At 73.9% G+C, this 112,678-nt stretch carries 99 protein-coding genes and 1 pseudogene (1 of these 100 cut by a window edge); 46 read left to right on the top strand and 54 right to left on the bottom strand.

The window, feature by feature from the left end:
* From ACFVUY_RS26380 to ACFVUY_RS26365, 4 genes are all read right to left on the bottom strand, one after another.
* A protein-coding gene (locus ACFVUY_RS26380; protein WP_387733844.1) for a serine/threonine-protein kinase crosses the window boundary here: on the bottom strand, window positions 1–401 show its beginning. 754 nt of this gene lie to the left of the window's left edge; 401 of the gene's 1,155 nt are visible here — the first part of the coding sequence; it begins with the start codon at window positions 399–401; the stop codon falls past the left edge of the window.
* A gap of 16 nt (window positions 402–417) precedes the next feature.
* Window positions 418–1,359 (bottom strand): trypsin-like peptidase domain-containing protein, encoded by a 942-nt coding sequence (locus tag ACFVUY_RS26375; RefSeq protein WP_387733840.1) that lies wholly within the window; start codon window positions 1,357–1,359, stop codon window positions 418–420.
* Window positions 1,360–1,368: 9 nt separating this feature from the next.
* The gene (locus tag ACFVUY_RS26370; protein ID WP_387733837.1) at window positions 1,369–1,836 is read right to left on the bottom strand and encodes a hypothetical protein; all 468 of its coding nucleotides are present in this window, start codon (window positions 1,834–1,836) and stop codon (window positions 1,369–1,371) included.
* A gap of 384 nt (window positions 1,837–2,220) precedes the next feature.
* Entirely contained in the window at window positions 2,221–2,850 is a 630-nt protein-coding gene (locus ACFVUY_RS26365; RefSeq protein ID WP_387733835.1) for a hypothetical protein, read from the bottom strand.
* A 1,521-nt stretch (window positions 2,851–4,371) separates the two neighbouring features.
* On the opposite strand from ACFVUY_RS26365, the gene ACFVUY_RS26360 reads away from it, so the two are divergent.
* A complete protein-coding gene (locus ACFVUY_RS26360; RefSeq protein WP_387733832.1) occupies window positions 4,372–4,620 on the top strand; it encodes a hypothetical protein in 249 nt (82 codons plus the stop codon).
* Between the two features lie 146 nt (window positions 4,621–4,766).
* Entirely contained in the window at window positions 4,767–5,900 is a 1,134-nt protein-coding gene (locus ACFVUY_RS26355; RefSeq protein ID WP_387733829.1) for a hypothetical protein, read from the top strand.
* Here the strand turns inward: ACFVUY_RS26355 and ACFVUY_RS26350 are convergent.
* Entirely contained in the window at window positions 5,890–6,687 is a 798-nt protein-coding gene (locus ACFVUY_RS26350; RefSeq protein WP_387733826.1) for an N-acetyltransferase, read from the bottom strand. The genes ACFVUY_RS26355 and ACFVUY_RS26350 overlap by 11 nt on opposite strands.
* Window positions 6,688–6,784: 97 nt before the next feature.
* Window positions 6,785–7,630, bottom strand: coding sequence for a class I SAM-dependent methyltransferase (locus ACFVUY_RS26345; protein ID WP_387733823.1), 846 nt, complete (start codon window positions 7,628–7,630; stop codon window positions 6,785–6,787).
* A 241-nt stretch (window positions 7,631–7,871) separates the two neighbouring features.
* On the opposite strand from ACFVUY_RS26345, the gene ACFVUY_RS26340 reads away from it, so the two are divergent.
* Window positions 7,872–9,359 carry a N,N-dimethylformamidase beta subunit family domain-containing protein gene (locus ACFVUY_RS26340; protein ID WP_387733821.1) on the top strand — a complete coding sequence of 496 codons (1,488 nt, stop codon included), beginning with the start codon at window positions 7,872–7,874 and terminating at the stop codon, window positions 9,357–9,359.
* On the opposite strand, the gene ACFVUY_RS26335 is transcribed toward ACFVUY_RS26340, so the two are convergent.
* Both ACFVUY_RS26335 and ACFVUY_RS26330 read right to left on the bottom strand, forming a co-directional pair.
* Window positions 9,310–10,059: an HAD family hydrolase gene (locus ACFVUY_RS26335; RefSeq protein ID WP_387733819.1), complete on the bottom strand. Its 750-nt coding sequence runs from the start codon at window positions 10,057–10,059 to the stop codon at window positions 9,310–9,312. The two genes, ACFVUY_RS26340 and ACFVUY_RS26335, sit on opposite strands and share 50 nt — an antisense overlap.
* A gap of 19 nt (window positions 10,060–10,078) precedes the next feature.
* Complete coding sequence (locus tag ACFVUY_RS26330) at window positions 10,079–11,254, bottom strand: serine/threonine protein kinase (protein ID WP_387692147.1); 1,176 nt, start codon at window positions 11,252–11,254, stop codon at window positions 10,079–10,081.
* 222 nt (window positions 11,255–11,476) lie between these two features.
* Here ACFVUY_RS26330 and ACFVUY_RS26325 point away from each other — a divergent pair, with 222 nt between their 5' ends.
* The 4 genes from ACFVUY_RS26325 (at window position 11,477) to ACFVUY_RS26310 (ending at window position 15,621) form a co-directional block, all read left to right on the top strand.
* Entirely contained in the window at window positions 11,477–12,739 is a 1,263-nt protein-coding gene (locus ACFVUY_RS26325) for an extracellular solute-binding protein (protein ID WP_387733816.1), read from the top strand.
* A complete protein-coding gene (locus tag ACFVUY_RS26320; protein WP_387692151.1) occupies window positions 12,729–13,640 on the top strand; it encodes a carbohydrate ABC transporter permease in 912 nt (303 codons plus the stop codon). The genes ACFVUY_RS26325 and ACFVUY_RS26320 overlap by 11 nt, the downstream gene beginning before the upstream one ends.
* On the top strand, window positions 13,637–14,461 hold the full coding sequence (locus ACFVUY_RS26315) for a carbohydrate ABC transporter permease (protein WP_387692153.1): 825 nt from the start codon (window positions 13,637–13,639) through the stop codon (window positions 14,459–14,461). The genes ACFVUY_RS26320 and ACFVUY_RS26315 overlap by 4 nt, the downstream gene beginning before the upstream one ends.
* Before the next feature lie 62 nt (window positions 14,462–14,523).
* Window positions 14,524–15,621 carry a radical SAM protein gene (locus ACFVUY_RS26310; protein WP_359904638.1) on the top strand — a complete coding sequence of 366 codons (1,098 nt, stop codon included), beginning with the start codon at window positions 14,524–14,526 and terminating at the stop codon, window positions 15,619–15,621.
* Window positions 15,622–15,636: 15 nt separating this feature from the next.
* On the opposite strand, the gene ACFVUY_RS26305 is transcribed toward ACFVUY_RS26310, so the two are convergent.
* The 3 genes from ACFVUY_RS26305 to ACFVUY_RS26295 are packed head-to-tail and all read right to left on the bottom strand — an operon-like array spanning window position 15,637 to window position 18,292.
* A complete protein-coding gene (locus tag ACFVUY_RS26305) occupies window positions 15,637–16,641 on the bottom strand; it encodes a galactokinase (protein WP_387733814.1) in 1,005 nt (334 codons plus the stop codon).
* 14 nt (window positions 16,642–16,655) lie between these two features.
* Window positions 16,656–17,150, bottom strand: coding sequence for an NUDIX domain-containing protein (locus ACFVUY_RS26300; RefSeq protein WP_387733812.1), 495 nt, complete (start codon window positions 17,148–17,150; stop codon window positions 16,656–16,658).
* 59 nt (window positions 17,151–17,209) lie between these two features.
* Window positions 17,210–18,292, bottom strand: a complete 1,083-nt coding sequence (locus ACFVUY_RS26295) for an NAD-dependent epimerase/dehydratase family protein (protein WP_387733809.1) — start codon at window positions 18,290–18,292, stop codon at window positions 17,210–17,212.
* 246 nt (window positions 18,293–18,538) lie between these two features.
* Between ACFVUY_RS26295 and ACFVUY_RS26290 the strand changes: the two genes are divergently transcribed.
* Window positions 18,539–20,218 carry a hypothetical protein gene (locus tag ACFVUY_RS26290; RefSeq protein WP_387733807.1) on the top strand — a complete coding sequence of 560 codons (1,680 nt, stop codon included), beginning with the start codon at window positions 18,539–18,541 and terminating at the stop codon, window positions 20,216–20,218.
* A 38-nt stretch (window positions 20,219–20,256) separates the two neighbouring features.
* Here ACFVUY_RS26290 and ACFVUY_RS26285 read toward each other — a convergent pair whose 3' ends face one another.
* Window positions 20,257–22,305, bottom strand: coding sequence for a sensor histidine kinase (locus tag ACFVUY_RS26285; protein ID WP_387733805.1), 2,049 nt, complete (start codon window positions 22,303–22,305; stop codon window positions 20,257–20,259).
* A complete protein-coding gene (locus ACFVUY_RS26280; RefSeq protein WP_387692164.1) occupies window positions 22,295–23,038 on the bottom strand; it encodes a response regulator transcription factor in 744 nt (247 codons plus the stop codon). Before ACFVUY_RS26280 ends, ACFVUY_RS26285 begins: the two co-directional genes overlap by 11 nt.
* Window positions 23,039–23,200: 162 nt before the next feature.
* Between ACFVUY_RS26280 and ACFVUY_RS26275 the strand changes: the two genes are divergently transcribed.
* Together ACFVUY_RS26275 and ACFVUY_RS26270 are read left to right on the top strand one after the other, a co-directional pair.
* The gene (locus ACFVUY_RS26275) at window positions 23,201–24,175 is read left to right on the top strand and encodes a M28 family peptidase (protein ID WP_387733803.1); all 975 of its coding nucleotides are present in this window, start codon (window positions 23,201–23,203) and stop codon (window positions 24,173–24,175) included.
* Between the two features lie 27 nt (window positions 24,176–24,202).
* On the top strand, window positions 24,203–25,615 hold the full coding sequence (locus tag ACFVUY_RS26270) for a M1 family metallopeptidase (RefSeq protein ID WP_387733801.1): 1,413 nt from the start codon (window positions 24,203–24,205) through the stop codon (window positions 25,613–25,615).
* 57 nt (window positions 25,616–25,672) lie between these two features.
* Here the strand turns inward: ACFVUY_RS26270 and ACFVUY_RS26265 are convergent, their stop codons facing one another.
* Window positions 25,673–26,263 carry a hypothetical protein gene (locus ACFVUY_RS26265; protein ID WP_387733798.1) on the bottom strand — a complete coding sequence of 197 codons (591 nt, stop codon included), beginning with the start codon at window positions 26,261–26,263 and terminating at the stop codon, window positions 25,673–25,675.
* Between the two features lie 183 nt (window positions 26,264–26,446).
* Window positions 26,447–27,466 carry a LuxR C-terminal-related transcriptional regulator gene (locus tag ACFVUY_RS26260; RefSeq protein WP_387733795.1) on the bottom strand — a complete coding sequence of 340 codons (1,020 nt, stop codon included), beginning with the start codon at window positions 27,464–27,466 and terminating at the stop codon, window positions 26,447–26,449.
* 139 nt (window positions 27,467–27,605) lie between these two features.
* Between ACFVUY_RS26260 and ACFVUY_RS26255 the strand changes: the two genes are divergently transcribed.
* On the top strand, window positions 27,606–27,776 hold the full coding sequence (locus ACFVUY_RS26255; RefSeq protein ID WP_387733792.1) for a hypothetical protein: 171 nt from the start codon (window positions 27,606–27,608) through the stop codon (window positions 27,774–27,776).
* Between the two features lie 57 nt (window positions 27,777–27,833).
* Window positions 27,834–28,061 carry a response regulator transcription factor gene (locus tag ACFVUY_RS26250; RefSeq protein WP_387692175.1) on the top strand — a complete coding sequence of 76 codons (228 nt, stop codon included), beginning with the start codon at window positions 27,834–27,836 and terminating at the stop codon, window positions 28,059–28,061.
* A gap of 122 nt (window positions 28,062–28,183) precedes the next feature.
* On the opposite strand, the gene ACFVUY_RS26245 is transcribed toward ACFVUY_RS26250, so the two are convergent.
* Window positions 28,184–29,365, bottom strand: coding sequence for an RICIN domain-containing protein (locus tag ACFVUY_RS26245; RefSeq protein ID WP_387733789.1), 1,182 nt, complete (start codon window positions 29,363–29,365; stop codon window positions 28,184–28,186).
* 297 nt (window positions 29,366–29,662) lie between these two features.
* Between ACFVUY_RS26245 and ACFVUY_RS26240 the strand changes: the two genes are divergently transcribed.
* Entirely contained in the window at window positions 29,663–29,962 is a 300-nt protein-coding gene (locus ACFVUY_RS26240; protein ID WP_387733787.1) for a hypothetical protein, read from the top strand.
* A 40-nt stretch (window positions 29,963–30,002) separates the two neighbouring features.
* On the opposite strand, the gene ACFVUY_RS26235 is transcribed toward ACFVUY_RS26240, so the two are convergent.
* From ACFVUY_RS26235 to ACFVUY_RS26220, 4 genes are all read right to left on the bottom strand, one after another.
* The gene (locus ACFVUY_RS26235; RefSeq protein ID WP_387733785.1) at window positions 30,003–34,526 is read right to left on the bottom strand and encodes a trypsin-like peptidase domain-containing protein; all 4,524 of its coding nucleotides are present in this window, start codon (window positions 34,524–34,526) and stop codon (window positions 30,003–30,005) included.
* Entirely contained in the window at window positions 34,523–34,906 is a 384-nt protein-coding gene (locus tag ACFVUY_RS26230) for a CU044_2847 family protein (RefSeq protein WP_387692181.1), read from the bottom strand. The genes ACFVUY_RS26235 and ACFVUY_RS26230 overlap by 4 nt, the downstream gene beginning before the upstream one ends.
* Window positions 34,907–35,638: 732 nt before the next feature.
* A complete protein-coding gene (locus ACFVUY_RS26225) occupies window positions 35,639–36,199 on the bottom strand; it encodes a hypothetical protein (protein ID WP_387733782.1) in 561 nt (186 codons plus the stop codon).
* A gap of 389 nt (window positions 36,200–36,588) precedes the next feature.
* A complete protein-coding gene (locus ACFVUY_RS26220; RefSeq protein ID WP_387692185.1) occupies window positions 36,589–37,707 on the bottom strand; it encodes a hypothetical protein in 1,119 nt (372 codons plus the stop codon).
* Window positions 37,708–38,085: 378 nt separating this feature from the next.
* Here ACFVUY_RS26220 and ACFVUY_RS26215 point away from each other — a divergent pair, with 378 nt between their 5' ends.
* Window positions 38,086–39,546 (top strand): alpha/beta fold hydrolase, encoded by a 1,461-nt coding sequence (locus ACFVUY_RS26215; protein WP_387733779.1) that lies wholly within the window; start codon window positions 38,086–38,088, stop codon window positions 39,544–39,546.
* 31 nt (window positions 39,547–39,577) lie between these two features.
* Here the strand turns inward: ACFVUY_RS26215 and ACFVUY_RS26210 are convergent, their stop codons facing one another.
* The 3 genes from ACFVUY_RS26210 to ACFVUY_RS26200 all read right to left on the bottom strand — a co-directional run bounded on the left by ACFVUY_RS26210 (window position 39,578) and on the right by ACFVUY_RS26200 (window position 50,603).
* The gene (locus ACFVUY_RS26210; RefSeq protein ID WP_387733776.1) at window positions 39,578–40,936 is read right to left on the bottom strand and encodes a PP2C family protein-serine/threonine phosphatase; all 1,359 of its coding nucleotides are present in this window, start codon (window positions 40,934–40,936) and stop codon (window positions 39,578–39,580) included.
* Window positions 40,937–41,111: 175 nt separating this feature from the next.
* On the bottom strand, window positions 41,112–48,677 hold the full coding sequence (locus ACFVUY_RS26205; protein ID WP_387733774.1) for a LamG-like jellyroll fold domain-containing protein: 7,566 nt from the start codon (window positions 48,675–48,677) through the stop codon (window positions 41,112–41,114).
* Between the two features lie 273 nt (window positions 48,678–48,950).
* A complete protein-coding gene (locus tag ACFVUY_RS26200; RefSeq protein WP_387733771.1) occupies window positions 48,951–50,603 on the bottom strand; it encodes a phospholipase in 1,653 nt (550 codons plus the stop codon).
* A gap of 461 nt (window positions 50,604–51,064) precedes the next feature.
* On the opposite strand from ACFVUY_RS26200, the gene ACFVUY_RS26195 reads away from it, so the two are divergent.
* Entirely contained in the window at window positions 51,065–51,559 is a 495-nt protein-coding gene (locus ACFVUY_RS26195) for a universal stress protein (protein WP_387692194.1), read from the top strand.
* 274 nt (window positions 51,560–51,833) lie between these two features.
* Here the strand turns inward: ACFVUY_RS26195 and ACFVUY_RS26190 are convergent, their stop codons facing one another.
* From ACFVUY_RS26190 to ACFVUY_RS26180, 3 genes are all read right to left on the bottom strand, one after another.
* Window positions 51,834–53,171, bottom strand: a complete 1,338-nt coding sequence (locus tag ACFVUY_RS26190; protein WP_387733768.1) for an MFS transporter — start codon at window positions 53,169–53,171, stop codon at window positions 51,834–51,836.
* 135 nt (window positions 53,172–53,306) lie between these two features.
* On the bottom strand, window positions 53,307–53,663 hold the full coding sequence (locus ACFVUY_RS26185; protein ID WP_380540857.1) for an ArsR/SmtB family transcription factor: 357 nt from the start codon (window positions 53,661–53,663) through the stop codon (window positions 53,307–53,309).
* A gap of 155 nt (window positions 53,664–53,818) precedes the next feature.
* Entirely contained in the window at window positions 53,819–56,590 is a 2,772-nt protein-coding gene (locus tag ACFVUY_RS26180) for a SpaA isopeptide-forming pilin-related protein (protein ID WP_387734027.1), read from the bottom strand.
* A 350-nt stretch (window positions 56,591–56,940) separates the two neighbouring features.
* Between ACFVUY_RS26180 and hcp the strand changes: the two genes are divergently transcribed.
* Together hcp and ACFVUY_RS26170 are read left to right on the top strand one after the other, a co-directional pair.
* Window positions 56,941–58,611, top strand: coding sequence for a hydroxylamine reductase (gene hcp, locus ACFVUY_RS26175; protein WP_387733766.1), 1,671 nt, complete (start codon window positions 56,941–56,943; stop codon window positions 58,609–58,611).
* Window positions 58,608–59,657 (top strand): FAD-binding oxidoreductase, encoded by a 1,050-nt coding sequence (locus tag ACFVUY_RS26170; protein WP_387733764.1) that lies wholly within the window; start codon window positions 58,608–58,610, stop codon window positions 59,655–59,657. Before hcp ends, ACFVUY_RS26170 begins: the two co-directional genes overlap by 4 nt.
* 200 nt (window positions 59,658–59,857) lie before the next feature.
* On the opposite strand, the gene ACFVUY_RS26165 is transcribed toward ACFVUY_RS26170, so the two are convergent.
* The 3 genes from ACFVUY_RS26165 to ACFVUY_RS26155 form a co-directional block, all read right to left on the bottom strand.
* Window positions 59,858–60,175: a beta/gamma crystallin domain-containing protein gene (locus ACFVUY_RS26165; RefSeq protein WP_387692299.1), complete on the bottom strand. Its 318-nt coding sequence runs from the start codon at window positions 60,173–60,175 to the stop codon at window positions 59,858–59,860.
* A 292-nt stretch (window positions 60,176–60,467) separates the two neighbouring features.
* The gene (locus ACFVUY_RS26160) at window positions 60,468–62,003 is read right to left on the bottom strand and encodes a PTS transporter subunit EIIC (RefSeq protein WP_387733761.1); all 1,536 of its coding nucleotides are present in this window, start codon (window positions 62,001–62,003) and stop codon (window positions 60,468–60,470) included.
* Window positions 62,004–62,034: 31 nt separating this feature from the next.
* Window positions 62,035–62,676 carry a MarR family winged helix-turn-helix transcriptional regulator gene (locus ACFVUY_RS26155; protein WP_387733758.1) on the bottom strand — a complete coding sequence of 214 codons (642 nt, stop codon included), beginning with the start codon at window positions 62,674–62,676 and terminating at the stop codon, window positions 62,035–62,037.
* A gap of 187 nt (window positions 62,677–62,863) precedes the next feature.
* Here ACFVUY_RS26155 and ACFVUY_RS26150 point away from each other — a divergent pair, with 187 nt between their 5' ends.
* From ACFVUY_RS26150 to ACFVUY_RS26125, 6 genes are all read left to right on the top strand, one after another.
* Window positions 62,864–64,063: a cytochrome P450 gene (locus ACFVUY_RS26150; protein ID WP_387733755.1), complete on the top strand. Its 1,200-nt coding sequence runs from the start codon at window positions 62,864–62,866 to the stop codon at window positions 64,061–64,063.
* 93 nt (window positions 64,064–64,156) lie between these two features.
* On the top strand, window positions 64,157–64,354 hold the full coding sequence (locus ACFVUY_RS26145; RefSeq protein ID WP_359903142.1) for a ferredoxin: 198 nt from the start codon (window positions 64,157–64,159) through the stop codon (window positions 64,352–64,354).
* On the top strand, window positions 64,351–65,550 hold the full coding sequence (locus ACFVUY_RS26140; protein WP_387733752.1) for an NAD(P)/FAD-dependent oxidoreductase: 1,200 nt from the start codon (window positions 64,351–64,353) through the stop codon (window positions 65,548–65,550). Before ACFVUY_RS26145 ends, ACFVUY_RS26140 begins: the two co-directional genes overlap by 4 nt.
* Window positions 65,551–65,771: 221 nt before the next feature.
* Entirely contained in the window at window positions 65,772–66,362 is a 591-nt protein-coding gene (locus ACFVUY_RS26135) for a hypothetical protein (RefSeq protein ID WP_387733749.1), read from the top strand.
* 61 nt (window positions 66,363–66,423) lie between these two features.
* Window positions 66,424–66,729 carry a MarR family winged helix-turn-helix transcriptional regulator gene (locus ACFVUY_RS26130; RefSeq protein ID WP_387733747.1) on the top strand — a complete coding sequence of 102 codons (306 nt, stop codon included), beginning with the start codon at window positions 66,424–66,426 and terminating at the stop codon, window positions 66,727–66,729.
* Between the two features lie 67 nt (window positions 66,730–66,796).
* Window positions 66,797–67,444 carry a hypothetical protein gene (locus ACFVUY_RS26125; protein ID WP_387733744.1) on the top strand — a complete coding sequence of 216 codons (648 nt, stop codon included), beginning with the start codon at window positions 66,797–66,799 and terminating at the stop codon, window positions 67,442–67,444.
* On the opposite strand, the gene ACFVUY_RS26120 is transcribed toward ACFVUY_RS26125, so the two are convergent.
* Window positions 67,402–68,595: an enoyl-[acyl-carrier-protein] reductase FabV gene (locus tag ACFVUY_RS26120; protein WP_387733741.1), complete on the bottom strand. Its 1,194-nt coding sequence runs from the start codon at window positions 68,593–68,595 to the stop codon at window positions 67,402–67,404. The two genes, ACFVUY_RS26125 and ACFVUY_RS26120, sit on opposite strands and share 43 nt — an antisense overlap.
* 240 nt (window positions 68,596–68,835) lie before the next feature.
* Between ACFVUY_RS26120 and ACFVUY_RS26115 the strand changes: the two genes are divergently transcribed.
* Entirely contained in the window at window positions 68,836–69,855 is a 1,020-nt protein-coding gene (locus ACFVUY_RS26115; protein ID WP_387692221.1) for an LD-carboxypeptidase, read from the top strand.
* A gap of 50 nt (window positions 69,856–69,905) precedes the next feature.
* Here the strand turns inward: ACFVUY_RS26115 and ACFVUY_RS26110 are convergent, their stop codons facing one another.
* The gene (locus tag ACFVUY_RS26110; RefSeq protein WP_387733739.1) at window positions 69,906–70,463 is read right to left on the bottom strand and encodes a GNAT family N-acetyltransferase; all 558 of its coding nucleotides are present in this window, start codon (window positions 70,461–70,463) and stop codon (window positions 69,906–69,908) included.
* Between the two features lie 307 nt (window positions 70,464–70,770).
* On the opposite strand from ACFVUY_RS26110, the gene ACFVUY_RS26105 reads away from it, so the two are divergent.
* Window positions 70,771–72,480: a cytochrome bc complex cytochrome b subunit gene (locus ACFVUY_RS26105; protein ID WP_387733736.1), complete on the top strand. Its 1,710-nt coding sequence runs from the start codon at window positions 70,771–70,773 to the stop codon at window positions 72,478–72,480.
* On the opposite strand, the gene ACFVUY_RS26100 is transcribed toward ACFVUY_RS26105, so the two are convergent.
* From ACFVUY_RS26100 to ACFVUY_RS26090, 3 genes are all read right to left on the bottom strand, one after another.
* On the bottom strand, window positions 72,446–72,841 hold the full coding sequence (locus ACFVUY_RS26100; RefSeq protein WP_359903165.1) for a cytochrome c oxidase subunit 4: 396 nt from the start codon (window positions 72,839–72,841) through the stop codon (window positions 72,446–72,448). The two genes, ACFVUY_RS26105 and ACFVUY_RS26100, sit on opposite strands and share 35 nt — an antisense overlap.
* Window positions 72,838–74,553, bottom strand: coding sequence for a cytochrome c oxidase subunit I (ctaD, locus tag ACFVUY_RS26095; RefSeq protein ID WP_387733733.1), 1,716 nt, complete (start codon window positions 74,551–74,553; stop codon window positions 72,838–72,840). Before ctaD ends, ACFVUY_RS26100 begins: the two co-directional genes overlap by 4 nt.
* Window positions 74,554–74,755: 202 nt before the next feature.
* Window positions 74,756–75,397 (bottom strand): L-threonylcarbamoyladenylate synthase, encoded by a 642-nt coding sequence (locus ACFVUY_RS26090; protein ID WP_387733731.1) that lies wholly within the window; start codon window positions 75,395–75,397, stop codon window positions 74,756–74,758.
* Window positions 75,398–75,623: 226 nt separating this feature from the next.
* On the opposite strand from ACFVUY_RS26090, the gene ACFVUY_RS26085 reads away from it, so the two are divergent.
* Window positions 75,624–75,977, top strand: a complete 354-nt coding sequence (locus ACFVUY_RS26085; RefSeq protein ID WP_359903174.1) for a hypothetical protein — start codon at window positions 75,624–75,626, stop codon at window positions 75,975–75,977.
* Window positions 75,978–76,037: 60 nt separating this feature from the next.
* On the opposite strand, the gene ACFVUY_RS26080 is transcribed toward ACFVUY_RS26085, so the two are convergent.
* Both ACFVUY_RS26080 and ACFVUY_RS26075 read right to left on the bottom strand, forming a co-directional pair.
* Window positions 76,038–76,193 (bottom strand): DUF6131 family protein, encoded by a 156-nt coding sequence (locus tag ACFVUY_RS26080; protein ID WP_387692231.1) that lies wholly within the window; start codon window positions 76,191–76,193, stop codon window positions 76,038–76,040.
* Between the two features lie 164 nt (window positions 76,194–76,357).
* A complete protein-coding gene (locus ACFVUY_RS26075) occupies window positions 76,358–77,881 on the bottom strand; it encodes a threonine/serine exporter ThrE family protein (protein ID WP_387692233.1) in 1,524 nt (507 codons plus the stop codon).
* A gap of 285 nt (window positions 77,882–78,166) precedes the next feature.
* On the opposite strand from ACFVUY_RS26075, the gene ACFVUY_RS26070 reads away from it, so the two are divergent.
* A complete protein-coding gene (locus ACFVUY_RS26070; RefSeq protein WP_387733729.1) occupies window positions 78,167–78,490 on the top strand; it encodes a plasmid stabilization protein in 324 nt (107 codons plus the stop codon).
* A 309-nt stretch (window positions 78,491–78,799) separates the two neighbouring features.
* Here the strand turns inward: ACFVUY_RS26070 and ACFVUY_RS26065 are convergent, their stop codons facing one another.
* Entirely contained in the window at window positions 78,800–79,462 is a 663-nt protein-coding gene (locus ACFVUY_RS26065) for a TetR/AcrR family transcriptional regulator (RefSeq protein WP_387733726.1), read from the bottom strand.
* Window positions 79,463–79,637: 175 nt separating this feature from the next.
* Here ACFVUY_RS26065 and ACFVUY_RS26060 point away from each other — a divergent pair, with 175 nt between their 5' ends.
* The 3 genes from ACFVUY_RS26060 to ACFVUY_RS26050 all read left to right on the top strand — a co-directional run bounded on the left by ACFVUY_RS26060 (window position 79,638) and on the right by ACFVUY_RS26050 (window position 80,881).
* Entirely contained in the window at window positions 79,638–80,282 is a 645-nt protein-coding gene (locus ACFVUY_RS26060; protein ID WP_387733724.1) for an SRPBCC family protein, read from the top strand.
* Window positions 80,283–80,444: 162 nt separating this feature from the next.
* Window positions 80,445–80,618, top strand: coding sequence for a CsbD family protein (locus tag ACFVUY_RS26055; protein ID WP_359903189.1), 174 nt, complete (start codon window positions 80,445–80,447; stop codon window positions 80,616–80,618).
* A 77-nt stretch (window positions 80,619–80,695) separates the two neighbouring features.
* Window positions 80,696–80,881 carry a hypothetical protein gene (locus tag ACFVUY_RS26050; RefSeq protein ID WP_387733721.1) on the top strand — a complete coding sequence of 62 codons (186 nt, stop codon included), beginning with the start codon at window positions 80,696–80,698 and terminating at the stop codon, window positions 80,879–80,881.
* Between the two features lie 45 nt (window positions 80,882–80,926).
* Here the strand turns inward: ACFVUY_RS26050 and ACFVUY_RS26045 are convergent, their stop codons facing one another.
* A complete protein-coding gene (locus ACFVUY_RS26045) occupies window positions 80,927–82,330 on the bottom strand; it encodes an FAD-dependent monooxygenase (protein WP_387734024.1) in 1,404 nt (467 codons plus the stop codon).
* 85 nt (window positions 82,331–82,415) lie between these two features.
* Between ACFVUY_RS26045 and ACFVUY_RS26040 the strand changes: the two genes are divergently transcribed.
* Entirely contained in the window at window positions 82,416–83,066 is a 651-nt protein-coding gene (locus ACFVUY_RS26040) for a TetR/AcrR family transcriptional regulator C-terminal domain-containing protein (protein ID WP_387733719.1), read from the top strand.
* 155 nt (window positions 83,067–83,221) lie between these two features.
* Here the strand turns inward: ACFVUY_RS26040 and ACFVUY_RS26035 are convergent, their stop codons facing one another.
* Window positions 83,222–85,222 (bottom strand): LamG-like jellyroll fold domain-containing protein, encoded by a 2,001-nt coding sequence (locus tag ACFVUY_RS26035; RefSeq protein ID WP_387733716.1) that lies wholly within the window; start codon window positions 85,220–85,222, stop codon window positions 83,222–83,224.
* 244 nt (window positions 85,223–85,466) lie between these two features.
* Here ACFVUY_RS26035 and ACFVUY_RS26030 point away from each other — a divergent pair, with 244 nt between their 5' ends.
* The 3 genes from ACFVUY_RS26030 (at window position 85,467) to ACFVUY_RS26020 (ending at window position 87,194) form a co-directional block, all read left to right on the top strand.
* Window positions 85,467–86,231 (top strand): GNAT family N-acetyltransferase, encoded by a 765-nt coding sequence (locus ACFVUY_RS26030; protein WP_387692305.1) that lies wholly within the window; start codon window positions 85,467–85,469, stop codon window positions 86,229–86,231.
* A gap of 139 nt (window positions 86,232–86,370) precedes the next feature.
* A complete protein-coding gene (locus ACFVUY_RS26025; protein WP_387733714.1) occupies window positions 86,371–86,817 on the top strand; it encodes a DUF6343 family protein in 447 nt (148 codons plus the stop codon).
* 152 nt (window positions 86,818–86,969) lie between these two features.
* Window positions 86,970–87,194 (top strand): hypothetical protein, encoded by a 225-nt coding sequence (locus tag ACFVUY_RS26020; protein ID WP_359903204.1) that lies wholly within the window; start codon window positions 86,970–86,972, stop codon window positions 87,192–87,194.
* A 110-nt stretch (window positions 87,195–87,304) separates the two neighbouring features.
* Here the strand turns inward: ACFVUY_RS26020 and ACFVUY_RS26015 are convergent, their stop codons facing one another.
* Complete coding sequence (locus ACFVUY_RS26015; RefSeq protein ID WP_387692248.1) at window positions 87,305–87,541, bottom strand: DUF6296 family protein; 237 nt, start codon at window positions 87,539–87,541, stop codon at window positions 87,305–87,307.
* 146 nt (window positions 87,542–87,687) lie between these two features.
* Between ACFVUY_RS26015 and ACFVUY_RS26010 the strand changes: the two genes are divergently transcribed.
* Window positions 87,688–88,947 carry an AI-2E family transporter gene (locus ACFVUY_RS26010; protein ID WP_387733712.1) on the top strand — a complete coding sequence of 420 codons (1,260 nt, stop codon included), beginning with the start codon at window positions 87,688–87,690 and terminating at the stop codon, window positions 88,945–88,947.
* A gap of 232 nt (window positions 88,948–89,179) precedes the next feature.
* Window positions 89,180–89,914 (top strand): sigma 54 modulation/S30EA ribosomal C-terminal domain-containing protein, encoded by a 735-nt coding sequence (locus ACFVUY_RS26005; protein ID WP_387733708.1) that lies wholly within the window; start codon window positions 89,180–89,182, stop codon window positions 89,912–89,914.
* Window positions 89,915–90,027: 113 nt separating this feature from the next.
* Here ACFVUY_RS26005 and lpdA read toward each other — a convergent pair whose 3' ends face one another.
* Window positions 90,028–91,434 (bottom strand): dihydrolipoyl dehydrogenase, encoded by a 1,407-nt coding sequence (lpdA, locus tag ACFVUY_RS26000; RefSeq protein WP_387733705.1) that lies wholly within the window; start codon window positions 91,432–91,434, stop codon window positions 90,028–90,030.
* A 280-nt stretch (window positions 91,435–91,714) separates the two neighbouring features.
* Complete coding sequence (locus tag ACFVUY_RS25995) at window positions 91,715–93,346, bottom strand: M28 family peptidase (RefSeq protein WP_387733702.1); 1,632 nt, start codon at window positions 93,344–93,346, stop codon at window positions 91,715–91,717.
* Window positions 93,347–93,508: 162 nt separating this feature from the next.
* On the opposite strand from ACFVUY_RS25995, the gene ACFVUY_RS25990 reads away from it, so the two are divergent.
* Complete coding sequence (locus ACFVUY_RS25990; protein WP_387692258.1) at window positions 93,509–93,688, top strand: antitoxin; 180 nt, start codon at window positions 93,509–93,511, stop codon at window positions 93,686–93,688.
* A 52-nt stretch (window positions 93,689–93,740) separates the two neighbouring features.
* Here the strand turns inward: ACFVUY_RS25990 and ACFVUY_RS25985 are convergent, their stop codons facing one another.
* Window positions 93,741–93,911 carry a hypothetical protein gene (locus ACFVUY_RS25985; protein WP_387733699.1) on the bottom strand — a complete coding sequence of 57 codons (171 nt, stop codon included), beginning with the start codon at window positions 93,909–93,911 and terminating at the stop codon, window positions 93,741–93,743.
* 76 nt (window positions 93,912–93,987) lie between these two features.
* Here ACFVUY_RS25985 and ACFVUY_RS25980 point away from each other — a divergent pair, with 76 nt between their 5' ends.
* Both ACFVUY_RS25980 and ACFVUY_RS25975 read left to right on the top strand, forming a co-directional pair.
* A complete protein-coding gene (locus ACFVUY_RS25980) occupies window positions 93,988–94,578 on the top strand; it encodes a TetR/AcrR family transcriptional regulator (RefSeq protein WP_359903224.1) in 591 nt (196 codons plus the stop codon).
* Window positions 94,575–96,089: an MFS transporter gene (locus ACFVUY_RS25975; RefSeq protein ID WP_387733696.1), complete on the top strand. Its 1,515-nt coding sequence runs from the start codon at window positions 94,575–94,577 to the stop codon at window positions 96,087–96,089. Before ACFVUY_RS25980 ends, ACFVUY_RS25975 begins: the two co-directional genes overlap by 4 nt.
* On the opposite strand, the pseudogene ACFVUY_RS25970 reads toward ACFVUY_RS25975, so the two are convergent.
* Window positions 96,089–96,304 (bottom strand): annotated as a pseudogene (locus ACFVUY_RS25970) (DUF664 domain-containing protein); the annotation flags it as partial. The gene ACFVUY_RS25975 and the pseudogene ACFVUY_RS25970 overlap by 1 nt on opposite strands.
* A gap of 7 nt (window positions 96,305–96,311) precedes the next feature.
* Entirely contained in the window at window positions 96,312–97,757 is a 1,446-nt protein-coding gene (locus ACFVUY_RS25965; protein WP_387733693.1) for an MATE family efflux transporter, read from the bottom strand.
* 194 nt (window positions 97,758–97,951) lie between these two features.
* On the opposite strand from ACFVUY_RS25965, the gene ACFVUY_RS25960 reads away from it, so the two are divergent.
* The 5 genes from ACFVUY_RS25960 to ACFVUY_RS25940 all read left to right on the top strand — a co-directional run bounded on the left by ACFVUY_RS25960 (window position 97,952) and on the right by ACFVUY_RS25940 (window position 102,350).
* Window positions 97,952–98,542, top strand: a complete 591-nt coding sequence (locus ACFVUY_RS25960) for a PadR family transcriptional regulator (RefSeq protein WP_387733691.1) — start codon at window positions 97,952–97,954, stop codon at window positions 98,540–98,542.
* Between the two features lie 197 nt (window positions 98,543–98,739).
* Window positions 98,740–99,618, top strand: coding sequence for a class I SAM-dependent methyltransferase (locus ACFVUY_RS25955; protein WP_387733688.1), 879 nt, complete (start codon window positions 98,740–98,742; stop codon window positions 99,616–99,618).
* 334 nt (window positions 99,619–99,952) lie between these two features.
* Window positions 99,953–100,840 (top strand): oxaloacetate decarboxylase, encoded by an 888-nt coding sequence (locus tag ACFVUY_RS25950; RefSeq protein WP_387692268.1) that lies wholly within the window; start codon window positions 99,953–99,955, stop codon window positions 100,838–100,840.
* Window positions 100,837–101,169, top strand: coding sequence for a hypothetical protein (locus ACFVUY_RS25945; protein WP_387692270.1), 333 nt, complete (start codon window positions 100,837–100,839; stop codon window positions 101,167–101,169). The genes ACFVUY_RS25950 and ACFVUY_RS25945 overlap by 4 nt, the downstream gene beginning before the upstream one ends.
* Window positions 101,170–101,363: 194 nt before the next feature.
* Complete coding sequence (locus ACFVUY_RS25940) at window positions 101,364–102,350, top strand: bile acid:sodium symporter family protein (RefSeq protein ID WP_387733685.1); 987 nt, start codon at window positions 101,364–101,366, stop codon at window positions 102,348–102,350.
* On the opposite strand, the gene ACFVUY_RS25935 is transcribed toward ACFVUY_RS25940, so the two are convergent.
* The 7 genes from ACFVUY_RS25935 to ACFVUY_RS25905 form a co-directional block, all read right to left on the bottom strand.
* Complete coding sequence (locus tag ACFVUY_RS25935) at window positions 102,316–102,777, bottom strand: hypothetical protein (protein ID WP_387733683.1); 462 nt, start codon at window positions 102,775–102,777, stop codon at window positions 102,316–102,318. The genes ACFVUY_RS25940 and ACFVUY_RS25935 overlap by 35 nt on opposite strands.
* Window positions 102,778–102,850: 73 nt before the next feature.
* A complete protein-coding gene (locus tag ACFVUY_RS25930) occupies window positions 102,851–103,528 on the bottom strand; it encodes a DUF402 domain-containing protein (RefSeq protein WP_387733680.1) in 678 nt (225 codons plus the stop codon).
* On the bottom strand, window positions 103,525–104,367 hold the full coding sequence (locus ACFVUY_RS25925; RefSeq protein ID WP_387733677.1) for a hypothetical protein: 843 nt from the start codon (window positions 104,365–104,367) through the stop codon (window positions 103,525–103,527). The genes ACFVUY_RS25930 and ACFVUY_RS25925 overlap by 4 nt, the downstream gene beginning before the upstream one ends.
* A 61-nt stretch (window positions 104,368–104,428) precedes the next feature.
* Entirely contained in the window at window positions 104,429–106,192 is a 1,764-nt protein-coding gene (locus tag ACFVUY_RS25920) for a GMC family oxidoreductase (RefSeq protein ID WP_387733674.1), read from the bottom strand.
* Complete coding sequence (locus ACFVUY_RS25915) at window positions 106,189–106,593, bottom strand: hypothetical protein (RefSeq protein WP_387692282.1); 405 nt, start codon at window positions 106,591–106,593, stop codon at window positions 106,189–106,191. The genes ACFVUY_RS25920 and ACFVUY_RS25915 overlap by 4 nt, the downstream gene beginning before the upstream one ends.
* A 227-nt stretch (window positions 106,594–106,820) precedes the next feature.
* Window positions 106,821–107,918 carry a TIGR03617 family F420-dependent LLM class oxidoreductase gene (locus tag ACFVUY_RS25910; protein ID WP_387733671.1) on the bottom strand — a complete coding sequence of 366 codons (1,098 nt, stop codon included), beginning with the start codon at window positions 107,916–107,918 and terminating at the stop codon, window positions 106,821–106,823.
* A gap of 51 nt (window positions 107,919–107,969) precedes the next feature.
* On the bottom strand, window positions 107,970–108,599 hold the full coding sequence (locus tag ACFVUY_RS25905) for a TetR/AcrR family transcriptional regulator (protein WP_387733668.1): 630 nt from the start codon (window positions 108,597–108,599) through the stop codon (window positions 107,970–107,972).
* 110 nt (window positions 108,600–108,709) lie between these two features.
* Here ACFVUY_RS25905 and ACFVUY_RS25900 point away from each other — a divergent pair, with 110 nt between their 5' ends.
* Window positions 108,710–110,269, top strand: coding sequence for a carboxylesterase/lipase family protein (locus tag ACFVUY_RS25900; protein ID WP_387733665.1), 1,560 nt, complete (start codon window positions 108,710–108,712; stop codon window positions 110,267–110,269).
* Between the two features lie 83 nt (window positions 110,270–110,352).
* Here the strand turns inward: ACFVUY_RS25900 and ACFVUY_RS25895 are convergent, their stop codons facing one another.
* Window positions 110,353–111,033: a type 1 glutamine amidotransferase domain-containing protein gene (locus ACFVUY_RS25895; RefSeq protein WP_387733662.1), complete on the bottom strand. Its 681-nt coding sequence runs from the start codon at window positions 111,031–111,033 to the stop codon at window positions 110,353–110,355.
* Between the two features lie 189 nt (window positions 111,034–111,222).
* Between ACFVUY_RS25895 and ACFVUY_RS25890 the strand changes: the two genes are divergently transcribed.
* Window positions 111,223–112,134 (top strand): LysR family transcriptional regulator, encoded by a 912-nt coding sequence (locus ACFVUY_RS25890; protein WP_387733659.1) that lies wholly within the window; start codon window positions 111,223–111,225, stop codon window positions 112,132–112,134.
* Here ACFVUY_RS25890 and ACFVUY_RS25885 read toward each other — a convergent pair.
* Window positions 112,034–112,423, bottom strand: coding sequence for a helix-turn-helix transcriptional regulator (locus ACFVUY_RS25885; protein WP_387733656.1), 390 nt, complete (start codon window positions 112,421–112,423; stop codon window positions 112,034–112,036). The genes ACFVUY_RS25890 and ACFVUY_RS25885 overlap by 101 nt on opposite strands.
* Window positions 112,424–112,678: the final 255 nt, after the last annotated feature.

Here is a 112,678-nt window from a genome sequence, read left to right as displayed (position 1 = left end):
GCCATGCCGGCGCACACCTGCTGCAGGATTGCGGCGAGTCCGTTCCCGTGCCGCAGCCGGATCAGGTCGGTCAGGGTCGAGGGCGCGTAGTCGAGGAGGATGCCCGGCCGCCCGCGCACATCGATGACGTCGAGCATGGTGACGATGTGCGGGTGCGGTTCGAGTCCGAGCAGCATCGCGAGTTCGCCGTCGCCGACGAGTGTGCCGGACAGCGGGGTCTTGATCGCGCGGCGGCCTCCGAGTTCGAGGTCGTCGACGACGAGCACCCAGGCCTGTCCGCCGCGGCGGATCTCGGCCACCGACCAGCGGCCGGACAGCACCTCGCCGAGGGCGGCGGGCGCGCCCGCGGCCGGTGGTGGTTCGTGCGGTCCGTCGGCCGTCAGGTCGGTGCTGGTGTCCACCGTAGGGCTTTTCCTTTCACTCGGGTGTCTCCGGCGTCATGTCCGCGTTCGGGTCGAAGAGGTCGGGTACGGAGAACTCCACCAGCATCGTTCCGCTCGCGACGCTCAGCCGGTCCTTGTCCCCGACCGGGCAGGAGTCCCCCTTGGCGAGCCTCGTCCGGCGTGTGGCGCCGACCAGGAACGCGGGGTGCGAGCCCAGGTGGCGGTAGGTCAAGGTCGTGCCGATCAGGGCGAGATGGCCGTGGAAGCGGCTGTCGCGCCGGTCCGGCAGGTACACCCGGTTGTGGGCGTTGCGGCCGAGCGAGACGTTGAAGTCGTCGGTTGCCAGGATGAGTTCCTTCGTGCCGTCGCGCAGCCAGGACAACCGCAGGATGCCGCCGGTGAACCGATGGGCCGGCGCGGCGAGGCCCAGCCGCTCGGGGGCGAGCGCGACGAGCCGCTCGGCCGGGGCGAGCAGCACGGTGTCGCGGTTCCAGTTGCCCGCGTTGAGGCGCGCCGACACGATGCCGATGACGCTGCCCGTCCCGGTGAGCAGCACGGGTGCGCCGCTCATGCCCGGCTGGGCGTGTCGGCAGCTCACTTTCACCCATTCCCGGCCGTTCTGCGCCGTGGTGCCGACGTAGTGGCCGACGCCGGAGTCGTAGTCGCGGGACACGGTGAATCCGCGGAGGTGGACCGGGTCGCCGGGGGTGGCGCGCGTGTGCGAGGCGAGCGTCATCGGCTTCCAGTCGTCGGCTTCGCGTACCTGGATCAGTGCCACGTCGGTCGCGCTGTCCGAGGGCGGCGAGCAGTCGACGGGGAACGAGATTCCGGGCGCGGTGATCGGCTCGAAGGTCCATCGCGCGGTCGGGTGCGGCGCGAGGACATGCGCGGCGGTCGCGGCGAGCCCGTCGGCGGTGAGCACGAACGCGGTCCCGACGGGCTCGCCGTCGCGCACCAGCCTTCCGATGCTGTGCACGGCGACGCCTCAGTGCGGGAACAGCCGGTTGGCCAGTTCGAGCAGGGGATCCTTGCCGGACCGGCCTTCGGCCGACAGTTGTTCCGTGTCCGGCCCGCCGCCGGGGGTGCGGGTCGCCTGGACCGCCGCCGCCAGCCTGTGGCCGTTGAGGGCCGCTGTCGCGTTGGCGTCCGCGCGGGCCTCGGCCGCTTCGGAGCGGGCCGTCAGGTCCGCCACCCGCTGCCGCTGCATCGTCGTACCGAACAAGGCGCCGACGGCCGCGAACGCGACCGCCTCCACGGACCCGAGGACGACGAGCAGACGTGACCAGGTGACGTCGCTCGCTTCGGCGTTGAAGGCCAGCCAGGCGAGGAGCCCGAGCCACAGCGCGATGACGGTGACCGCGACGACGAGCGCGGTCCCGGCGAGCGACGCGCCCGCCGCCGCATCCCTCGCTCCCCCACCCGCCTCGTCACTCGTACTCCCGGTTCCAGGCACAAGCCCCTCCTCGCACGCCGCAGCAGCCGGACCCACCTCCGCACGAGGAAGTCGGCCGTACGACCCCTGGTCGCCCTGTTGTCCCCTGCGCCACCGGGCTCCGGACGCCCTGTTGCTGTCCGGTCGTCACCACGGTGTGCAAGTAGCCTGCCTTGCCCGAGCCCTTCGCGGAGCGGGAAGTCGGAAAGTCGGAAAGTCGGGCCATCCGGTTCGCGGGGACGGAGAAGCGGCCCCGAGCCACTTTCCATGTCCACCGCGGTCCGGACAGGGCCCATGCCCTGGCCTTCCGCCGGCGGGCTTCGGTCGAGGCCTCGTGAAGGTGTCCCCGCCCGCACAGCCGGCGCGAGCGGGTGCGGCGGCGGCGCTCCCGGGCGGGCGGTGCGGTCACCACTGGACGAGTACGGCCCCGGGTGAGCCGGCCGCGCCGTCCGTCCCGCTCATGCCGTTGGCGCCGGGGCCGCCGCCCTGCGGGCTGCCGCCGTTGACACCGGACGTACCGCCCTTGCCGCCGTCGCCGCCCGCTCCGCCGGTACCGCCCCTGCCGCCCGCACCGCCGGCACCGAACGCGTGGCCGCCGAAGGCGGTGGCCGCTCCGCCCTTGCCGCCCGCGCCGGGGAAGCCCCCTCGACTCCCCTTGCCGCCGGCCGTGCCGCCGGGGATGCCCTGAATGGGGCCCTGGCCGTTGTCGCCCGCCTGTCCGGTTTCAGCGGCGCCGCCATTGCCGCCGGCCGCCCCGAAGGTGGCCTGTGCCGCTTGCAGGAAGCAATAGGGCCCGTCGTCCGCGTCGGGAGGCGCCGGCCGCCCTGAGCCGCCCGCGCCTGCGCTGCCGCCGGGCCCGCCCGAGGCGAAGCCTTCGAGGAACCCTCCCGCTCCGTCACCGCCCGAGCCGCCCGAGCCTCGCCCGCCCGCGTGCGCACCGCTGCCGTCGGGCGCCCTCACGACCGGGGCGGTGAAGGAGGGGAACCTGGGAATGTCGATGTGCGCCAGGACGGTGGTCGCACTCAGGAACCCCACCCTGGGGAACTCCTCTCCGTTCGCACCACTGCCGCCGCTCGAGCCGTCGTCGTTGTTTCCGGGGCCGCCCGTGCCGCCCACCCCGCCCGCCCCACCGACGACAGAACTCTTGGACCTGATGCGGGATCGTCAGCTCCTTGGCGGTGGCGCCGCTCGTCGGGTTCGTCACCTGCAGCCGGCAGGTGACGAGGGAACCGGCCTGCCCGCCCTGGCCGCCTCCGCCACCTCCGCCGCCTCCGCCTCCCCCTCCACCGCCGCCGCCCGTTTCACTGCTACGGGCGTTCGCCCCTCCCCCGCCTCCACCACCGCCTCCGCCGCCACCGCCCGCCCCGCCGGATCCGCCCCCGCCCCAGGCCGTGATCGTCAGGGTCTCCACGCCGGCCGGGACGGTGAAGGACGAGTCACCCGGCGTGGTGAAGAGCTGGGATCCGCCCGCCGCCTCGGCCACGGGCCCGGGTGCGGCGAGTGCCCCGGGCGCTTGCGGTGCGGCCGATGCCGGCAGCAGGCCGCAGAGCGCGGTCCAGCCGACTGCCAGCACGCTCGCGACACCGATCGGATGCCGCCCCGCCCGACGGGGTGCTCCGGTCCCGGCCGCGGGAACGAGCTCATGGTTCCTCTCGCGCACTGTGCAGACCCTCTCTCGGGGAAGAGCTGTGAAGGAGTCGCGTGTGATGGTCCTCTTTCGGCGAGGCCGCTCGGGCCGTACGGCGAGAATTCCGCAGGCCTCCGACGCCGCGTCAGGCCGTAGCACCACCACCGCAGATCAAGCGTGCACAGAGCATTGCCCCGGAAGAAGTGGTGAACCGGGGGCCCCGCAGCACCGGGCGGCGTGAGCCGGGTCGGGCCGGCGCGAGCGACCCGGCGCACTCCGGCCACCGCGGCCCGGGTGAGCCGGCCGCGCCGGTGGCGCGGCCGGTCATCGAATCACCGAGAGCCGCGCCGAGCACTCCCGGCTGCCGTAGGAGACCGGCCGCAGCCGGCCGCCGGACCCTCGGAGGGTCCGACCCGCGCGGCGCCGGAGCCGTCCATGGTCGGGCGCCCGGGCCCTTCGCCCGGACCCGGACGCGCCGGTTCGGCTACCAGGGGCGGTTCGAGCACCGGGCAACAATGGGCACCCGATCGGACACGGGAGGTAAACATGCCCATGCTGCTCATCACCGGCTCGTACCCGATCCTCGGCGACCGGCCCGACGGCGACACGGTCCACAAGTGGACCGGAGGGCGAACCCACCGTGAGTGACACCGCCGACGAGCCCCCGGGCCGTCGGCGGCGCACCGTTGCCCCCGGACTCCGGAACGTCGCTCCCGCCAGGTTCACCGGTCTCGCGCGCGATGCGCCCGACATGGTTCGTGTGATCACTATTGGTCTACTCCAATCTGTCCTGAATACGTCGTCACAGCAGGCCCCGGGCTGCCGTTCACTGTTCCTCCCGAGCAGCCGGGTTCGCTGCCGCACGACCGGTCGACATGGGAGGCGGAATGCGAAGGGCCGTACGCTGTCTGACCGTTGGGGCTGCCGCCGTGATCGGAACCGGTGCGGTGGTGGCCGTGCACGTCGACGGGCGGACGCCGCTCGTGGCCGCCTTGTACCTGGACGGGCTCCTCGCGGTCGGCTGGCTGTCGCTCCTCGCCCTGGCCGTACCGCGGCGACGGCCCGCGGGCCCGTCGGTGGACGACGGCGACGGGCCGCCGCAGCAGGCCGACCTGCCCCACCGGACGGACGCCGAGCCTCGCGCGACCTCGCACTGGAGGGGTCGCCACGGGCCCTGACCCCGGCCCGGCACCGGCACCGCTCCCGGCCCCGACCCCGCGGAAACCGGCCGAGGTCGCGTCGCGGTCTTTCCGCCGTGGGCGGCTCCTGCCACCATGACGCGAGGACCCCGGAGCGAGGGAGAGCTGTGGTACCGACGGTGCGCGTGAGTTCGGCGGTCATGACCCACCCGGTACGCCTGGTTCAGGCCCGTGAGCTGGCCGAGCGGCTCGGGCTGGACGGCCTGGCGCTCGATCCGGAGCCGGACGGCCCGCCGTCGGCGCTCCGGACGGCCCTGGTCGCCTGGGCGGCGGCGGACTCCGGGGGGAGCCATCACCTCGTCGTCCAGGACGACGTCTCCGCCCCGGAGAACATGGTGGCGCTCGTCGGCCGCGCGGCCACCCGGTTCCCCGACGAGGCCCTGGTGTTCTACACCAACTGGCACGCGCGCAACGGCGGCGCCGCGCGGCTCGCCGCGCTCGCCGGCGCCTCCTGGGTGCGGGCGGTGCCGGACGAGTTCACGCCGTCCCTCGCCGTCTGTCTGCCGCTCGACACGGTGGAGGACTTCCGCCGGTTCGCCACTGGCAGCGCCGAGCGCCACGACGACGAGCTCTTCTCGGTCTTCTTCCGCGAGCGCGGCCGGATGAGTCTGATCGCCGTGCCCAACGTGGTGGAGCACATCGGCACCAGCAGCATCAACGGCCATGCCACCCAGGGGATCCGGCTCGCCGTCTGCCCCGTGGACGCCGCCGACGCCGCACCGCTGCTGGAGCGGGGCCGCGTCCTGGAGGAGCCGGGGTGGATCCCGTACATGCGGTACGGCGAGGGCTACGTTCGGCTGGTCGGCCAGGAGCACGGCCCGGACGGCGGACGGGGTCACCACCGCTGGCTCGACGCCCTGCCGGCGACCGGCATCCCGGAGCGGGCCGTGCGCGACGCGGTGGCGGCGGACATGCCCGAGGACCTGGCGGCGGAGGTGGCGCGGCGGTTCGGCCGGAGCTTCGCCGAGGAGCTGTGGATCCACTGCCTCCTGCTCGGCCGGCAGGCGGCCGAGGCCGCCCGCCGGCTGTCCGGCGACCCCGGCGACCCCGGACGTCCCAACGCCCCCAACGCCCCCGGCCACCCCGGCGACGTCCCGCCGGCCGCCCTCGCCCGGCTGCGGGAGGCGGCGGTGGCCACCGCCGGCCCCGCCGGTCTGCCGCCCGAGCGCCGCCCCGAGGCCGGTCCGGACGAGGTGCGGCTCATGTCCGCCTTCGCGTGGACGGCCGTCAGGGCCGGGGAGCGGCTGCCTACGGCGTGACCACCGGCATGACGTCCGACGAGTCCTCCGACAGGTCCTCGGCCGTGACCGGGTGGGTGATCCACACCCCGGGCTCCCAGTACGAGCCGAGGTCCCGCGCGCGCTCGATCCGCAGCGTGGAGAGGCCTCCCGGGAAGACGTAGTCGCCGTCCTCCGGGAAGGCGAGGCCGGTCCAGCGCTCCCATTCGGCCACCGTGCCGGTGATCCGCGACGACTGTTCCGAGGCTCCGGCGATCGTGCCGCCGGCGCCCACCTGGGTGCGGATCCACGGGTCGAGCGGGGCCCCGTCCGCGCGCCGCCAGCCCGCGTACCGTTCGATCGGCACCAGCGGGTACCGGTCCTTCCAGGTGGGCCGCACCGGTACCAGTACCGTCTCCAGGGCGGCCCGCCGCGCCACTTGGCGCATCGCGTCGAGGAGCACGGTGGAGAACCCCTTGCGCTGGTAGTCCTCCGCGACCTCGATGCCCAGCGCGCACAGGGCGCCGGCGGTCCGGCCCGCCGCGCGGTCCGCGAACGCCCGGGCGATGGAGTCGTCCAGGCCGGGGCCGAGGTCGGCGGCCGTGCCGTCCCAGGTGCGCGGCAGCGAGCGTCCGGCGCCGGCCACCACCTCGCGCACGTCGTCGTACAGGACGAACTGGTAGTCGGGGAACTCTTCGAACAGCCGGTTCCAGTAGGCGTCGTTGACGTCTCCGTGCAGGTTGTACTCGGGCACGATGCCGGCGAACCGTTCCGGCATGCGGTCCCACAGTTCGGGGCGCTCCGCGTGGGTCACCACGACCAGGGCCATCGGACCGTTCTCCTCTCCTCGTGAACCTACGGGCCTGCGGGACCTGCGGGACCTGCGGGCCCCGCCGGACCCGCCGGACCCGCCGGACCCGCCGGACCTACGCGGGGACTTCGACGTCCCAGACGATGACGATCGGCAGCCCGTCCCAGGCCGCCCGTGCCGCGTCCGCGATGAACTCCTCGTAACCGCCCGGCGCGAGGCGCCCGTTGAAGAGCGGTTCGTGGCAGGCCCGCACCCGCAGCCCCGCGCCGGTGAACGCCTCCAGGTACCGACCGGGGAGGTGGACGTGGTTGCGGACGAAGGCGAGCCGGTCGGAGCCGTGCACGAAGAGGCACTGCCCCTGCAGGGCGATGACGAAGGGGTGCAGGTCCGAGACGAGGATCCGCCCGCCCGGCCGGACCACCCGGGCCAGCTCGGACACTCCCGCCGCGAGGTCCGGCAGGTGGGTCATGGCCAGCGAGCAGACCGCGAGATCGACCGAGTCGTCGTCGAGCGGCAGCTTCTCCAGGTGCCCGAGCCGGTACTCGGCCTCAGGGGCGCGCTCGCGGGCTCTGGCCAGCATCTCGGGCGACTGGTCCACGCCGATGGTGCGGTGCCCGCGGGAGACGAGGGCACCGGTCTGGCGACCGGTGCCGCAGGCGGCGTCGAGGGCGGTGCCCGTGGGGAGGGTGTCGAGGATCCCGTGCAGCACGGGCTCCTCAACCTCGATGTACGAGCTGGGCAGCGAGTCGTACACCGCCGACCAGGAGGCGTAGCCCTCGGCGGCGTCGAGTTCGCTGACGTCGGCGCCGCCGTCCGGCAGCGGCGCGTCACCCGACGCGAAGCGCCGGATGTCCTCGACGCGTTCCCGCAGGAACGTCTCGTCCCCGTCCACGGCGTGGCGCAGGAGCGCCAGCCCCTCGATTCCCAGGACGAGTTCCCGTACCCGGAATTCACTGCTCATGAGAGCCCCTTGTCGATGACCGGAGGTGACGGATTTCGCGGTAGCCGGTCGGGTGCGGCTGGATTTCGCCCTACCCCGTTCGGCCGGAAGAACGCGGCCGGCCCGGTCCGCTGTCCGAAAGGCGGCTCCGAATTGACCGGTTCACGGGCCCGTTGCCCGGAATTCCCGCACCCCCTACCATGGCTTGCCGAATCGGCCGGAATACCCATTCGAGAGCCGGTCGTTCTGCTGGGGAGGCGGAATGATAGAGGGATATGTCGGGCGGGAAAGCGTCACCTCGGGGGGAGACTCGGGCGGTGACTCGGGCGGAGACTCGCAGGGAGGGCTGACGGTTCACGTCTCCACCGACGCCGCCCGGTTCCGGCTGAGGTTCTACCGGCTGGGCGCGGACCTGGACCTGGTGGCGGAGACCGGCTGGTACCCCGGTTCGCTCCACCTGCCGCCCCCGCACCCCGACGGCGTGCCCGGCCGGGCCTCGCCCGCCCACGGCTGGGGCTGGCCGCCGCTCGACCTGCCGGCGCCCGCCCACTGGACTCCGGGGATGTACCTGGTCGAGTTCGTCGAGGAGGGCGGCGACGGCCTGCCGCCGCTGGACGCGGGCAGCATCGAGGGCCCCGCCCGCGAGTTCTTCGTGGTGCGGCCCCGGCGGGCCGGCAGCCGGTCCCGCATCCTCTACAAGAAGTCGACCTTCACCCGGCACGCCTACAACCGCTCCGACCGGCCGGGCGAGGAACGCGCCGTCAGTCTCTACGACCACCCCGTGTACCTGGCGGACGCCGTTCCCCGCGGGCACAAGGTGAGCCTGCACCGGCCCGGCGGAGTCATCGACCTCGCCTACTGGGACGCCCCGTTCATCGCCTGGCTGGAGCGCAACGGCTACCCGGTCGAATTCTGCACGGATCTCGACCTCCACGAGGACCCGGAACTTCTCTCCTCGTACGATCTGCTGCTGAGCGTCGGCCATGACGAATACTGGAGCGAGGAGATGCGCGCCCACGCCGAGCGATTCGTCCACGACGGCGGGAACATCGCCTTCCTCAGCGCCAACACGTGCTGGTGGCGCATTCATCCGACCGACGGGAACACCGCGTTCGTCTCCGACACCGACCACCACGTGGGGGATGAGTATCCGCACCTGCCGGCGACCGACCAGTGGTGGCCGGCGCCGCCCCACGGCGCGGGCCGCCCCGAGAACTCCCTCACCGGGGTGAGTTTCCGCAACGGCGGGATGTGGCCGAGCACCGAGTGGCCCGGGGACCGCCCGCGCGAGGGGTACACCGTCCAGCACGCCGACCACTGGCTGTTCGCCGGCACCGGGCTGCGCGACGGGTCCGACGGCGGCGAGCCCGACCGGCTCGGCGCGGGCACCGCGCTGATCGGGTACGAGTGCGACGGCGCCGCCTACGCCCGGGACGCCCGGGGCGTGGCCCGGGCGACCGGCGAGGACGGCACTCCCGCCTCCTTCCTCATCCTCGGGATCCACGTCCTCGATCCGGTCCACGAGGACTTCCACGACTTCAAGTGGGGCCACTGGAACGGCCCGGTCCGGGAGCCGGGACTCACCAGCCCCCGGGCCGCGACCATGGGCGTGCACACCGCCGGCGGCACCGTGTTCACCGCGGGCACCACCGACTGGCCGGTGGTCTGCGGGAGGGAGCAGGACGCCGGTGTCGTGCGGGTCACCCGCAACCTGCTGGACCGGCTGCGGCACCGCGCGGCGCGTCCCTGAGCAGGTCCCGCAGTCCGCGGATCCGGGCCGCCCCGGCCGGCAGGGGCGGTGCGGCTCCGCGTACCGCCGGGTCCGGCCGGCACAGGTGGACGGGCCGCATCCCGGCGGCGAGCGGTCCGAGGACGTCGGGCGCCCACATGTCCCCGACGAACAGCACGTCCCCGGCCCGCAGCCCGCACCGCTCCAGCAGCGCCCGGTAGATCAGCGGGTGCGGCTTGCGCGCCCCCGCCCGGGCGGAGCCGACGACCACGTCGACCACCGCGCCGAGGCCGACCTCCTCGACGCAGTCCTCCAGGTTCCAGAACCAGTTGGAGCAGATGCCCACCAGCAGTCCCCGGTCGCGGAGCTCCCCGAGGACGGGGCGGGCGTCCTCGAAGAGCTCCAGCGTGACGGCCTTCATGGCCCGGTCGATCTCCTCGACCAGGTCGTCGAGTTCGCGCTCCGGCACCCCGCAGGCCCGGGCCCTGCGCAGAAGCCGGTCCAACTCCCAGCGGTGGTAGGCGGTTTCACCGACCGAGTGGGCCACGTGCTCCTCGCCCTCGCCGGGGCCCACCGCCCACTGGTCGCCCCAGCGGGCGCCCTGGGCGGCGAGGCCCCGGCGTTCGAAGATGCCGCGGTGGTCGGGCGGCAGTGGCTCGACCATCCGCACCAGCGTCCCGTAGAAGTCGAAGACGACGGCACGGACCTGCGGCGGCGACACGTTCGGCACCCGCCCTGCCTCAGTACCGGCCGTACCGGCGCGGGAAGTAGTCCTGGAGTTCGCCGTCCCGCTCGATGTCGACGGTCGCGCAGTGCAGCCCGCCGCCGAACGGCCCGACCGCCCGGAACGGCACCGGGACGATCTCGAAGCCGTACGAGGAGAGTTGCTCCGCCAGCCGGACCTCGTTCTCCTCGATGCACAGGGTGTTCTCGTCGAGGTTCAGCATGTTCCCGGCGAGCCACGGGCTGCAGAACGACAGCTTCGGCGGGTGGTCCCAGCTCGCGGGCTGCACCGCCTCGACGATCTCCCAGTCGTTGAGGCGGAAGAACTCCATCAACTCGGCGTCCGCGAGCCGCTCGCCGCAGTGCAGCACCAGGCCGGGGCGCAGCGGCACCCAGGTGGCGTCGATGTGCAGCGGGTGGGTGTTGGTGGAGGTCACGGCGTGCACCCGGTGGTCGGGGAAGTGGCGCTTGAGCCACTGGTAGCCGCTGCGGTTGGTGACGAAGGAGAGTTGGACGAACAGGTCCTTGCCGAAGCGGGCGACGTCGGCGGCGTCGAACAGTGGCTCGGCCTCGGTCAGCACCAGGTCGTAGTCGCGGACCCGGGCCAGCTGCTCCTCGGTGGACAGGTCGTTGTAGGTGTCCCAGAACTCGGTGTGGTACGAGGCGTCGGTGAGCCGCGGTTTCGGGGCGGCCTCCCAGCGCATGCGCTCGTCGGCCTCGAACAGGCCCTGCAGCACGGGCCGGTAGCACAGGTACTCGTGCCAGCGGCTGCGGTAGGACATGGTCGCTTCCAGGACCTCGTTGCCGACGGTCAGCAGCAGGTCCCGGGGCGGCATGCAGCCGAACATGGAGTCCTGGGTCCACTCGGGGGTGCTGACCTGCCGGGTGAAGTCGACGGGGGTGGGGCGGTCGACGCGGATGCCGCGGCGGCGCAGCAGTTCGGCGAAGTCGTCGAGCTGCTGCTCGGCCTCGGCGACCATGTCGGCGGGCATCGGGCCGTGGGTTCCCAGCGGGAAGCCGTCGTCGGGGTAGTCCCGGCGGACCGCGTGCTCGGGGGCCTGGACCACGGTGCCCTCGGCGCGCCCGACGATCACATGACGCAGGGGGTCCCAGCCGTTCCAGGCGTTGACCCGCACCGGCCGTTCGGTGGTGTCGGGGGTCGCATCGGGCGCGGTCGTCGTCTGCTCGGTCACGTACAAGCCCTTCGATGGGGGTCGCGTGGGTGACGCAGAGGCCCAACCTGCGGGGACCACCCGGGAGGAGTCAAGGCGCTGCGCCCTCTGTGGGACACCGAACGTCATCTTCCGGCCGAATGTCCGCGCCTCCGCGCCGCGGGGTGATCGGACGGGTAGTCAGAAGACCACCCCCATAGCGAACTTGGAGACCCCATGGCCATTCGCGTGCCCTCTCGCCCCTTGGTTCTCACATTGCTGCTGTCCCTGGCCGTGGCCGGGTGCGGTTCCGGATCGGGCGGCGGCTCCGGAGCCGGCGGCAAGCTGACGGTGTGGCTGGCCGTGGACGCCCAGGAGAGTTGGCCACAATTGGTCCAGTCCACCAACGACCGTTTCGCCAAGGAGCACCCCGGGATCCAGGTCGACGTCCAGTACCAGCAGTGGACGACGAAGAACCAGAAACTGGACGCCGTCCTCGCCGGGAAGAACGTGCCCGACGTGGTGGAGATGGGCAACAGCGAGACCACCAACTACATCGTCAACGGTGCCTTCGCCCCCGTCGAACCGGCCCGCTTCGACCAGTCGGACGCCTGGCTGCCGGCGCTCGCCGACGCCTGCCGCAACAACGGGAAGACGTACTGCGTGCCCTACTACGTCGGGGCCCGGGTCGGTGTGTACCGCACCGACTACTTCGACCGGGCCGGCGTGCCGGGCGCCCCGAGGACGTACCCCGAACTCCTGTCCGCGTTCGACAAGCTGAAGAGCACCGTCGGCGCCCAGGACCCGAACTTCTCCGCCTTCTACATGCCCGGCCGCTACTGGTACGCGGCGATGGCCTTCGTGAAGGACGCGGGCGGCGAGATCGCGGTGAAGGACGGCGACCACTGGAAGGCCTCGCTCTCCTCGCCGAAGTCCGTCGCCGGGCTCACCGAGTGGAAGCGGCTGATCGACGCCTACTACGTGGGCGACCGCGCCAAGGACAACGGCGACCAGCCGGCCGTCGTCGGCCAGGGCCACGTGGGCGTCTTCTACGGCAACACCTGGGAGGCCGACGCCGCCGCCGACGAACGCTCCGGCGGGGATCCGAAGCTGAAGGACAAGTTCGCCACCTTCCCCTTCCCCGGCCCGTCCGGGAAGCTCCTGCCGCCGTTCCTCGGCGGCTCCACCCTGGCCGTGCCGGCCAAGTCGACGCGCAAGGACCTGGCCGCCGACTGGATCAAGCTGTTCACCGACCGGGAGTCGCAGAAGACGCTGATCGCCGCGAACACCCTGCCCAACAACACCGTCCAGCTGGCCGAGGTCGCCGGCGGCGGCATCAACGGGCCTGCCGCCCAGGCCGCGGCCACCGGCGGCTGGATGACCCCGTTCGCGCCGGGCTGGACGTCGGTGGAGAAGTCCAACGTCCTGCCCGAGATGCTCGAACGGATCGCCAACGGCAAGGCGTCGGTGCAGGACGCCGCGCGGGAGGCGGACCAGCGGATCGACGAAGTGGTCAATGAGCGCTGACCGGGGCCGGCGGCGGCGTCCGCTGCTGCCGTACCTGCTGATCGGCCCGACCGTCCTCGCGCTCGTCCTGGTGCTCGGCTACCCGCTCGTGGACATGGTCGTCCTCTCCTTCCAGGACATGACCCGCGAGCAGCTGTTCAGCGGCACGTCGCCGCCGTGGGCCGGGCTGGACCAGTTCCGCCGGATCCTCGGTGACGGGTTCTTCTGGACGGTGGTGGCCCGTACGGTGCTCTTCACCGCGGTGTGCGTCGTCCTCACCGTGCTCTGCGGGCTGTTCACGGCCCAGCTGATGCACCGGGTCTCCCCGTGGGTGCGCGCCGTCATCGCCGGGGTGCTGGTGACCGTGTGGGCGATGCCCGCCATGGTCGCCGCGTCGATCTTCCGCTGGCTCTTCGACGCCGACTACGGCGTGGTGAACTGGCTGCTCTCGAACCTGCCCGGGGTCGACCTGACCCGCCACAACTGGTTCACCGACCCCTGGCAGGGGTTCTCCGTCATCGTCGCCGTCGTGGTGTGGGGCTCGCTGCCGTTCGCCGCGATCACCCTGCGGGCCGCGCTGGCCCAGGTCCCGCCCGAGTTGGAGGAGTCCGCGGTGCTCGACGGGGCCCGGCCGTTCCAGGTCTTCCGGCACGTGACCCTGCCGGTGATCAGACCGGTCCTCGTCATGGTCACCACGCTGTCGGCCATCTGGGACTTCGGCGTCTTCAACCAGATCTGGCTGATGCGCGGCGGCCAGCCCGAGCGGGAGTACTACCTGTTGGGCGTCTACTCCTTCATCGAGTCCTTCGCCGTCAACCGGTACAGCACCGGGGCCGCGATCGCGCTGGTGACCGTCGTGCTGCTGCTCGCCGGTTCGGTCGTCTACCTGCGTCAGATGTTCCGGACGGGAGAGGTCGAATGAGGCGGCGGCGGTCCCTGGGCCGCGACCTCCTCGGGCTGCTCGTCGCCGCGGTGATCGGCTTCCCGGTCTACTGGATGGTGCTCACGGCGTTCCGGCCGGCCACCGAGATCCTGCGCCTGCCGCCGGAGTTCTGGCCGGGCCGGTTCACGCTCGACAACTTCGCCCGGGCGCTGGGCACCGAGACCTTCTGGGCCAACGTCCGCTCCAGCGTGGTCATCGGCCTCGGCACCGTCCTGGTGTCGCTGGTCGTCGGTGCCCTCGCCGCCTTCGCCCTCGCCCGGTTCCGCTTCGCCGGCCGCAGGGCCTTCGTCGTGGTGATCCTGATCGTCCAGATGGTCCCGCTGACGGCCCTGATCATCCCCGTGTACCTGCTGCTGAACGACGTCGGGATGACCGACAGCCTCGCCGGCGTGATCCTCACCTACCTGGTGTTCACGCTGCCCTTCACGGTGTGGATGCTGCGCGGCTTCATCGCCGGCGTCCCGGTGGAACTGGAGGAGGCGGCCATGGTCGACGGCTGCGGCCGCCTCGGCGCCTTCCGCCGGGTGGTGCTGCCACTGCTCGCCCCCGGCATCGTCGCCACCTCCGTCTTCGCCCTCGTCCAGGCGTGGAACGAGTACGTCCTCGTCTACGTCCTGCTGTCGAGTCCGAAGAAGCAGACCGTCAGCATCTGGCTGGTCTCCTTCCAGACCAGCTTCGGGACCGACTACGGCGGTCTCATGGCGGGCGCCACGCTGACCGCCCTGCCCGTCGTGGTCTTCTTCCTCGTCGTCCAGCGCAGGATCGCCTCCGGCCTCGCGGCCGGCGCGGTCAAGGGCTGACCGCGAGCGCAGCAGGCCCCGCTCTCCCGGCGGCACCCCGTTCACGTCCACAGGAGGATTCCGTGACGCACGACCGCCTCGATCTCGTGTCCAAGCTGTACCAGCCGTCCGGCTGGCCCCGTGTCCTGGAGGCCGCCTCGGGAGCCGCCTCCGGCGCGCCACTCGTCGTGGACCTCGATCCGACGACCTTCTGCGACCTGGCCTGCCCCGAGTGCATCAGCGGAAAGCTCCTCAACCAGGGCCGCTTCACCCCCGAACGGCTGGCGGCGCTCGCCGAGGAGCTGGTCGCCCTGTCCGTCCGGGGCGTGGTGCTGATCGGGGGCGGCGAGCCGCTCGCCCACCGGGGCACCCGCAAGGTCCTGCGCATCCTCGGTGAGGCGGGCCTGGCCGTCGGGGTCGTCACCAACGGCACCATGATCGACAAGAACCTCACCGAACTCGCCCGCTACGCCACCTGGGTCCGCGTCTCGATGGACGCCGGCACCGCCGGGACGTACGGCCTCTTCCGCCCCGACCGCAAGGGCCGCAGCGTCTTCGACAAGGTCGTCGCAAACATGCGGCTGCTCGCCGAGGCGAAGAGCGGCGCCCTCGGCTACTCCTTCCTCGTCATGACCCGCCGGGAGCCGGACGGCCGGACCGTCAGCAACCACACCGAGGTGCTGCGCGCCGCCGAACTCGCCCACGACATCGGCTGCGACTACTTCGAGACCAAGGCGATGTTCGACGAGGAGCACCACGTCATCCAGGTGTCCCAGGACATCCTCGACGCGGTCGACCGCCAGCTCGCCGAGGCGGCCCGGCTGGAGAGCGACACCTTCCAGCTCGTCAACTCCTCCACGCTCACCTCCCTGCGCCGCCACACCGGCCCCGTCCAGCCCAAGGAGTACCACCGCTGCCGGGTCGCCGAACTGCGCACCCTGATCACCCCGTCCGGCGTGTACGTCTGCGCCTACCACCGCGGCAACCCGATGGCCAGGATCGGCGACGCCGTCACCGACAGCCTGGCCGACATCTGGCAGGGCTCCGACCGCGGCATCATCGACCCGAGCCGGGACTGCCGCTTCCACTGCGCGCGGCACCGCTCCAACCTGGAACTGGAGCAGATCGCGGAGGGAACGGGCGCAGTCCCCCTCCAGGAGGACTACGACCCGTTCCTGTGACCGTCGTCGTGACCGTCACACCGCGCTGACGCCGACCCGATCCCCCGCCCGGGCACCGCGGCTCCCCGCCGCCGCCCGGGCGGGGATCACCCGCGCCCCGGGGTACCGGCCGCGCAGCGCGCCGGCCAGGCCCGCCACCACCGCGGGCGCGTCGCCCGCGCGGCACACCCCGACCAGCGAGCCGCCGCCCCCGGCCCCGCTGAGCTTCAGCGGCAGGCCGACGGCGCGCAGCGCCACCGTCCGCAGCTCCTCCAGGAGCGGGGTCGACATGCCCTGGTGGTCGCGCATCGCCGCGTGCGCCCGGGCCATCGCCTCCCCCAGCGCCTCGTGGTCGCGTCCGCGCAGCGCCGTCCACGCGGCGGCCGACGCCCGGTCGGCCTCGGACCGGTACGCCGCGAGCGCGGGATCGCCGGCCGCGAGCTGCGCCCGCACCGTACGGATGTGGTCGCCGGTGTTCTTCCGGGTGCCCGAATCCACCACGACCACCCGCCAGTCGTCCGGGAACTCCAGCCGCTCCCTGACGACCGGCAGCCCGTGCTCCCGGCCGTCGATCAGCAGCGCGCCGCCCTCGGCGACGGCGAGGTGGTCCATGCCGCCGCCGTTGAACCGGGCGAACTCGAACTCGTACGCCCACTGGACGATCGAGCGCTCCGGCACCCGCTCGCCGGCCGGCGCCCCGGCCTCGGCGAAGGCCCGGAACAGCGCCACGATCAGCGCCGTGGAGGAGGACAGCCCGCTCGCGGGGGGCGCCTCGCTGCGGACGCGCACCGGCGGCGGGGCGGGGGCCAGCCCGGGGAGCCGGGCGCGCAGGAAGGTCCACACCTCGGCCGGCCAGTCGCCGGCCGTCTGCGCGACGGCCGTCGCCCCCGGCAGCACCTCGACCGTGGTCGGCAGGTCGAGGGCGAGGCTGACCGAGCGGCCCGCGCCCAGCCAGTCCAGGTCCTCCCCCGACAGGCACGCCCGGCACGGCACCGTGGCGCGGATCGGATCCTCCTCGCCCGTCCGGCGCTCTTCGCTCATCCGGTGCTCCTCGCTCATCCGGCCTGGAACCTCCCCTCGGCGACGAACGCCCGGTACATCGACAGCACCACCGCCGTGGGCGGGTGCAGCGGCCCCGGCGGATCGTCGAGGCGCCAGAACTCCGCCCGGCGCACCTCGTCCGCCCCCGGGACGAGCTCCCCCGACCAGCGCCGGGCCACGAAGCACAGCGCGAAGCAGTGGGTGACGTCCCCGTTCGGGTAGGTCAGGGTGTGCACGGCCGGATCGGACAGCGACCCGAACGCGACCAGGTCCTCCTTCGCCACCCGCAGCCCGGTCTCCTCCGCCACCTCCCGGACGGCCGCGTCGGCGAAGCCCCCGTCCTCCTCGCAGGCGCCCGCCGGCAGCTCCCACACGCCGTTGTCGACCCGCTGCTGGAACAGCCCCCGGCCGGCCGCGTCGAGCAGCAGGACCTGGGCCCCCGGCATCAACAGCTTTCTGCCGCCGACCTTCTGACGCAACGACCAGGTGTACGACCCGACGTAGCCCATGCCCGCACCGCCTCCTTCGCGGCCCGCCCCACGGCGGACGTCCACGGCGCCACAGACTGTCACGCGCTCTCCTCCACCAGCCAGCGCGGCACCGCCTCGGGTGTCGACTCCAGCCACCGCACGTACCGGTCCACGCCCTGCGCCACGTCGATCCGGGCCCGCCAGCGCAGCAGTTCCCGGCACCGCTCCGTGGAGGCGTACCCCCCGAGCGGATCGCCCTCGGGGCGCGGGGTGACGATCCGGCGCGCCCCCGGGAAGTAGGGGGTGAGCAGGTCCGCGACCTCCCGGACGGACGTCGGGCGGCCCGTCCCCACGTTCACCGTCCGGCCCGCCATCCCCTCCTCCACGAGCGCCAGCGCCGTCGCCTCGGCCACGTCCTCGACGTGCACCATGTCGCGCACCTGGACGCCGCCCCCGTTCAGGCGCATGGGACGGCCGAGCCGGGCCTGCAGGGACAGCCACGGGACCATCCAGGAGTGGCTGCCCGGCTTGGGGATCTGCGGCTCCCCGTACACCGAGAAGTACCGGACGATCGCGTGCTCGCACCCCGACGACGCCCCGAGCAGCAGCCGGGTCTGGTGCTCCGCCCACAGCTTGCCGTTCGCGTACACCGACAGCGGGAACAGCGGCTGGTCCTCGTGGAACACGTGCGGGCCCGGCGAGTCGGCGGGACCGTCGCCGTACACGGACGCGGACGAGACCAGCACCAGGCGGCGGATCCGCGCCCGGGCCGCCTCCTCCAGGACGACCTGGGTGCCCTGCACATTGGCCCGGAAGGCGATGCCGGGATTCCGGGTGCAGGCGGCCACGTCCGCGTAGGCGGCGGCGTGGACCACGAAGTCGGCGTCCCGGAGCAGTCCGGCGACCGCGTCGCGGTCGCACACGTCGCCGACGACGAGCCGGGCCCCGCTCCCCTCCACCCCGAAGACCGCGTGGCCGGACTCGGGATAGGCGTCCATCCGGTCCAGGACGGCCACCTCGGCACCGGCCCGGCACAGCAGGGCGCTGAGCCGGCTGCCCACCAGGCCCCCACCCCCCGTCACGACGACGCGGGCGTCGCGCAGTTTCTCCAGCCGGGCCTCGACGCTCTCGCCCCCGTCGGCTCCGGCTTCGTTCGATGGCGCGTGCGATCCAGCGGACATGTGTGTCCCTTTCCGTGGAGACGGCGAACTCGGATGCGCGCTCACACACAGCCACAGGCTTCACACGGAAGGTGGCGTGCCAGCCCAGCATCCGTGGATCTCCAACCGCTCCGCCAGTGCGAATTCGGCACTCTTGCCAGCCCTCGGCGCGATCCGTACTGTCCGGAACCGGTGGCACCCGCAGTAGCCGATCGCTCCATTGGGTCCACCAAGTCCCTTACGCCCCACCAGAGACAGGGAAATGAGATGACGCTCCATCAGCTCAGCGGGGTGGTCATGACCCACCCGAAGCGCCGGCGGGCCGCCGAGCGGATGGCCCTGGCGGCGCCCCCGGGCGCGCTGCGCGTCGTCATGGACCCGGACCCCACCGGCACCCCCTCGGTGCTGCGCACGGCACTCGCCGCCTGGGAGGCCGTCGAGGACGGCGCAACCCACCAACTGGTCGTCCAGGACGACATGCTGTTGTCCGAAACGTTCTTCGAACGGGTCCGCCTCGCCGTCGACGCGATGCCGGACGCGGCACTGGCCCTGTTCGCCCTGTGGGACTCCCGCAACGGGGCCGCGGCCCGCTTCGGCGCCATGGCCGGCGCCCGCTGGATCGGCGCGGTCAACGAGTACTTCCCGTGCGTCGCGATCGTGCTCCCCCGGGCCGTCGCCGAGGGCTTCGTCCGCTACGGCCGCGAGCGCCTCGGCGGCTGGCCCGACGACATCCTGATGCACCGCTACCTCCGGGACGCCGGCGTCCCCCGCTACGTCTCCGTCCCCAACCTCGCCGAACACCAGGACCGCGGCTCGATCTCGGGCAACGCCTTCCGGGGGCCGCGCCGTTCGGTCTGCTTCCTGCCCGGCGACCGGCCCGGCGACGAGGGGAACCGGCTGACCGGCCTGACGGTCCTGCCGTTCCTCAAGTACGGCGTCGCCCGCTGCGCGGTACGGGTCACCGGGCCGGGCCCCGAACGCTGGCTGCACCTGGACTGCGAGCAGTACCTGCACGGCCTCGGCCTGCCCCGCACGCTCTTCGCGCCGCCCGGGCCGGAGCCGGACGCGCCGGACGTCCGCGGGACCTGGCTCACGGCCCTCGCCATGGGCCACGAGGCCGCCCGCCTCGGCCTGGACGTCGACGGCTCCGCGCCCGCGGTACGGGCCGAGGTGTACGCCGAGGCGATCGCGACGATCGGGCCCGGCGGCATCAGCAACACCAGCACCGAGGAACACCTCGCCGAACGCCGCGAGGCCCTGGCCGCCGTGGCACGACGCGCACTGGCCGCCGGACACGAGGCCGCCCACCGCCCGGCCCCCCGCCGGCCCCGGCGGCCCGCCGGCCTCACCCTGCGCGGCGGCGCCACACCGCTCGGCGAGCACCTCGCACGCAGACTGGCCGACCTCACCGGCGACGCGGCGCCCGACGCCGTCCTCGACCTGACCGGCCTGCGCCCGGGAGCCCCGGCCCGGGAACTGAGGATCCACCTGCCCGACGACCCCCGGCCGTACACCCTGGCCGTGGACGAGGTGTACGGCCCCGGCTGCTCCCGGGACACCCTCGTCGGCCGCATGGTGTGGGACGCCCTGCGCAGCCGGCCGGTGGTCGTCCAGGAGGGCCCCGACACCGAGGTGCACCCCGTCTACACGGACGACCTGGCCGACGCCGTGCTGGCCGTGCTGCGCACCCGGCCCACCGCCCGCGCCCTGCGCGTCGCGGGCGAAAAGCCCGCCACGCTCGGCGAGTTGGCGCACACCGTGCACGCCGCCGTCCGCCCGGTGCCGGTCCGGACCGATCCACCGGCACCCGGGCTCCCCGCCGCCCGGCCGGCGTTCCCGGACGGCCCCCGCCCACCCGGCTGGACACCGGCGACCGGGCATGCCAAGGGACTGCACGCCTTCGCCCAGTGGCTCGCGTACGAGGGCACGCTGCTCACCGTCGTCTGACCCGCGGGCGGCGGGCGGCGGGCCGGCGGCCGGGGCGCCTACGAGCGGCTCGGCACCCCCGGGAGCGGCGCGGCCGTCGCCCCCGGTTCCTTCCGGCCGCCCCGGCCCGCCGGCCCCGACGCCGCTGTCGGGGCCAGCGGCAGGCGCACGGTGAACACCGAGCCCCTGCCCGGGGTACTGGCCACCCGGACGCTGCCGTCGTGGACCTCGGCGAGCTTGCGGACGATGGCGAGGCCGAGACCGCTGCCGCCGGTCCGACGGCTGCGGGACTTCTCCGCCCGCCAGAAGCGCTCGAACACCAGCGGCAGGTCCGCCTCGGCGATGCCGCTGCCGGTGTCGGCGACCTCGATGAGAACGGCGTCGGCGTCGGTGCGGGCCCGCAGGGTGACCGTGCCGCCCGCCGGGGTGTGCCGGACCGCGTTGGCGACCAGGTTGCCGACGGCCTGGCGCAGGCGCACCGGGTCGGCGAACAGCTCGGCTCCGGCCGCCGAGCCGTCCGGCGCGCTCCCGGACGACACGTTCCGGGACGACGCGGTCCCGCCCGGCGCGCTCCCGGACGACGCGTCCCGGGAAGGCTCGACGGCCAGCGCCAGGGCCACTCCGGACGCCCGGGCCCGGGCTCCGTGCGCGGTGGCGACCTGGGCCAACAGGTCCTCGACGTCCACGGGTTCGCGGTACAGGGCCAGTTCGCCCGCGTCGGCGGCGGCCAGGTCCTTCAGGTCGTCGATGAGGTGCTGGAGCAACAGGGCCTCTTCGAGCAGCGAGCCCGTCAGCGCCCGGTCGGCCGTGGCGACGCCGTCCTCGACGGCCTCCAGCCAGCCGCGGATGTTGCTCAGCGGGGTGCGCAGCTCGTGCGCGATGTCGCCCACCATCGCCTTGCGCAGGTCCTCCAGTTGCCCGCGCCGTTCCGCCATCGCGTTGAAGGCGGCGGCGAGTCCGGCGATCTCGTCGCGGCCGGTCACGTCGACCCGGGCCGAGAGGTCCCCGTCGGCCATCCGCCGGGCGGCGTGGGTGAGGGCGTGCAGCGGCCGGGAGAGCCGCAGGCCGACCGTCACCGTGACCGCCACGGTCACCGACAGCACCAGGGCCGCGACCTCGGCGACCCGTCCGGGGTGGGCGGGGATCGACGCGGAGACCGCCGTCGGGGCCTCGCCCCCGGCGCCGGCGCCGTTCGGGGCGGTCACCGGGGCGTCGACGAACAGCAGCACGGGCGGCGCCACGTACTGGACGAGCTGCTGCCGGCGGGCGTTGGTCAGGCAGGCGGACATCGCCCGGTCCTGCGGCGCCGGCCCTGCCGGGATCCCGTCCGGCCCCAGGGACAGGGTGACGGGACCGGCCTGCCGGCGGGCCAGGCAGGCGTTGACCAGTGCGGTGAGGTCGGTGAGCGCGGCGCGCTCGGTGTCGGGCGGGGCCGCCATCACCACGGGGGACGTGCAGCGCACACCGTCGACGCGGTCGTCGGTGGTCCGCAGCCGCGGCCGTCCGGCGAGGTCGTCGGTGACGGTCGCCTCGATGCCGAGCGCCGACCGCAGGCAGTCCGCCTGCCGCAGCAGGGCGGCCCGCAGGGTCGCGTGCTCGGCGGCGGTCGGCCGGAACGGTCCCGCCGCGCGGGCGTCGATCCGGTCGCTCGGTGCGCCGGGCAGCATGGCGATGTCGACGGCGAGCGGGTCCACCGTGGTGGTGGGCGTACGGGGCAGGGCCGTCCGCTCACCGGCCGTCGGCGCGGGACCGCTCTCGGGCCCGTTCACGGAAACGGGGGCGGCACCGGCACCCGCCCCGGCCGCCGAGTCCACGACCGGTTCGAAGCGCGGCGTCGCCAGGACGATGCGGCGCCCGGTGGCGTCCGCGAGCCGCCGAACGGTCTCCTGCGCCCCGCTCCAGTCGGCGTGGGTCGCGGCGTACCCGAGCAGTTCGTCGTAGATCCGGGTGTGGTCCACGAGGACCCGGGTCTGCTCCCGCTCGATCGCGCCGGTGGTGGTGCGGGCGGCCAGCCAGGCGGTCGCGGCGATGGAGCACAGGGAGACCAGGGCGGAGAGCGCGAGCAGCCGGACCGTCAGACTGCGGCGCAGCGGGGTGTCAGGACGCACCGGGCGGCTCCTCCGCGAGCTTGTAGCCGATGCCGTACACCGTCAGGAGGGCGACGGGGCGGCGCGCGTCCGGTTCGATCTTGCGGCGCAGGTTCATCACATGGGTGTCGACGGTGCGGGTGGTGATGTAGCGGTCGATGCCGTGCAGGTGTTCCAGCAGCTGGGCGCGGGTGAAGACCCGGCCCGGCTGGCCGGCCAGCACTTCCAGCAGCCGGAACTCGGCGGGGGTGCAGCCGATCCGACGGCCGTGGGCGGTGACCTCGTGGCGCAGCGGGTCGACGGTGAGCGGTCCGACCCGCAGGACGGCCCGCGGCCCGGACGCGTCCTGGGCGTCCCGGCCGCCGTGGGCGTCCGGGGCCGGAGCCGGCCGGGAGCCGCGGCGCAGCAGGGCGCGGACCCGGGCGACCAGTTCCCGGGGGCTGTACGGCTTGGTGAGGTAGTCGTCGGCGCCGAGGTCGAGTCCGAGCAGGAGGTCCTCCTCGGCGGTGCGGGCGGTCAGCATCAGCACCGGCAGGGCGGACTCGGCGCGCAGAGTGCGGCACACGTCCAGGCCGTCCAGGACGGGCATCATCACGTCGAGGACGAGGAGTTGCACCGATCCGAGGCGGGCCCGCTCCAGGGCGGCCCGGCCGTCGTGGACGACGTCGACGCGGTGGCCTTCGCGTTCCAGGTACAAGCGGATGAGGTCGGCCTGTTTGGGATCGTCCTCGGCAACCACCACATGTGCGCACATACGGATGATCGTAAAGCGCCGTCCGATCGCCGTTCCACGACCGTATCCGCCCACGTCACCACCGCTTTCCGACTGCTTCCTGACAACTTCCTGACATCGGGCGGAAAGTGTGGCGGGGTCAGCCGGGGCCGAGTGCCCCGGTCCCCTCCCGAGAGGCCCCTCGTGAAGCCGTCCCCGAAGTCGTCCCCGAAGTCGTCCCTGAAGCCCTCCCCGAAGCCGTCCTCCCGTCCGCTGTCCCTCGCCGCCGGTGTCCTCGGCGTGGCCCTGGTCCTGTCCGCGGTCCCCTCCGCCGCCACGGCGGCCACCGCGGTCCCCTCCGGGCCCGCCACCGCGCCGACCGTCTCGGAGGAGGACGTGATGCCGCACCTGCGGGCCCTGCAGCAGATCGCCGATCGCAACGGCGGCAACCGCGCGCACGGCACCCGCGGGTACGCGGAGTCGCTGGCGTACGTGCGCCACGCGCTGGACCGGGCCGGCTTCCGCACCGAAGTGCGCCGCTTCTCGCACGACGGCGCGACCGGCTACAACCTGATCGCCGACTGGCCCGGCGGCGACCCGAACCACGTGCTGCTCTCCGGCGCCCACCTGGACAGCGTCAAGCAGGGCCCGGGGATCAACGACAACGGGTCCGGGTCGGCCACGGTGCTGACCACCGCCCTCCAGGTGGCCAAGGCCCGGTTGAAGCCCGCCCGGCACCTGCGGTTCGCCTGGTGGGGGGCCGAGGAGGTCGGGCTGGTCGGTTCCGCCGACTACGTCCGCGGCCTGTCCGACGCCGACCGCAAGGCCGTCGACCTGTACCTCAACTTCGACCAGACCGGCAGCCGGAACACCCAGCAGTGGTTCGTGGTGAAGGACGGTCAGCAGGCCGACAGCGCGGCCGGGCAGGTCTTCGAGTCGTGGTTCGCCGCCCGGGGGCTCGCCACCTTCGACATCGGCGTGGGCGGGTCGGACAACGAGTCGTTCGGCAAGGCCGGCATCCCGTCCTCCGGCTTCAGCACCGGCATCTCCGACTGCATCCACGATGCCTGCGACAACCTCGCCAACGTCGACCCGGCGACGCAGACCACCAGCACCAACGCCCTGATCGGCGTGGTGTGGCAGCTCGCCGCCACCACCCCCGCCACCGCCCGGCCCTGACCACCCGACATCCCGCAGGAGACACGGATGCCCGCAACACCGACCACCCGCCGCCGGACCGCCGCCGTGCTGGCGACCGCGACCGCCCTCGGCGTCGCCCTGACGGCCCTGCCCGCCTCGGCGGCCGGCCTCGGGGACCCGTACTTCCCCGACGACGGCGACTCCGGCTACGACGTGGGGCACTACGACGTCCGGATCGCCTACGACCCGGCGCGCACGGACCACCTGGACGGCGACACGACCGTCACCGCCCGGGCCGTCCGGGCGCTGGACCGCTTCAGCCTGGACCTGAAGGGCTTCACGGTCGCCTCGGTCACCGTGAACGGCACGCCGGCGCGGTCCTTCTCGCGCTCCGGCGAGCACAAGCTGGTCGTCGTCCCGGCCCAACGGGTCGCCCGGGGCGCCACGTTCGCCGTCCGGGTGACGTACGCCGGCACGCCCGACGCCGAGGGCTGGCACACCCTGAGGAACGGCGGCGCGAACGTGTCGGGCGAACCGCACTCCGCGACCTCGTGGTACCCGTCGAACGACCACCCGTCCGACAAGGCCACCTTCGCCCTCACGGCGACCGTCCCCGACGGCTGGACCGCCATCGGCAACGGCCTGCCGGGGCCGACCACCACCGCCAACGGCACGACGACGTTCCGCTGGCGGGAGGACCGGCCGATGGCGACGTACCTCGGCACGGTCGCCGTCGACCGGTTCACCGTCCACCGGACGCAGCTGCCCGACGGAAAGCCCGTCATCACGGCGTACAGCCCGGACGTCCCGATCGACGCGGCCACGGAGGCCGCGCAACCGGACGTCCTGGCCTTCCTGGCCTCGAAGTTCGGCCCGTACCCGTTCTCCTCCGCGGGCGCGATCGTGGTCGGCGAGTCCGAGAATCCCGGACGCGGTGCGGCGGCTCTGGAGACCCAGAGCCGGCCGACGTACATCGGGGCCCTCTACGACGAGGGGGTGGTCCACGAGAGCGCCCACCAGTGGTTCGGCAACAGCGTCTCGTTCACCGACTGGCGCGACGGCTGCATCGCCGAGTGCTTCGCCCAGTACGCCAACCAGCTGTGGGAGGAGCACAACGGCGCCAACCTGGACACCGGCTTCTACCCCCACGTGGTCGCCGAGAACAAGGACAACCCCTCGTTCTGGTCCACGAAGCTGTACGACCCCGGGAAGGGCAAGGAGCTCGCCCCCGCCCTGTACTTCAAGGGCTCCCTGATGCTGCACGCCCTGCGGCGCACCGTCGGCGACGACGCGTTCTTCGCCACCCTGCGCCGCTGGACCGCCGACCACGCCTACGGCAACGCCTCGTTCCCGCAGTTCGAGGCACTGGCCGCACGGGTGTCGGGCAAGGACCTCAAGGGCTTCTTCGACGCCTGGGCCCACGGGACCACGCTCCCCGCCGAGGAGTACCTCTACCCGGGCCCCCTGGGCAACCGGTAGCCCGCCGCCGGGCCGGTGCGGCTCCGGACCGGAGTCGCACCGGGATCACCCCGGTGGCTACCGGCCGACGTCGGGGCCGGGGCCTCCCCCGGGACGGGCCCCCGGCCCGGTCCGCGGTGTCGGGATCCGAAGCACCGCATGCCGGGAGCCCGGCTCGGGCAGCAGCGTGCAGGTCGAGCGGCGCGGGACGAAGAGCGCCTGGCCGCCCCGCAGTCGGACCGCCAGCGGCACCCGGTGCGCGTCGGTCGAGGCGGTGGAGCCGCTGGAGCCGGTGGAGCCGATCGGACCGGGGATCGCGTCCGCCGAGGCCGCCGAGGCGGTCGGCGCACCGACCAGGATGTCGGTGACGGAGGACAGCTGGAGTACCAGGAGTTCCTCCGAATCGGCCTGTCGCATCTGTGCCGCGTGCGGGTCCGCGGGGTCCTGAGGGAGGGTCCGCACGGTGACGCCCAGCAGTGTACTCAGCCCGGTGGCGAGGGCTGCCGCGGCCTCCGCCGCGGACGGGTCGCCGGTGACGGGGGGCTCGTAGTCCGTCCACAGGACGGCAGGTCCTCCACCGGACCGGGCCGAGAGGAACGCGGCGAGTTCCCGGAGGTAGCCGCTCTCGTCGGCCGGTTCGTTCTCCTGATCGTCCGGCCCCCACTGCACCGTCGTCCTCCGTTCCGGAGCCTCGCGTCGGGAGGCTTCCCTTCGCCGGGCTCCATCATGGATTCCCGTGGTGGCGCCGGGACAGTCACGCGAACCCGGTCCCGGGCCTCCGGTCCCGGACTCGCGTGACCCCGCCGCCCGAGTGCCCCGGCCGCCCCCGCACCCCTGCCTCCCGGGGTGCCGCTACTCGCCCAGCAGCCCGGTACGGGCGGCGGCCACACCCGCCTGGAACCGGCTCTCGGCGTCCAACTGCCCCATGATGTCGGCGATATGACGCCGCGCGGTGCGCAGGGACATCCCGAGGCGGCGGGCGATCGTCTCGTCCTTGAGCCCGGCGGCGAGCAGCCGCAGGATGGTCCGGTCGATCTCCTGGGAGACCTGCTCCAGGCCGTCCTCGGTGGCGGCGGAGAACGGCCTGGCACACGACCAGGACTGTTCGAAGATCTCGCACAGATAGGCGACCAGTGACTCCTGACGGACCGCCACCGCTCCCCAGGAGCCGTCGCTCGCGGGGATGAAGGCGAGTTCGCGGTCGAAGACGATGATGCGGCCGAACAGCTCGTGGACGGTGCGGTACTCGCCGCCGAGCGGCGAGGCCGCTTCCACGTACGCCTGGCTGGGGCCGTTGAAGCGTGCGGTGTGGTGGTAGAGCGTGCGCATCCGCACCCCGCGGGCGAGCAGCGCGCGGTCACGGCCGAGTGCTTCCTCCATGGCTTCCGGCACGCGGCTTCCGCCACCGGGCTGGCTGGCCAGCACCTCGCTCCGGCAGCCGTCCGAGGCCCGGTCGAGTGCCGCCCGTACCTCCTGCAGGCTGCTGATGACCTCGACCCCCTCACCGGCGCCGGCCGTCCGTCCGCCCCGCTGGTAGTGGGGGAAGAAGCCGACGAGTCGGGCCTGTCCCCTGGCCAGCTCCTCCTGCTCGCGCCGGATCCGGGCCTCGACGGGGGCGGCGAGCCGGGCCATCGCGACCTCCGGTGCGACGGCGTAGCCCGCTGCCGGGTCCTGCGGGTCCGGGTACACCAGGCGCAGGGCGCTCAGCCGGCGCACCGAGGCGGCGGCCCGGTCCGGCTCCAGTCCCAACTCGGCGGCGATGGCCTCGGGTTCGAGCCGGTGGTGTTCCAGTACCCAGGAGTAGACCGCCACGTCGACCTGATCGGGTTCCGTTCCGCCCGCCCGATCGTCCGGTTCACCGGAAATGTCCATGTACATCCCCCAGTCACTTTGCTGCCACCCAGCTTGGTGAGGTGGTCGGCCCGTAGGCGCGTGATCATCTCGGCGACATGCTAGATCACAGGCCGGGACCCGCTCGGCGGACCGTTGAGGTTCCCTCCAGGAGGACTCCATGAAGCGTTTCATCACCGCCGCCGTACTGCTCGCGGCACTTCTCGGGATCAGCGCCCCCGCCGCGCTCGCCGTTCCACAGAACCGCGCGACGGCGGCCCGCAACGTTCACGCGGACGACACCTCGTGGGGCGGCGCGTGCACGACCCCCGGCTGCCAGCCCATCTACTGAGCGGTCGCCGTGACTGCCGCTCCCGTCCGACGTCCCCTCAGCCAGGAGAGTGCCCCGATGTCCCGACCCGCCACCGCCACCCCCGCTCTGAGCCGCCGGGAGGTGGAGGTGCTGGAGCTGCTGGCCCGAGGAGCCACCTACGACACCATCGCGCGCCGCCTCCAGCTCAGCCCGCACACCGTCGACACTTACCTCCGACGGATCCGCAGCAAGACCGGCGCCACCACCCGCATGCAGTTGGCGCTGTTCGCCTTCACCCACGGCCACGGCCTCCCCGTCTCGTGACGCGGCCCCGGGGCGCGTGCGCGACGTCGGGCCGGACACGGGCCCGCCCCCGCCGGCGGGTCCCGGCAGGGGCGGAGTCAGGGGCAGGGTCGGGCGAGAGGGCGGGGCCGGGCGCGGGACGGTCAGGCCTTGATCGTCCAGCGCTGGTTCCAGTCGTTGGTGCAGGTCCAGACGCCGAGGGCCTTGTTGTCCTCGTCATAGGTGAGGCAGTCGTCGGTGCTGACCCGGATCTGGTACTCGCCGTCACCGAACGCGAAGACCTCCCACTTCTGGGCGGCGGAGCCCGTCCAGGGGCGCGCCTCGGCCAGGTAGCTCTTGGTGTTCTCGGTGAGGGCGAGGCCGGTGACGGCGTTGGTGATCCTGTAGAGCCCGCCGGCGTCCTGGGTGAAGACCCAGCCGGTGGCCTTGGCGGCGGTGCTGGTGGCGGCGGTGACCGGGGTGCCGCTCGCGGAGCCGTTGGCGGCGGGGGCCCGGCCGTTCTTGACGCTCGGGTGCAGCGTGCCGCTCAGCTGGGCGGCGCCCGAGTCGGCGACACCGAACCCCATCCGGATGTGGCCGGCGGGGATGTTGGTCCCGGTGTCGCCGGTCTCGTGCGCGGGGATGCCGGGGGTCCCCGGGCTGCTGATGGGGATCGCGGGGACGGTGATGATCTGGCCGCCGATCGGCACCTGAGGCGTCGAGGGGGTTCCGGGCGGAGGGGTGGAGCCGCTGGAGGACCCCGGCACCACCCGGGCCGGGAAGTGGATGATCCGGCCCCCACGGCCGCTGGTGTCCGAGTCATGGCCGATGAAGGCCCAGTTCATGAAGCCGCCGTCACCGTAGTTGACGAAGGTCGACTCGCCCGCGAAGACCCAGACCTTGAAGTCGTCGTAGCCCTGCGGCCCGCCCTCCTTGTCGTGGTGCTCCAGCTTGACGTCGTCCTCGAACATCACCCCCCGCATGTTCGCCGAGTAGTCGTTCTTGAACCACTTGGTGTCAAAGGCGTCCGTCCCGTCGTACTTGAAGACGAGGACGTTGTAGCCGGGCGCGGCACTGCTCAGCTTCGAGACCAGGGCCTGGGTGAACTGGGCGTTCTCCATCTTCGCCTGGTTGGCCGCACCGAGGACGAACTTGACGGTGTCGGCGACGGCGCCGATCAGGGCGCTGGTGCAGTTGCCGCCTCCGACGCCGTCCTTGCCGGCGCAGTCGGCCGCGGCGGCCGGGGTCGGGGCCGCGACCAGAGCCGTACCGGCCCCGGCGAGGAGGCTGACGGCCAGGGCGGTGGCGGTGGCGGACTTCTTCAGGCGGGCGCTAACGGCGCTCATGATGGGCTGCTTTCGGGCGAGTTCGGAGGAAGCGTCAGGCGGACCGGCACAACCCGGTACGGGTGCGGGCGGCCAGGGGGGCGTCACCGCCGCCACCTGTCCGGTCCGCCTTCCTGCCGGCGTTCCGTTCGGTGAGGTAGATCCTGCCGAGCCGCGATGGTCACGGACAGTCACGAAGATCCGGTGCCGGAGCGGCGGTACCTGGATCACGTGACACGCCCCGCGGCCGGAGCGGTGACGGACCTGCCGCCGGACGGGGGGCCTGACAGCCGCGGGTCCCGCCTGTAGCGTCGCCCCATGACCGACGAGATCACGGCCAGGGCAGGCAGAGAGTTCTACACGTTCGACGGCCGGATCCTGGAGGTCTTCGGGAGCTATCCGAAGCGGTTCCACATCCGGAACACGGACCTGCGGGTCACGGGCCCCGATCGGAAGGGGAGGCGGACCGTCGAGGTCGTCGCCGGTCCGCCCGAGGCCCCGGCGACGCAGCACACCTGGCACCTGTCGGCCGAGGAATGGCAGCGGGCCCAGGGCCTGGAAGCCCTGCTGGAAACGGTACGGGCGGCCATCGCGTCCGCCCGGGAGCACGGAGCCTGAGGGTTGTCCGCAGCTGCGGCCGAGGACGGCCGCAGCCCTGTCAGCGGCTCGGGCACGGGTTCCGGTAGGCGATGTCGGGCGCGTACAGGCGCCATTGGGCGGGGCTGACGGAGCCCCTGCTGTAGGAGCACAGGCGGTCGGCGAGCCTGGCGGGATCGGTGTCGAGCAGCGAGACGGTCCGGTTGGAGGCGACGAGGAGGGTGGGCCCGGTCGCCACGAGCGCGACCGCGCGGATCGTGTCGCCGCTCGGATTGGCGACGGAGGCCACCAGAACGGGAGCGGTGGGGTTGCGGACGTCCCAGAGTTCCAGGGTGCTGCTGTTCCAGATGGCCATGAGCGCGCCGTTCTGGGCGAATTCGACGCCCTTGACGCCCTGCACCGTCTGAATGGTCGTCTCGGGACGGGGATGCCCCGGATCGCCGGTGTCCCAGAGAGAGACGGCGCTTCCGTTGTTGGCGCCGGCGGCGAGCAGCCGGCCGTCACCGCTCAGGCCCAGGACGTCGTTGAAGGCACCGGGCACGGTGACCCTCGACGTCGGCTCGCCGCCGGCGGTGAAGTGGAACAGTTCCAGGGCCGAGCACTTGCAGGTGATGTCCGGTGTACTCGTGACGGCCATGACCGTACCGGCCGGGGTGAGGCGGGAGAGCGCGGAACCCATGTTCAGCGAGTCGGCGGAGCCACCGGAATCGGAGGAGCCCTCCGGGGGTTTGATCGCCGAGGAGCCGGTGCGCCTCGGTTTCGCCGGGTCGCTGACGTCCCACCAGTCGAAACCGGCCTTGCTCGCCAGGTAGGCCGTGCGGCCGTGGTTCAGCAGGCCGGCGTCGTGGCCGTCGGCGTCGGGGGCGGGGATCGAGCCGGCCTCCGTCGCGTCGAGCGAGTCGGTGACCCGCCACAGGTGGAGCACCCGGCCCCTGATCACCGCGATTCGGTGGCCACCGTCGTCCCAGGTCACCCCGAAGCTGATGATCACGTCACCGACGGCCGACGGGGTGGCGGGGAAGTCGGCGGTGCCGAGGGAGGCGGCCTTGACCGGGTGGTGCGGATCGCTCACGTTCCAGAGCCGGACCTCGCCCTCCCATCCGACGGTCAGCAGCGCGTCCGCGCGGAGGAACGCGGTGCTCCGCACGGAGACCGGCAGGGTCGCGACGAGGGCGGGGCCCGTGGACGCGGAGAGGTCCCAGAGCCCGACGGACTGCGTGGTCGGGGTCGGCGCCGTCGCGGTGACCTGCTGCGCCGCGGCCATCAGGCGGCCGTCCGGGCTGAACGACCAGGAGGGGAGGCCGCCGGGCAGCCGGGCCTCGTCGATCTGCCGGACCGGTGCGCGCCACCGGCGCAGCACACCGTCGCCGCCCACGGTCAGCAGCCCGCCGGCCCCGGTCGTGGCCATGGCGTAGAGACCGGCGGCCGTCTTCATGCAGCTCGACTTCGCGGACCCCAGGGCCAGGTTGTCCGCGGACAGGGGGACGACGCACAGATCGCCCTTGGGGTCCTTCACGTCCGTCCCGCCGTAGGCGAGCTGGCGGCCGTCCCGGCTGAAGGCCACCGCGCTCACGTTCGCGGAGCCCCCCGTCGAGACTCTGACGGCCTCGGGGTGGGCCGGGTCCCCGAGCCGCCAGAGACCGACGTCCCGCTGGCTTCCGGCGGCCAGCATGCCGCCGTCGGGGCTGAAGACGATCGACTTGTACCCGGTCTCCAGGGTGGCCGGATTGGCCGGGTCGACCGGGTCGACCGGGTTGACCGGGTCGGCGATGTCCCACAGCTGGGTCCTGCCGCCGAGAACGGTGGTGGCGAGCAGACTTCCCCGCGGCGAGAAGGCCACGGCGGCGAGGGCCCCGGGCCCCTGCCCGGTCGGGTTGCGCAGCCGGGCGAGCTCCGTGGGGGCGGTGGGCCGGGCGATCGACCACAGGCGGGTGTCGCCGTTTCCCAGGGCCGCTGCCAGCAGCGTGCCGTCCGCACTGGTGGCCATCGACATGACGCCCGCCCGTTCCCCCGCCGGGTCGGTCGCCAAGGGCAGCCGGGCCGCGATCACGGGCTTCCCGGGGTCGGCGAGGCTCCACAGGCACAGGCCTCCCCCGGTGCCGCACGAGGCGGCCAGGTGGGACCCGTCCGGGGTCAGGGCGATGCCCGTCAGGCCGACCTCGACGGTCGAGCGGAGCGCCGGCGCGTCCGGGTCGGCGATGTCCCAGATCCGGACCACTCCGTCCTGGTTCACCGCGGCGACCAGGGACGCACGGGCGGAGGTCGCCATGACGAGGGTGTCCTTGCCGGCCTCGCCGACGACACTGTTCAGCAACGAGCCGCTCAGGTCGTACAGCTGGGCGGCGGCCTCCTGGGTGGGGGACGTCCGGTGGGCGGCGATCGCGAACTGGGCGGCCAGTCCGGGATCGGTGCCGCCGAGGGCCTGCGCGCGGGCGGCCAGATCCTTGGAGTTCACGACCGCCGCCTTCTGGGCGGTGGCGTCCCTCTCCCGGGCGGTGGCGTGGCGTTCCCGCACGGTGAGCACGCCCCCGGTCACGGCGGCCAGCAGCGTCACGCACAGCGCCGCGGCCACCGTGCCCTGCCTCCGCCGGCGCGACCGGCGGTGGACGCGACCGCGTTGCAGGTAGTCCCGTTCGGCCTCGCTCAGATCCCCGGCCCGGCTGTGCAACCAGGGCTCGGCGCCCGCCAGCGTGATCCTCTTCGGCAGCAGATCGTGGTCGCGCCCGCCGCGCTCCCAGCGCTCCCGGTCGTGCCGCAGGACCTCCCTCCAGGCCAGGAACGCGCGGTCCTCCTCGACCCAGGCGCGCAGCTTGTCCCAGGCGTTGATCAGCGCCTCGTGCGCGAGCTCCACCGTGTCCACGCCTTCGGCGCTGCGCCCGACGACCAGCAGCCGCTCGTCGGCGAGCCGCTGGGCGATGCGCCACTCGTCCTCGCCGAGCTCGGTGCGCAGCGCCGTCCGACGGGTGGCGGACAGCGAACCCAGCGGCACCCGGACGAGCTGGGTGAAGAGACGACGTGCGGCCCCCCTCTCCTCCTCCGGCGAAACCTTGTACCGCAGGACGTCGTTGGCGTAGGCCCCCAGTGCGCCCTTGACGCCGCCGAGCGCCTCGTAGGCCTGGTGGGTCAGCAGACCGGCGTCCTGGCGCCGCCAGAGCAGGTCGAGGGTGAAGCCCAGCAGCGGCAGCGCGCCCGGTTCGGCTCCGGTGTCGTCCAGCAGGCGCTCGGCCAGGTTGGGCGCGTAGCGCACCCCCGCGACGGCGTCGACCGGCGCGGTGACGACCTGGTGCAGCTGTTCGCGGCTCATCGGGCCGAGTGCGTAGACCTGCCGGCCGATGACCGGGCCGAGGAGCGGATGGGCGAGGGCCGCCTCCAGGAAGTCGGCCCGCAGGGTGGTCAGGACGCGGACGGTGTTCGGCAGGGTGTCGGTGAACAGCACGGCGGCCAGTTCGTCGACGGCGGACCGGCCGCGCACCAGCAGCTCCTCGAACTGGTCCAGCACCAGGAGCAGTTGGTTCGCGCCGTGGAGTTCCAGGAGCCGGGGCACGAGGTCGGCCATGCCCTGCGGACCGGCCAGCACGGCGGCCAGGACGGGGGCCCGCTCAAGTCGCTGCGTCGCCGACAGCGACGGCTCCAGCAGCGGCAGCAGCGCGGCGGCCAGCGCCGACAGCGGACTGCTGCCGGAGTCCGGCCGCAGGGTCACCGCCAGCGCCCCCGCCGCACGGCGCCGGGGAACCACCCCGGCCATGGCCAGCGACGACTTCCCGGAGCCGGAGGGGCCGACCACGGTGACCCAGCGCTCGCGCGCCGTCAGGACGGCGACCTCCTCGCTCTCGGTGTACCGGCCGTGGAAGACCGCCGCGTCCGACTCCTGGAACGAGGTCAGGCTGCGGAACGGCGACGGCGGCATCGCGACGGCCCGCAGCCCGGGCCAGGCCGCCGTCAGTCCGTCGGTGGGGGTCAGGTAGCTCACCGGGGGATCGGTCGCCTCGGCGATCGTCACCATGCCGACCACCCCGCCGAGGCGGTCGTCCCACACCGGGCTCCCGCTGAACCCCCCGGAGACCCGGTAGCCCCTGGAGGCAAGGTCGACCTGGAGCAGCCCCCCGCCCTGTCGGCCCCGCAGCACGCCCGCGTGCCAGACCCCGTCCGAACGGCCCACCGGGAAGCCGAACACCCGCACGGGGTGGTCCCAGACGTTCTCGGCCCGGGTCTCGACGGGCCGGACCGGGCGGGCGCCGGCCAGCGGGGCGGCCAGCCGCAGCACCGCGACGTCCCCGCCACGCTCCGGGGTCCGCGGCACCCAGTGCTCGACGACCGCCATCACCCCCGCCACGGCCGGCCGGCCCGCCCCGGACGGCACCGGCAGCAGGGGCAGGTCCACGAACACCCAGGAGCCGACGCCCGGTTCGACGCCCTGCCCGGCGAGCGCCGCCGAGACCACGTGCGCACAGGTGACGGCCAGGTCGGGTGCGACCAGGAAGCCCGCGCCGACCGGCCTGCTCAGCGCGTCGTGGATCCGCAGCACCGCGGCGTCCAGCGCGTTCGACCCGACGCCCTCCACGGGCCCGGGGACCGGCGCCGTCACGGCGCGGGCTCCTCCGCCGCCGGTTCGACCGCCTGGTCCGTCCCGTCGGCCGGTGTCCGTTTCCAGGTCAGCGAGACCTTGAAGTTCGCCTGCGCCGAGGTGCTGGAGATCACCACGTCCGCCTCCGCGGACAGCGACAGCCCGAACTCGATGCCGATCTCGTCCGGTGCGTGGGCCATGCCGCGGAAGCCGTCGACGAAGTCCTGCGCCACCGGCCTCACCCCGGCCAGCATCTCGCCCAGCGACCGTGTGGCACGGGCTACCACCTGGCCAGGCCGGGCCACCTGCACCAGGCCCTCCGAGGCCTGCTCGATCTCGATCCTCACGACGTCCGGGATACCGCCCCCCGGACCGACCGGCAGTTCAACGAGGTACGCCATCTCTCCCCCTCGGAGCCTCACCGGCCCCATGCGTGCGTGGTGTCCCTGTCCCCGTACCGCTCCCGCCGACGCGGCCGGCGCGAACCCGTGGGAACCCGCCTGCCGGGCAGGGGGAATCACCGTACAAGCCCGCACCGGGGAGTGCCTCGGGAACGGACAGAACTGGCGACAACTCGTATATGAGTACTAAGACTTGTGGATCTCAGCGGCGGGCGGATGCCGTCGCCCACCGCCCGGACATCGTGCTCCTTCTCCGGGTCCGTGGGGTGCCGGCGGTTCAGGCGGCACGGGTGCGGTCAGCTCCTGCGGTACCACCATGCCAACTCCGGGTCCGCCGTCGGCTCGTGGTGCGTTCGCCGGAGGAGCACCCCGTCCAACCGATCGACCTGCACCCGGAGTTCGCCGGCGGCCCTCGGCGGAAGCATGAACAGAGCGTCCCGCAACGTGTCCCGGGCCCACCCCTCGCCGCAACACGGGCAGGTGTACTCGGCCTCGCGCGGCCTCCAGCGGCGCTTGGTGCCGTGAACACGCACGGACCACACACTCAGCGCCACTGCCACGATGCCCGGGGACAACCGCTCCCGTTCGAGCACGCGAACGGCGGCGTTCGCCGCTCCCGACAGACCTGGGACATCGCGATACCGCACCCAGAGCGTTCCCCGGCCGCGCGCCGACGGGAGAGCTCTTGTTCACGGCCCTCGCGCCGACGACCCCGGGGCGGCTTCCGGTGCGTCAGCCGGTTGCCGGCCCCGGCCGGTGGGAGAGGCGGATCACCGTCGTGGAGTCGACGGTGCGGGCGCCCGCCATGGTGCCGCACCCGGTGCTGATGCTGGTGCCCGCGCCGCTCAGCGTGTCACCGGCGAAGCGCGCGCTGTCGGAGGTGACCCTGCCGGCGGCGACCAGCGAGGCGGTCCCGTAGGCCTTGACGACGTCGACGCGGTCGAACCCGAGCGTGGAGACGGCGCCGTCCGCCCAGGTGACGCGGGTGGCCGAGGTGTCGCCGTGCTCGTCGCCGGTGCATTCGGTGCGCGGCAGGGTGAGGGTGTGGTCGACGGTCCCGGCGGCAACGGGCCGGCCTGCCGGGTCGACGCACTTCACGGTGCCGGTCATGTGCAGGGTGTCGGCCTGGGGCCTGTTGCCGCCGCCCGAGCCGACGGGGGTGTCGAAGGTGCCGTGGAGGGTGCGCACGCAGGTGGCGTCGACCTCGGGATCGGCGGAGGCGGCGCCGGCCGGAATGGCCGCTTCGAGGAGTGCCACGGCGGTCAGTGCGGCGCCGACGAGTACGGGTTTCATGAGCTGGATTTTCTCCTGTTGAATTCGGGTTCGATCAACGAATTTCCTGGGCCACGACTTCGGCGCCGCGCACGGGAGCCAGGGCCGTAGCCACCCGGTCCACCCGCGAGAGATATTCCGACCGGGAAACGATCTGATCGTTATCCGAATCAAACATTGAGAAGATACGACGTTCTACTTCATCACACACAGCGGTCCCCTCCGGTATTCGTCCGCGGTTTTCCGGAACCGCACAATACCGACGGAGACGCCGGTTCCCAGGAGGCGCGCGATCCGGGGAGGCGCCCGATCCACCCGCCGTGGGCGGGCCGCGGTGCACCCGCCGCGGGCAGGCCGCGGCGCACCGGCCGCGACCACCGCCGGTGCACCGCTCCTCCTGGTTCCCGCGCTCAGTGAAGGACGTCGAGGGCGTTGTCCGCGTCGTTGACGAAGTAGACGGCGTCCTGGTCGAGGTCCAGCGCGAGACCGAAGAGCGCGCCGGCGCCGGGCGGGGTGCCCTCGTTGTTGATCTGCTTGATCGCCACCTGCCGCCCCTCGGGGGTCGTCTCGACGATGTTGCCGTCCCCGCCGTTGACCGTGAGGATGTCACCCCGGGGTGTGATCGCCAGCCCCAGCGGGGCGTTGAGGCCGCCGCCCTCGGTGACGACCCGGCCGATGCCCGCGCTGTCCGTGCGGGCGACCGCGTGCGGGATCGCGGTGATCCGGCTCAGCACCGCGTCGGCGACGAACAGCGTGCCGTCATGGCCGAGGCCGACCCCGGTCGGGCCGACCACCAGGGCCGCCGGGTCCGTCCGCTCGGGGAACCCGGAGCCGATCTCGGTGGTGGCCACCCGCTGCGGCGGCTGGTCGTCCTCGGTGCACAGAGTGATCCGCAGGACGGTGCCCCGGTCGACCTCCGCGCCGCCGGCGGCGACCGTCCCGTTGAGCACGTTGGTGACGAACAGCTCGCTGCGCTTGCCGGTGCTGACGGCGGTCATGTCCCACGGGCCGTTGATGCCGTCGCCCGCGATGGTCTCCCGGACGGTTCCGTGCCGGTCGAGCACCAGCAGGCAGCCGGCCTGGGCGGTGTCGGACGTGCCGTCCGCGGTGGGCAGGCTGCCGACCACGACCCAGCCGCCGGGCAGGACGGTCAGCGCCGTGGTCAGGCCGACCCCGCCGGGGCAGGGGCCGGGCAGGTTGTTCGGGTCGATCGTGGCGAACGTCGTCCTGCTGCCGCCCGGGGTCACCTGGACCAGGGTGGTGCCGGTGCCCTGGAGGTTGGCCGAGTTGTTGAAGTTGCTGATCAGGACGTTGCCCCGGTGCAGGTCACCGACGCTCTCCTGGATGGTGAACGTGCCGTACGGGTTGACGTCGCCGTTCTCGGGGACGGTGGACGCGACGGCGGACACGGTGTGCAGCCGGTCCAGGAACGGCGGTGGGTCCGCCGCGCCGGCCGGGGACGCGGCAGCGGCCAGACCGAGGGTCAGCGCGGTGGTCACCAGCGCGTTCGAACATGCCCGAAGCTTCATGTGCACATGCCTTCTGGAGGGCGGACCGGGCCTCCGGTTCCCGGACGGCCCGACCCGCGGAAGTACTCGGATCGCCCCCGGAACGCCACGCTAGGCGCAAGCCACCGCACCCCGCCTCACGACGTCCGCCAAACGCCGATCACACTGAGTGACGACAGTGCGCCGATACTCGGTGCGGTGCTGGACCTCGTCGGCATCGCCCTGCCCGAGACGGAGCAACACCCGCAGGAGGGCGCCGGTCCGCCTTCCGGGGCCATCCGGCCCTGACGGCTCGTTCCCACTCGGATCCCGCTCGAACGCTCGCCATCGACGCGCCCCGGGCGCAGGCTGCTTCCGTGACCGTGTCCGGACGGACGCGGTGCGAGCGGAAGGACGAACATGACGAGCACACGCGGCCGCATCGCCGCCCTGGTGGGCGCCTTCGCGGTGGTCGCCGGCACCACCCTGGCGACCCCCGCCCTCGCCTCCACCGGAGCCGGAGCATTGGCCGGAGCATTGGCCGGAGCCGGAACGTCAGCCGGAGCCGGAGCCTTAACCGGCGGCGAAGCCCTGGCCGGCGGCGGCGGGATCACCGGGCAGGCACCCTGCCCGGACGCACCCGAGTTCACCTGCGGGACCCTCACCGTCCCGCTCGACCACAGCGGCGCCACCCCCGGCAGCCTCGACCTCGCGGTCGCCTTCACCGGCAACACCAAGGCCCCCAAGGGCGACCTGCTGTTCCTCACCGGCGGCCCCGGCCAGTCCAGCGTCCCGGCGATCAAGCAGATCGCCGGCAAGCTGGAACCCGTCCTCAAGGACTACCGCCTGGTCATGTACGACCAGCGCGGCACCGGCCGGAACGCGCTCCAATGCCCCGGCCTCCAGGAGGACATGGGCTCCTCCGACCTCGCCCTGCCGCGCAAGCAGTCCGTCGCCGACTGCGCCACCGCCCTCGGCACCGACGCCCGCCACTACAGCACCGCCGACACCGTCGCCGACATCGACCTGCTGCGCCGCGCCCTCGGCGACCGGCGCCTGACCCTGGACGGCGTCTCCTACGGCACCATCGTCGCGAAGCGGTACGCGCTCGCCCACCCGGCGCACGTGGCCCGGCTGGTGCTCGACTCGGTGGCGCCGCCCCAGGGTTTCGACCCCCTCGACCTGGCCGCGCTGCCCGCGAGCGCCCGGATCCTGCGGGCCGCCTGCCGGGCCACCGGCTGCACCACCGACCCGGCCGCCGACCTCGCCGCCACCGTTCGGCGGTACGGCAACGGGGCGCAGGTCCTGAGTGCGCTCACCGGCTACGAGTTCATCGACCCGGACTTCGGCGGGGTCCCGGAAATCCTGCACGAGGCCGCCGCCGGGCAGCCCGCGAAGCTCCAGGACTTCTTCGAACTCGTCCACCGGGAGGTCGACGCCGCCCCGGCCGAGGATCTCAGCCAGGGGCTGCACTCCGCCACCCTGTGCGCCGACTCGCGCTTCCCGTGGGGCACCACCGACACCCCGGTCGAGGGCCGGGCGGCCGCGCTGGAGCGCACCCGGCAGCGGCTGACCACCGAGCAGACCTGGCCGTTCGACCCGGCGACCGCGACCGGGCTCGGCAGCCTCCTGGTCTGCCTGGACTGGCCGCGCGAGCCCGTCCCGCCGATCCCGCCGGCGCACCGCAAGCTGCCCGACGTGCCGGTGCTGCTGCTCGGCGGCGACCGGGACCTGGCCACGCCCTATGAACTGCTCTTCCAGCAGTCCGAGTTCGCGCACCATCCGCAGATCGTGATCGTCCCGGGCGCGGCGCACTCGGTGCAGAACCGGGCGGTTAACCCGGCCGGACGACAGGCGGTGTACGACTTCCTGCTGAAGTAGCGGAGGGTCGACGGTCGGCCCCGGGGCGGGGCTACGGCCGCCGGTCGCTCCGCTCCTCGGCGGGGGTGCGGATGGCGAGGACGGCCATGTCGTCGTGGCCGTCGCTGGGGTGGTGGTCGGCGAGGAAGCGGACGAGGTCGTCCAGGGGTTCGCCCGCGTGGGCGGCGGCGAGCTCGGCGAGGGCGTCCAGGCCGCGGTCGATGGGATGCTCGGGGTGTTCGACGAGGCCGTCGGTGAACAGGACGACGGTGCTTCCCGCGGGCAGCGGCTCGGAGTGGTCGGGGCGGTGGAGCTCGGGGTCGATGCCCAGCGGGATGCCGGGTTCGCCGGCCAGGTACCGGGCTCGGCCGTCGGGGGTGAGGACGAGGGGCGGCGGGTGGCCGGCGGTGCTCCAGTGGACGGTCCAGCCGTCGGCGGCGGGTTCGATCCGGGCCAGGCAGGCGGTGGTGACGGGCAGGTCGGTGATGGCGCGCACGGTGAGGTCGAGCCGGGTCAGCACCGAACTGGGAGGGCTCCCCCGGTCGTACAGCAGGGCGCGCAGCATGTTGCGGGCCTGGGCCATGGCGGCGGCGGCGTACAGGTCGTGCCCGACGACGTCGCCGATGACGGCGGCGCAGGCCTGGTCGGGCAGGACGGCGGCGTCGTACCAGTCGCCGCCGACTCCGGCCGGTTCGGCGGCGGTGCGGTAGACCGCGGCCCCGGAGAACGGGCGCAGGTCCGGCAGCGTGGGCAGCAGCAGCCGCTGGAACTGCTCCGCGCTGTCGCGCAGGTGGCCGAACAGGCGGGCGTTGTCGATGGCGATGCCGGCCGCGCCCGCGAGGGCGCGCACGATCTCCTCGTCGTCCTGGTCGAACGGCCGGCCGTCCACGCGCTCGGAGAGGTAGAGGTCGCCGTAGATCTCGCCGCGGACGGTGACCGCCACGCCCAGCAGGGTGCGCATCGGCGGGTGGCCCGGGGGGAAGCCGACCGAGGCCGGGTGCGAGGGGATGTCGTCCACGCGCAGCGGCTCGGGGTGGCGGATCAACTGGCCCAGTACTCCGCGCCCGTGCGGGAACCCGGTTCCGGCGAGGGCCGAGCGCTCCTCCTCCGTCAGGCCGGCGGTGACGAACTGCTCCAGGTGGTCGCCGGAGGGGGCGAGGACGCCGAGCGCGCCGTAGCGGGCACCGGCCAGGTCCATGGCCGTGGTGACGATGCGGTGCAGCACCGCGGGCAGGTCCAGGTCGCCGCCGATGGCCAGGACCGCCGACAGCAGCCCCTGCAGCCGGTCCGTCGACCGCGCCAGGGCGCGCAGCTGCGCCGCCGCGCCCTCCGCCTGTTCGTCCGGGTCCGGCCCGGGCCCCGGCAGGTCCCCCTCGGCCGGTGGCCCCGCGGGCTCCCCCGCGGGGCTCATGACATCGCCTCGTTCATGACCGCCAACGCTACCCACGCCACCGCGGCCCGGCCGGGAGCACGCGCCCGGCGCGAGGGGCCGATGGCGCGCGCCGGAGCCGGCGCGGCGGACGGACCCGGGGTCCGGTCCTGGTGCGGGCGCCGCGGAACGGGTCGCCCGCACCAGGACCTCGGACTCAGGCCTCCACGCCGTAGTACTGGGCGAGGAACCCGATCACGTCGTCCGCGTGCGGGAGCAGCTCGGGCAGTTCCCGGGCGAGCGTCGCGCGGGTGGCCTCGGCCAGTTCGGGCAGTCCGGTGGCGGCGGACTTCACGTACGGGTCGAGGCGGCGGACGAGTTCGTAGTTGCTCTCCACGTCCAGCTGTCGCATGGCCTTCTCCAGCGCCGGCGCGTCGGCCGGCGGGATGTCGGGCAGGACCCGGCTGACGAAGGTGACCCGGTGCAGGACCCGCCAGCACGGCGGCTTGCGGTCGGCCTGTCGGGCCTGGCGCAGCGCCGCCGCGTTGGGGTCGTGTCCGTTCTCCAGCCAGGCCGGGTCGACGACCTTGTGGAAGAAGCTGTCGAAGTGCTCGCTGTCCTCCCCGAGGTAGAAGCTGAGGAAGCGGTAGGCGTCCACCTTGCCCGGCACCTTGACGGGGTTTCCGTCCCGGTCGAAGACCGGGTTGCGGTCGGTGTCGTAGCTCTGCAGGTTGCCGCTGGGCGCGACCTCCACCTCCAGCCCGAAGGAGCGGGTGGCCTCCTTGCCGCGGGCCCGGGTGGCGGTCATCCCGCCGCCCACGGAGGCGTCGAGCTGGGCGCCGACGCCGATGCCGGCGATCTGGAAGGAGGTGCCGATCGAGGTGCCCACGGAGCCGGAGAGCGAGTACGAGCCGGCCGTGGTCTCGCTGACCACGTCGGTGGTCTCGGTGGTCTCGGCGAAGAAGCCCCCGGCGGCCGTCCACACGTAGGTGTTGACCAGGTCGCGGCGGGAGAAGCCCTGACCGGTGGCGCTGTCGGCGGAGTCCCGGCCGCGGGCCGGCGAGGCGTCCGCGCCGATGGCGCCGCCGAGCACCCGGCCGGCCCGCTGGGCGAGCGGGTCGGGGGCGTGGGTCTCGGTGGAGACGCTGTCGTAGTAGCTGTGCAGGCGCTGCTGGTCGCGCTGGATGCGGCGCTTGAGCGCGTACGCCTCGCGGGGCTTGAAGTAGCTGTACTCGCCCCGTTCGCGGGCGCCCTGGTAGTCGGGGTCGGCGACCTTGCCGCGTTCGTCGAAGCCGACGGTGCCGTCCAGGGTGCCCTGCTTGGTGTAGCGCGGGTTGATCGGGAAGGGGACGACGTTCCAGTCCTTGGGGATGTCCGGGTTGGGCTGGATGCGGTAGGCGACGAGGGAGCCGGTGTGCGCCAGGCGCAGCGCGAAGACGTCGGCGGTCTGCGACTGGACGACGGCGAAGCCGGTGTTGGCCGGGACGTACCGCCGCCCGGCGGTGGGGTTGAGCACCCGGCCCGGGTCCTCCCAGTGGCCGGTGAGCGCGACCTTGGTGGTCCGGGCGGTGTTCTCGCCCTGGGAGACGGAGGTGTCCTCGGCCCAGCTGTTGGAGAACTCCAGGTTGCCGCGCACGCTCGCCGAGACGCCGCCCTTGGCGATGGACTTGGCGATGCCGAAGCCGAGCGGGGCGGTGATCATCCAGACGTCGACGTCGACCTCGTTGGAGAGCGCGAAGCCGAAGGCGGCGTCCACGCTGCGCTCCTTGGCGGAGGACAGCGAGCGGACGACCTGTTCGGCCTCGGTGAGTTTGACGGTGGAGGCGCCCTCGAAGGTGTCGCTGCCGGGGTCGGTCAGGCCCGCGGTGAGGTTCTCCGAGGGGATCGGCGGGGCGCCTTCGACGTAGCCGATCAGCTGGGGGTCGAACTGGATCTGGCTGACCCATTCGCTGACCAGTTCGCCAACCTTGTAGCCGGTGACGAGGTGCCAGCGGCCGTCCTGGAGGTAGCTGTAGGCGCGCTTGAGGACGCCGAACGCCTCGCCGCGCGAGCCGTACTGCATGTCGGCGTACTCGGCGACGGCCGGTGCGGCGCCGATGCTCTGGTGGAACGGGGTGCGCAGGCCGGCCAGGGCGGAGCGGACCTGGGCGGCGTCGTTGGAGACCGGCGCGCTGGACAGCACGGTGCGCGGGCGGGTGGCCTCCGGGCCGAACTCCAGGTGGTTGCCGCGCAGGCCCTCGTCGCGGACCTGGGCGGCGCCCGCCTCGGTGGAGTCCCGGTCGAACGGCCAGTAGGCGACCAGGTCCTCCTTCTCGCCCTTGAGCCGGGTGAACAGGTTGTCCAGCAGCTGCTCGTGGGTGCGGGCGGTGCGCCAGATCCGCACCTCCTCCAGCACGCCGTCGAACGCCTCGGCGGGCTTGCCCCGCTTGAGCACCGCGCCCAGGGTCAGCTGCGGGTCGCCGGCGGCGGCGAAGGCGGCGGTGTCGGGCAGGCCCGCGGTGTCGGCCGGGTCGCAGGCCACGGCGACGCCGTTGCGGTACAGCCGGAAGACGCTGCCGCGCGGGTCGGGGTTGCGGACCCAGCGGGCGCCGCGCAGCCGGGCCGGGTGCGAGCCGGTGGCGTCGGCCGTGGTGCCGCCCGCGTTCTCCTCGAAGCGCCAGTGCGCGACCAGGCCGCGGTCCCGGGCGGAGACGGCGGTGCCGAGCCGGGCGGCGTCCCGGGCGGCGCCCCAGATCCGGACCTCGGCGAGCACCCCGGTCAGCTGCTGGACGGTGGCGCCCTCGCGGGCCCGGCCGAGCTCCAGCGGCGCGTCGTTGCCGCGCGGCCCGGGCCCCTCGTAGCGGCCGGTGCCGATCTCCCGGCCGTCCAGGTGGAAGCGGATGTCCTGCCACTCGCGCACGGCGAGCGACTCGACCAGCTCGACGCTCCGGGTGACCGGCTTGCCGTCGGCGCCGGTGGCGGTGATCTGCTGGGTGCCCTTCTGCTCCTGCATCGAGCGGCCGCCCTTGCGGACCACGGCGATGCGGTGGAACTGCCCGGCCCGCACGCCCTCGGTGGAGGTGAAGCGCACGGCGCGGCCGTCGGGCTCCTCGAAGGCGAACTCCAGCCGCCCGTCCGGGAGGACGGCCAGCCGGTACGGCACGCTGCCGCCGATGCCGTCGGCGGTGCAGCCCTTGGAGAGCAGGCCCTGGGTCTCGCCGAGCCGGTCGACCCGGGCGAACACCTCCAGGGTCAGGTCGTCGGCGATGTCCAGCGCGTCGTCGTCCGGCACCTCCAGGTGGGCGTCGCCGGTCAACTCGACGGCCCAGGACTGCTGGTAGGCCAGGGCGAGGTGGCTCCACTCGCGCAGCGGGAAGGTCTCCCGGCTGACCACCCGGCGGTCGCCGACGGCCGCGACGACCCGGTGGCCGCCGTCGGCGATCGGCGAGCGGGCCGGGACGGGCTTCGGCATGCCGCGCAGTTCGGCGTGCCGGTCGTTCCCGGAGCGGTCGGTCAGGACGGCTGCGGTGCCGGGGACGGGCGCCGTGTACGTCCAGTAGCCGAGCAGCCCCGCCTCGTTGCCGGTCAGCCGCCGCCCCTGGCCGGCCCGCAGCTCGTCGCCGCCACGCGCCTTGGACCAGAGCCGGACCTCGTCCAGCCGGACGGCGGCGAACTCGCCGGGCCAGCACAGCACGGTGCCCAGCGAGAGCCGTCCCTGCCCTCGGTACGGGGCGTTGGCGGTGCGCCGGGCGATCTCCTGGCCGTCCAGGTAGATCACCTGCTGGCGGGTCTCCCGCTGGAACACGCAGGCCCAGTGGTGCCACTTGGTGTCGGAGAACCGCTTGGTGGTGTCCAGGTCGTCGTCGTAGAAGGCGAACGTGAAGAAGCCGTTCTTGCGGAAGCCGATCTGCAGGGTCTCGTTGGCGCGCCCCTCGGCACCGCTGTGCCCGAGCACCATGTGCGGCCGACTGTCGATCTTGGTTCGCTGGGCCCAGAACTCCACCGTGAAGTCGCCGTCGCCGAAGCCGAAGGCCTCGGGCACCACGGCGGCGTCGTCCGTGCCGTCGAAGACCAGCCCCGAGGTCACCTGGGTGCCGAGCAGGCCGAGGCCGTACGGGGTGTCCCCGGCGTTGGCGTGCAGCAGCCGCACCGGGCCTTCGGCCCGCTCCGGATTGACCCAGGCCTCCAGGGTGAGGTCGCCCGGGGTCGTGGCCCGGGGCAGCTGCCCGGCGGGCAGGGCGAGGAAGCGGCCCTTGCCGTCGAAGGCGTAGGCCCGGCCCGGCATGTCGGCCCGCCAGCGCCCGCCGTGGCCGCGCGCCAGGCCGTCCGCGCTGCCCAGCGGCAGTTCGGCCAGGCCGCCGGGGTCGACGGTGATCAGCCGGGAGCCCTCGGCGAGGGTGCTGCCGGGCTGCGAGGACTCGGACCAGCGGTGGTCGTAGCGCACCCGCTGCACGCTCATCCCGGGCTTCAGCAGGGTCAACTCCGCGCCCGCGCCCAGGCGCAGCGACTTCGACCCGGCCGGGTGGCTGCCCTCGAAGCGGAAGCCGTGGCCGCCGACGGTCACGAAGCCGGGGCCGGCCAGCGGGGCGAGGGTGCCCTCGGTGAACTGCACGACGTCGCCGTCGATCCGCAGCACGGTGGCGATCGTCACGGGCTGCTCGGCCGCGCCGTTCACCACGGCGGCGAAGTCCTCGGCCCGGCGGGGCAGGTGCGACCACTTCTCGGTCTGCCCGTCGTGCCGGATGGTGAGGGTGACCTGCGTCGGGCCGTCCCCGGCCTCGACGGTGATCCCGGTGCCGGTGAGGTCGGTGCCCGCGTCCCGGGCCGTGAAGGAGACCGTCCGTCCGCCGGCGGCCAGCTGCCGCGAGGAGCGCAGCACCTGGCTGTCGTAGTAGGCGGCGAAGAACTGGCCGTTGCCGCCCCGGAAGTAGAGCACGACGTTGCCGGTGGCGCTGTCCAGCAGGAACGGGCGGTCGGCGGCGCGGGCGAAGCCCAGCAGCGCGCCGGAACCGCTCAGCCCGGTGCGGTCGACGGTCAGCTGCGGCACCGGCAGGGCGATGTCGTCGGAGCCGCGCACGCCGCCGGTGAGCCGGCCCAGCTCCTCCCGCTTGGCGGCGAGGCCGGCCTGCTGGGCGGCCAGGTCGCGGCGCAGCTGGGCGAGCCGGTCCTGCTTGGTGCCGAGGAGTTCCAGGCGCTGGGTGAACTCGGAGATCTGCCGGCTCAGCCGGTCGGTGGTGGGGCTGGACTTCAGCGAGTTGTCGATCCGCTCCAGGATCAGGACGCCCTCGCCGGAGTCCTTGGCCGTCGCGTAGTCGTACTGGACGATGCGGTCGCCCTGGCTGTCCCGGGCCGCGACCAGCTGGTAGCTGTGCCGGGCCACCAGGCTGTTGCCGTTCCAGCCGTCGAGCGCGAAGTGGGTGGCGGCGTTGTCGGCCTCCCGGCGGTACTGGATCAGGGGGATGTCGTTGCCGGTCCTCCGGTTGTCGACGTTCATGTCGAGTCCGGAGTTGGCGTTCCTGACGAAACAGCAGGCGTAGCCATTGAGCGTGGTGCCGGTCGGCTCGAAGGTCCAGATCGTGGACGCGGCCTGCCGGTCGGCGGTACGCACCAGCGGGGCGACGCTGTCCTTGCGGTCGCCTTCCACCGCGAGGTACTGGTCCTTGCCGTCCTTCTGCAGCTTGAACCGCAGCCGGTAGCGCCAGTAGGTGACGTCGCTCTCCAACTCGGCGCGCACCTCGGCGCGTTGGCGCTCGACGTCGGGGATCTCGGCGGTCTCCAGCTGGAGGCGGGTGATCTCGGCCTCGGAGCCCGCGATGTCCCGGGTCAGCCGGGCCACCTGGGCGTCCACCTCGCCGGCCGCCTCCACGTTCCCGCTGGACTCCGGCGCGGCCAGCACCGGCAGGACCAGCTCCTCCGGCACCTGGGCCAGCCGGCCGTCCCGGCCCACGCCGAGGTCCACGGTGGCGACGTAGGCCTCGTCGGTGGCCTGGCCGGTCACCGGGTCGGGCCCGCCGGTGGTGCAGGCGAGCAGCACCCTGGCCTGGCGCTTGACCGGCTTGGACGTCTGGTCGTAGCCGGCCGGCGCGGTCTCCTGCTGGTGGTGCAGCAGCGCGGACAGGCCGGAGAGCACCCGGCGCCCGGTGAAGGCGAAGCTGCTGCGGCTCACCCCGGGGTCCTCGCCGACCGGGGCCTCGGAGGTGACCCAGGAGGGTCCGCCGCTCAGAGCGGCGTGCCGGGCGTGGTCGGTCTGGTCGTGCAGCGTGGTGCCGGAGCCCTCGTCGAAGCGGTAGTAGGCGGCCAGGCCCGGCTCGCTGCCGATCAGGCGGCGGCCGCGGTCGGCGGCGATCTCCGCGCCGCCGCGCGCGCGGAACCAGATCCGCACCTCGTCCAGTTCGCCACGCCCGTACGAGCGGATGCCGCGTCCGAGGGTGAGCCCGCCGAGGCCGGCGTACGGCATGTCCGTGGTGCGGCGGCCGAGTTCGACGCCGTCGCGGTAGACGATCTGCTCGCAGGTGTCCCGGACGAAGACGCAGGCCCAGTGGTGCCAGTCGGTGTCCGTGGTGCGCTGCGGGACGTTCAGATCGTCGCCGTAGAAGGCGAAGGTGAAGGTGTCGTCGCCGCGGAAGCCGATGTGCAGGGTGCGCAGCCGGACCCCCTTGGAGGCGCCGTGGCCGATCAGGAAGTCCTCGCGGCCGCCGGTGGCGGTGCGCCGGGCCCAGAACTCCACCGTGAAGTCGCGGTCGGCCAGGTCGAGGGCGCTGTTCGGGAGTTCGGCCACGTCGTCGTCGCCGTCGAAGCGCAGCGCCGTCCCGGCGCGGCCGCCCTCGCCCGCCGCGGGCACCAGCGGCCTGCCGGTGAACGGGCAGGTGCCGGGCGCGCCCTCGTGGACGGCGCTCCGGTAGCGCGGGTCGGGGCTGGTCCAGGCCTGGGTGCCCTGGGTGTTGAACAGGCCGTCCCGGCTGCGCTCGACGCTGAAGCCGTCGATCCGGCCGGTGGCGTCGTTGTGCGCGAAGACCTGCCAGCGCTCCCGGCCGTGCACGGCGGTGGGGACCAGCAGGGCGGTGAAGCGGCCCTCGGAGAGGTTGCGGACGAAGGACAGTTCCTGGGTGGGCTCGACGAACGGCTGCCCTTCCATGTCCTGGGTGCCGAGGCTGTCCTTGGCGGAGTCCGGGCGGCCCTTGTGCCGGCTGCGCCGGTAGCGGACCTCCAGCACCGGCTTCAGCTCGCCGCCGGCCAGGACGAAGCGGTCGCACAGCAGGGTGGCGTCGACCACCGCGGCCTTGGCCTCGCCGCCCTTGGCCAGGTAGTCGGTGCGCGCCGGGTCGCCCGAGGAACCGGCGCCGTCGGCGAGCCGGAACACCGCGTCGGGGTGGTCGGCGCGCACCGACTGGCGCAGCACGTACAGGTGGGTGCCGTCGGAGAGGACGTGGAAGGGGGCGGCGGCGCCGAGCCGCGCGGTGCTGGACAGGAACCGGTCCAGTTCCTGCTCGTCCAGCCGCTCCGCCGCGTCCGCCTCGACCCGCCCGCCGCGCTTGACGACGGGCATCCGCACCGTGCCCGCCACCGCGTAGCCGACCCGCGCCACCTCGGAGGGGAAGCGCAGTTGCAGCGGGTCCTCCGACCAGTACGCCGCGTCGGCCTCGCCCTTCGCCTCGTCGTGCTGCGACAGGTCCAGGACGCTGTAGACGATGCGCCGTTGGTCGTCCATCGCGAACGCGACCGTGCTGCCCTGGTGCCGCACGGTCGTGGTGTGCACGTAGGCGCGGTCGCTGTAGACCTTCGCCAGGTGCTGCGTCTCCGTCAAGCTTCCACCTCACACCCGGTGGCCGCGGGGTCACCGGCGGCCACACGATCAACACGGTTCGTGCCCACGCTTTCACCGGCTGTGACGGTCCATCAAGATACTTTCGCGCCATGACACATGGGCGATCCCGCCATCGCCCTCCCGCCCCTCGAACGAGAAGTCGAATCTCCGCTCGTCGCCCGCGGCGGGCGACCGCGGACGGCGGGCTCCCCGTCCCGGGATTCCGGAAACAGGGAGCCCGCCGGCCGGACGGCAGGCGCCGGGCGTCAGACGTCAGGCGCGGCAGGTCCCGGTGGACCAGTCGACGGTCGCGGCGGCCTGCGAGTACTGCCACTCGGGGCCGAGCAGGTCGCGGTCGAGCTGCGCGGCCGCGCCGCGGCTCTCGACGATGTAGCCGAAGTCCTGCAGCCAGGCCGGGTACAGGTTCTTCGAGCCGATGTAGAAGGCCGAGTCGTCGACCGAGACCAGCTTGTGGTGCAGCGCGTACGGGTGCCCGTCGGCCCAGGTGGCGGTGGGGGCGGCGCGGAAGGAGGCGAGCTGGAGGTTGCCGCAGAGGGCCGCGGCGGCCTTGCCCTGGTCGCCGGTGAGCGCGGTGAGCCTGGCCTTCAGGACGTCGCTGATCTCGGCGAGGGACTTCATCTGCGAGTAGCCTCCGCTGCCCACGGTGCCCCGGTTGGCCGGGTCGCTGACCACGATCCGCACCTTGACCCCGGCGGCCAGCTTGGCGGCCAGCGTGTCGTAGAGCCGGGAGTCGTAGCGCGAGAGCGGCGGACAGGTGCCGTTCAGGTCCTGCTGGGAGATCTCGACGTGCCGCTGGGCGCTGCCGACCAGGGCGCGCAGGGCGTTCTCCTCGGGGTTGACGGTCTCGTAGTCGCGGTCGGCGTTGGTGTTGTCGTGCAGGGTCAGCGGGCCGCACTTGGCGTCCGCCGCACCGGGGACGGGGCCGGGCTGGTAGCGGGAGGAGGGGTCCGCGTCATTGATGCCGACGCCGAGGCCGCCAACGGCTATCACCGGGACGTTCCCGGCGGCGGGGGCGGGCGGGTTGAGCTCGCGTTCGATCGACGGGCGGCAGGCGCCGCCGTCCGAGGAGGCGAACCAGGCGTTGTCGAACAGGCCGGTCCGGCCGCAGGTCCACTCCCACAGGGTGTCCAGGTAGCGGCCGGCGGAGGTCGCGGCGGGGCCGGTGAGCGCGAGGTCGACGTCCGAGACGGGGTGCGCGGTGTCGAGGTAGTCCTTGCTCCAGCCGTTGATGCCGCCGGTGAGGACAGTGCGCCCGTCGACCACCAGGAGCTTGGAGTGGTTCCAGGAGAAGGCGGTGCGCGAGGCGGTCATCGAGGCGATGTTGAGGCTGACCGAGGAGGCGGCCGGTCCGAGCTTGGCGACCAGCTCGTCCCGGTAGCGCGACGGCAGCACGTTGGCGTTGTACAGCGGCGCCGCGCCGACCAGGATGCGCACGACCGGGCGGTGCCCGGCGGCGACCGAGGCCTTGAGCCCGGCGACCAGGGCCTCCTCGAATCCGCCGTCGGGGAACGGCGCGAGGGTGGAGACGTCGACGGTCCGGGTGGCGGCGGAGACGTCGGCGGTCATCTTCGCGAGCAGCGCGCGGGTGCCGGGCCGGTCGGCGCAGGTGGCGTCGCCCCAGCAGGCGGGCGTCTGGAACAGCCAGTCGGCGGGGCCGCCGGCACGGTCGGCGCCGGCCAGGGCGTTGCCGTCGGTGCGCTGCCAGACGGTGCCCTCCAGGCCGGGCGACACCTGGCGCAGCACCTGCTCGACGGCGTCGAGGTGGGCGGTGTCCGTGCCCTGCGCGGGCGCGGGGTCGGCGTGGGACGGCGCGGCCGGCAGGACGGTGAGCAGGGTGCTGGCCGCGACGGCGGCGAGGGCACCGCGCAGAGCGCGGCGGGGTCGGCGGGAGCCGGGTCGGTACACGTGAGGATCCTTCAGAACATGACAGGCGTTGTGCTGTTCGCCTACGAGACACCCAGAGACTACCGGCTGGTAACAGTCCGTCAAACTTGGGCATGACAAGAGCGCGAACGGGCCCGGCCGACCCCGGCGGGTTCCGGCCCACGCCCCTGAGCTGCACCGACGCCGCCGGCCGAGCGACGGCGCAACCGCCCGGCAGCTGTTCGCCGCCCGGGGAGATCACGCCGCGGGCGGTCGGCGCGCAGCGCGGCCCGGCCCGGCCGGACCCGGCCGACGGAGGAGTACGGACATGCCGCCGCGCCGTTGCCGGAGGATCATGAAAGCAGTGGACGCGCCGGTCCCAGCGCCTCCCCGGATCCGCCGATTCACCGCGTCGCCGAGTCGCCGAGTCGCAGATCCACCGGATCCGCCGGATACGCCGAGCCTGTCGGTCCGCTGCCAGGCCTCACCTCCTGGAGGTCCCCGTGAACAGCTCACCCGCGTCACGTCCCGCCGGGCCGATCGTCGTCGGTACGGACGGCTCGGAGCCCTCCCGCAGGGCCGTGCTCTTCGCCCTTCGCGAGGCACAGCTACGGAGAGTCGGCGTACGGGCCGTCTGCGCCTTCGGCGGCCGGCACGCCGATCCGCCGGACCGGGCCATGACGGGCTGGTTCCGCCCCAGCGGCGATCCGGAGCCGCACCTGCACGACGCCGTCGCCCGCGAGGTGACGGACCTGGTCGAGGAGCTGCGCCAGCAGGTCGGCGAACCGTACGTCGAGGTCGAGGTGCGCTGCGAGCACGGCCGCCCCGCTCAGGTCCTGCTGGAGGAGAGCCAGGACGCCGGTCTGCTGGTGGTCGGCACCCGCGGTGCCGGCCGCTGGGGCCGGCTCGCCCTCGGCTCGACCAGCACCGAGATCGTCCACCACGCCCGCCTCCCCGTCGTCGTCGTACCGCCCGAACCCGGCGCCGCACCCGGGTGAACCCCCGCGCCCGCCGTACCGGCCCTCGCCCCGGCCACCCGCTGCGACGGCTCTGCCCGACGCCCCATTGAGAACCCGCAGACACGTGCGCCGGGGAAGGCCGGCGTCCCCGCGTTCACCGCGCGCGAGGTGGCGTTCGCCGGGTCGCGGAACACCCGGTGCGACCGCCCCGCCACGAGATCGATCCTGCCCACGGCCGCCGCACCGGACGGCAGGGCGCCGACCGCCTTCCGGGACACCCGGGTCGGGGCCCCCGCACCAGGTGTCCGTCCGGTCAGCCGGGGACGGTGGCGCCACCGCGTTTCCCGCTCGCCGCCACCGCGGCCGGGCCCGTCGTCCCGGGCACCGCGCGCCAGGCGCGGGCGGCGAGTACACCGGAGGCGAGCGCCACGGCGCCGAGGGCGGCGGAGGCCGCGGTGAGGCCCAGGGTGGCGCCGAGCCAGCCGGCCAGGGGGTAGGTGAGCAGCCAGCAGCCGTGGGAGAGGGAGAACTGGGCGGCGAAGACGGCGGGGAGTTCCTCGGCGGCCACCGAGTCGCGCAGGACCCGGCCGGTGGGGGTGAGGATCAGCGAGCCGACCGCGCCGAACGCCGCCCAGACGGCGAGCAGGACGGGCCAGCGCCAGGCGCCGGGTCCGGCGGCGGTGAGCGCGGCGAGCAGGCCGAAGAGGCCGACGATGCCGAAGGCCGCCGGGAGCATGACGGTCCGGTCGGGCAGCCGGTCCAGCACCCGGGGCAGCAGCAGCGCCACGACCATCGACCCGGCCCCGTAGGCGCCGAGCGCGATCGGGACGTCGGTGGCGGGGCGGCCGAGCGGGCCGCGGACGTAGACCACGGTGTTGACGATCACCATCGCGCTGGCGGCGGCCGCCGCGAGGTCCAGGGCGAGCATCGCGCGCAGCCGGGGCACGGCGAGGAACAGCCGGGTGCCGCGGACGGACCGGGCGAGGACGCCCCCACCGGGCCGCGCCCGGTCCTGCTTCGACCGGAACGGCTCCGGCCGGGTCGGCTCCGGGCCGCCCTGCCCGACCGGCTCCGGCCGGACCCGCTTCGGCAGGGCGGCGGAGACCACCAGGACGGCGGAGGCGAGGAACCCGGCAGCGGTGCCCCAGAACAGCCAGTTGTAGCTGATCAGCGCGAGCAGGGCGGCCGCGAGCACCGGGCTGACCAGGCTCTCGGTGTCGTAGGCGAGCCGGGACAGCGACAGGGCGCGGGTGTACGCGCGCTCCTCGGGCAGCACCTCGGGGATCACCGACTGGAAGGCCGGGGTGAAGGCCGCCGAGGCGGACTGCAGCACGAAGATCAGGACGTAGACCTGCCACACCTCGGTGACGAAGGGCAGGGTGAGGGCGACGCCGGCCCGGGTGAGGTCGGAGGCGGCCATCAGGCGTCGGCGCGGGATGCGGTGGGCCAGCGCGGTGACCACCGGGGCGATGCCGACGTACGCGAGCATCTTGATCGCCAGTGCGGTGCCGAGCACCGATCCGGCGTCCGCTCCGGCGAGGTCGTACGCGAGGAGGCCGAGCGCGACGGTGGCGAGGCCGGTGCCCACCAGGGCGACGATCTGGGCGGCGAACAGGTGCAGATAGGTGCGGTTGCGCAGCACGGACAGCATGGGGGACCCCGCTCGGACTGGGCGCGGCAGGACGACACGACCAGGATAGGTCAACATGTGCACGCATGTGCACATGTTGACGAAAAGGCGGCCCGCACCCCGGAGGGCACGGGCCGCGGAGCCGGAAGGTACGGGTCAGTCGTGCGGGGGAAGCTCGCCGATCTGGTGGTCGGCGACGCTCAGCGCCTCGTCGACCAGCCGGCGCAGGTGGCCGTGGCGCAGCGCGTAGACGACGCGCCTGCCGTCCTTGCGGGTCGTGACCAGGCCGGCCAGCCGGAGCTTGCCGAGGTGCTGGCTGACCGACGTCCGGGGGGCCCCGGTCGCCTCGGTCAGCGTGGTCACGTCGGCCTCACCGGCGCTCAGCCGCTGGAGCAGGGCGAGCCGGGTGCGGTCCGCGAGCAGCGCCAGGATGCCGGCCGCGGCCTCCAGCCGCTCGTCGTCCCGATGCTCCTGCGCATGGTGTGCACCTGATATCCGAAGGCTCCCGCTCATGGCGCCATCGTAGGGCCCCGGGACCGGCCCGCCGAAGCGCCGCGGCACCGGCCCGGGCACCGCCCGGCCGGAGGGGCCCCGTGGGCTCCTCCGGCCGGGTCGTCATCTCACACGGTCACGAGTTCAAGCGGTCACGAGCTCACGCGGTCACGAGCTCACGCGTTCATGCCCCACAGGAAGCCCGGCACGGGCGTGTAGCGCACGTACGGACTCCACTCGTCGCCCGGCGGGCAGGGGGTGGGCGGGCACGGCGGCGGCGGGCACTTGCTGTCCTCCACCGTGATCGCCACGCACGGGCAGTCCTTGCTCAGCCCGACCTCGGTCACCGCGTGCTGCGGCAGGCTGTAGCCCTCGGGCGCGGAGACCTCCTGCCAGTAGTAGGTGCCCAGCGGGAGACCGCTCGCGGAGCAGACTCCCGACGCGGGGGTGACGCACGGGGAGCCGACGGCGGTGTCGGGGTTCGGCCCGGAGGTCTGCAGACCGGGCACGCCGTTGGTCTCGCGCCACAGCTGGAAGACCGCGCCCGCCAGCGGCCGGCCCGTACCGGCGTCGACCTTGGTGACGGAGGTCGACCCGCTCGGAGCGGGTGTCTTCCCGTCCCGGACGGTCACCTGGATGTTCTGCCCACCGGTGTCGAGGACCACCGTCGTCACCGCGGGCCGCGGCAGGTCGTAGCCGGGCGGAGCCGCCGTCTCCTGCCAGTAGTACGTCCCCAGCGGCAGGCCGTCCGCCGAGCAGACGCCCGACGCCGGCGTGACGCACGCGGAACCCACGGCGGTGTCGGGGTTGGCCCCGGAGGTCTGCAGACCGGCCACGCCGTTGCTCTCGCGCCACAGCTGGAAGGAGGCACCTGCCAGCGGCCGCCCGGTGACGGAGTCGACCTTGGTGACGCCGGTGGTACCGGTGGGAGCGGTGGTCTGGGTGTCGGCGACGCCGACCGGGGTGTGCTGCCCGTTCATGTCCAGCACCACGGTGGTCACGTTGAGCTCGGGCAGCTCGTACCCGTCGGGCGACGAGACCTCCTGCCAGTAGTAGGTGCCCAGCGGCAGGCCGTCCGCCGTGCAGACGCCCGACGCCGGAGTGACGCACGGGGAGCCGACGGCGGTGTCGGGGTTGGCCCCGGAGGTCTGCAGACCGGGCACGCCGTTGGTCTCGCGCCACAGCTGGAAGGTCGCGCCCGCCAGCGGCTGCCCCGTCCCGGCGTCGGTCTTCGTCACGGTGGTGGACCCGGTGGGGGCGGTGGACCCGGTGTCGGCGACGTTGACCGGGGCGCTCTGCCCGTTGGTGCTCAGCACCACGGTGGTGACGTTGAGCTCGGGCAGCTCGTACCCGGGGGGCGCGGCGGTCTCCTGCCAGTAGTACGTGCCCAGCGGCAGGCCGCTCGCCGAGCAGACGCCCGACGCCGGAGTGACGCACGGGGAGCCGACGGCGGTGTCGGGGTTGGCCCCGGAGGTCTGCAGACCGGGCACGCCGTTGGTCTCGTGCCACAGCTGGAAGGTCGCGCCCGCCAGTGGCTGCGAGGTCGCCGAGTCGATCTTCGTCACGCTGGTGGAGCCGGTCTCGACGACCGGGCTCCGGGTGTCCCGGGCGGTGACCGGGACGTTCTGGCCGTTGGTGTCGAGGACCACGGTCGTCACCGCGGGCTGCGGCAGGTCGTAGCCGGGCGGAGCCGCCGTCTCCTGCCAGTAGTAGGTGCCCAGCGGCAGGTCGGCGGTGGTGCAGAGGCCGTTGCTCCCGGTGGTGCAGGGGGCGCCCACCTTGGTGTCCGGGGTGGTCCCCGAGGTCTGCAGGCCCGCGACGCCGTTGGTCTCACGCCACAGCTGGAAGGTGGCACCCGCCAGCGGCTGCGAGGTCGCGGAGTCGACCTTCGTCACACTGGTCGACCCGGTGGGAGCCGGGGGGTTGCCGCAGTCCGGGAGGTCGCCGTTGAAGGGGTAGGCGTGGAACTCGGTCCCGGTCATGCCCGAACCGGAGTTGTGCAGCAGGGTGCCGGTGGTGAAGAACCGTCCGTTCAGCCCGGGCAGGCTCATCGTGGCGGTGCTGGCCGGGTTGCCGACCAGCACGCTGCCCTGGAACTGCCCCGATCCCGTGAGGGTGACGGTCGTCGCGGTGGGGAAGTTCCACAGCAGTCGCTCGCGCAGCTGGTTCCAGGGGTCGGTGTCCTGGAGGCTGCCGCTGTAGGTGTTGATGGTGCGGGCGCCGCCCACGAGGTTGACGAGCACGGTCGCGTTCGCGGGGATTCCGGCGAACGCGACGCCCTGGGTGGAGCCGCCGCGCCCGACGATGTCGAAGTCGACGTTGAAGACCTGGAGGGCGGAGGTGCCGTCGCCGGTGAACAGGGTCTGGAACCCCTGGTTGACGGCGGTTCCGGTGGCGGGGCGGGGCGTGCCGACCCCGGCGTAGCAGGCGCTGGCCGTCTGCAGCTCGCCGCGCAGCGGCGTGTAGGCGGCCACGGCCCGCGGGTCCTGGACCTTGGTGCCGGTGATGGTGCCGGTGGCCGTGCCCGCGTAGCGGACGACGCCTCCCTCGGCCAGGAGCGACTGCCCCGGGGCCACGGTGACGTTGCCTCCGGCGGTGAGGAAGTCGGCCCCGTCCGGCGGGGGGACGCGCGAGCCGACGCCGACGATGCCGATGTTGTAGACGGAGCTGACTCCGGCGGCCTTGTTCATGCTGAAGGAGCCGAGGGTCACCACGTGCCCCTCGGCCTCGGCGGCCGAGCCGCTGACGTTGAAGTCGCCGCCGACGAAGATGTTCACGCCGGCGTCGCGCCCCGCGAAGGGCCCGTTGTTGACCGGCGGGAACGTCGCCGGGCAGTCCGCGCCCAGGCAGGGCCCGAGGCCTCCCGGGAGGCCGGCCGCGTAGGCGGCCGTCGGTGCGACGAGCGACATGCCGAAGGGGACGAGCGTCAGGGCCAGGGCGGATCCCATCACCCTGCCGAGTTTTCGTCCCCAGCCGACGGCAGCTGTCGGATGCTGACTGGGCTTCACGTCAGTCCTTTCATCACATGACCATAAAGACAACCCTCGGAGTGTTCTCCTCGAAGCCGCGAGCGGCGGCGACCCACCGGTGTTTTCGTCTGAACGCTGCGCCAGGTGCACCCGATCGGACGCGCGCGCAAGGACCCGCGGACACGGCGCCGGCGCACCGGCAGGGTCTCCCGGCCCCGGATTGGGGTCCTCCGGCCCTGATGCGCCGTCAGCGCCGCCCCCATCCTGGACGCGTCGAGGCCCACCCGCCGCCTCGCCCGAACGACACCACGAGTCCCCGGAGGACCCGCATGTTCTGCTTCCAGTGCGAACAGACCGACCGCACCGGCGCCACCCCCGGCTGCGCCGGTCCGATCGGCAACTGCGGCAAGGATTCCCCCACTTCGGACCTCCAGGACCTGCTCGTCCACGCGGTCAAGGGCATCTCCCAGTACGCCGCCAGGGCCCGCGCCCTCGGCGACCCGGACGACGAGGCGGCCGCCTTCGTCCTGTACGCGGTCTTCACCACGCTCACCAACGTCAACTTCAACCCCACCCGCTTCGCCGCCCTGATCCAGCTGGCCATCGGCGTCCGCACCCGGGCCAAGGAGCGCTACGAGCGGGCCGCGCGCGCCGCCGGCCAGGAGCCCCAGACGCTCACCGGGCCCGCCGCCTGGACCCCCGGGGCGGACCCGGCGACGCTGGTGGGCCAGGCCCCGGACGTCCGGGTCAACCTCGGGCTCCCCCTGGTCGGGCCGGAGGTCGTCGGGCTCCGCTCGCTCCACCTCTACGCGCTCAAGGGCATCTGCGCCTACGCCCACCACGCCGACGTGCTCGGCCGCCGCAGCGCCGAGGTCCTCGGCGGCGTCGAGGACGCCCTCGCCTACCTGGCCGACGAGCCGACCGACCCCGCCGAGCTACTGGAACGCGCCGTCGGCCTCGGCCGGCTGAACCTCGCCGCGATCGAACTGCTCGACGCCGCCAACACCGGCACCTACGGCCCCCAGCAGCCCACCACGGTGCGCACCACCCCCGTCGCCGGAAAGGCGATCCTGGTCAGCGGCCACGACCTGCGGGACCTGGAAGCCGTCCTGGTGCAGACCAGGGACCAGGGCATCAACGTCTACACCCACGGCGAGATGCTCCCCGCCCACGCCTACCCGCTGCTCAAGGCCCACCCGCACCTGGCCGGCAACTACGGCGGCGCCTGGCAGGACCAGCAGCAGGAGTTCGCCGCCTTCCCCGGCCCCATCCTGATGACCTCCAACTGCATCATCGAACCGCACGTCAGCTACCGCCGCCGGATCTACACCGCCGGACCGGTCGGCTGGCCCGGCGTCCGGCACCTCGCCGACCACGACTTCCGTCCACTGATCCAGGCCGCCCACGCCCTGCCCGGATTCCCGGAGACCGCCGCCGACGAGGAGGCCGTCACCGTCGGCTTCGGCCGGGACGCCGTGCTCGCGGTCGCCGACCAGGTGGTCCACGCCGTACGGCAGGGCACCATCCGTCACTTCTTCCTGATCGGCGGCTGCGACGGCCCCACCCCCGGACGCGACTACTTCACCGACTTCGCCCTCGGCGCGCCCCGGGACAGCGTGGTGCTCACCCTCGGCTGCGCCAAGTACCGCTTCAACCGGCACGACTTCGGCGAGATCGCGGGCCTCCCCCGGCTGCTGGACCTCGGCCAGTGCAACGACACCTACTCCGCCATCCGGATCGCCACCGCGCTGGCCGACGCCTTCGAGTGCGAGGTCAACGACCTGCCGCTCACCCTGGCGCTGTCCTGGACCGAGCAGAAGGCCGTCGCCGTGCTGCTCACCCTGCTCGCCCTGGGCATCCGCAACATCCACCTCGGCCCCTCGCTGCCCGGCTTCCTGACCCCCGCCCTGGTCGACGAGCTGGTGAAGCGGTTCGACCTGCGGGTGATCGGCGACCCGACGGCCGACCTGGCCGCGGCCCTCGAACGGACGGCGTCATGAGCACCGCCGACCCGGTGGAGGCGACCGGCTCGCACCCCGTCACCCTCACCACCAGCGACGGCGGCCGGCTGGAGTTCGACTGCGCCCCCGGCCGCAGCGTCCTGGAAGCCGCGGCGGAGGCCGGCGCCGCCCTCCCGGCCTCCTGCCGCCGGGGCACCTGCGGCTCCTGCCACGCCTCGGTCACCGACGGCCCGTACGAACTCGGCCCGCACAGCGAGCAGGCCCTCCCCCCGGGCGAACGCGAGCACGGCGAGGTGCTGCTCTGCCGCACCTTCCCGTGCGGACCGCTGACCGCCGCCCTGCCGTACGAACAGTCCCGCATCCTGTACGGCGGCATCCCGGTCCGCGAAGCCACCCTCACCGCGGTGGAGCCGGTGACACCGGACACCGTACGGCTGGAGCTGCGCCTCGACGACCCGGACTGCCAGTTCGACCCGGGCCGGTTCATGGAGCTCCGGGCTCCCGGCAGCGAGGTCCGCCGCGCGTACTCCCTCGCCAACACCGGCAACTGGGAGGGGCGCCTGGAGTTCTTCGTCCGACTGCGGCACGGCGGGCACTTCTCCACCTACCTCGCCGACCGGGCCCGCCCCGGCGACCGGCTCACCGTGCACGGCCCGCAGGGCGCCTTCGGCCTCCACGAAACCGGCCTGCGTCCACGCTGGTTCGTGGCCGGCGGCACCGGCCTGGCCCCGCTGCTGGCGATGGTCCGCCGGATGGCCGAGTGGCAGGACCCGCAGCCCGCCCGACTCCTCCTCGGCGTCAACGAACCGCAGGACGTCTTCGGACTGAACGAACTGGCCGCCGTGGCAGCCGAGTTGCCCGGCTTCCGGTACGACATCTGCGTCCGGAAGCCCGGCCCCGACTGGTCCGGACCGACCGGCACCCCGGCCGACCTCCTGGCCGCCGCCCTCCCCGAACTCGGCACCACCACACCCGACCTGTACGTCTGCGGCCCGCCACCCCTGGTCGACGCCGTCCTGCACACCGCCGCACTCGCCGGCGTCCCGTCCGACCAGATCCACCGGGAGCGCTTCCTGGCCACCTGACCCCCGCCGCCCCCGCCCCTCACCCGCCCGGGCCGCCCCCGACCCGATCGGCGGCGGCCCGCACCTGTTCCGGACTCCCGTCGGGACCAGGGCTGGAACACGGTCGGCCGCGAAGTGGCCGACCTGCCGCACGCGCTGATGCCGGTCACGCCCGGAGAGGCGTGACCGGCATCAGCATGTGGAGCGACCGGCGCCCCGTGTCACCCGATCTGGATGGCGGCAACCCTCGGCGGTCGGTTCGGGAAGGTGATGTCGGTCCAGCGTTCGATCCTCACGGAGTCACCGTTCACGTCGTAGTAGGTCAGGTCGTTGTTGCCCGTGGAGATCCGGTCGACCCACCAGCCGCCGAAGTCGGTCCTCCCCCCGTTCGCGTAGCAGTCGACGCTGTCACGGCCGTCGAGGTGCGACCAGATCTTCAGGAAGTCATTGCGGCCCCCGTCGCACTGGACGTGGTCGATGGCGAAGGCGTCGCCGCCCGGCAGGCCGACGGTGGCCGTGGCGGCTGCGGCGAACGCCATGGCCATGGAACAGATGGCCCTCTTGGTCTTCGAGATCACGGATTCTCCCTCGTGCAAGCCCCGGGGCGCGGCCCGGCACTGTCAGTGGCATCACGTCATGACGGAACGGTGCTCGGCCGATTCCGGTCCAGCTCCTCCCGGCCGTGCCTGTCGATGACACGGCCGCATGACCCGGACCCTCAACGTAGTGACCCCCGTCCCCCGTCCGGCCGCAACACTCCGAGTGCGAACCGGCGGGCCGAGACATCACCCGATCGTGGCGCTCACGTGCGAACGAGGGGCTGGGGGCGGGCTACTCCACCGTCCGGTCCGGCTCGGCGGCCGGGGCGTTGTACTCGGCGAGGGTTTCGCGGGTGAAGCCGAAGAAGTAGGTGGCCAGGAAGCCCGCGAGGTAGCCGGTCAGCAGTCCGCCGCCGTAGACGGCGGCGCCCGCGAGGAGTCCGTGCGGGCCGGCCAGCAGGGGGAAGAGGGCCCAGCCGGAGGGGCCGATGGCGGTGGAGCCCACCGTGCTGCCGAGTTGGCCGGCGACCCCGATGAAGGCGCCGCCGGCCGCGCCGCCGATGCAGGCGGTGATGAAGGGGCGCCCCAGCGGCAGGGTGACGCCGTAGACCAGGGGCTCGCCGACGCCGAGCAGGCCCGCCGGGAGGGCGGACCTGATGGTGGCCCGGATCGAGGCGTTGTGGCGCAGCCTCAGGTAGACGGCCACGGCGCAGCCGACCTGCCCGGCGCCGGCCATCGCGAGGATCGGCAGCAGGACGGTGGAGCCCTGCTGCTGGATGAGGGTGGTGTGGATCGGGATCAGCGCCTGGTGCAGCCCGAGCATGACCAGCGGCAGGAAGAGGCCGCCGAGCACGAGTCCGGCGAGCAGGCCGCCGTGGGCGAGCAGCCAGGTGGCGGCGTGGCCGATGGCGGTGGAGATCTCCCCGGCGACGAACATCAGGCCGAAGAGCGCGGCCAGCCCGCCGAGCAGCACGGTGACGGTGGGGGTGATCAGCACGTCCAGGGCGGCGGGCACCAGTCGGCGGGTCCAGCGTTCCAGGTGGACGGCCAGAAGTGCGGCGCCGAGCGCGCCCACCACGCCGCCCTGCCCGGGGGTGAGGTGGTGGCCGAAGGCCTCCACCTTGGTGACGCCCGCGTAGACAATCACGCTGGCCACGGCTCCGCCGAGCACGGGTGTGCCGCCGAACTCCTTCGCCGTGTTGTAGCCGACGAAGACCGCGATCAGGGACATGAACCCGGAGGAGACCGGGCCGAGAGCGGTGACCAGCGCCGGTGCCCAGCCGAGGTTGGCGAGGGCCCCGGCGAGACCGGCGACGATCCCGCATCCGATCAGGGCGGGGATCAGCGGGACGAAGATGTCGGCGATCCGGCGCAGCGCCCGTTTCACCGGGGTCGCGTTGCGTACCCGGGCGCGCGCCCGGATGTGCTCGCCGCGCCCGGCGAGGTCCTCGGCGGTGGGGGCGGCCGCCGGTCCGTCCCGCCCGGCGGCCGCCTCCCGTACGGCCGCTTCGCCGTCCGTGCCGACCCCGGCCGGCGCCCCATCCGCCCTGCCCGCCCCGCCCGGCGCACCGGGCGGTTCCAGGAGGTGGCGCAGCCGCGCGGTGACCCCGGCGACGGCGGCGGGCCCGAGCACGATCTGGTAGGTGTCGTCCTCGACCGTGCCCAGGACCTCCGGCAGCGCCCGGAGCGCCTCGGTGTCGACCAGGGAGCGGTCCGCCAGGCCCAGCCGCAGCCGGGTCATGCAGTGGGCGACCGAGCGGATGTTGGCGGCGCCACCGACGAGCGGGAGGATCGCCTCGGCCACGGCACGGTTCTTCTCGTCCGACATGCCGGGTGACGTACCCGGGTGCTCCCCCGGCTCAACCGCCGTCGTACGCGGCGGTGCTGAGCCCGGCCACCGGTTCCGGGGCGGGATCGGCGCCGAGCCGGGCCACCGCCTCCGGGGCGCCGGGGCCGGCGTCGGCCCGGTCCGGGAGCCGGTCGTCGTCGGCTCCCGTGGTGCGCACCCGGTGCACGTACCGGTCGATCAGGTGGCGCAGCACGGTGGCGGTGGTGACGACGTCCGTCTCGGGGACGCCGTCCAGCGCGTCGGCGAGCCCGATGATGTTGGCCTGTTTCAGACGATCCAGCACTTCCCGCCCACCGGAGGTGATGGCGACCTGGCGGGCCCGCCGGTCCTGGGCGTCCTGGCTGCGTTCCACCAGTTGCTGGCCCTGGAGGCGGTCGATCTGGCGGGTGACGTGGGAGGGTTTGACCATCAGGCGGTCGGCCAGGTCGCTCACCCGGCTGGCTCCCGCGCCCTCGGCGAGCGCGCGCAGCAGGTAGACGTCCGATCGGGCGGCGGTGATGCCGGCCCGGGCGGTGCGGCGCTCGTGTTCCTGGGAGCGCGTCAGCAGGTAGGCCAGTGTGGCCAGTACGTCCTCCAGGCCGTCCAGGCCGTCCGGGCTCTGCGGCCCGCGGGCGGTGGTCCGATCGTCTTCGGCGTCTTCTTCGTCCGACATGGGGGAACTGTAGCGATCCGGTTCGGGCGGTGGCCGGGGCGTGGAACCGTGGCCGGATTTCGGACAGATTCGGCCGACGCCCGGTGCGCCCTTCCGCCACCACGGAACGCGAGCTACCGTGACGTTCAGTTAGTTGCTTTCGGCACGTAAATATGGCCCGGCTCAACTCCCGGAAGGGGATTCACTGATGGCCACCGCCGAGAAGACCCCGCGCTTCACCCACCCCGCCGCCCGCGGCACCTGCCCGTTCGCCCCGCCGCCCGCCTACGGGCAGGCCCGGCAGGAGGAGCCGGTCAGCCGCGTCTCCCTGTGGGACGGCTCCACCAGCTGGCTGGTCACCCGCCACGAGGACATCAAGGCGGTCCTCGCCGACGCCCGGTTCAGCTCCGACTCCACCCGGCCCGGCTTCCCGTTCATCAGCGCGGGCGCCCGGCAGCTGAACACCGGCCGGCCCACCATCGTCCGGATGGACGAGCCCGAGCACTCCCACTTCCGCCGGATGCTGACCGGCGAATTCATGATCAAGAAGGTCGAGGCGCTGCGCCCCGAGGTCCAGCGGATCGCCGACGAGCTGCTGGACCGGATGACCGACGGGCGCTCCGGCGCCGACCTGGTCCGCGAGTTCGCGCTGCCGCTGCCGTCCCTGGTCATCTGCCTGCTGCTCGGCGTCCCCTACCAGGACCACGACTTCTTCCAGGAGTGCAGCCGCGTCCTGCTGCGCCGCGACTCCACCGCCGAGGAGGTCACCGCCGCCCAGACCAAGCTGGTCGACTACCTGATCGAGCTCACCGAGGCCAAGCGCGCCCGCCCCGACGACGGCATCCTCAGCCGCCTGGTGGAGCGCGGCGAGCTGAGCACCGAGGAGATCGGCGGCATGGGCCGGCTGCTGCTGATCGCCGGACACGAGACCACGGCGAACATGACCGCGCTCTCCGTGCTCGCCCTGCTGCGCAACCCCGACCAGCTCGACCACCTGCGCGAGCACCCCGAGTCCGTACCCGGCGCGGTCGAGGAGCTGCTGCGCTACCTCACCATCGTGCACTCCGGCGTGACCCGGGTCGCCACCGAGGACGTCGACCTGGCCGACGTGCGGATCGCGGCGGGCGAGGGCGTCATCTGCATGGTCAACACCGCCAACCGGGACGAGCGGGAGTTCCCGGACGGCGACGAGCTCGACCTGACCCGCGACGCGCGCCGCCACCTCGCCTTCGGCTTCGGCAGCCACCAGTGCCTCGGACAGCCGCTGGCCCGGCTGGAGCTGCAGATCGCGCTGACCACCGTCCTGCGGCGGCTGCCCGAACTGCGCCTGGCCGTACCGTTCGAGGAGATCCGCTTCCGCGGCGAGATGCTCGTCTACGGCGTCCACGAGCTGCCCGTCGCCTGGTGACCCGGGCTCCCCCGGGAGCCGCCACGACCCCGTCAACCCACCTGCCCCTCCGAGGAGTTCACCTCCCCGGGCACCCGCTCCGAAAGGAAGACCATGCTCGTCCGGATCGACCAGGAGAAGTGCTGCGGCGCCGGGCACTGCGTGCTCGCCGCCCCCGACGTCTTCGACCAGCGCGACGAGGACGGCATCGTCGTCCTGCTCGACGCCGAACCGCCCGCCGAGCTCCACCGGGCCGTCCAGGACGCCGCCGCCGTCTGCCCGGCCGCGGCGATCCACCTGGAGCAGGTGTGACCGCACTGCGGGAAGTGGCCGTGGTCGGCGCCGGCGCGGCCGGGCTGCACGCCGCCGAGGCGCTGCGCAGATCCGGCTACGACGGCCGGCTCACCCTGATCGGCGCCGAGCCGGAGCCGCCGTACGACCGGCCGCCGCTGTCCAAGCACCTGCTCGGCGGGCAGTGGCAGCCCGACCGGCTGGCCCTGCGCGGCCCCGAGGCGCTGGACGAGCTCCGGCTCGACCTGCGTCTCGGGGTCCGGGCGGAGCGGCTGGACCGCCGGGAGCGCACCGTGCGGCTCTCCGACGGCCGGCGGGTGCGCTGCGAGGCCGTCGTCGTGGCCACCGGGGTCCGCCCGCGCCGACTGCCCGGCGCCGACGCACCGCGGCCCGGGGCGCACGTGCTGCGCACCCTCGCCGACGCCCTCGCCCTGCGCGAGGAACTGCGGCCGGGCACAAGGCTGTTGGTGGTCGGCGGCGGGCTGCTCGGCGCCGAGGCGGCGGCCACCGCCGTCGGCCTCGGCGCCGAGGTGACCTGGCTGACCTCCACCGCCGCGCCGCTCGCCGCCGTCCTGGGCACCGAGACGGCCGCGCTGCTGGCCGGCCTGCACCGCGAGCACGGGGTGCGGCTCCACCGGGGCGTGGCCACCGGGCTGCTCGAACACCGCGGCCGGGCCGCCGGCGTCCGGCTGGCCGACGGCACCGAACTGGCCGCCGACGCCGTGCTGATGGCCGTCGGCTCCGAGCCCGCCACCGAGTGGCTGGCCGGCAGCGGCGTCCCGCTGGACGACGGCGTGGTCTGCGACGCCTACTGCGCCGCCGGCCCCGGCGTCTGGGCGGCCGGGGACGCCGCCGCCTGGCCCGACCCGCGCACCGGCCGCCACCGGCGCCTCGAACAGCGCACCAACGCCACCGAGCAGGCCATGCACGCGGCCCGGAACCTGCTGGCCGGCCCGGACGGCGCCCGGCAGGCCTACCGGCCGGTCCCGTACCTGTGGACCGACCAGTACGGACTGCGGGTGCAGGTGTTCGGCCGGCCCGGCGGCGCCGAACGGTTCGAGGTCGTCGACGGCAGCCTGGAGGAGCACCGCTTCGCCGCCGTCTGCGTCCGCGACGGCCTGGTCACCGGCGCGGTCGGGATCGCCTCCGCCAAGGCGCTGCGCGGGCTGCGCGCCCAGGTGGCGGCGCACGGCCCGTGGCCGCCCGACCCGGCCTGAGCCCCGAGCCGGGCCGAGCCCCGAGCCGGCCTGATCTCCGACCCGGACTGAGCCTCGGGCCGGGCCGGGCCGGGCCGCCCCTGGGCGGCGCCCGGATACGGTCCGCCCGCCGCTGCCGCCCGCCAACCGGGCGAGGCGGCGGACGGACCGGCATGGTGCGGGGCCCCGGAGCGGCCGCGCCCGGAGACTGGTGGCCCGCATCCGGCCAGGGGAGCAAGCGCATGGACGACCGCAGCCGCCGAGCCGGCCCGGGGCCCGCTCCGACCCTCGCGGTGAGCCCCCGGGCCGGTGTCCTGGGCACCGCGCTGGCCGCCGTGCTCGCCTTCTCGCTCTCCTCCGGCTCGTGGCAGTGGTTCTCCACCTACATCGGGCTGACCCTCCTCGCGGTGGTCCTCTCCTCCACCCGCCCGCCGACCCGTGCGGCGGACGCGGGAGCCGGCTACGCCCGGAGCCTGGCCGCCTACGCGCTGGTCATCGGCCTGACCGTGGCCCTCGCCCTGGCCCCCGCGATGCAGCGCTGGTCCTGGCTGTTCCCGATGCCCGGCACCCGCCGCGACTGCCCCCACCTGGGCGACTACGCGCGGCTGCAGGCGCAGGCCGCCCTCGGCGACCTCGCCGCCGGGGACGGCGCCGCGCTCGCCACCGCCCAGGACCAGCAGGCCCGGCACGCCGTCGCGGACTGCCTGTCCGCCACCACCACGCTCTGGCTGCCGGTGTACGCACTGGCCGCGGCCCTGCTGGCCGTGCTCCTCGTGCTGCTGCTGGACCGGGTCCGCGGCCGGCGGCAGCCGTCCGGGACGGCGGCGGGCTGACGGGCGGCAGCGCGCCGTCCCGCTCCCCCACCGCGCCGCCGCCCCGCTCCCCACCTCCCAGGTGGAGCAGCACGGGCCGCTGCGGCTCGGCGAACTCACCACCCGCGAGGGCGTGGCGGTCCCGTCCATGGTCCGCACCGTCGCCCCGCTGGTCGCCGACGGCCTGGTCGCCAAGAGCCCCGACCCACAGGACGGACGCTCCCAGCTGCTCGCCCCCACCCCGTTCGGGCTGGAGACCCTCTCCCGGATCCGCCGCGAACGCACCGCCCTGCCGGCCCGGCGCAGCTCCCGGCTCACGCCCGATCAGTGCCGTGCGCTGGAGGCGGCCCTGCCGCTGCTGGAACTGCTCCTGGAGAAACCCGGCTGACCCACCGCCGTCGGCACGCCCCGGCCCGGGGAAGTACCCCCGGCCCGGCGGGTGGCAGGCTGGCGCGATGACTTCCGACCCCGCCGCCGCGCCCGCCCGCTGGCACACCCCGCCCGAGCCGACACCGTTCCAGGGCTGTGAGGCCTTCCGGGGGGCGGACGCCGGGACGGTGCTGGAATTCTGGCGCTACGCGATGCCCGACCTCCGGACGAACACCACCCGGGGCCTGCTGGCCGAGTTCCTGGTCCACCGGGCGGTGGGCGCGGTCCGGCGCAACGCGGAGTGGGAGAGCTTCGACGTCCTGGCGCCGGACGGGCTCAGGATCGAGGTGAAGACGAGCGCCTACCTCCAGGCCTGGGGTCAGCGCCGGCTGTCGGAGATCCGCTTCTCCCGGCTGCGCGGCCGCACCTGGACGCCCGAGGACGGAGTCGCGGCGGAGCAGTCCTACAACGCCGACGTCTACGTCTTCGCCCTCCACACCGCACGCACCCACGACGACTACGACCCGCTGGACATCGGCCAGTGGGACTTCTACGTCGCGCCCCGCGCCCTCGTGGAGGCCACCGGGCAGGCCGGCCTGGGGCTGGCCTCCGTACGGCGGCTGTGCGGCGAACCCGTCGCCTACGAGCAGCTCCCGGAGCGCATCAGGGCCGCCGTGGACGCACCGCCGGGTCACTCGGGCCAGGGCACCGAGGTCTCGACGCCGGTGGTGTAGTCGACGCCGGGGACGTCCCAGCCGTACAGCTGCCGGAACTGGTTGTAGAACCAGGCGGCGCCGTCCGGCTCGGCGGCCAGCGCGCCCGCCGGGTCGGCCCACAGCTCCCGCACCCGGTCCTGCACGGCGGGGTCGAGCTCCCAGCCGTCCAGGCGGATGCGGCCCTGCCCGTCCAGGGTGAGCTCCTTCGCACCGGTCAGCTGCTCCCACAGGTCCACGGCCTGGTCGTCGGTGGTGCGCCAGCCGTCCTCGCCGAGGACGATGCGCAGCAGCGAGGTGTAGAGGGCGATGGAGGGGATGGCGGTGGACGCCTGGGTGACGGCCGCGCCGGCGACGACGGTGAACGCCCGGCCGCGGTCGGCGAGCAGTTCGGTCTGCAGCTGACGGGCGGTGGCCTCCAGATGCTCCTTGGCGGCGCCGATCGTGCCCTGCCGGTAGACCGGCGCGGTGATCTCGGAGCCGACGTAGGACAGGGCCACGGTGGTGAAGCCGGGGCCGAGCAGGTCCTCGTCGGCCAGCGCCCGCACCCACAGCCGCCAGTCCTCGCCGCCCATCACCTTGACGGTCGCCGCCCGCTCGGCCTCGTCGGCCGGGGTGAGGTCGACGGTGCCGATCCGCGGGGCGCCGTCCTCGAAGAGCAGGGACGGCGAGGTGTACGGCGAGCCGAGGGGCTTGATCACCGAGTGGTGGACCTCGCCGGTGGCCGGGTCGGTGCGCCGGGGCGAGGCGAGCGAGTAGACGAGGTAGTCGACCGGGCCGTAGCGCTCGGCGAGGAGCTTGAGCACCTCGGCGCGGGTGGCGTCCGCGTAGGCGTCGGCGTTGACGAAGGTGAGGTCTCCCCCGCTCCGCTCGGCCAGGGCCGAGGTCGCGGCGGTGCGGTACCAGCCGGCGGTGGCGGTGCGCCGCTCGGTGGCGGCGGCCTCGTAGCCGACGCCGATGCCGCGGATGCCCTGGCGGCGCAGCCCGGCGAGCAGCAGCGCCTGGCCGTATCCGGCGCTGGCACCGAGGACCAGGGCGACCGGGGCCCGGCCGGCCGGCGCCGCGGGCTCGATGCGCTGCCACTGGCGGTCGACGGTCGCCGCGCTGCCGGCCGGGTGGGAGTTGACGATCAGGTAGCCCCGCTGCTTGGGGGTGATCTGCTGGATGCTCACGTGCTGGCGCCCTCTCCGATCCGGAGATCGTGATCAAGGTGTCGGTCGTCCGGAGCCTATCCGCGCCGGGGGGCACCGCCTTTGCCATGCCGTCACGGAAGATGCGGCCTCCACTTGTCGGAGGTCGTCATTGCGGCGGTGTCCCGCTTCGGGTAGCAGCCTTCCGGGCGATCATGCGTGGCGCCGGACGACCGGCGAAAATCGCGTGACCCTGCCCAGGGCAACGGCGACACTGGCGCCATGACTGGTCCTGCCCTGCCTCAGCTGCTTCGACCGCGTGCCCTGGGGCCCGGGGATCTCGTGGTCATCGCATCGCTGTCCGGTCCGCTGCCGGCCGCTTACGAGCCCAACGTCGAGCGGACGGTGGTCGTGCTGGAGCGGATGGGGTTCCGCGTGCGTCGGGCTCCGCTCCTCGAAGCGGGACGCCGCCGTTGGTGGAGCGCGGCCACCCCGGCGGAGATCGCCGGGGAGCTCAACGGTCTTCTGCGTGATCCCGAGGTGCGCGCGATCGTCGCGAGTGACGGCGGTCAGACGGCGCTCGGCTACCTCGACCTGATCGACGTCGAGGCGGTCAGGGCCGACCCCAAGCCGATCCTCGGCTACAGCGACATCTCACTGCTGCATCTGGTGCTCCATGCGCGCACGGGTCTGGTCGGGTTCCACGCCGACATGGCCGTCCCGGGCTTCGGCGGACACTGGCAGTCCGTGCCCGTGGCGCGCCGAGCGGAACTCGAGAAGCTCTACTTCGGGTTGCTGACCGGCACCGAGCCGATCGGTGCGCTGCCCGCGAGCCCGTCCTGGGAGTGCTGGCGTCCCGGTCGCGTCGAGGGGCGGCTGATCGGCGGGCTGATCAATCGCATCGTGCTGGCGCAGGCGACGCCTTTCGCGCTGCCGCTCGAACGGTTCGACGGTGCGGTGCTGTTCTGGGAGGAGATGGGCGGCCTGGCGTCGTACGTGTGGAGCTATCTGCAGGTGATGCGGCACAGCGGCATCCTCGATCGGATCGCCGGCATGGTCGTGGGCGTTCCGCGCGAGATCGGCGGACTCGAACCCGGCGCCTCCCCGACCCTGCGCGAGATCGTCCTCGACGTCCTCGGGGACCGTGACATCCCGGTCCTGGGCAACGTCGATTTCGGGCATGCCGGCCCGAATCTGCCGATGCCGGTCGGCATCCGTGTCGGCCTCGACGCGCAGCGGCGGACGCTGTCGCTGCTCGAACCGGCGGTAGCGCCGCACGCGACGACGGGGCCGGTCGGCTGAGCACCCCGGCTCGATGAGCCGGCCCCGGGCAGCACCCCCGGGGGGCCGGCTCACGCTCCGGTGGCGTCCTGGGGGCGGTTCAGCCGCCAGACCACGGCGGTCCCGCTGCCGGCCGGGGCCAGCGGCAGCGCGGCCGGCTCCCGCCGGAGTTCGGTGAAGCCCAGGCGGCGCGGGACGGCGGCGCTGGCGGTGTTGGCCCGGTCGTGCACGATCTCCAGGTGGTCCACCTCCGGCAGGGTGAACATCTCCTCGGCCAGGGCCGCCACCGCCCGGGTGGCGAGGCCCCGGCCGGTGGCGGCCGGGTGCAGCCAGTAGCCGACGCGCCGGCCGCCGGGCTCGCCCGCGCGGACGGCCTGGCACATGCCGACCGGGGCGCCGTCCTCGGTGATCGCGTAGGTGTACACCTCGCCGCTCGCCCACCAGGTGTCGCACCGGTTGAGCAGGGCGCGGGTGTGCTCCTCGTCGTGCCGGGCCACCCACGGCTCCCAGGGCCGCAGGTGCGCCAGGGACCCCTCGATCAGCGTGAAGGCCGCCGCGAAGTCCCGTTGTCCCTGCCAGCGCCGCAGCGCGAAGGACCCGCGGTCGACGACGTTCCTCGGTCGCACCATGCCGGCCATGATCCTTTCCCGCGGCGGTCCGCCGCAACCGCCCGCCGTCAACTGCCGTGCGGTGAGCGCCCGGTGGGTGTCAGTGTCCGCCCCGGGGTTCCTCGCAGCCGCGGCCGTCCGGGTAGCCGCCGAACGCCTCCGCCCTGGTGGAGTCGGGGATCATCGCCACCGCCACCGGAGGCTCGTTCGATGCGGACGCCCGGGCACCCGTTGCCCGTTCCGCCGTTGGAGTGCTCTGCCTCCACCCGCCGCGACATCCGCGACGCTCGGCCGCCCCGTGCGCCGCGAGGCCCACTAGGTTCCTGCCGTGGACGAAACCAGGGCTTCGAACGGGCGCGAGCCGTCCGCCGGCGAGCGCGTCGCGACCCGCCTGGACGCACGGCTGCCGGTCATGGAGGCGGGCCGGGAGCTGCTGCGCAAGGTCTTCCCGGACCACTGGTCCTTCCTGCTCGGCGAACTCGCGCTGTACAGCTTCGTGGTACTGCTGCTGACCGGCGTCTACCTGACGCTCTTCTTCCGGCCGAGCATGAACGAGGTCGTCTACCGGGGCGCCTACCTGCCGCTCGACGGCGTACGGGTGTCCGAGGCGTACGCGTCCACCCTGCGGATCAGCTTCGAGGTGCGGGGCGGATTGATGATCCGTCAGATCCATCACTGGTCGGCACTGTTGTTCGCCTCCGCGATCGGCGTGCACCTGCTGCGGGTGTTCTTCACCGGGGCGTTCCGCCGCCCGCGCGAGCTCAACTGGGTGATCGGGGTGACGCTGTTCAACCTCGCGCTGCTGGAGGGGTTCTCCGGCTACTCGCTGCCGGACGACACCCTCTCCGGCACCGGCCTGCGGATCGCCGAGGGCGTCCTGCTGTCGGTGCCGCTGGTCGGCAGCTACCTCACCCTGTTCGCCTTCGGCGGCGAGTTCCCCGGCCACGAGGTCATCCCCCGGCTGTTCACCGTGCACGTCCTCCTGGTCCCGGGCCTGCTGCTGGCCCTGCTCGGGGCGCACCTGACGCTGGTGGTGGTGCTGAAGCACACCCACTGGGCCGCCCCCGGCCGCACCAACCGCAACGTGGTGGGGATGCCGTTCTTCCCCCAGTTCCTCACCCGCACGGTGGGCCTGATGTTCGCGGTGGGCGGCGTGATGGCGCTGTCGGCCTTCCTCGCCGAGGTCAACCCGATCTGGCGGTACGGCTCCTACCGCCCCGACGTGGTCGGCACGGGCGCGCAGCCGGACTGGTACATCGGTTTCATCGAGGGGGCGCTGCGCCTGATGCCGGCCACCGAGACCAGGCTGCTCGGGCACACCGTGTCGTGGAACGTGTTCCTGCCCGCCCTGGTGGTGCCCGGTCTGCTGTTCGCGGCGCTGTACGCCTACCCCTTCGTCGAACGGTGGCTCGACCCCGGGACCGGCGAGCACCACCTGTGCGACCGCCCGCGCAACCGGCCCACCCGCACCGCGCTGGGCACCGCCGGGATCACCGTCTTCGCGGTGCTGCTGATCGCCGGCGGCAACGACGTCATCGCGTACGCCTTCGAGCTCTCCGTGAACGCGCTCACCGTGGTGCTGCGGACGGCCCTGGTGGTGCTGCCGCCTGTGGTCTTCGTGCTCACCCGGCGCCTCTGCCTGGCCCTGCAGGCCCGGGACCGCTCCCGGCTGCTGGACGGCGACGAGACCGGCCGGATCGACCAGTCGCACGACGGCGGTTTCTCCGGCCACCGCCGCCCGGTGCCCGAGGCCGAGCGGTACGTGCTGCTGGCGCGCTCCGCGGCGGATCCGGTCACGGCCCTGCAGGGGGCGCCGCGGCACGAGCGGGTACGGGCTGCGGCGAGCTCCTGGTTCCACCGCGACCGGGTCGAACTCCCCTCCACCGAGCGGGAGTCGGAGCGGATGGCGGCCGTCCTCACCGCCCCGGCGCACCCCGCTCCCCCCACCGTCCGGGCGCCCGAACCCGCCCCGGGCGGCCCGCTCCGGCGGCTGCTGCGCCGGTTCAGCCCGCGTCGTGGTCGCGGTACTGGAAGATGAAGCCGGCGACGGCGAACGCGAGCACCAGGGCGCCGACGACGATCAGCCACCGGGCGAAGACCAGCCCCAGGGCGAAGACCGTCACACCGACCGCCGCGAGGACCGGACAGCCGCTGCGGGCCGGGAAGAACCCCACCGGCCCGGCGGCCTCGGCGATCTCGGCCTCCTTGCGGTCCTGCGCCCGGCCGCCGCCCAGCCGCCGGTGCTGGACGAACCAGAACAGCGCGACCAGGCCGGACATCAGGAACGCCACCGCCAGGATCGCCTTGCCGGCCGGCTCCCGGGCCCAGAGGCCGTAGACCAGTCCGGTCACCGCGAAGAACGCCGTCATGACGGCGAACAGCCATCCCTCCGCCTTCACCGACCGCTCCCCCGCCCGCCTGAACGGCCGTTCGGCACACCGGCGTTGCCGCTCGACGGCTCCTCCGCCGGCACCTCCGGATGGTGCAGGTCGAAGGCCGGCGACTCGGAGCGGATCCGGGGCAGCGCGTGGAAGTTGTGCGACGGCGGCGGGCTGGAGGTGGCCCACTCCAGCGACCGGCCCCAGCCCCACGGATCGTCCTCGGCGACCTTTTCGCCGTACCTGGTGGTCCGCCAGACGTTGTAGAAGAACGGCAGGTTGGAGATCCCGAGCAGGAACGAGCCGATCGAGGCGCAGACGTTCAGGGCCGTGAAGTCGTCCACCGCCAGGTAGCTCGCGTAGCGGCGCGGCATCCCCTGGGCGCCGAGCCAGTGCATCACCAGGAAGGTGGTCTGGAACCCCGTGAACAGGATCCAGAAGTGGACCTTGCCCAGCCGCTCGTCGAGCATCTTCCCGGTGAGCTTCGGCCACCAGAAGTAGAAGCCCCCGAAGGTGGCGAAGACGACCGTCCCGAACAGCACGTAGTGCAGGTGGGCCACCACGAAGTAGCTGTCGGTGACGTGGAAGTCGATCGGCGGCGCGGCCAGCAGCACCCCGCTCAGCCCGCCGAACAGGAAGGTCACCAGGAAGCCGATCGACCAGAGCATCGGGGTCTCGAAGGACAGCGAGCCGTTCCACATCGTCCCGACCCAGTTGAAGAACTTCACCCCGGTGGGCACCGCGATCAGGAAGGACATCATCGAGAAGAACGGCAGCAGCACCTGGCCGGTGGCGAACATGTGGTGGGCCCACACCGACATGGACAGCGCGGTGATGGCGATGGTCGCGCCGATCATGCCGTAGTAGCCGAACAGCGGCTTGCGGCTGAACACCGGGACGATCTCGCTGATGATGCCGAAGAACGGCACCGCGACGATGTACACCTCCGGGTGGCCGAAGAACCAGAACAGGTGCTGCCACAGCAGCGCCCCGCCGTTCGCCGCGTCGAAGGCGTGCGCGCCGAACTTGCGGTCCGCCTCCAGGCAGAGCAGTGCGGCGGTCAGCACCGGGAAGGCCAGCAGCACCATGACGGAGGTGAACAGCACGTTCCAGGTGAAGATCGGCATCCGGAACAGCGTCATGCCCGGCGCCCGCAGGCAGGTGATGGTGGTGATGAAGTTGACCGACCCGAGGATGGTGCCGAGGCCGGCCACCACCAGGCCGAACGCCCACAGGTCCCCGCCCGCCCCGGGCGAGAACAGCGGCCCGTTCAGCGGCGCGTACGCGAACCAGCCGAACGAGGGCGCGCCCCCGGTGGTGAGGAAGCCGCTCAGCACCATCAGCCCGCCCAGCAGGAAGGCCCAGTAGGTGAAGGCGTTCAGCCGGGGGAAGGCGACGTCCGGCGAGCCGATCTGCAGCGGCATGATCGCGTTGGCGAACCCGGCGAAGGTCGGGGTGGCGAACAGCAGCAGCATGATCGTGCCGTGCATGGTGAACAGCTGGTTGTACCGCTCGTTCGACAGCAGCCCGGTGTCCGGCCCCATCAGCTGGGCCCGCATCAGCAGCGCGAGCACGCCTCCGACCAGGAAGAAGCCGAAGGCCGTCGCCAGGTAGAGGTTCCCGATGACCTTGTGGTCCGTGGTGAACAGCCAGCGCAGCAGCGTGCTGCCCTGCCGGACCCGCGCCCGGGTGCGGTCCTGCGCCCGGGGCGGCGCGGTGGACGAAGCGCTCATGGAACCTCCGCAGCGGAGCCGGTGACGCCCCCGGTCGCGGCGCCGATCCCCTCCCCGGCCCGGCGGAGGGCCCGCCCTCGCACGCCATCGCCGACCCTAGCGGCGGCGGCCCCGGCCGCCGGGGCGCCACGCGGTACGGCCCTTCGACCGGGTGCGGCGCCGTCCGAGGGCTTCGGGCTCAGCGCCGTCCGGGGCTTCGGGCTCAGCGCTCCCGCAGGTCGGGGACCACCTCGCGCAGCCGCTCGGCGCCGAGCGCGCCCGCCCGCAGCAGGACCGGCACCTCGCCGGTGACGTCCACGATCGAGGAGGGCACGGCGGCCGCGGTCGGGCCCCCGTCGAGGTAGACGGCCACCGATTCGCCGAGCATGCCCTGGGCGGCGTCGCAGTCCTGCGGCGAGTCGTGCCCGGTCAGGTTCGCGCTGGAGACGGCCAACGGCCCGGTGGCGTTGAGCAGTTCGATGGCGACCGGGTGCGCAGGCATCCGCACCGCGACCGTCCCGTTGGTCTCGCCGAGGTCCAGCTCGACCGACTCCAGGTGGCGGGCGACCACGGTCAGCCCGCCCGGCCAGAACTCCTTGACCAGCTGCCGGGCGCGCTCCGTCACCTCGACCAGCCCGTCCAGCGCTTCCGGGGAGCCGACCAGCACCGGCGAGGGCATGTTCCGGCCCCGGCCCTTGGCCCGCAGCAGGCGGTCGACCGCCTCCGGTGCGAAGGCGTCGGCGCCCACGCCGTACACGGTGTCCGTGGGCAGCACGACCAGCTCACCGCGGCGCACCGCGGCCACGGCCTCGCGCAGCCCGGCCGCGCGCTCGGACGGGTTCGAGCAGTCAAAACGACGAGTCATCAGGGTCTCCACCGGCGGGCCGCCGGCCCGCACCGTTCCTCCGGCCCGGCCACCTCTCCGGCCGGACACGTCCTGGTCAGCCTACCCGTCCCGGCCCCGCCGCCCGGCCGGGCCCGGGTCCGGCGGGCGCGACCGCCTCCGCCGCTCGGGTGGCGCGGGGCCGCGGCGCCGTACCGGGCCGTGGTCCCCGGGGGCGGGCCGTGGCGGGCGGACGTAGGTTGCGGACATGACCAGTGACGAGACCGTCCCGGGCGTGGGAGTGCGCCCGCTGGACGAGGTGTTCGCCGCGATCGACAAGGTCAACCGGCGCCCGCGGCCCTGGACCGGCTTCGAGCACGGCGTGCTCGGCGCCTACCGGTGGGCCGCCGGCGCCCAGGTCGCGGCCCCGGTCACCGCCGCGGCCACGGCCGCCGCGACGGCCGGCGCCACCGGTCCGTGCCACGCCCAGCTGCTGGCCGAGTGCCAGGCCGCCGCCGTCCACCTCCACCGGGTCCGCGCCCAGGGGTCGGACCACAGCTACGTGCTCGGTGTCCACCGGGCCCTGGCGTGGCTCTGCGGACTGCACGAGGACCGCCCCTGAGCGGGGCGGTCCGGTGCGTCGGGCGGTCGGCGCACGGCACTGAACAGGAGTCAGCCCGGGTCAGTAGTAGTGCCGGCGGCCGCCGACGGCGTGCCCGAGTGCCCCGGCGACCCACAGGACCAGACCGATCATGACCAGCACGATGCCGATGGTCCACAGGATCGAGATGCCGGTGACGAAGCCGATGATGAGCAGGATGACACCGAGGACTATCACGAGGGTCTCCAGGGTTGACGGGTGGCTGGCGACGGGGGCGGCCTCGTCGGTTCGAACCGGCCTGGGCCTTCCCCGGGAGCGGGCCGGTCTCGCCCGGCCCGGCTCCACACCCCACGCGTGTACCGCGCCGCCGCCCGGGCAAACAACCGGCCCGTCATTCCCTCTCAGCGCCGGTGGCGGCCGCGCCGGCGGCGGGGCGGCGCGGCCACCCGGGGCGCGGGCAGGAAGAGCCGGGCGAGCTCGCGGCCCAGGTTGACGCCGATGGCGAGGGCCATCGCCATCGCGCCGGCCCGCCCGATGCCGCTCAGCCCGACCTCGGGCTCGCCCCGCACGAAGGCGAGCATCCCGAAGTACAGCACCGAGCCGGGCAGCAGCGGCCCCAGCGCGGCCGTGATGTGCGGCAGCGCCGAACTGCCCCGGCAGCGCGCCATGAGCTGGCCGGACAGTCCCACCAGCCCCGCCGCCAGGCCGGTGGCCAGGATCGGCTCGCCGCCCGCGTTCACCAGCACCCCGTACGTGGTCCAGCCGGCCGCGCTGTTCAGCAGCACCGCCGGCAGGGTGCCCGGCTCGGTGTTCAGCAGCACCGCGAACGCCAGCGTCAGGAGCACCGCGGCGGCCAGCTGCAGCGGCGGGTTCACCGCCCCGGTCGGGACGTCCTGGGCGGCCAGGTCGGCGCCGTTGTTGACGCCGACGTAGAGCACCGTCATCACCCCGATCACCACCCCGGCCATCAGGTACAGCGCTTCGAGCAACCGGGCGGCGGCGGTGAGGTAGAAGCCCGCCAGGCCGTCCTGGGCCGCCGCCACCATGGGCCACCCCGGCAGCACCGCGTACAGCCCCCCGGTGATCACCACCGATCCACGCAGGTGCAGCCCGTTGAACGACAGCAGGATGCCGATCACGGCGGCGGGCACCGCCGCCACCACGAACTGGTAGAAGGCCGGGAGGTCATGGCGCGCCACCAGCGCCGAGAGCCGCTCGCCCGCCAGCGCGGCGACGACGGCGCTGGCGAACACCAGCCACGCCCGGGCGTCGGCCCGGCCGCCGATCAGCAGGGTGGCGGCCCCGGCCATTCCCCCGCAGCAGAGCACGAACAGCCGGCCCGAGTAGCGGCGGCTGTGCCGGCGGGCCGCCACCAGCCGGCCGTGCGCCTCCCGGACGGCCATCCCGCCCACCGTGATCTCGATGACCAGCCGGAACACGGCCGCCAGCCGCGCGTAGTCGACCGCCGGACGGCGGACCGAGCACTCGGCCGTCAGCGAGGGCTCCGACGGGCCGGGCTGGTACGAGATCGCCACCCGGGTGAAGGTGACCTGCGGGTCGCACGGGTGGAGCCGGTAGGCGTGCGCGACCGCGAGCATGGCCGCCTCGACGTCCTCCGCGGCCTCGCCGCTGGCCAGCAGCAGCTCGCCGACCAGCAGCGCGAGGTCCAGCACCTGCGCCGGTTCGACACCCTCCGGCGGCTCCGCGCCGGCCCCCTCCGGCCCGGGCTGCCGATCGGCCGTCGGGGTGCGCAGCAGCGGCAGCATCATGTCGGGCCAGGGGGCCGCGGTGCCGTCGCCGTCCGGTCCGGACCGGGCGCCCGTCTCGCGCCGTCCGGGCGCGGGGGCCTGCGGCGGCACCCGTTCGGGCCGGGTGGGCCGCCCTTCCGGGCCGGCGGGCGCGCCGAGCTGCTCGTGTTCCGTCATCGCGACTCCCTGACCCCACCCCCTCCGCCAACAACGTGCAGCCGTTCAATTACCCGGAGTGATGCTGCGGCGAACGCGCCACACCCGGCACACCCGTACGGACCGGAGCACGACCCGCCGTACACGCCCCGTCGCCCCGCGCGTGCCGACCTCGGGGGCGGGGCCGACCGGCCGCCGGGCTCCGGGACGGCCCCGCGCACCACCCCCGACCGGCGGATTCGCGGCGGCGCACGCGGGTACACGCCGCGGCACGACGACCCCGAGCAAGGAACGGAGGCTCCGGCCATGCCCCGAGGATCCAGCCCCGAGCGGGAGCGCCAGTACGAGCACATCAAGGACAGCGCGCTCGACCGGGGCGAGAGCGAGAAGCGGGCCGAGGAGATCGCCGCCCGGACGGTGAACAAGGAGCGTGCCAGGCACGGCGAGTCGAGGACCGCCAGCCGGAGTTCGACCCACGACATGTCCTCCGGCCGGCGCGGCGGACAGCGCTCGCACCGGGGCGCCCGGGGCCCGACCTACGACCAGCTGTACAACGAGGCCAGGCAGCGCGGCATCAAGGGCCGCTCCACGATGAACAAGAGCCGGCTGGCGCAGGCGCTCGGCCGCTGAGCGGCGCGCGCCACCCCAGGAGGTGCCCCGATGACCGTCCCGATGCCCCCGGATCCGGACACCCGGCCGACCCCCGGACCCGGCCCCGGGCCCGATCCCGCGCCTCGGCCGGGCGAGCCCGATCCCGCGCCGCCGCCGTTCCCGCCGTTCCCGCCGTTCCCGCCGCCGGAGCCGCTCCCGGACCCCGACCCGCCGCCGCTTCCCCGGCCGAACCCCGGGCAGGGCTGAGGCCGCGGCGCGGTACCGCCGATGCCGGTCGGGGCGGCAGTGCGGGCGGGCGGAACCGCGGGCGGCCAGAATCGCGGGCGGTCAAAAGCGTGGCGCCAGCAGGCCTTCCAGCTCGGCCTCGAAGAGCAGTGCGGGCCGGAAGCCCATGCCGGTGAAGTGCCCGGCGAGCTCCAGTGACAGCACGCCGTGCAGGCGGGTCCAGAAGGCCAGGAAGCGGTGCAGCACCTCGGGCGGGGCCGGCTGATCGCCCGCCCAGCCCCGATGGCCCAGCAGGTGGGTGGCGAACGGCGCCTGCGGGGTCTGCGGCCCCGCCGGGGCGAGCGCCGCGCAGGCGTCGACCAGCGTCCGCATCACCTCGTCGGCGATGGCGGTGGTGTCCTCCGGTGCGCGGTAGCCGGGCACGGGGGTGCCGTAGATCAGGAAGTACCGCTGGGGGTCGGCCAGCGCCCACTCGCGCAGGACGTGGGCGAGCCCGGCCAGGTCGGCGCCCTCGGCGGCGGCCGCGCCGAGGGTGTCGGCCAGGCTGCGGTACGCGTCCCGGACGAGTTCGGTGATCAGCTCGTCGCGGCCGGCGAAGTAGCGGTAGAGCGCCGGGCCGCTCAGGCCCATCCGCTTGGCGATCGCGTTGACGGAGAGCGCCGAGGCGCCGGCCGTGGCGATCTGGTCCCAGGCGTGCGCCTTGATCTCCTCGCGCACCTGGGCCCGGTAGCGCTCGCGCGGGGTGTCCGCGCCCGTCCCGGCCATGCTTCGCCCCGCTCCCCGAGTCGCCCGACTACATGTTCACGCTTCCGTTAGAAGGTATCACGGAACCTGTTGACCCTTCAGGGCTCGGGGAGTTACAACTTCTAACGAAGGCGTGAGCATCTAGCTCGCGGCGATCGTGCCGTTCCCGACGGCCGACCAGTGAATGGGGAGTTCCATGTCCGCCACCCGCAGCACCGGCACCCGCGGCACCGGCATCCGCAGCGCCCTCCTGACCGTCCCGCTCGCCCTCGGCCTGCTCGGCGCCGTCGCCCCGCCGGCCGGGGCCGCCACCGCCCACCGCCCCGACTCCTCGCTCACCTGCCGCGGGGCGGGCGTCGACCCCGACGCCCGGGTCCGCTATCGGACCGGGACCGTGATCCACGCGCCGCTGCGGACCGTCTGGCGGCTCCAGACCGACGTGGAGCGCTGGCCCGACTGGCAGGCCCCGGTGCAGCGCGCCGAGCGCCTCGACGGCGGCCCGCTGCACCCGGGTTCGGTGTTCCACTGGACCACCCCGCTGCCCCCGAACCCCGCCTCGACCGACCCCGTCCTGGAGATCACCTCCACCGTCCGGCAGCTGCGGTCCGGCTCCTGCATCCGCTGGACCGGCCCGGCGGTCGCGACCGGCCTGCGGATCGACGGCGTGCACGTGTGGAACTTCACCGAGGTGCCCGGCGGCGTCCTGGTGCGCACCGAGGAGACCCACACCGGCCCCCAGGTCGACGCCAACGTCCCCGCCGCCACCGACATCCTCCGCCAGGGCCTCGAAGGCTGGCTGCACGACCTGAAGACCGCCGCCGAGGCCGGCTCCGCCCGGTAGCACCGCGGCGCCGGCGATCCGCCGGGCTTCCCCGCGCGGGATCGGGACCCGGAAGACCCCGGCCACGCACGGAAGTCCCCGGGCCGCGCATGGAAGCCCCGGACCGGGGCAGACGCCGCCCGGGGCGGACTTCGCCCCCGTCGACGAGAGGAGGCACCCGCCGTGGGTACCGAGAAGAAGCTGCACAACATGGCGGAGAAGGCGAGCGGCAAGGCCAAGGAAACCGCCGGGCGGGCCACCGGCGACCGCTCGACCGAACTCAAGGGCAAGGCCGAGCAGGTGAAGAGCGACCTGAAACAGGCCGCGGAGAAGGTCAAGGACGCGGGCAGGCATTGACCCGGCACCCGGCGGTCGCCCCGGGCGGCCACCGGGTGTCCGCCCATCCACCGCACCCCGCAGAGGAGTCGGATCCCGTGAACGACCAGCACGAACCCGTCCCCAGGGACTCCCCGGTCCCGGTCGAGACCCCCGAGTCCCGGATGACCGGCGAAAGCGCGCCGCGGTCCGGGCACGAGGAGGAGAAGCGGCCTCGGCGGGGCGCCGAGTCCGAGACCACCGCGCCGGCCCACACCCCGGACCCGTACGAGCCACCGGACTGAGCAATTGCGGTGCGCGGCCCGCACGGTGACCAGCGGTCCGCCCGCTCAGGGGGCGAGCAGCCCCTGCCGGCCCGCGTACTCCCCGAGGCCGTCGGCCGTCGCACCGGCCCAGCCGACGAAGCCGTCGGGCCGGACCAGGAAAACGCCGGTGCCGTACGCCTCGTAGGCCGGGATGCGGACCACCGGGGCGGTGACGGCGGGCAGCGGCGCGTCCGTGCCGACGGTGAGCAGCGTCCAGTGCGGCCCGCGGAAGGCGTCGAACAGCCGGACGTCGCCCCGCCGGCCGTCCGGGGCGCGGTCGCCGGCCCGCAGCGCGTCCGCCGGGAGGTTCCGGCGGGTCTCCACCGAGAGCGTGGACTCCCGGTAGCCGAGGCCGAGTTGCTGGGTCGCCCGACCGCGGCGCTCCTCGCCGCGGTGGACCCGGGTGGACAGCTCCAGCATCGCCGCCGCGTTGCTGCGGCGCTCCTCCTCGTAGCTGTCGAGCAGTTCCTCCCCCGCTCGTCCGGCCAGCACCGCGGCCAGCTTCCAGCCCAGGTTGTAGGCGTCCTGGACGCTGGTGTTCAGGCCCTGCCCGCCGGCCGGCGAGTGGACGTGCCCGGCGTCGCCCGCGAGGAACACCCGGCCCGCGCGGAAGCGGTCCGCGAGTGCGGCGCGCGGGCGGAACTCGGAGATCCAGCGCAGTTCGGTGACCTGCTCGGCGGTCAGGTGGGAGCGGGCCGCGACCACCTCGCGCAGTCCGTCGAGGGTGAGGTCGACGGCCGTGCCCTCCGGGAACTGGGCGACCAGCTGGAAGTCCTCGGTGCCGCCGAGCGGGCAGATCGCCAGCAGTCCCTCGGCGGACCGGAACACGTGCCAGTGCTCGCGGCCCAGGCCGTCGATCCGGACGTCCGCGACCAGCATCCGGTCCGGGTCGACGGTCTCCCCGGTCATCCCGATGCCGAGCAGCCGCCGCACCGTCGAGCGCCCGCCGTCCGCCGCGACGACGTACCGCGCCCGGACCGGGCCGCCGGCGGCGAACTCGGCGGTCACGCCCTCCTCGTCCTGCGTCAGGCCGACCAGCTCCCGGCCGAACGCGACCTCGCCGCCCAGCTCGCGCAGCCGCCCGTACAGCACCTGCTGGGTGCGCCACTGGGGCAGCATCAGCGTCTCGGTGTACGGCTCGCCCTCGGAGGGCTCGGTCGGGTCGTACATCCGGTGCTCGCCCTGGGGTTCGCCGTCCTGCCAGATCAGGTTGGGCGGGTAGTGCCCCGCCACCGCGCGGACCCGGTCGAGCACGCCGAGGTCGTCGAACACCTCCAGGGTGCGCGGCTGGAGACCCTTGCCGCGCGAGCCGGGGAAGAGTTCCGCGCCGCGCTCGACCACCAGCGCGGCGACGCCGTGCCGGGCGAGGTCCAGCGCCAGGGCGAGTCCGGTGGGCCCGGCGCCGACGACCAGGACGTCCGTGTGCATGCCGCGAGAAGTCACGGCAACCTCCTTAACGTTGTTAAGTAGCCGTTGCCGACAGCCTGCACTTAACGGCGTTAAACTGTCAACCGTGACCCCGCAGAGAACCCCCAAGCTCGACCGCGCCCAGGTCGTCGACACCGCGCTGAACCTGCTGAACGAGGCCGGCCTGGACGGCCTGACGCTGCGCGCCATCGCCACCCGGCTCGACGTCAAGGCACCGGCGCTGTACTGGCACTTCAAGGACAAGCAGGCGCTGCTCGACGAGATGGCGACCGAGATGATGCGCCGCATGACCGGCCGGGCGGGGGAAGGCGCGCCTGCGGGCGACTGGCGGGAGACCTACCTGAGGACGATGCGCACCCTGCGCGCCGAACTGCTGCGCTACCGCGACGGCGCGAAGGTCTACAGCGGCGCCCGGTTCACCGACACCAGCTACGCGGCCGGCCTGGACGCCTCGCTGCGCGTGCTGGTCGAGGCCGGCTTCACCCCGACGGCCGCCGCCCGGGCCTGGCAGACCGCCTACAGCTTCACCATCGGCTACGTCATCGAGGAGCAGGCGATGGGCCCCAACCCCTTCGACGGCGAGGAGGGCTACGACGTGGACGCCCGCGCCGAGCGCCTGGCCGCCCACCCCCTGGCCGCCGAGTCGGGCCGGGTGATGTTCCAGGACTTCGACGAGGGTTACGAACAGGGCCTGGCGGCGATCCTCGCCGGGGTCGAGGCCACCCTGCTCCGCTGACGGCCCCGGCCCCGCCGTCGCGCACCGGCGCCCGCCGCGCCGCGCCGTACCGGGAGACGGCACCGCCGGGCCCGTACCAGGGCCCGGCGGTGTCCGTGTTTCGGAGGAGGTTCAACGTGGTGCGGTCGAGCGCGGTCGAGCGCCGTGGAGCGCGGTCAGGCGGTCATGAACTCGCCCACCCGCAGCGCCCGCCGCACGATCCGAACATCCCCGACGTACCCGTGGAAGACCTTGTCCAGCACCCCCGCGTACGCGTACCCGCCCAGCATCCACGGCCGCCCCAGGGTGGTCAGCCCGACCGCGGGCGTCGCCGGATTGCGCGCCACCTCGCAGCCCTCGACGTACATCCGGCTGAGCTTCCCGTCGTTGACCACCGCGACGTGCCACCACCGGTCCAGCGGCAGCTGGTGGCCCCAACAGGTCGACGCCCCGGTCTGGTTGAGCGGGTAGACGCACCACTGGAGGGCCGGCGCCTCGGAGACGCTGAGCGTGGCGACCGGCTCGTCGGCGTCCGTCCCGGGCCCGATCCTGCCCGCCTCGCCGGCCGTCCCCCACCGGCTGAGCAGGGCGGACCAGCGGCTCTGCGCGGAGTCCCAGTCGGCGGGCAGCTTGAAGAAGGCCTCGACGGTGAACCCGCGCTCGAAGGCCTCCCGGTTCAGCGGCGCGGTGGGCACGGTCTGCAGGTAGCCGCCGCGCACCGGCGAGCGGGTGCCCTTGAACAGCAGACTGCCGTGGCCGGGCTGGTCCGGGTGGTGCTCGGCGGACCAGCTGAGCGCGCCCTCGGGCGTGCCGGGGGCGCCCTGCCAGAGCAGGTCGTTGCCCTGCCCGCTCAGGTCCTTGACGACCTGCTGCGGGGAGACGGCCGTGCCGTCCCCGCCACCGCCGTCGAACCGCCAGTAGGCCGCCGTGTCGCGCACCAGCAGCTCACCCGCCCGGCGCGCCGGGCGCTGCGGGACGGGCGCGAAGCCGGCGAACCGGCGGTCGAAGTCGATCGCGAGCGAGAAGCGGTCCACGTCCGAGGTCAGCTCGACGTGCTGGGCCGCCAGCGCGTTGCGCTCCTCGGCCGCGATCTGCTGGATCCACGGCGAGAAGGTCGACACGTCGACGGTGTTGCGGTCGAGATCGAAGCGGTACGCCCGGATCATCGCCGCACCGCCGTAGTAGCGGTCCTGGTAGTTGGTGATGTGGACGTGCACGTCGTGGCCGGCCCGGTTCTTCAGCACCGTGCGGCCGGGCGGCCAGTAGTGCCCGTTGACGGTCAGGAAGATCTGGTCGTTGCCGTCGACCAGCCGCTCCCAGAGCCGCTTCCCGTTGTCGGACAGCTCGGCGCGGCCGCTGTCGTCGGCGTACGCCAGGTCGTGGGTGGTCAGGATCACCGGGACCTTCGGGTTGGCCGCGATCACCCCGTTCGCCCAGGCGAAGCCCGCGTCGGAGAGCCGCCAGTCCAGCGAGAGCACCATCCAGTCGCGGCCGGCCGCCCGGAACACGTGGCAGGTGTTGTAGCCGTCCGGGCTGGAGCCGCGGTACCCGGCGGTGCGGGCGGCCCTGGCCTTGCCGAAGGTCTCCAGGTACGGGGTGCTGCCTCGCTGGTCGTCGGTCGAGGAACGGACGTCGTGGTTGCCGGCGAGCACTCCGTAGGCCGCGCCCGCTTCGTCCAGCAGGCCGAACACCTTGGTGACGGCGGCGAACTCGACGGCCAGGCCGTTCTCGGTGACGTCCCCGAGATGGGACAGGAAGACGATGTTGTCGTCCGTCCCGTCCTCCCGGTTGACCCCGCCGTCCAGCACGTAGCGGACCGAGGCCTCCAGCGGCGCCGGATGGATCCGGTCCTGGTCGAACAGGTACTGGGTGTCCGGCATGACCACGACGGTGAACTGCCGGGCGTCCGGGTCCGGCTGCCAACGCCCCTTCCCCCCGGCCTTCTTCGGCTTCTTCCCGGCGCCGCCGGCCTGCTCGGCCCCACCGCCCTGCTCGGGCCCGGCCGCCTGCGCGGGTACCGCACCGAGCAGGCCGAGACCGGCGGTACCGACCCCGGCGCCCACCAGACCGGCCCCGCGCAGGAATCGGCGCCGACTGGCCGCGGCCGTCCCCTCCCCGTCGAGGTCGGCGGTCCGCGGGCAGCCGCACTCGTGCTCGGTCGCCTGGATGTCGTGCATGTTCGCTCCCGGAAGTGGTGTGGGCCCCGACGGTAGGCACCGGGAGCAGTCGTGGATCATCGGCCGGGCCACGCCCCGTTGAACAGCGGCCGAATCCACCGGGAGCGGGTGTCGCCGGAGGGCCGGGAACGACAACCTTTACCGCGCCCTTATTCACTCGGCGGTCCCTTGCACGGGTGAGATCGTGTCGGACGTGAATGAGACAGGACATACCGCGTCCGACGATTCCGACCTGTTGGCCAGGATGGAGCAGAACCTGGCCGAACACGCCTGCCACCTGCACCGCCGCACGAAGCACTCGACCGTCACCGAGACGGCCGATCTCGTGATCGCCGACAGCGGGCTCGACGACGACACCTTCAACATCGTGGCGGCCGCGCGTTTCACCGACGGCACCGCTCGCGACCGGGTGACGGAGACGGTCCGCACGCTGACCGCGACCGGCCGGCCCTTCTCCTGGTGGGTCGGCCCCGCCACCGCACCCCCGGACATCGCCGTGCTGCTGACCGACGTCGGCCTCAAGGCCTCCGAGACCGAGACCGGCATGTGGACGGATCTGCGCACCGCCCCACCGGAGCCCCACGTCGACGGCCTGGAGATCCGTCCCGTGACGACTCCCGAACAACTCGCCGACTACGCGATGGTCCTGGCCGCGAACTGGGACCCGCCGGCCGCCACCGTCCGCCGCTTCTACGCCGATGCGACCGAGCGGGCCCTGGCCCCCGACTGCCCGGCGCGCTACCTCATCGGCTACGCGGACGGACGACCGGTCTGCTCGGCCGAGGTCTTTCTCTTCGCGGGTGTCGCCGGGATCTACAACATCGCGACCCTCGCCTCCGACCGCCGCCGCGGGTACGGCGGAGCCATCACGCTCGCCACGCTGCGCACGGCCCACGAGGCGGGGTACCGCACCGCGGTCCTGCAGGCGTCCTCGGACGGGGAGCCCGTCTACCGCCGTCTCGGATTCCAGGCCTGCGGCCGGTTCACCGAGTACGCAGTCACCCCCTGAGCCCTCCGGCCGGGCCGACGGCCGGCGGTCCGACTGCGGCTCGACCGGCGCCTGCCCGCACCCGCCGACGTGTACCGGCGCCGGGCGCGGGTAGGCGCGTCGACGGAACACCACCGATCGACTCCGTTCGGGGGTCGTCATGTCCGTACAACGCAGACCGAGCGTGCAGCACGGCGGCGGGGCCCGTCGCCGGAGCGGCGAGCGCCACGACTTCCCGCACACCTCGCAGGGCCCCGGCCGGACGACGCCGCAGCTGCGGCCCGAGGAATCGGTGCGCCGGGGCACCGAGCCGGTGACCGCCCGTTCGGACCTGGAGCTGCGGCGGCTGCTGTCCCGGGTCTTCCTGGTCCTGTTCGTCGGCGGGACGGCGGCCTTCGCCGTGCTGGCCGCGCTGGCCGGCCCGGGCCCCGCGCCCAACCGGGGGACCTACGCCTTCTTCGCCGCCCTGTGCGCCGGGTTCGCCGCCCTCGCCGGACTCGACCTGCTGGTGATCCGGCGCCGGCTGGCCGCCGGCCAGGGCCGCGACCGGACCGGTGCCCCGGGGCGCCCGGGCGCCGACCGCCGGGGCTCCGACCCCCGGGAGTGAGGGGCTCCGACCGCCGGGAGTGAGCCGGTGCCCGCGCCGGGCCTGACCACCACCGGCCCACAACCATCCCACCGGGTCTGGCCCGGTGGCCGTTCGGCAGAGCCCGGGTTTGCATGGATTCACCGAGCCCCCAGCGATCCGGAGGTAGCGCCGTGTACGAGATGTGGGCCGAGCACGACCCGGCGGTCTCCCCGCCCGCCGTGGTGTGGCACGTGGTGGCGAAGGACGACGCGTCGTCCTCACTCTGCGGGCGTTTCCTGGAGCCCTCCCAGCGCGTCGTCCCGGCAGCGGACGGTGCCGGTGCGGCCGGGCCGGACCGGTACTGCGACCCCTGCCTGGTCACCGTGCGCGAGGCCTTGGCCGCCACCACGCGGTGACCGTCCGTCGCGACGTCCGCCCGCGTCGCCTCCGCTCCTCCATCCCCTTCGTTGCGGCTCGCGTCCTCGTTGCGGCACACGTCGTTGCGGCACGCGTCCCGGCCGCGTGCTCAGGGCAGCGGCACCGCCATCAGACACGGGTGCCGACTGCCGGTTCCGGGAGACTCCAGGACGGTGGCCACCCCGCTGGCGATCTCCACCCGCAGGTCGCCGTCCGCGCTCTCCCAGACCAGGCCCCCGTCGGGGCCCACGATCTGCGTCTCGTGCACGATGACCGAGCAGAGCGGGGCGTGCCCGCCGATCGGGCCGGGGAGCGTCACCGCGCAACGGCGCGTGAGGCTTCTCATGTCTGCCTCCTTCTCCCCCCACCCTGCGTCATCGATTCTCCCCACATCCAACCGCTTGTACACGGAGGACCACTGTCCTCCCGAGGGAGACCGGTGCCGCTTCGCGCCTGCCCCGGCCCCGCGCGTTTACACCCGGCAGACCGCCCGTGGGAGTGAACGGCGCCGAACCGGACCGGCGGCCCGGGCCGCTGGGCAGCCGCCGTCCCCGGGTGCCGGCCCGCCGGACCCGCGCGGGGGCGCCGGCCCGGGGCCCGTCCCCGTCCGGGGAGCACGTCCCCTCCGGCCTGCGGACGGCGGCCGGGTACACCTGGCGGCTGGCGCTGCTCGGACTCTTCGCCTACCTGGTCGTCGACGTCCTCGCCCGGCTCCAGCTGGTGGTCGTCGCACTGTTCGTGGCCCTGGTCATCACCTCCGTGCTGCGCCCGTTGGTCGACCTGCTGGCCCGGGGCACACCGCGCCCGCTCGCCGTCGTGATCGCCTTCCTCTGCACCCTCGTGCTCGTCAGCGGGGTGCTGGCGCTGGTCGGCACGACCGTCGCCGAAGAGTGGACCCGGCTGGGGAACGAGCTGCGCGGCGGGCTCTCCCGGATCGACCGCTGGCTCACCGGCGCCCCCTTCCACCTGCGCCCCGGCACCGTCACCGACCTGCGGGCCAAGATCGGCGCGTTCGTCTCGGCCCACCGCTCCGCCCTGGTCAGCACCGCGCTCAGCGGCGCCGGCCGGATCGTCGAGCTGGTCACGGGGCTGGCGCTCGCGGTCTTCTGCTCGGTGTTCTTCCTGCACTCCGGCGACCGGATGTGGTCCTGGGCGCAGCGGCAGCTGCCGGCCCGGAGCCGGTCGGCCTGGGACCGTGCCGGTCGTACCGCCTGGCGCACCTTCGCGGGCTACACCCGGGGCGTGCTGATCGTGGCGGCCTCCAACGCCGTGCTGGTGGGCATCGCGCTGGCGATCCTGCGGGTGCCGCTGGTCATGCCGCTGATGCTGCTGGAGTTCGTGGCGACGCTCGTCCCGCTGATCGGCTCCCCGATCGCCCTGGCGATCGCCTCCGTGGTCGCGCTCGCCGCCCGCGGGCCGGTGATCGCCCTGCTGGTGCTCGCCCTGATCGTGGTCATCGGCCAGATCGAGGGCCACCTGCTGCATCCGCTGGTGCTCGGCTGGTCCGTCCGCATCCACCCGGTGGCCATCGCCGTGTCGGTGGCCGGCGGCACCGTGCTGGCGGGAATCCTGGGCGCGGTGGTGGCCGTGCCGGTGGTGTCGGTCGCCTGGGCGGTGCTCGGCGAGCTGCGCTCCCGTGGCGCATCCGGCGGCTCGGGGACGCGGCCCCTCGCGGCGGGCGACCGGTCCGGTCGCCGACCGGACCAGGGCCGGCGCCAGGACCGGGGCGAGGGCGGGCGGCACGGCGGGTGAGCGCCCGATGCTCCGCGACGGGGCCGCCCCCACTCCCCTCCTGGCCCCACCGCCCCCCTCCGAGCCCCGCCACTCCCCTTCTGGCCCCACCGGCCCCTCCGAGCGGCCCGTCCCCGGACCGCGGCTGGTCCGCCCGGCCCTCCCGGTGGGGCCGTTGGGCCCTGGCCGCGCGGAGCGGGGGCGGGAATCCTGGTCGCCGGTATTGCGCCGGCTGGGAGTGGAAGGGCCTGGGATGGGCGAGTTGGTCACGGTGAGGGCGTTCGAGGGGCTGACCTGCGAGGTCCTGGCCGAGGCGCGGGCCCGGGTGGGCGCCGCGGCGGCGGCTCCGGGCGTGGGGACGCTGGTGGAGGCCCTGCGGGTACGGCTCGCGGCCGTGGCCGGGGGCGTGCTGGCGCAGGTGAACGCCGAGGTGGACGGCCGGCGGATCCGCGTCCAGGAGGCCGCGGCCGGGCTCGGAGACTCGCTCGATCGGGTGAGCGACGCGCTGCGCGGCAGGATCAGGGCCGTCACCGGGGCCTGGGCGCCGCGCCCGTGGCCGGGCCCCCGCGCCGCGGCCCCCACCGGGCCGGACGGCGGCGAGCTGCGCGAGCTCCGGGTGGTCCGGCACAAGGAGCCCTCGCTGGTCTGGTGCTCGCCGGAGGCCGCTGCCCGGACCATGGACGCGATGGACTACGACATCCACCTGTTCACCGATCCGGCGACCGAGACCGACGCCGTGGTCTACCGGGTCGGGCCGACCGGCTACCGCCTCGCCCGTACCGTCCCGGCCGGACCGGCGGGCCGCCGGACCTCGCCGATCACCCTCAGCCCGTACGGCGCGCCCCGGCTGACGCAGGCGCAGGCCGTCGACCGGCTGGCGGGCGCGGAGCTGCCGTTCCTGTTCTTCGCGCACCCGGTCACCGGCCGGGGCCGGGTGCTCTACCGCCGCTTCGACGGTCGGCTCGGCCTGATCGCCGGGCACGTCTGACGGGCGCCCTGACCGGGGCCCGGGCGCCGCTCCCGCCGATCGGCCCGGAACCGCGCCGCGCCCCCGCCGGGCAGTCGCCCGACGGGGGCGCGGCGCGTGCCGAGGGCCGGTCGTCACATGTTGATCATGTGGCCGGCCAGGCCGTGGATGGCCTCCTTGACGGCCTCGCCCAGGGTCGGGTGGGCGTGCACGTTGCGGGCGACCTCGTGGACGGTCAGGTCCCACTGCTGGGCCAGCGTCAGCTCCGGCAGCAGCTCGGTGACCTCGGGGCCGATCAGGTGGGCACCGAGCAGCTCGCCGTGCGTGTTGTCGCTGATGACCTTGACGAAGCCGATCGGGTGGCCGAGGCCGTGCGCCTTGCCGTTGGCGGTGAACGGGAACTTGGCGACCTTGACGTCGTGGCCCAGCTCGCGTGCCTGGGCCTCGGTGTACCCGAAGGAGGCGATCTGCGGCTGGCAGTAGGTGGCGCGCGGGATCATGACGAAGTCGACCTCCATGGTCTCCGCCCCGCCGATGGTCTCGGCGGCGATCACGGCCATCGTCTCGGCGGCGTGTGCGAGCATCAGCTTGGCGGTCACGTCGCCGATCGCGAAGATGTGCTCGACGCTGGTGCGGCCGCGGCCGTCCACCGCGATGGCATTGCGGTCGGTGAGCTTGACCCCGGTGTTCTCCAGGCCGTAGCCGTTGACCCGCGGCGCGAAGCCGATCGCCTGGAGCACCTTGTCGGCCTCCAGCACCTGCTGCTGCCCGTCCTTGGTGACGGTGACCCGGACCTTGGCGTTCGGGTCGCTGTCGTCGATCGACTCGACCCGGGTGGAGGTCAGCACCTCGATGCCCAGCTTGCGGTACTGCTTGGCGAGTTCGGTGGAGACCTCGACGTCCTCCAGCGGCACCACGCGGTCCAGGAACTCGACGATGGTGACCTTCACGCCGTAGTTGTGGAGCACGTAGGCGAACTCGACGCCGATCGCGCCGGCGCCCGCGATGATGATGCTCTCCGGCAACTGCTCGGTGAGGATCTGCTCCTCGTAGGTGACCACGCGGTCGCTCAGGCTGGTGCCGGGCAGCAGGCGGGTGGTGGCACCGGCGGCGATGACGCAGTGGTCGAAGGTGACGACCTCGAAGCCGCCGCCGCTCAGCGCGACCTGGAGGGTGTGCTCGTCGACGAAGGTGCCCCAGCCGTCGTACTCGGTGATGCCGTTCTTCTTCATCAGGTAGTGGACGCCCTTGACCCGGCCGTCGGCCACCGAGCGGCTGCGCCGGAAGGCCTCGCCGAAGTCGAAGGTCACCTGGCCCTCGACCTTGATGCCGAAGGTCTTGGCCTCCTTGGTGAAGATGTGGGCGAGCTCGGCGTTGCGCAGCAGGGCCTTGGAGGGGATGCAGCCGACGTTGAGGCAGACGCCGCCCCAGTACTTGGCCTCGATGACCGCGACCTTCAGGCCCAGCTGGGCCGAGCGGACGGCGGCGGTGTAGCCGCCGGGGCCCGCGCCGAGGACGACGACGTCGTAGTGCGTGCTCATGTTGCTGACTCCTCCGAGGATGTCACCGTGTCGTGATCTCGGTCCCATGGTGTCAGGACCGGACCCGGCGCACCCACCGGGTCTCGGCGGATGCGCTCCGCGCGGCACCGTACCGGTCCGCGACCGGATTGTCAGTGTCCTGCGCTACGGTGACCGCACCCACGGCCACCAGGGGCGATGGGGCGGGGAGGTCCCGGATGGGGCAGTCCCGGACGGAGCGGTCGGGTACGGCGGTCGGGTGGGCCCGTCGGCCGGTAGCGGCGGCGGGCCCACCCGGGCGTCAGGCCGCCACCCCGCCGGAGTGGGTGTCGCTCGTGCCGCTGATACCGGTCGCCGCGGCGCCGGGCACCGCCTTGGCGGCCGGGCGCTGGGCCGGGACGGGCCGGTGGAGCGAGGAGAGGTCCCAGGCGTAGGTGCCGACGGCGTTCGCGATCACGTCGATGTTGACGTCGAAGACGCCCATGTCGATGTTGCCCAGGTTGTCGCAGGCCTTGTGGTAGCACCCGTCGTACGCGGCGCCGGCGGTGCCGCCGTAACGGGCCGCCTGCTCCGGTGACTTGACCTTCTCGGCGCCGGTGTCGGTGCCGCCGGCCGGGATGCCCGCGTCGATGAACGGACCGTAGTCGGAGCGGCCGTCGAAGAGGGTCGGGTCGTGCGGCAGGCCCCGGCCGTCCAGGTAGCCGTTGATGTCCCGTTCCAGCTGCGCCGAGCCCTCGGGGCCCGCGTCGCCGCCGGCGCTGCCCGAGCCGTTGTAGACGAACTGCGCGTAGTTGGGGGACGCGATCATGTCGAAGTTGAGGTAGAGGCCGATCTTCTTCTTCTCCGCGTCGGAGAGGGAGTTCACGTACGCCTCGGCGCCCTTGAGGCCGAACTCCTCGGCCGACCACCAGGCGAACCTGACCTTGTTCTTCACCGGGTGGACGCTGAGGTTCTTCGCGACCTCCAGGACGCCGGCCGTGCCGGAGCCGTTGTCGTTGATGCCCGGCCCCTCGGGGACGGAGTCGAGGTGCGCGCCGACCATCACGGTGTGGTCCGGGTCGCCGCCGCGGGTCTCGGCGATGACGTTCCAGGTCTTGCGCTGCTCCATGAAGGTCCGGATGTCCAGGGTCACCCGGACGGGCCCGGCGGCGGCCTGGGCGGCCAGGGCCTGGCCCGCGGCCTGGGTGATCCCGCCGGTCGGGATCCGCCCCGCCGTCGGCTCGCTGAGCGTCCCGTTCAGGGTGCCCTCGGTGTTGTTGTAGATGATCGCCCCGGTCGCGCCGACGGCGGCCGCGGCGGCCTGCTTCTCGGCGAAGGAGCATCCGCCGCGCCGGATCAGGGCGATCTTGCCGGTGAAGGCGCCCGACGGGTAGTCGGCGGGCGTGCAGCCGGTGGTGGCGCCGACCGGGGCGACCGCCAGGTCCGCGGTCAGGCCTGCCTCCGGGCCGCCCACCGAGTACGTCATGGCGATCACCGGCACCGATTCGGCCTTCGGGGAGACCACGTCGAGGCGCTCGGAGCGGGCCTCGAAGAAGGTGTAGACGAACTCCTGCTTGGACACCTTGAGCCCGGCCCGGCGCGCCTGCTCGTAGACGTACTGCGCGGACTGGTCGTGCCCCTTCGAACCGGCCACCCGGGTACCGCCGTTGCGGTCCGCGATCAACTGGAGCGCGGCCAGCGTGGCCCGCGCGTCCCGGGCGCTGCTCGCCTCGACCAGCCGGGAGGCCAGCTTGGCGCCCTTGCGCGCCGGGTCCGGGTCGGCCGAGGCACTGCCGGCGCCGGCCAGCAGCAGCGGGGCGACCAGCGCGGCGACGGTCAGGGCGGCGCCCGCGCCACGCCGGGTGACGGCGGTTCGCGGGCGCCCTGTGGAGGTGGCGGGGTCCTCCGGGACGGAGCGGTCGAGCGGGAAGGTGGGGCGACGGGTGCGCAGCATCAAGGGAGCTCCATCCGACGGGCCGTGAAGGTCATGAGGGTCATGATTTGACATGACCGGAATCCCGTTGCCAAGCCTTTACGCAGACCTTGCGAGATGCGGGTCGTGGCGCGCGCGGTGATATTGGAGGGGTGGGGGCGTCTCATCCAGGAGTGTGACCAGATGTCCATGATGGATAAGCTCAAGAACCTGCTGAAGGGCCACGAGGAGCAGGCCGACAAGGCCGTCGACAAGGCGGGCGACACCGTCGACCAGCGCACCCAGGGCAAGTACAGCGGTCAGGTGGACGACGCCCAGGAGCAGCTCAAGAACCAGTTCCGCGACCAGCCGCCGCAGCAGTAGCGGCTCCCGCCTCCCGCGGGCCGTCCGACCCGGGGCCCATACGGCGCCCGGGTCAGGCCTTCGGGGGCTCCGCCGCGTCCGGCGGGCCGCCTCCGCGCTCGCCGTCGGCTTCACCGTCGGCGCCGCAGTTCTCGCAGGATCCCGGTCCGGGCCGCTCGCGCAGCCGTCCGCACTCCGGGCACACCAGCTCCAGCCAGCAGGCCGGCTCGCCGCCTTCGTCCATGGGGTCGATTCTGCCCGGGGCGCTCCCGCGAACGCGAGTAGACACTGTCTACGACCACCTGGTAGACAGTGTCTTCATGACCGAACAGGAACAGGACCTACGGGCCCGACTGGTGGCCGCCGGCGTCGAGTTGGTGGCCGAGGGCGGCGTCCAGGCGCTCGGCCTGCGCGAGATCGCCCGCCGCGCCGGGGTCTCGCACGGCGCGCCCCGCCGCTACTTCCCCACCCACCGCGAGCTGCTCGCCGCCATCGCCCAGCAGGGCTTCGGCAGGCTCACCGACACCCTCGCGGGAGCCGACGCCCTCACCGCCACCACCGGCGCCGACGCCCGCACCCGCCTCGACGCGCTCGCCCGCGCCTACCTCGGCTTCGCGGCCGCCAACCCCGGCATGTTCGAGCTGATGTTCCGTCACGACCTGCTGGAGGGCAGCGGCGCCGAACTGCGCCGCACCACCCTGCCGCTCTTCCTGACCTTCGTCGGCCTGGTCTCCGAGGTGCACCCGCGGTCCGACGATCCGGCCGCCGCCACCGCCGCCCTCTGGTCCAACCTGCACGGCCTCGCCCAGCTGCGCACCTGGGGCAGCCTGCGGCTCATCACCGGCGACGATTCCATCGAGCCGCTGCTGCGCGCGACGCTGGACGCCCACCTCGGCCCGGCCGCGCGGTGAACCCGCGGCACCGCCGGGGGCTCGTCCTGGCCGCGAGCATCACCGGCGCCGTCCTGGTCGCCGTCGACGGCACCGCGCTGACCGTCGCCCGGCCGGCCCTCCAGCACGACCTGCACGCCTCCGTCGCCGCCGTCCAGTGGGCCGGCACCGGCTACCTGGTCACCGTCGCCGCCCTGCTGGTCTTCGCCGGCCGCCTCGGCGACCGGTACGGGCACCGGCGGGTCTTCGCGCTCGGCGTGACCGGCTTCGCCGCCGCCTCGCTCGGGATCGCCGTGGCGCCCGGCATCGGCTGGGTCGTCGCCCTGCGCGTCCTGCAGGGCGCGGCCGGCGCGCTGCTGCAACCGGCCACCCTGGGCATGCTCCGGACCGCCTGGCCCGCCGACCGCCTGGCCGGTCCGATCGCCATCCGCACCGCCGCCATCGGGCTCGCGGCGGCGGCGGGGCCGCTGGTCGGCGGGGCGCTGACCGCGCACCTCGGCTGGCGGTCGGTCTTCCTGCTGGGCCTGCTGCCCGCCGCGGCCGCCCTCCTGGCGGCGCTCGCGGTGCCGGCCCGGGCCGGATCGCCCGACACCCGATCCCCGGCCGCCGGACGCGGCAGCGGGCTCGACGGCCGGCACGGCAGCGGGCACGGCAGCGGGCTCGACCTGCCCGGCGCGGCCCTGCTCGCACTCGCGCTGGCCTTCCTGGTGGAGAGCCTGGTGACGCTGCCGGACACCGGCCGGCCGGCCGTCCCACTGCTCTGCCTCGCCGCGGCCGGAGCCCTCGCCCTCCTCCTGGTCCGGCACGAACGCCGGACCGCCGATCCCCTGCTGCCGCCCGCGCTGTTCCGCTCCACGGCCGTCGCGCCGCCGCTCGTCGTCCTGCTCGCCGCCTCCGCCGCCCTCCAGGGCGCACTCTTCCGGGCCGCCTACTACCTCCAGGACGTGCTCGGGCTCGACCCCCTGCAGAGCGCCCTGCGAGCGGTGCCGCTCGCGGTGGCGATGATCCTCGCGGCGCCCGGTTCCGCCCGGCTGGCGAAGCGTCACGGCGAACGGGCGGTGGTGCTGCCGGGGATGGCACTGATCACCGCGGGGGCACTGCTCACCGCGGGGCTCGGCACCGGTTCCGGGACGCTCGCGATCGGCGGCTGCTTCGCACTGCTCGGCACCGGCTTCGGTGCGGTGATGGCCACCGCCACCACGATGGTGGTCCGGGGTGCGTCCGCCGCCCGGGCCGGGGTCGCGGGCGGCCTGCAGCAGACCGTCCTGAACATCGGCCCGGCCCTGGGCATCGCCCTGGCCACCACCGCCGCCGGCCGCACGGACCCCGGCGCGGCGCTCGCGCCGTCCGCGCTGACCATGGCGGCGGTGGCCGGCGCGGGAACACTGCTCGCCGCGCGGCTGCCCGGACGGGCGGCTGGACCGACGGCCGGTGGGGCCGCCGATCGGGCCGCCGATCCGGCGTCGGGCGCGCGGCCGGAGCTCCAGTCCACCAGCGCCTCGGCCATCCCGCGCACCGGGTCCGGACCATAGCCGTCGGCGTTGTCCGCGCCGTACACCGGCGGGACGTCCTGCCCGGCGAACACCCGCTGGTACCAGTTGCGTTCGACCTCGGCGACATGCTGAACCAGCCCCAGCAGGGTCATCGTGGACGGCGGGACGGACGCCAGCCGCGCCTGCCGGTCGTCGAGCCCGTCGACCTTGCGGGCGAGCGTGGCCCGCTGGAAGTCCAACCAGCTCTCCGGCATGGCGCGTTCATCGGCGTGTGGGGGCGGGATCGGCCGACCGTCCGGGGTGAGTGCCGTGGCCCCCACTCCGGCACACGCCCGCTGCGGCCTCGCGCGGACTCCGCGACCGTGTCAGTGCGGCGAGCAGCGTGAGCTGCACGGCCGCGCCCACCGCCGGCCCGAGCCACACCCCCGACACCCCCAGCGGCCCGGACAGGGCCGCCGAGGCGGCGAGTTGGGCCCCGAGACCGAGCAGGACGGAGACCACCATCGGGCGCCCGGCGCCCGCCGCCTGGTGCACTCCGCCGACCGCCACCACCAGCGCGTACGGCAGCAGGTAGAGGGCCGCCGAGCGCAGGAAGCCGACGGACTGCGCGGCCACCGCCCGGTCCTCGGTGAAGAGTGCGGTCAGCGGCACCGCGAGCGTGACGGCAAGCACCGCCGCCACCCCGCCGAGCAGCGCGGCGAGGCGTCCGGTGGCGCGGCGCAGGGTGTGCAGCGCGGCGCCCTCTCCCGCGCCGGTCAGCCGTGCCGCCTCGATCGCGGCGGCCTGGCGCAGCGCGTAGAAGGCCATGGTGACGACGAGCAGGACGCGGTAGCCGAGGCCGTAGCCGGCCACCGCCGCGACGCCGAAGCCCGCGACCAGGCCGAGTTGGGCGGTTCCGACGGCCATCCGGGCGGTGAAGTCCAGACCGAACGGTGCGCCCGCGCGCAGGATCCGTACCGCCGCCGCACCCGCTCCCCCGGTGCCGCCGGGGTCCTGCGGCCGCGGCTCTGTGCGTCGCACCGGCTGCGGTTCCGCGTGCCGCCCCGGCTGCGACTCCGTGTGTCGTACCGGCTGCCGCAGTCGCCGCACGCGCAGGGTGACGGCGAGGGCGATCGCCCGGGAGAGGACCAGGGCCAGGGCGGCGCCCGGCACGCCGAGGGCGGGCAGCGGCCCCGGGCCGAGGATCAGCAGGGGGTCGAGGAGGAGCAGCAGCGCGTTGGAGAGCAGGGCGATCCGCATCGGGGTGCGGGTGTCGCCCGCGCCCTTGAACAGCTCGTCGGCGACGCGCTGGCCGACGAAGAGCGCGAAGGCCGGGAACGCGACGGCGAGGTAACCGGCGGCCTGTTCGGCGGCTTCGCCGTCCAGGAAGGCGCCTGCCAGCCGGTCGCGCAGCAGGAAGCCGGGGACGGCGAGCGCCGCGCTGACGGCGGCACAGAGCCGCCAGGCCGCGCGGGTGGTCCGGGCGGCTTCGGCGTGGTCGCCCGCACCGAGGGCGTGGGAGAGCCTGACGCTGGTGCCGGAGGCGACCACCAGGACCAGACCGAGCAGCAGGTTCTCGACGGTGCCGGCCAGGGTGACGGCGGCGACCGCGGCCCCGCCGAGACCGGCCACCCAGAGGGCCCCGATCACCGAGGCGATCACCCCGGACAGCAGCTCCGCGTAGACGGGTACCGCCAATGCCGTGAGTCGGCGCAACTGGCCGCGCATGCCCTTCTCCCTTCCCCTGTGGTGCTCGTGCGTGACCGGACCGGCCCCGGCGCGGCACTGGCCCGCCTCGGCTCTCCTCGATCGGCTGCGGCCCTCTCGACCTGCCTCGAATAGAGATACATCGTTTCGAGGCACATCGACAAGAGGTAATATGACGACTCCGCAGGGCGCACTCCGACCGAAGGGCTCCAGCCGTGTTGACGCTCGCGATCCTCGGCTTCCTGTACGACCAGCCGCTTCACGGCTACGAGCTCAAGTCCCGGATCACCGGACTGACCGGTCATGTCCGACCGGTGAGCGACGGCGCGCTCTACCCCGCCATCGCCCGGCTGGAGAAGGCCGGACTGCTGCACCGCCGCACCGAACCGGGCAGCGGCGCCGCACCGCGGCAGACGCTGGAGCTGACGGCGCAGGGGCGGGCCGAACTGCTGCGCCGACTGGCCGACCCGGAGCAGGCCGAGATCACCGACCAGATCCGCTTCTTCACCGTCACCACGTTCCTGCACCATCTCGCCGACCCGCCCCGGCAAGCCGCCGTGCTCCGCCGCCGGCTGGCCTTCCTGGACGCTCCGAGCAGCTTCTTCTACGACGGGACGGGGCAGCCGGTGACCGCCGAGCGCGAGCCGAACCCCTTCCGCCGCGGGATGCTGCTCGTCGCCCGGGCCTCCACCGCGGCCGAGCGGGCCTGGCTGTCCGAGACCGTCGCGGAGCTGGATCGGACGGCCGGGTCGGAGCCCTCGGAAGCCCCCGGCTCACCGACGGAGCCGCAGTCCTCGGAACGCTAGGCCGACCAGGCGAATCCAGAGCGGAACCGAAGGCGCACGCCCCTGCCGAACAGCGGAGCGAAAATCCGAATTCAGGCCGTTCCGCACCGGGTTCCCCCCGGCCCCGGCGTCGCTATGATGATCCGCCTCACGTCCTCGGCGTCCCCCTCCGCGGGCGTGATCCGCCACCGCGCCCCGCCGTCCCCCTGGAGGCCGCCGTGCCCGATTCCGAGACCGCGGTCGAGGCCGCAGTCCACTCCGCGCCGCTGAAGCGGGACGACATTCCCGGCTGGTTCTTCAGCCTCGACCGGGCCGCCTTCAGCCACCTGCTGTCCGCCCAGAGCGCGGCCGGCGTCACCGGCGACGTCCTGGAGCTCGGCAGCTACCTCGGCCGCAGCGCCGTCCTGCTCGGCGACCACCTGCGGCCGGGCGAGCGGCTGACGGTCTGCGACCTGTTCGACTCCGAGGCGGGCGACGCCGAGAACGCCGCCGAGATGAACATGTCCTACCGCAGGACCCTCACCCGCAGCGCCTTCGAGGCCAATTACCTCGCCTTCCACGGCAAACTGCCCGAGATAGTGCAGGCCCCGACCTCGGCGCTGGCCGACGGCCGCGTCCGGGCGCACAGCTGCCGCTTCGTCCACGTCGACGCCTCCCACCTCTACGAGCACGTCGCCGGGGACATCGCCGTGGCCCGAGCCGCGCTCGCCGAGAACGGCGTGGTCGCCCTGGACGACTACCGCTCCGAGCACACCCCGGGCGTCTCCGCCGCGGTCTGGGAGGCGGTCTTCACCGGCGGACTGCGGCCGGTCCTGCTCACCCCGATGAAGTTCTACGGCACCTGGGGAGACGCGGCGGCCGTCCAGGCGGTCCTGAAGGAGCGCGACTGGTGGGCCGAGGGGTACACCGTCGACGAGGACACCATCGCCGACGCCAAGGTGCTGCGCCTCAACTACCAGGTCAAGGCCCCGGTCCAGCGGTCCACGCCGCGCCGGCTCGCCCTCGAACTCCTGCCCCCGGTCGCGACCAAGGCCACCCGCCGGATGCTCCGGACGCTGCGCGAACGCCGAGCCGTCCCCCCGGTCCCGAGCGCCTGAGCGCCCGACCCCTCACCGGGGCCCGCCCCCACGGCGGGCCCCGGCGGCTTTCCACGCCTTCCACGCCTTCCGCGCTTTCCAGGTCTCCGCCTTCTCCGCCTTCTCGACGGCCGTGACGTCACCCCGGCCGTCCTCCATCGTGCCGACGCGCCGACTTCTTTGTCGGATCAGCATATTTGCGGGCGTTCCTATTGTCCGCCTGCATTCACTCTAATGAGGGAACCTCTCTTAAAGATTTGCCCACGGAACATTAAAGGGCGCATAGTGATGACACCTCAGTTCGGTCTGATGAAAACCAAGTTCAGGCAAAGTCATCCCTAGCAAGGAGTAGGCCTTGTACTACGGAAACACGGCATCGGACAGCCCCGGGCAGCGGCTTCGCGCGGAGATCGCGGGCCCGGGGACGACGCCCCTGATCGGCGTCCACGACATGTACTCGGCCTCCATCGCGGCCGAGCACTACGACGGCATGTTCGTCTCCGGCTTCGGCTTCGCGGCCTCCTACTACGGGCTGCCCGACATCGGTTTCATCGCCTGGCCCGACATGGTGGGTTTCGTCGAGCGGCTGCGCGGGGCCTTCCCCCGGCACCACCTGCTGGTCGACATCGACGACGGGTACGTCGATCCGGAGGTGGCCTGCCACGTCGTGCGCAGGCTCGAACGGATCGGCGCGTCGGGCGTGATCCTGGAGGACCAGAAGCGGCCGCGCCGCTGCGGGCACGCGGACGGCAAGCTGGTGCTGCCGCTGGAGGAGTACCTGGAGAAGCTGGAGCTCGTCCTCGCCAACCGGACGGACCTGGTGGTGGTCGCCCGCACCGACGCCACCGAGGAGGACGACATCCTGCGCCGGGCCCGGGCGCTCGCCGCCACCGACGCCGACGTGGTGCTGGTGGACGGTGTGCGCAGCGAGGAGTGGATCCGCCGGATCCGCCAGGTGGTCGGCGACAAGCCCCTGCTGTTCAACCAGATCGCGGGCGGGAAGTCGCCCCGGCTGTCGCTCTCGGAGCTGTCGGAGCTGGGCGTGGACGTGGCCATCTACAGCACGCCGTGCCTGTTCGCCGCGCACCGGGCGATGGACGAGGCGCTGGCCGGGCTGAAGAGCGCCGACGGGCGGCTGCCGGCCCCGGCCGGGGGGCGCGAGCAGGTCGGCGTGCGGGAGTCCACCGAGCTGCTGGAGCGGAACATCTCGCGCCCCAGCGGGCTGATGGCGGTGACGGCATGAGGACCGGGCTGCGCGGGGCCGCCCCGCCCTCGCCGGCCACTGCCCTGCCGACCACCGCCCTGCGGGCCACCGTGCTGGGGCTGGCCGGAGCCTGCGCCCTGCTCGCGGGAGCCGCGTCGCCCGCGACGGCCGGCGGCGGGCTGATCACGGTCGTGGACAACTCGAACGCGGACTCCTGGCTGGAGATCGACCGGACGGCCAACCTCCAGAACGGCAGCGGCTCGGCGGGCAGCGACCACGACGGCGCCGGCTCGTTGGTCGGCGGACTGCTCGGGCCCGGTTCCTCCTCCAGGCCCTCGGTCCGCCCGATGGCGGAAGGCGGCCCGTGACCGACCGTCCGGCGCGCCCGGAGCAGCCACCAGGGCTCCGGGCGCGCATGGCCGGGGAGCACACAGCGCAAGGACACGAACCGGGGCGCGCGGCCCGGGGGCGCCGGGACCAGGCACCCGGGGAACGGACCCAGCCGCAACGCGCCCCCGGGCCCCGCTCCCGCAGGCTGCTGCCGCGCTGGCTGGACCCGTACATGGCGGCGCTGGCCGGCACCGTCGGACTGGCCGCGCTGTTCCCGGCCTCCGGCACCTCGGCACGAGTCGCCGGGGTGGCCTGCGACCTCGCGGTGGCGCTGCTGTTCCTCCTCTACGGTGCCAGGCTCTCCACCCGCGAGACGCTGGCCGGGCTGCGGCACCTGCGGCTGCACGGGCTGGTACTGGCCGCCACCTTCGTCCTCTTCCCCCTGCTCGGCGTGGCCACCGCACTGCTCACGCCCGTCCCACTGACCGGGCAGCTGCACACCGGGGTGCTGTTCCTCTGTCTGGTGCCCTCCACGGTGCAGTCCTCGGTGGCGCTCACCGGCGCCGCCGGGGGCAACGTTCCGGCGGCGATCTGCGCGGGCACCTACTCCAGCCTGGCGGGGCTGGTGCTCACGCCCCTGCTGGCGGCCTGGCTGCTGGGATCGCACACCGCGCTGTCCGCCGACGGACTGCTGCGGATCGGGCTGCAGTTGCTCGCGCCGTTCCTGCTCGGGCAGTTGCTGCGGCCGTGGCTCGGCGGTCCGCTGTCCCGGCACAAACGGGTGCTCACCCCGGTGGATCGCGGCTCGATCCTGCTGGTCGTCTACACGGCGTTCAGCGCGGCGGTGTCCCAGGGCATCTGGGGCCTGGCCACTCCCCTCGCGCTGCTCGGGCTGCTCGCGGTGCTGCTCGCCCTGCTCGCCGCCGCCCTCGCGGCCACCGGGCTCGGCGCGCGGCTGCTGGGGCTCGACCGGTCGGCCACCATCGCGGCAGTGCTCTGCGGTTCGCAGAAGAGCCTGGCCAACGGCCTGCCGATGGCCACCGTCCTGTTCGGCGCGCAAGCCGGCCTGCTGGTACTGCCGTTGATGCTCTACCACCAGCTCCAGCTGATCGTCGGCACCGTACTCGCCGGACGCTGGTCACGGGCTCCCACCGCCGCCGCACCCGGCCCGGTCCCGGCCGCACTCACCGGTCCGGACGCTCCGCCAGCACCCGGCTGATCCCCCGGCGCAGCCTGGCCGAGGCCCCCGGAAGGCGGCCGAGCCGGTGCAGCCGTTCGGCCGGCAGCTCCGGCCTGCCGGCCAGCTCCAGGACGGCCGCGTACGGCCGGTCGCCCTCCCGCAGGCGGTCGCCCACGAGATCGACCAGCCCCTCCAAGGCCTCGCCCATGAGGGCGGGGTGGGCCGCGAGCAGCTGAAGGAGACAGTTGTCGTTCCACACCACCTGCCGGCGCCCGGCCAGTGCGGCCAGCAGATCGGTGGGGGCGGCCGGGTTGCGGGCGATCGCATGCCAGACGAACGGGAACTCCCCGATCGCCAGTTGGCGCAGGACCTCGGGGCTCGAGGTCCGTTCGGCGAGCCGCCGGTAGTCGCCGCCGTCGTGCAGGTGCTTGAGGGCCTCCACGTCGTCCGTCGTGTCCGCCGTCACCGTCCTGTCCGCCCCCTCGCTGTCGTTCGCGCAGGGGCGCGACCCCAGCAGGTCGGCGCCGGGTGATCAGTCTTCATTCCGCTTCGACGGGGGTGCTGAGGGCGGTGTCCGGGAGGGTGGGCAGCGGACCTGCGGGCGGCAGCTCCCAGACCGCCGGGTCGGGGGCGAACGGGCCGGTACGGTCCAGGAGTTGGACGAGGGCGAGGTCCCGTGCCCGGTCCATCCACCGATGGGTGGCCTCGTCGATGACGCCGAGGCGCCGGGCGTGGGCGTACTCGTCCTCGTCCTTCCAGCTGTACGTCGAGAGATCGGGGGTGATCACCAGGTCCAGGAAGAGGTCGAGGGTGTCGAGACCGATGGCCGTCCGCCGGTACGGGCGCTCGAAGTTGACGTACCAGTACAGCGGCCGGCCGTCGGGCGTCAGGAAGCGGTGGACGCTGAACGGCGCTCCGACGGTGAAGCGGCTGAGCACCACCGTGTCGCGCCAGGTCCAGTCATCGAGTTCCCACCGGCCGGCGGCGAGGTCCTCGACGCAGTCCAGCCGCGCGGCGTCGTCCCCCGCGCGGGCGGCGGCGGTCCAGCCGGCCGGGGCCAGGGTCTCCGTCCCCGGGCGGGCGGTGAGGGTCAGGGTCGCGCCGTCGTCCGCGAGCACGGTGTACGGCATGGCCGACCAGACCCTGCCGTGGGCGACGTCCCGTCGCACGGCGGTGCCGCCCGGGGCGAAGGCCGGGGAGAAGGCCGGGGCCGTCATCGGATGTAGTAGGCCCGGTTGTGGGCGGCGACCGGCGGGGACTGGTAGGTCCAGACCCCGGCCGCCGGGGCGTCGGCGATCAGGTGGGCGAGGTCGCGGGCCGACTCCTCCGCAGGGTTGCCGAGGTCGAGCCGGACGCGGTCGGCGGCGCGGTCGTCCAGGGCGTAGTAGCGGTAGGGCTGGTAGACGTTGAGCGGCCCGGCCAGCAGCGTGCCCTCGTCGTCGGTGCCGTAGCCGGTGATCGGCGTGTTGTTGACGGACTCGGGGGTGAGGCCGACCAGGTTCACGTCCAGGGCGAGGAGTTCCTCGTCGTGGCGGATCAGTCCGTCCTGCCCGAGGCCGGCCCGACGGCAGGAGACCGTCCAGCGTTCGCGCACGTCGGGCGCGTTGAGGGAGGGCAGGGTGGTCTCGAACCAGCCCGGGTGCTTGGGCTCGGCGTACAGCCGGCGCCCGGCGTCGATGGCGAGCGGGTTGTCGCAGAGGACGTGCAGCCGGGCGATGCCGAGCAGCTTGGTCTGGTCGTACCCCCGGGCGTACTGGCCGTAGTCGACCACCGGCATTCGCTCCTCGGCGAAGAGCGGGTGGGCGATCAGGTTGATCTCCAGCTCCTGGGTGATGCCGCCGCCGTTCGGATACTGGGCGAAGTAGAGCTGGTAGTTGAGCGAGACGCAGGCCCCGCCGTCGAAGGCGGCGACGTTCAGCCCGGGGTGGCGCTTGGCGAGCAGTTCGCGCGCCCGCGCGCGGTCGACCAGGTAGTCGACGCCGATGTTGTGCAGCGCACCGTAGTGGAAGGGCAGGTGGTACGGCTCCGGTACGGGCGGCAGCGGAAGGCCGGTCATGAGGACTCCGAGGACGGGAGAGACAGGAGAGACGGGGGAACGGCGGGGGCGGTACGAGGGTTCAGGGGGCGGCCGGTGGTGCCACGGCCGCCGGGCGGTGCAGCTCCAGCAGGTCGTGGTGCATCCGCTCGGCGCTGCGCAGCGCGAGGGCGGCCATGGTGAGCGAGGGGTTGGAGGTGCCCAGGGAGGGCATCGAGCCGCAGCCGACGGCGTACAGGTTGGGGTGCTCCCAGCAGCGCTGCCAGTGGTCGACCACCGAGGTCGCGGGCGAGTCGCCCATGATGTGGGTGCCTCCGGCGTGGCCGGCGCCGCGGTAGCCGTGGACGCTTCCCCGGTGTTCGAGCCGTCCCGGCCATCCGGCCGCCGGGTAGGCGGTGTGGTCCTCGGCGCCGAGCAGGGCGAACAGCTGGTCGGAGACGGCCCGGGCGGAGGTCATCCCCTCGCGGACGTACTCCGAGAGGTCGTAGCGGATGGCCGGGCCCGGCAGACCGAGCGGGTCGCGCCGGTCCGGGTCGAGGGTGACCCGGTTGGCGGGGTCTGCGGGCTGCTCCAGCTCGAACTGGAGCGAGAACTGACGGCCCAGCCGGTCACCGAGGCGGTCGCGGAGCTCCTTGCCGCGCAGGCCCGCCGCGAGCAGCGCCGCCGCCTCGGCCTCCGGCGCGCCGCCCGCCCAGGACCAGCCCCAGTTGCCGATCTCGATCCGGAACGGCGCCCGGCGCTCCCGCCCGGGGCCGAAGCGGAACGCCTCCAGGCCGCTGGTGGAGCCGGGTCCGCGGTAGGGGCCGACCGGGCGGGGCATCAGCCCCCAGGTGAGCAGGGCCGGGTGGTCCATCAGGTTCCGGCCGACCTGGTCGCTGCGGTTGGCCAGGCCGGACAGGAGCAGCAGCCGGGCGTTCTCGATCGCGTGCGCGGCGAGGACGACCAGGTCCGCCTCCACGCGGTGGGCCGTCCCGCCCGCGAGGTACTCGACTCCCCCGGCCCGCCCGGTCTCCGGGTCGGCCAGCACCCGGCTGACGACGGCCTCCGTGCGCAGTTCGACCCCGGTCGCCCAGCGGGCCTGGGTGCGCAGCGGGGTGTACTTGGCGCCGGTCGGGCAGGCGGGGACGCAGCTGGCGCTGCCCGCGCAGAGCGGCCCGTCGGCGGATCCGGGCCTGGTCGGCACGCCGTTGCGGGCGTGCGGGGTGGCGGTGACGGCGAGCCGGGCGGGGCCTGGCACGGCGGGGTCGCGGACGGTCCGTCCGTCGAGGGCGCGGGCCAGTTGCCGGTCGAGGAAGCTCGCCGGAACGGCTCGCATCGGGAAGTCGTAGCCGTCCGGGATGGGCAGTCCGACGGCGCGGCGTTGCTCCTCGGTGTCGGCGGCGACGCCGAGTTCCCGTTCGGCCTCGCGGTAGTGGGGTTCCAGGTCGTGGTAGCCGATCGGCCAGTTGCGGCCGTGGCCGAGGTCTCCGGTGCGGAAGTCCTCGGGGTGCATGCGCGGGGTGAGCCCGGTCCAGAGCAGTCCGGTGCCGCCGTTGGCCCGCAGGTAACCGCTGGCGTAGGGCAGCGGCCCGTCCTGGCGGAGGTGGCCGGTGGCGGTGAAGCCGCCGTCCGGGTTTCCGGCGAGGTCGGTGACGTCGGGTGACGGGGCCTCGGGGCTGTGCGGGTAGGGCGAGGTGGGCGGTCCGCCGCCGGCCGCGCGGTGGGCGGTGGCGGTCTCGGCGCCGGTGGGCGCGGCCCGTCCGGCTTCCAGGACGAGGACCCGCCAGCCCTGCGCACCGAGGCGGTGGGCGACGAGGGTCCCGGCGAAGCCCGCGCCGACCACGACGGCGTCCCAGCGGGCGCTCATCGGCGCTCACCGCCGTTGTCCGGCGCCACTGCGCTTCGGGGTGCCTCGGCCCAGCTGCCGTGGCCGGGGGCGGCGGAGCCGGGCGGGACGGCGTGGAAGGTCCGCCAGACCAGTCCCTGGTCGTGGGCCCGGGCGGAGGAGGGTGCCTCGCCGGGCCAGGCGCCGACGTACCAGAGGTGGACCAGGGCGTGCTCGTCGCGCACCTGGTGGGCCAGCGTGGTGCGGTGGTGCTCGTCCGCCATGCCGGTGGAGCGCAGTTCGGGGACGTCGAATCCGGTCAGCTCGGCGCAGACGCGCAGGAACTCGTCCAGGTCGGCCAGGGCGTCGACGTACTGGTTCGCGACGGGGTCCCAGCACTCCGCCAGGTCGTAGTCGGCCGGGTGGTCGTCGGACACGGGCACGCGGGCACCCCCATGGTCGGCAACGGGTGGCCGAGGCATGACAGGCCGGACGGCGCAACGGTCCGTACGGCGCGACAGGCCCCACAACGCGGCAGGCCAGGGCGACCCGTCCACCGGACGACCCGGCCTGCCACCGCGATCATGCCGCGCCTCCTCACCACCGGAAACGCGTTGCACGAATCTGCCCGGACTTCGTCATCCCTTGTCCGGTCGGCCGCGTGTCACGATCATCCGGCGTCCGCTTCCGGTCGGCCCAGCGCCCGTACGGCCGCCAGGACGTCCAGGCCGAGCTCCGGGTCGGCGTCCTCGGGCAGGCTGACGGACAGCCGGGTGACCAGACCCGCGTACCGGCGGTGGATCTCCCGGGCGACCTCCTCGACCGGACCGCAGACCGCGAAGGCGTCGAACACCTCGTCGTCGATCAGCGCGGCCATCTCCGCCCAGCGGCCGCGCACCGAGTGGGTGTGCAGCTCCTCCTGGAGCCCCTCCCAGCCGTGCTGCGCCAGCACCGGACGGTAGGCCGGCGTGGAGGCGTAGAACGCGAGCCGCTCACGGGTGGCGGCCCGGTTGGCCGCCAGCTCCTCCTCGGTGCGGCCGGTGGCGGTGAGCACGCTGCCGACGATCTCGAACGGCCGCTCCGTCCATGCGGCGCCCTCCGCCTCGGCCCGGGCGCGCTCCTCGGTCAGGCCCGGCAGCACCTGCTCGGTCAGGTAGGCGGTGGAGGAGAACGGGTGGCTCAGGAAGCCGTCGGCCACCGCCCCGGCGGTCCGGGTCATCAGCGGCCCGACGCCCGCCAGCAGGATGCGCGGCACGCCGGACGGGACCGGGTCCGGGGAGAACACCGGCGTCATCACCGTGTGGGTGTAGAACTCGCCCCGGAAGCGCAGCCGTTCGCCGGTCTGCCAGCTGTGCCAGATCGCCCGCACCGCGTGCACGTACTCGTGCATCCGGGCGGCCGGACGGTCCCAGGGCATTCCGAAGCGCTTCTCGATGTGCGGCTTGACCTGCGAGCCCAGCCCGATGACGGCGCGTCCGCCGGAGGCCGCGTGCAGTCCCCAGGCCTGGTAGGCGAGGGTCATCGGGGTCCGGGCGAAGGCCACCGCGATGCCGGTGGCCAGCTCGATCGACTCGGTCCGGTCGGCCGCGCGGGCCAGCTGGAGGAACGGGTCGTACGCGGTCTCGGCCACCACCAGCCGGTCCATGCCCCGGCGTTCGGCCCGCTCGGCGGCGTCCAGGATGCCCGCCGGGTGCCCGGAGGCGGTGGCGTCGAGCCCGAGGGCGGCGGGTCGGGGGGCGGCGGGCCGGAGGGTGGCGGGTCGGTCCATGGGCTGGGCTCCTGGTCGCGGGCGGCTGCGGTACCCGGGTAGCCTGCCACGTCACCCGCCGTCGACGTCCCCGCCCACGTCTCCCGGCGCCGCGAACAGCCGGTCCAGGTGCCGGTCCACGGCCGTCAGCACGGCGTCGGGCCCGACCACGTCCAGCTCCAGCAGCGTGGCGAACCCGGTGAGCGCGAGCAGCAGGTCCGTCTCCACCACCGGATCGCGGTCGGGCGCCAGCTGCCCGTCGGCGATCGCCTGCCGGAGCACCTGCTCGACCATCGCCCGCCCCTGGAGCAGGCCGCCGCGCGCCCGAGCGTGGACCTCCTCGTCGTGCAGCGCCTCCAGCACGTAGGCGGCGCTCATCCGGCTGGTCGCCCGCGCGTCGGCGTGCAGCGGCAGCTGCTCGACCAGCATCGCCCGCAGCACGTCGCGCGGATGCGGCCGCCCGCCGAGCGCTCCCATCGCCAGGCCGACCCGCCGCGCGCTCTGCTCACTGGCGAAATCCATCGCGAAGGAGAGCATCTGCGCCCGGGAGCCGAAGTAGTGCTGGAGCTGCCCGAGCGAGATGCCGGCTTCCTGCGCGACCTCGCGCATCGTCAGGTGGGTGGCGCCGCGCCGTTCCACGACCCGCCACAGCGCGCGGGCGATCGTCTCCCGGCGTTCCCGGTGGTCGACCTGCTTCGGCATCGGCGGCGGCTCCTCGTCCTCGCTCCGCGCACCGCGGAGCCTTTTCCATACACTTGACATAATACAGCTGACCTATAACGTGGGAAGCCCTCCGAGGGAGGAGCGCGCACATGCCGGAACAGCCCGTCATCCGCACCACCGAGGGACTCGTCCGCGGCCGCTGGGCACCGCGGCACCGCCAGGAACAGCGACAGGAACAGCAGCAGGAGGAGCACGCGCGGCCGGGGGGCCGGGAGCTCGCGGTCTTCCGCGGCATCCGCTACGCCCGACCCCCCGTCGGGGCCCTCCGCTTCGCCGCCCCCGTCGAGCCCGAGTCCTGGGACGGCATCCGCGAGGCCACCGCCTTCGGACCCGTCGTCCCGCAGTCCGGGCCGATGCCCGCCAGGACGTCCGGAGCGTCCGGAACGTCCGAGGACACCGACTGGCTGACACTCGACGTCTGCACGCCCGATCCGGGCGCGGCCGGACTGCCGGTGCTGGTCTGGATCCACGGCGGCGGTTTCATCTCCGGGACCGCCGGCGACCCGCTGTACGACCCGACCGCCCTGGCCACCGCCGGGCTGGTCGTGGTGAGCATCAACTACCGGGTCGGCGCCGAGGGCTTCGCGCTGCTGGCGGGCGCCCCCGCCAACCGTGCCTTCCTGGACCAGATCGCCGCCCTGCACTGGGTTCGGCGCAACATCGCCCGCTTCGGCGGGGACCCGGCCCGGGTGACCGTCGCCGGGCAGTCCGCGGGCGCCGGCTCGGTCGCCGCCCTGCTCTCGACGGACCGGGCCCGCGGCCTCTTCCGGCGGGCCGTCGCCCACTCGGTGCCGGGCAACCACTGCACTCCCGCGCTGGCCGCCGAGGTCACCGCCGAACTCGCGAAGCTGCTCGGCACGGCCCCCACCGCCGCCGCGCTGGCCGAGGTTCACCCCTGGCGCCTGGCCTCGGCGGTCACCGACCTGGGCGCCGCACTGCCGGCCCACCTCGCGCGCTGGGGCCGGCTGGCGCACAGCGGCATCGCCACCGTCCCGGTGGTCGACGGCGAGGTCCTGCCGGGCTCTCCCTGGTCGGCGCTCACCGCCGGCGTGGACCTGCTGGCCGGTCACACCCGGGACGAGTTCCGGCTGTTCAGCGTGCTCAGCGGCCGGCACGGCAGCTTCACCGAGGAGGAGGCCCGGCTGATGCTGGAGCTGTTCGCCCCGCCGCCGGGCGGCCCGGACGCCTACCGGGCCGCCCTCCCGGGGGCGACGCCCTCCGAACTCCTGGAAACCGTCGGCTCCGACGCCCTGTTCCGGGTGCCGTCCGTCCGACTGGCCGAGGCCAACGCGGCCGCCGGCGGCACCTCGTACCTCTTCGAGCTCGCCCTGCCCGCGCCCGCTCTCGACGGCGCCTTCGGCGCCTGCCACGGCCTGGACGTGCCGCTCGCCTTCGGCAGCCTGGACAGCCCGCTGGCACGGCAGTCCCTCGGCGACCGGCCCCCGCCGGAGACGGTCCGGGTCTCGGCGGAACTGCGGCGGGCCTGGGTCCGGTTCGCCACCACCGGCGACCCGGGGTGGCCCGCCTTCGAACCGGACGGGCAGCTCACCCGGGTCCTGGACGCCCGCTCGCAGACCGTCCGCTACCCGGAACAGGCCACGCACCGGATCTGGGCGGGCCACCCGCTCACCGCCTACGACCTCCGCTGACGGCGGCCCGGCACGGCAGGAGCCCGCCCGGCGGCGCCGGACGCCGCGCCGCAGCACCACCGCACCGGGCCCCGCCCCGGCCGCTACTTCGCCGAGTCCGCCAGCAGCTTCAGCAGCCCGGCGGCCACCAGGGCCGAGGAGGCCGGGTTCTGGCCGGTCACCAGGTTGCGGTCGACCACCGCGTGCGGCGCCCAGGGCTCGCCCTCCTCGAAGTCCACGCCCAGCGCGACCAGCCGGTCCTGGAGCAGCCACGGCGCCCGGTCGGCCAGGCCGGCCTGGACCTCCTCGGCGTTGGTGAAGCCGGTCACCCGGTACCCGGCGAACGGCGAACCGCCGTCCTCGGTCCGTGCCGCGAGCAGCGCGGCCGGGCCGTGGCAGACCACGCCCAGCGGGCGTCCCGAGGCGAGCGCCCGCGTGAGCAGCCGACCGGAGTCGGCGTCGACCGCCAGGTCCTCCATCGGGCCGTGGCCGCCGGGGTAGAACACGACGTCGTAGTCGGCCGGGTCGACCTCGGCCAGCACCAGCGGCTGCCGGAACTCGGCGATCTTCGCCAGTTCCTCGGCCAGCTCGGGGTCGGTCAGGCTGGCCCGGTCCGCGACCGGGACGACGCCGCCCGGGGTGGCGACCGCGACCCGGTGGCCCGCCCCGGTGAAGGCGCGGTACGGGACGACCGCCTCCTCCGCCCAGAAGCCGGTCGGATGCTCGGTGCCGTCGTTCAGCGTCCAGACCTTCGAGCCGGTCACGACGAACAGGATGTCGGCCATGGGGTGTGCCTCCAGGGGTGCCGCGGTCCTCGCCGCGACGGTCCGCCGCGGCGCTCACGCCGTCGACGCTAGACGCGCCCTGCCTGCGGGAACCAATGGGCCACGCGATACCGGGCATCGGAATTCCGATACCTCACCCGGACCGTCGAGCCCGCCGGCCGGCCATCGGAATCCCGTAGGCTCGCCGGCATGAGCGATCGGCCGACCACCGGCTCCGGCCCGCTGGACCTCAACCAGCTGCGGACCTTCCTCGCCGTGCACCGGGCGGGCTCCTTCACCGCGGCCGCGCATCTGCTGGGCCTGTCCCAGTCCACGGTGACCGCGCAGATCCGGGCGCTGGAGCAGCGGCTCGGCCGGGAACTGTTCGAGCGCCGGGCGCGCGGGGTCAGCCCGCTGCCGTACGCCGACGACCTCGCCACCCGGCTGGCCGGGCCGCTGGACCGGCTCGCGGGCCTCGCCGACGGGCGCGGTGGCGGCGCGCCGGAGCCGGTCCACCTCGCCGGGCCGGCCGAGTTCCTCGGCACCGTCCTGCTGGCGGAGCTGGCCCCGCTCGTCGCGGAGGGCATCCAGCTGCGGGTCACCAGCGGGCTGACCGACCCCCTGCTGGCGGAACTGCGGGCCGGGCAGCACGACCTGGTGGTCGCCACCCGGCGGCCGCCCGGCCGGACGCTGCTCGCCGAACCGCTCGCCGACGAGGAGTTCGTCCTGGTCGCGGCCCCGCTCTGGGCCGAGCGGCTGGCCGGCCGGGAGCTGCCCGGCGCGCTGGCCGAGGTCCCGCTGCTCAGCTACGCCGAGGACCTGCCGATCGCCCGCCGCTACTGGCGGCACGTCTTCGACCGGCGACTGCACGCCCGGGCCGCGGTCACCGTGCCGGACCTGCGGGCGGTGCTCGCGGCGGTGACCGCGGGCGCGGGCTGGAGCGTACTGCCCGGCTACCTGTGCCGGGCCGAACTCGCTTCCGGCGCCCTGCGGTTGCTCCACGAGCCGGCCGATCCGCCGATCAACACCGCGTACCTGGTCCGCCGCCCGGCCGGCTCGGCCAACCCGCACGTGGCCCTGGTCCGCGAGCGCCTGCTGGCCGCGGCCCGCACCTGGGCCTGACCCGGCGGGTCCCGGCCCGGGCGGCGACTTCGACGCGGTCGCGAACGTCGAGTTTCAGCTGTGCGGCGGCAAGGTGCGTCTTGACCGTCCCGAGGGAGACGTACAGGCGGTCGGCGATCCCGTGGTCGGTGAGGCCATGGCGACCGCTCCGGCCTTCGCCGGTCGGCCGCCCGTGTCTGCGGGGTGTGGCGGGGGTCTCAGTGGCGGCCGGTCGGTGGTGACCCGGTGTGACGGTGGTGGGTCCGTCAGCGATGCCGCCGGATCCCGGCCGGTGAGGGCGCTCACACACGGATGCGATGAACGACGACGGCTAGCAGTGTCCGTTTTGCCTGCTTTTTGCCGTGAGGGGAACGGTGTTCGTGCAGGCCGGGAGGGGTCGGGGCGTGCGGGGCGGCGGTTCCTTGGAATCGGAGCCGGGCGCGCGGCTACGACGGCGGATCGTAGCGAGAGGGTCTTGGCGGGGGCCGATCCGGTCTGGCAACTTGGCATTCGTCGCCAGCCACACCGGCTCCTGTCCCGCCGGTGGACGGCTTCCCGCCGCGTC

It is taken from the genome of Kitasatospora sp. NPDC058063 (assembly GCF_042885395.1).
Lineage (GTDB): Bacteria > Actinomycetota > Actinomycetes > Streptomycetales > Streptomycetaceae > Kitasatospora > Kitasatospora lactacystinica.
This window is presented reverse-complemented; position numbering and strand designations above follow the sequence as displayed.

Bases quoted from the DNA above. Each gene is read 5' to 3' on its own strand.
- ACFVUY_RS26350 (WP_387733826.1), bottom strand. From the start codon at position 6,687: ATGGCCCTGGTCGTGGTGACCCACGCGGAGCGCCCCGAACTGTGGGAC.
- ACFVUY_RS26345 (WP_387733823.1), bottom strand. From the start codon at position 7,630: ATGAGCAGTGAATTCCGGGTACGGGAACTCGTCCTGGGAATCGAGGGG.
- ACFVUY_RS26340 (WP_387733821.1), top strand. From the start codon at position 7,872: ATGATAGAGGGATATGTCGGGCGGGAAAGCGTCACCTCGGGGGGAGAC.
- ACFVUY_RS26320 (WP_387692151.1), top strand. From the start codon at position 12,729: ATGAGCGCTGACCGGGGCCGGCGGCGGCGTCCGCTGCTGCCGTACCTG.
- ACFVUY_RS26315 (WP_387692153.1), top strand. From the start codon at position 13,637: ATGAGGCGGCGGCGGTCCCTGGGCCGCGACCTCCTCGGGCTGCTCGTC.
- ACFVUY_RS26305 (WP_387733814.1), bottom strand. From the start codon at position 16,641: ATGAGCGAAGAGCGCCGGACGGGCGAGGAGGATCCGATCCGCGCCACG.
- ACFVUY_RS26300 (WP_387733812.1), bottom strand. From the start codon at position 17,150: ATGGGCTACGTCGGGTCGTACACCTGGTCGTTGCGTCAGAAGGTCGGC.
- ACFVUY_RS26295 (WP_387733809.1), bottom strand. From the start codon at position 18,292: ATGTCCGCTGGATCGCACGCGCCATCGAACGAAGCCGGAGCCGACGGG.
- ACFVUY_RS26290 (WP_387733807.1), top strand. From the start codon at position 18,539: ATGACGCTCCATCAGCTCAGCGGGGTGGTCATGACCCACCCGAAGCGC.
- ACFVUY_RS26280 (WP_387692164.1), bottom strand. From the start codon at position 23,038: ATGTGCGCACATGTGGTGGTTGCCGAGGACGATCCCAAACAGGCCGAC.
- ACFVUY_RS26270 (WP_387733801.1), top strand. From the start codon at position 24,203: ATGCCCGCAACACCGACCACCCGCCGCCGGACCGCCGCCGTGCTGGCG.
- ACFVUY_RS26260 (WP_387733795.1), bottom strand. From the start codon at position 27,466: ATGGACATTTCCGGTGAACCGGACGATCGGGCGGGCGGAACGGAACCC.
- ACFVUY_RS26255 (WP_387733792.1), top strand. From the start codon at position 27,606: ATGAAGCGTTTCATCACCGCCGCCGTACTGCTCGCGGCACTTCTCGGG.
- ACFVUY_RS26250 (WP_387692175.1), top strand. From the start codon at position 27,834: ATGTCCCGACCCGCCACCGCCACCCCCGCTCTGAGCCGCCGGGAGGTG.
- ACFVUY_RS26245 (WP_387733789.1), bottom strand. From the start codon at position 29,365: ATGAGCGCCGTTAGCGCCCGCCTGAAGAAGTCCGCCACCGCCACCGCC.
- ACFVUY_RS26240 (WP_387733787.1), top strand. From the start codon at position 29,663: ATGACCGACGAGATCACGGCCAGGGCAGGCAGAGAGTTCTACACGTTC.
- ACFVUY_RS26230 (WP_387692181.1), bottom strand. From the start codon at position 34,906: ATGGCGTACCTCGTTGAACTGCCGGTCGGTCCGGGGGGCGGTATCCCG.
- ACFVUY_RS26225 (WP_387733782.1), bottom strand. From the start codon at position 36,199: ATGAAACCCGTACTCGTCGGCGCCGCACTGACCGCCGTGGCACTCCTC.
- ACFVUY_RS26220 (WP_387692185.1), bottom strand. From the start codon at position 37,707: ATGAAGCTTCGGGCATGTTCGAACGCGCTGGTGACCACCGCGCTGACC.
- ACFVUY_RS26215 (WP_387733779.1), top strand. From the start codon at position 38,086: ATGACGAGCACACGCGGCCGCATCGCCGCCCTGGTGGGCGCCTTCGCG.
- ACFVUY_RS26210 (WP_387733776.1), bottom strand. From the start codon at position 40,936: ATGAGCCCCGCGGGGGAGCCCGCGGGGCCACCGGCCGAGGGGGACCTG.
- ACFVUY_RS26190 (WP_387733768.1), bottom strand. From the start codon at position 53,171: ATGCTGTCCGTGCTGCGCAACCGCACCTATCTGCACCTGTTCGCCGCC.
- ACFVUY_RS26185 (WP_380540857.1), bottom strand. From the start codon at position 53,663: ATGAGCGGGAGCCTTCGGATATCAGGTGCACACCATGCGCAGGAGCAT.
- ACFVUY_RS26180 (WP_387734027.1), bottom strand. From the start codon at position 56,590: ATGGGATCCGCCCTGGCCCTGACGCTCGTCCCCTTCGGCATGTCGCTC.
- hcp (WP_387733766.1), top strand. From the start codon at position 56,941: ATGTTCTGCTTCCAGTGCGAACAGACCGACCGCACCGGCGCCACCCCC.
- ACFVUY_RS26170 (WP_387733764.1), top strand. From the start codon at position 58,608: ATGAGCACCGCCGACCCGGTGGAGGCGACCGGCTCGCACCCCGTCACC.
- ACFVUY_RS26165 (WP_387692299.1), bottom strand. From the start codon at position 60,175: ATGGCGTTCGCCGCAGCCGCCACGGCCACCGTCGGCCTGCCGGGCGGC.
- ACFVUY_RS26160 (WP_387733761.1), bottom strand. From the start codon at position 62,003: ATGTCGGACGAGAAGAACCGTGCCGTGGCCGAGGCGATCCTCCCGCTC.
- ACFVUY_RS26155 (WP_387733758.1), bottom strand. From the start codon at position 62,676: ATGTCGGACGAAGAAGACGCCGAAGACGATCGGACCACCGCCCGCGGG.
- ACFVUY_RS26150 (WP_387733755.1), top strand. From the start codon at position 62,864: ATGGCCACCGCCGAGAAGACCCCGCGCTTCACCCACCCCGCCGCCCGC.
- ACFVUY_RS26145 (WP_359903142.1), top strand. From the start codon at position 64,157: ATGCTCGTCCGGATCGACCAGGAGAAGTGCTGCGGCGCCGGGCACTGC.
- ACFVUY_RS26135 (WP_387733749.1), top strand. From the start codon at position 65,772: ATGGACGACCGCAGCCGCCGAGCCGGCCCGGGGCCCGCTCCGACCCTC.
- ACFVUY_RS26125 (WP_387733744.1), top strand. From the start codon at position 66,797: ATGACTTCCGACCCCGCCGCCGCGCCCGCCCGCTGGCACACCCCGCCC.
- ACFVUY_RS26115 (WP_387692221.1), top strand. From the start codon at position 68,836: ATGACTGGTCCTGCCCTGCCTCAGCTGCTTCGACCGCGTGCCCTGGGG.
- ACFVUY_RS26110 (WP_387733739.1), bottom strand. From the start codon at position 70,463: ATGGTGCGACCGAGGAACGTCGTCGACCGCGGGTCCTTCGCGCTGCGG.
- ctaD (WP_387733733.1), bottom strand. From the start codon at position 74,553: ATGAGCGCTTCGTCCACCGCGCCGCCCCGGGCGCAGGACCGCACCCGG.
- ACFVUY_RS26090 (WP_387733731.1), bottom strand. From the start codon at position 75,397: ATGACTCGTCGTTTTGACTGCTCGAACCCGTCCGAGCGCGCGGCCGGG.
- ACFVUY_RS26085 (WP_359903174.1), top strand. From the start codon at position 75,624: ATGACCAGTGACGAGACCGTCCCGGGCGTGGGAGTGCGCCCGCTGGAC.
- ACFVUY_RS26075 (WP_387692233.1), bottom strand. From the start codon at position 77,881: ATGACGGAACACGAGCAGCTCGGCGCGCCCGCCGGCCCGGAAGGGCGG.
- ACFVUY_RS26070 (WP_387733729.1), top strand. From the start codon at position 78,167: ATGCCCCGAGGATCCAGCCCCGAGCGGGAGCGCCAGTACGAGCACATC.
- ACFVUY_RS26065 (WP_387733726.1), bottom strand. From the start codon at position 79,462: ATGGCCGGGACGGGCGCGGACACCCCGCGCGAGCGCTACCGGGCCCAG.
- ACFVUY_RS26060 (WP_387733724.1), top strand. From the start codon at position 79,638: ATGTCCGCCACCCGCAGCACCGGCACCCGCGGCACCGGCATCCGCAGC.
- ACFVUY_RS26045 (WP_387734024.1), bottom strand. From the start codon at position 82,330: ATGCACACGGACGTCCTGGTCGTCGGCGCCGGGCCCACCGGACTCGCC.
- ACFVUY_RS26035 (WP_387733716.1), bottom strand. From the start codon at position 85,222: ATGCACGACATCCAGGCGACCGAGCACGAGTGCGGCTGCCCGCGGACC.
- ACFVUY_RS26030 (WP_387692305.1), top strand. From the start codon at position 85,467: ATGGAGCAGAACCTGGCCGAACACGCCTGCCACCTGCACCGCCGCACG.
- ACFVUY_RS26025 (WP_387733714.1), top strand. From the start codon at position 86,371: ATGTCCGTACAACGCAGACCGAGCGTGCAGCACGGCGGCGGGGCCCGT.
- ACFVUY_RS26015 (WP_387692248.1), bottom strand. From the start codon at position 87,541: ATGAGAAGCCTCACGCGCCGTTGCGCGGTGACGCTCCCCGGCCCGATC.
- ACFVUY_RS26005 (WP_387733708.1), top strand. From the start codon at position 89,180: ATGGGCGAGTTGGTCACGGTGAGGGCGTTCGAGGGGCTGACCTGCGAG.
- lpdA (WP_387733705.1), bottom strand. From the start codon at position 91,434: ATGAGCACGCACTACGACGTCGTCGTCCTCGGCGCGGGCCCCGGCGGC.
- ACFVUY_RS25995 (WP_387733702.1), bottom strand. From the start codon at position 93,346: ATGCTGCGCACCCGTCGCCCCACCTTCCCGCTCGACCGCTCCGTCCCG.
- ACFVUY_RS25990 (WP_387692258.1), top strand. From the start codon at position 93,509: ATGTCCATGATGGATAAGCTCAAGAACCTGCTGAAGGGCCACGAGGAG.
- ACFVUY_RS25985 (WP_387733699.1), bottom strand. From the start codon at position 93,911: ATGGACGAAGGCGGCGAGCCGGCCTGCTGGCTGGAGCTGGTGTGCCCG.
- ACFVUY_RS25980 (WP_359903224.1), top strand. From the start codon at position 93,988: ATGACCGAACAGGAACAGGACCTACGGGCCCGACTGGTGGCCGCCGGC.
- ACFVUY_RS25965 (WP_387733693.1), bottom strand. From the start codon at position 97,757: ATGCGCGGCCAGTTGCGCCGACTCACGGCATTGGCGGTACCCGTCTAC.
- ACFVUY_RS25945 (WP_387692270.1), top strand. From the start codon at position 100,837: ATGAGGACCGGGCTGCGCGGGGCCGCCCCGCCCTCGCCGGCCACTGCC.
- ACFVUY_RS25940 (WP_387733685.1), top strand. From the start codon at position 101,364: ATGGCGGCGCTGGCCGGCACCGTCGGACTGGCCGCGCTGTTCCCGGCC.
- ACFVUY_RS25930 (WP_387733680.1), bottom strand. From the start codon at position 103,528: ATGACGGCCCCGGCCTTCTCCCCGGCCTTCGCCCCGGGCGGCACCGCC.
- ACFVUY_RS25925 (WP_387733677.1), bottom strand. From the start codon at position 104,367: ATGACCGGCCTTCCGCTGCCGCCCGTACCGGAGCCGTACCACCTGCCC.
- ACFVUY_RS25920 (WP_387733674.1), bottom strand. From the start codon at position 106,192: ATGAGCGCCCGCTGGGACGCCGTCGTGGTCGGCGCGGGCTTCGCCGGG.
- ACFVUY_RS25910 (WP_387733671.1), bottom strand. From the start codon at position 107,918: ATGGACCGACCCGCCACCCTCCGGCCCGCCGCCCCCCGACCCGCCGCC.
- ACFVUY_RS25905 (WP_387733668.1), bottom strand. From the start codon at position 108,599: ATGCCGAAGCAGGTCGACCACCGGGAACGCCGGGAGACGATCGCCCGC.
- ACFVUY_RS25900 (WP_387733665.1), top strand. From the start codon at position 108,710: ATGCCGGAACAGCCCGTCATCCGCACCACCGAGGGACTCGTCCGCGGC.
- ACFVUY_RS25895 (WP_387733662.1), bottom strand. From the start codon at position 111,033: ATGGCCGACATCCTGTTCGTCGTGACCGGCTCGAAGGTCTGGACGCTG.
- ACFVUY_RS25890 (WP_387733659.1), top strand. From the start codon at position 111,223: ATGAGCGATCGGCCGACCACCGGCTCCGGCCCGCTGGACCTCAACCAG.